The following is a 110,866-nucleotide window of genomic DNA, read 5'->3' on the forward strand; positions in this document are numbered from 1 at the left end:
CGGGTGTGCTGGCTCCCACCAGCGCCTAAAACGCCGATTCCGTGCTTAAGGTGTCACAGTGCGTCTCACGATCCTCGGCTGCTCAGGCAGCATCCCCGGGCCCGACGCCGCCGCGTCCGGCTATCTGCTCGAGGCGGACGGGTTCGTCCTGGGGCTCGAACTCGGCAACGGGACGCTCGCCAGGCTGCAGGCCCTGCGCGACCCGTTCGACCTGGACGCGCTGATCCTTTCGCATCTCCACCCCGATCATTGCGCCGACGTCAGCGCGCTCACCGTGCTGCGCCGCTACCACCCGGCGCTGCCGTATCCGGCGAGGCCGCGACGGCTCCCGGTGTACGGGCCCTCGGACGTGCACGAGCGGCTCGCCCACGCGTACGCAGCGAACGAGGACGAGCGGGCGACCACCGATCTTTCCGACGTCTTCGCCTTCGACGCGCTGCGGCCGGAGCCGATGGAGATCGGGCCGTTCACGGTCACCGCGGTCCCCGTCGACCACCCGACCCCGGCGTTCGGCCTGCGGTTCGCGTACGGCGGCAAGACCCTCGCGTACACCGGTGACACGGGTGTCTGCGACACCCTGACCGATCTCGCCTGCGGCGTCGACGTCCTGCTGTCCGAAGCGTCGTGGACCGACTCGCCCGACCGGCCCGCCGGCGTCCATCTGTCCGGCAAGGAGGCGGGCGAGCTGGGACGCAAGGCCGGGGTGGGGCGGTTGCTGCTCACCCACGTCGCGCCCTGGACCGACCGGGACGCCGTCCTCGCCGAGGCGGCCGTCGCGTTCCCCGCGGCCGAGCTGGTCGAGCAGGGCGCCGTCTACGACCTCTGACGCGGGGTTCTAGAGTGGCGGCCGTGGCGAGAAAAGACGGCAGGAACGACGACCAGCTTCGCGACATCAAGATCACCCGCGGCTTTCAGCGGTGGCCGGCGGGATCGGTGTTGATCGAATTCGGCGACACCCGGGTGCTGTGCGCGGCGAGCGTCACCGAAGGCGTCCCCCGCTGGCGGGCCGGTTCCGGCCTCGGCTGGGTCACCGCCGAGTACGCGATGCTGCCGTCGGCGACCAACACCCGCAGCGACCGCGAATCCATCAAGGGCCGCGTCGGCGGCCGCACGCACGAGATCTCCCGGCTGATCGGCCGGTCCCTGCGCGCCTGCATCGACCTGGCGGCGTTGGGGGAGAACACGATCGTCATCGACTGCGACGTCATCCAGGCCGACGGCGGTACCCGCACGGCCGCGGTGACCGGCGGCTACGTCGCGCTCGCCGACGCCGTCACCTGGCTCGGCGCGGCGGGCCGCCTCGCCGACCCGCAGCCGCTTTCGTCTTCGGTGGCCGCGGTGAGCGTGGGCGTCGTCGACGGCCGGGTGCGCCTCGACCTGCCCTACGAAGAGGACTCGCGCGCGGAGGTCGACATGAACGTCGTCGCCACCGACGCGGGCACCCTCATCGAGGTGCAGGGCACCGGCGAGGGCGCCACCTTCGCGCGGTCCACTTTGGACACCATGCTGGACGTGGCGCTGGCGGGCTGCGAGGAACTGACCCGTCTGCAGACCGAAGCGCTCGCGTTGCCGTACCCCGGCGAACTCCCCGAGCCGCGCCCCGACAAGAAGAAGGGCGCCAAGTGACCAAGCTGCTCCTCGCCACCCGCAACGCGAAGAAGCTCGGCGAGCTCCGGCGCATCCTGGTGGCGGAGGGGATCGAGGGCGTCGAGGTCATCGGCCTCGCCGACGTTCCCGAGTTCCCCGAAGCACCCGAAACCGCTCCGGACTTCGAAGGCAACGCGCTCGCGAAGGCCCAGGACGCGGCCGCCGCGACCGGTCTCCCGGCCATCGCCGACGATTCGGGTATCACCGTCGACGCGCTCAACGGTATGCCGGGCGTGCTCTCGGCGCGCTGGTCGGGCAAACACGGCGACGACGAGGCGAACCTGGACCTCGTGCTGGCACAGCTGTCCGACACTCCCGACGAGCGGATGGGCGCGGCTTTCGTCTGCGCGGCCGCGCTGGTCGTCCCCGGCGGCGACGAAACCGTGGTGCGCGGGGAATGGCGAGGCTCGCTGATCCGGGAACGCCGCGGTGCCAACGGATTCGGCTACGACCCGATCTTCGTGCCCGAAGGGGAGACGCGGACCTCGGCGGAGCTGGAACCGTCCGAAAAGGACGAAGCCTCGCACCGGGGGAAGGCGTTGCGGGCGTTGGTGGGAGAGCTGCGGAAGCTGGCCGGTTGAGTTGGTCGTGAGTGGCGTTTCGGGTCAGAACCCGAAACGCCGCTCACGACGCTCACGCGAGCGAGAGGTCCCGCAGCAGCTTCGCGACGTGCCCGGTCGCGCGCACGTTGTACTGCGCCACCGCGATCTTGCCCTCGGGGTCGACGACGAACGTCGAGCGGATGACGCCCTCGTAGACCCTGCCGTAGTTCTTCTTCTCGCCGAAGGCGCTGTACGCCTTCAGGACCGTCTTCTCCTCGTCGGACAGCAGTGGGAACGTCAGCCCTTCCGCCTCGACGAACTTCGCCAGCTTCGCGGGCTTGTCGGGCGAGATGCCGAGCACCTGGTAGCCGGCGTCGTTGAGCTGCGCGAGGCTGTCCCGGAAGTCGCAGGCCTGCTTCGTGCAGCCCGGCGTGCCGGCGTTCGGGTAGAAGTACACGACGACCGATTCGCCGCGGAAGTCGCTGAGCTTGACGTCGTTGCCCTCGCTGTCGGGGAGGGTGAAGTCGGGCGCTTTGTCGCCGGGGGAAAGTCGCTGCTCGGTCATGACGCACACGGTAGCGAAACCGGCGGCGTCAGACCTTTCCGCAGTACTTCGCGGCGACGGGCTCCGCCGGGCTCGGCCGCACCTGCAGGCGCAGCTTCACCGGCCTGTCCGGAACGGCGAACGCCAGGTTCAGGTGGACCGACCGGCCGGGCGCCACGTCCTTGCCGGCGTCCGCGACGCCGTTGTAGCCCTGCACCGGGTCGACGACCTGTTTGACCGTCGCGGTCTCCCCGTCGACCTCACCGGTCACGGACAGCCCGGAGAGCCGGTACGTGCCGTCGCCCGCGTTCGTCACCTCGATGCCGAAGGCCACCGCGCGCGGACTCTGCGGATACGCCGACGCGCTGGGGCGGAACGACTTCGGCGCGGAAACGGAGATCGTGACGCCGGTCGCGAACCGGTGCGGGGCGCCGAACGCCAGGTCGCCTTCCGCGTGCGTCGCGGCCAAACCCTGCGCGGGGGCGTCCGCGCCGAGCACGGCGGCACCTTTTTCCGGTGCCGGGACCCCGCACGCGGCCGCCAGCATCAGCGAGCAGGCGGCGATGAAGAGCTTCGGGGTGCGCGGGGGCGCCATGTGCGGTTACTCCAGTCGGAGGTGCGGGTGGGCCGTTCGAGGTAGGTATTAGTGCCGAAGAGTCCAGAGTGACGGTCTTCCGCAGCCGAGAGGAGCGGCACGGCCGGGTTGAGGCGCACCTGGTGTACAGCCGTGGCCGATCCGTGATCGGAAGGGTACGGCTAGTGACAGCCGTCACCTCGATGGCACATCCGCGACAGGTCAGACGGCGAAGGCGAAGAACAGGATGAAGATCGCCAGACCGGACACCCAGGCCACGATCAGCCAGCCGAAATCGCGCATCGGATCGACCGCCCGGCTCTCCTCGCCCGGGACGTAGACGCCGCGCTCTTCGAACCAGTCCGCCCACCGGGTCAGCCAGCGAAAGGGGCTTCGAGACGCCATGGTGGTCACAGTACGGGCATGGGTGAGCCGCGTCAGCCACGGAGGGGCCGCCCGAAAGGGCGAATCGGGCGAACCAGTTATCGCCCACTAGGCCCTTTTGTCCAACTGGTTCACCCGTCAGGCTGTAACGATGGCGCTGGGAATAGATATCTACAGTCGCTTTCAATCCGTTACCAATTGGCAGGCCGTCAAGGATCACGGCGTGACGTTCGTGTTCGTCAAGCTCAGTGACGGCGGAGGCCTCCCGAACGGCGGCCGCAACACCGGCGACGCGTTGGTGGCAGGGGCGAGATCCGTGGGAATCCCGGTGGGGGGATATCACTACGCCCAGGCGAGTCCTTCGCCGGAGGCGCAGGCGGACGTGCTGATCGGGGAGGTCCGGCGACTCGGGGCGACCGGATGTGTCCCGATGCTCGACCTCGAGGACAACCCGCCGGGTTCGGGGACGCCGAACATCCCCGACTCGCGCAAGCGGGACTTCTCGATCAGATTCTGCAATCGCGTGGCCGGACACGGCTTCCGGCCGGGCATCTACATGAACAACTCGCTCGCCAAGATGCTGCGTCCCGACCAGTTCGGCGTACGGGATCTCGTCATCTGGATCGCGCGCTACGGCGCGAAACCCGATCCGGCCGCGGGCCGGTACGACATCCACCAGTATTCGGACGCGGGCCAGATCTCGGGCATCCGCGCGAGCGGTGTCGATCTCAACGAGTCCTACACGAACGCCCACTTGACCGGCGGCGGCGCCGCCCCGAAACGGAAGGCGACGACAGAACTCATGGAACGCAGGACCATTCCGGCCAGTCCCTCGACCACCTCCGTGCGGCTGTTCCTCTCCGGCAGCGAGACGGCCGCGATCATCGTCCGCCCGCGTGTCGACGGGGACGGCGTCACCGACGCGCCCGTGTGGCAGGGCAACATCTACGCCTGGGGCAGCGACAAGGTCGGCGTCGGCGGCAATCCCTTGCAGACGCCCGGATTCAACCCGAAGACGGTTTCGCACCGGCGGTACCACCTGCCGGGCGCGGTGTGGGCCGACTTCGAATACAGCTCGAACATGGAGTTCGAGATCGACATCGTCGGCTGAGGCCGGAGTACGAGACTGTGCGCCCGATGTGGCATTGGGGACGTCGGGTGTCCCCAATGCCACATCGGGCGCGCGGTGTAGTGGTGATCCCTCACCGGGCCGCGTCCCGGACGGCGTCCACGATGAACTGATAGCCCGTGCACCGGCACAGATTCCCCGAGATCGCCTGCCGGATCTCGGCGTCCGTCGGGTCCGGGTTCTCCTTCAGCAACTCGGTCGCCGTCGCCAGCATCCCCGGCGTGCAGAAGCCGCACTGCAGCCCGTGGTGCTTCCGGAACGACTCCTGCAGCGGATGCAGTTCGCCGTCCGACGCCAGCCCCTCGACCGTGACGATCTCCGATCCGTCCACCTGCACCGCCAGCAGGCAGCACGCACGCGCGCTCGCTCCGTCGAGGGTGATCGTGCACGAACCGCAGACGCCGTGTTCGCAGCCGACGTGCACCCCGGTGAAACCCAGGTCGTGGCGCAGGAAATCGGCCAGCGTCCGCCGTGGTTCGCAGTCGGCGCGGTAGGTCCTGCCGTTCACCGTCAGGGTGACCGTGATCATGCGCCCTCCTTGGCTCGCCTGAGCGCCCGCCGGGTCAGCACCGCGGCCATCTCGCGCCGGTAATCGGCCGGTGCGTGGAGGTCGCCGGGCGGATCGGTCGCCGCGGCGGTGAGATCCGCGGCGAGGGCGATCGCGTCGTCGGTAACGGGCCCGCCGGTGAGCGACTCTTCGGCGGCGGTGGCCCGGATCGGTGCCGGACCCGCGCCCGCGACGGCGATCCGGGCGGATTCGCAGACCTCGCCCGCCATCGTCACGGTCGCGAAGACGGCGACCAGCGCGAGATCGCGACTCCGCCTGCTCAGTTCTTCGACGGCCCAGCCACCTCGATGCGACGGCACCGAAATCCGCGTCAGCAGCTCGCCCCGGCCCAACGCCGTCCGATGCGGGCCGAGGAAGAAATCCCGTGCCGCGACGGTCCGTTCGCCGGAAGCGCCGCGGACGGTGAAATCGGCGTCGAGCGCGACCATCACCGCGGGCAGTTCCGCGGCCGGATCGGCGTGCGCGAGACTGCCGCCGATCGTGCCCCGGTTCCGGATGGCCACGTGCCCCACGTGGCCGAGCGCGTCGGCGAGCAGGGGGACTTCGGACCGGACGACGGCCGACGTCTCGACCGAGCGGTGCCGGGTGAGCGCGCCGATCTCCAGCCGCCCGTTCTCCTTGCGCAGGAAGGAAAGTTCGTCGAGCCGGTTGATGTCGACCACCAGCGACGGGCGCGCTTGACGCAGGTTCAGCAACGGCACGAGGCTCTGCCCACCTGCCAGCACCCGCGCGTCCGGGGTGCCCAGCGCTTCGATGGCCTCGTCGAGCGACGAAGCCCGCAAGTACTCGAACGGCGCGGCCTTCACCGGGCCGCTCCCCGCTTCAGCGCGGCCAGCAGCCGCGGCGGCGTGATCGGAAGCGAGGTGATGTCCACGTCGTGTCCGCGCAGCGCGTCCTCGACGGCGTGCGCGATCGCCGCGCCGCCGCCGATCACCCCCGCTTCCCCCATTCCCTTGAACCCACCGGGAACGTGCTCGGCGGGAGTCGTCATATGCGACACGGAGAACGGCGGGATCTCGGTCGCGGTCGGCAGCAGGTACCCGGTGAACGAAGTGGTCTCCATCCGCCCGTCGGCGCCGTAGACCAGTTCCTCGTACAGCGCCCCGCCGATCGCCTGCGCCGCGCCGCCGTGCAGTTGCCCGTCCACGATCGTCGGGTTGATGACGGTGCCGCAGTCGTGCGCGATCAGGTAGTCCAGCAGCGTCACGACGCCGGTCTCCTTGTCGACTTCGGCGAGGACGGCGGTGCAGCCGAACGAGGTCGCGACGTTGACCGGGTCGTAGACCTCGCGTTCCTCCAGTGTCGGCGTCTCGTCCTCGGGCCAGACGCCGTTCAGCCGCCGGTACGCCGCGTCACCGATCGCGGCGAGGGTGACCTGCCTGCCGGGTACGCCGTTCACCGCGACGACACCGTCCTGAATGGACAGATCGTCGGGGGATGCCTCCAGGATGTGCCCGGCCACCCGCAGGATCTTCGCCCGCAGCCGGGTCGACGCGTTCAGCACGGCCGCGCCGCCGACGGCCGCCCCTCGGCTCGCCGCCGTGCCGTAGCCGGTGTACGGACAGCTTTGGGTGTCCCCGGAGAGCACGGTGACGTGGTCGAGCGGGACGCCGAGCGTGTGCGCGGCCACCTGCGCCAGCGTCGTGTGGATGCCCTGCCCGATCGCGGAGAGTCCGGTGTGGACGGTCACGTGGCCGGTCGAGTCGACCCGCACGACCTCCTCGTCGAATCCGGAATGCCCCAATCCGGCGAGGTTGATGATCCGGCTCGGCCCGAACCCGGTCAGTTCGTTGTGGAACGCGTACCCGATGCCGACGCCGTCTCCGCGACGTTCCGCCCACCCCGCTTCCTCGACGGCCTTCAGGCAGAGATCCAGACAGTCCTCGTAGCGGCCGCTGTCGTAGACGAACACCGGGCCTTGATACGGAAACGCCTCCGGTGGGATGAAGTTCTTGCGCCGCACCGCGTGCGCGTCCATGCCGAGCCGTTTCGCCAGCTGCTCCACCAGATGTTCGTGCACGAAGTTCGCCTTCGGCAGCCCGTAACCGCGGAACGAGCCGTACGGGGACCGGTTCGTCATCACGGCGACGAGGGTGAGTTCCGCGTTCGGGATGGCGTACGGCCCGGTCAGCAGGGCCGTCGTCGTCCAGCACGGGCTGGCGCCGACGGTCCCGAGCACGCCGCCGAGGACCCCGTACACGGTGGCGCGCAGGCCGGTGATCGTGCCGTCGTCCTTGGCCGCGAGTTCGACGTCGATCTTCTGCTCGCGCGAGTGCGCGTTCGCGACGAAGCTCTCCGCGCGGTCCTCGATGAGCTTGACCGGTTTCCCGGTGCGCCGCGAGAGGATCGCCGCGACGACTTCCTCGGCGTAGAAGTCGAACTTGTTCCCGAAGCCGCCGCCGACGTCGGGCGTGCGCACGCGGATCCGGTCCATCGAGAGCCCGAAGACCTCGCCGAACAGTTCACGCGCGAGGTTGGGTGCCTGCGTGGCGAGCCAGACGTCGAGCCGGTCGGTGAACGGGTCCCAGGTCGCCACCACGCCGCGCGTTTCGATCGGCGTGCCCATCTGGCGGGCGAAGCGGAACGACTCGGTGAGCACGACGTCCGCCTCGGCGAACGCGGTGGCCACGTCACCCATCGGGATGGTTCCGGTGCCGACGATGTTGTCGGGCCAGTCCTCGTAGAGCTTCGGCGCGTCGTCCGCCAACGCCTCTTCGAGCGTGCCGGCGGCCGGGAGTTCCTCGTACTCGACTTCGATCAGTTCCAGCGCGTCCTCGGCGGTCGCCCGGTCCTTCGCCGCGACGGCCGCGACGCCTTGGCCGTGGTAGCGCACCTTGCCGATGGCCAGGGCGTGGGTCTCCGGCGTCCGCATGTCCGGCAGATTCGACCAGATCACCGGTTGGGGTGTCTTCGTGATCGCCTGGACGTCCTCGCCGGTGATGACGGCGTACACGCCGGGATGGGCTTCCGCCGCCGCGGTGTCGATGCGCAGGATCCGCGCGTGCGGCAGGGGACTGCGGAGGACGGCGGCCTCCAGCATCCCCGGCAGCCGTACGTCGTCGATGTACCGCGCCCGCCCGGTCAGCAGGCGGACGTCCTCCTGCCGGGTCACGCTCGCGCCGATCAGCCCCATGGGCTCACTTTTCCGTACCGAGGGCCCCTCGCGCATCGTGCACACGGGTCATGGCCTCCCGATCGGACACCGGGAGCCACTGCCGCTCCGGATCGAAGGGCCGGTACGCCGAGCGGACGTGCTCGATCAGCAGCGGCAGCGTGGGGTGCCGGTTGTCATGCCGCCACAGCAGCGAGAACGGGTACACCGGCGTCGGGTCGACGAGCGGGATCTGGACGACGTCCGGATGCCAGGGCACATGCATCTTCGCGCCGACGAAACCCAGCCGGTCCTTCGACCCGCCGAGTACCTCGATGTGGTGTTCCAGTCCGTAGTTCGGGCCGTCGGTGTCGACCAGGATGCCGAACGCGGGGCACAGTTCCGCCCAGAACTCCGCCCACTCGCTGGCCCGTGCGTTGTAGGGCATCCAGGCGGTCAGACCTTCGAGCTCCGCCATCGCCACCTTTCGCCGGCGTGCGAGCGGATGCCGCCGCCCGACCAGCAGGTTCGCCGGTTCCAGATAGGCGGGCGTGCGGCCGATCCCCGGGGACGGTGCCGTGCTGACGCGGGCGAACGCGGCGTCGACGGACTCGGGCAGCATCGACCGGCGTACCGCGCCCAGCCCTGGCGTGACGAGTTCCAGTTCGTCGTCGTGGTCGGCATGGAAGGCGCGGATGACCTCCATGGTCGCCAGCCGTGTGCCGAGGACGTCGACGCGCAGGGGACGTCGCCTGCCCTGAAGGCGCTCGACGGCTTGGTCGGCGAGGCTGATCAGTGCCCGGGCGTGTTTGAGGAACTCCTCGCCGTCTTCGGTCGGCTCGGCGCCACCGCGCGTTCGCGACAGCAGCCGCACGCCGAGATCGGTCTCGAGCTTCGCGACGCGTTTGGAGACCGCCTGCTGGCTCATGTCCAGCCGGATCGCGGCCTCGCTGAAATACCGTTCCTCGGCCACCGCGACGAATGCGCGTACGGCGCCAAGATCCAGTTCCCGTCCCGGCATCACGCCGCGCTGCGTCGCTGCATCCTGAGCTGCCCGATCTCCGACACGTTCTTCATCAGTTCGGCGTTCACCCAGGCGACGGTGTGGGCGAAGGTCAGCCCGGCTTCCTCGCCGAACGGATAGGCGGAGGGCGCGTCGAGGTCCGCGTCGGTCAAGCGGTCCAGCCATTCCTCGCGAAGGCCGCGAAGCCAGGCGACGGCGGTTTCCGCGCCGGGCCAGACGATTTCCGTGCGCTCGCGCGGAGTCCGCCCGTTCGCGTGGTCCAGCGCCACGCTCCACCACCAGCCGATATGCCAGGTGAGCCAGGCGATCGTGGGGACCGGCACGGGATCGGGTTCGGTGTCCGCCCAGTCGGGGGTGCCGTCCGGCCGGATCGTCCAGCAGCGGGACGTGGGCTCCCAGAGGAAGTCGCCCGGCTCCAGGTCGGCGAGGTGGTACTCGAACAAGGACCAGGTCAGATCGAACTGCCAGCGGGACAGCTCCGAACGCGATGCGGGCACCCGCCGGATCCTCCCGTCGGGGCACGGCGGTCGCAACCGGTTTACGGTGCGGACATGAGTCCCTATGTCGCGCAGCGGAACGGCCGGACGGCGACCGCCGAAGACCTGGCGCCACTCGCCTTCGCCGGCTTCGCCCACTTCACGGCCATGCAGGTGCGTGACGGCCGGGTGCGCGGTCTCGACCTGCATCTGGATCGGCTCCGGAACGCTTCGCTGGAGCTGTTCGGCGACGCCCTGCCCGACGACCGGATCCGCTCGTACGTGCGCGAGGCGCTGAAGTCCGGACCCGCCGACGTCTCTCTCACCGTGACGATCCACCTGCCGGGTGATCTCGAAGTCCTGGTGCGCACCCGGCCTCCGGCTTCGGGTCCGGCCGGTCCGCTGGTGCTGACGGCCGTCGACCACGAGCGGGTCCTGCCCGCCCTCAAACACACCGGTGAGGTGGCGAAGACCTACTTCCGGCGGCGGGCCGTCGCCGAAGGATGCGACGACGCGGCGTTCGTCGACCGCCGGGGCAGGCTGAGCGAGGCGACGATCTGGAACCTCGCCTTCTTCGACGGCGATACGGTGGTGTGGCCCGACGCCGATCTGCTGGAGGGGACCACGATGGGCATCGTCCGGCGTCGGCTGGCGGCACTCGGTGTGCCGCAACGGGTCCAGGAGGTCACGCTCGCCGACCTGCCGGAGCTCGCGGGCGCGGTGGTCATGAACTCGTGGACGCCGGGGATCGCGGTGCACCGGATCGGCCCGGTGCCGCTGCCGGATGCGCCGTCGTTTGTGGAGACGCTGCACCAGGCCTACGAGACAGAACCTCTTGTGCGACCTTGAAAGGAAAGACGTCGATGAAGATCCTCGTGGTCGGTGCCACCGGGACGATCGGGGCCGCGGTCTCGTCGGCCCTCACCGCGCGCGGGCACACGGTGCTCGCCGCTTCCCGCTCGGGCGAAGTCAAAGTGGACGTCGAAGAGCCCGCCACTGTCGACGCCCTCTTCGCCGCCGAGCCGGGTATCGAGCACGTCGTGTGCTGTGCGGGAAGCGGCTCGCTTGTCCCGGTCGACGGCGGCGCTGACGAAGAGTTCACCCAAGGCCTGCAGGGGAAATTGCTCGGGCAGGTGTTCCTGCTCCGGCACGCGATCCCGCATCTGCCGGACGGCGGATCGGTCACGCTGACCGCGGGCCGGATCCCGGAAACGTTGCGCGGCAGCGCTTTCGGCGTCCTGACCAACGCCGGTCTCGAAGCCTTCGTCGCCGCGGCGGCCCGCGAACTGCCGCGCGGACTCCGCGTCAACGCCGTCAGCCCCGGCTGGGTGCGCGAAACGCTCGCGGCGCTCGGTGAACCGGAAGGCGGCACCCCGGCGGCCGACGTCGCGCGAAGTTACGTCGAGGCCGTGGAGAACGGTGACCTCACCGGGAGGACGTTGGTGCCGTAAGTCGGTTGACCGCGCTGCCACAGTGGTCAGTCGTGACCACTCATGACAAGGACAGACAGGAATTCCTCCGGCTGGCCGGGCTCGCGACGCCCATGGCGCTGCGCGTCGCCGTGACATTGGGACTGCCGGACCGGTTGTCCGGCGACGGCGCGACCGCCGTCGATCTGGCGGCGGAACTCGGCCAATCCCCGCTCGCGCTCGATCTGCTGCTGGGGCATCTGACGACGCTCGGCGTCCTCGAACGGACGTCGACCGGCTACCGCACCACCGAGTACGGGGCGAAACTCCGCGCCGACGCGGGCAATGGTCTCGCCGGACTGCTGGACATCAACGCCGCCGGCGGGCGGGGCGAACTGGCGTTCGTCGAACTCGCACACAGCATCGCCACCGGCGAGGCGGGCTATGTCCGCCGCTACGGCCAGGACTTCTGGACCGATCTCGCCGAGAATCCCCATCTTCGGGAGACGTTCGACCGGCAGATGACCCAGCGGTACCTGACGCAGGTGCCGCGGTTCGTCACCGGTTTCGACTGGTCGCGCTTCGGCACGCTCGTCGACGTCGGCGGGGGTCACGGCAGCCTGCTCGCCGCGATCCTGAAGGCCAACCCCTCGATGCGCGGCCACCTGGTCGACCTCGCGCCCACCGCGGCCGCCGCCGAAGCGGAACTACGCGAGCAAGGGCTCGGAGACCGGGTCGAGGTGAGCGCGGGCAGCTTCTTCGACCCGCTTCCGGCCGGGGCGGACGCGTATCTGTTGTCCGACATCCTCCACGACTGGGACGACGAGCACGCCCATCGCATCCTGGCCCGCTGTGCCGAGGCGGCCGGTGCCGGAAGCCGGGTCCTCGTCATCGAGGCGGTCGGCGGGCTCGGGGCCCAGACCGAGTGGGACCTGGTCATGCTCGTGCTCTACGGCGGCCGCGAACGACGTCTCGACGAGCTTCGCGAGCTCGCCGCCGCGCACGGCCTGGTCTTCGACTCCGTCACCACCCTGACCGAGCAGCGCAGCCTGCTGGAGTTCCACCGCAAAGAATATTCCTTGACAAGAATATTCTGCTGAGTGAATACTTCTCGGCATGGAGCAGATCGCAGCAGCACTGGGAGACGGAGCGAGGTGGCGCCTCGTCGAGCTTCTCGCCGAGCGGCCCCGGTCCGTCGGTGAGCTCGCCGAGCTGACCGGCCTGCGGCAACCGCAGACCACCAAGCACCTGCAGACCCTCGCCCGCGTCGGGCTCGTGACGGTGTTCCCGCTCGGGCAACGTCGCGTCTACGCGGTCGAAGCGGGCCCGCTGAAGGACCTCGAAGAGCGGCTGCGGACGCTGAGCACGACCATCGAGGCGAACGCGGGCGAGCGCGACGTCCTCACTCGCTATCAGGCCGCGATCGGCGCGGACACCGAGGCCGCGAAACAGGACCGGTGGGCGGACGGGCGGGCGTTCTCGTTCGACCGTCTGCTCGCCGCGTCGCGGAACGACGTCTGGCGGCATTGGACCGAGCCCGCGCTGCTCGCGTCCTGGTGGGCGCCGCCCTCGATGACCGTGACCGACTGCGTCATCGAGCCGTGGAGCGGTGGCCGGGCCGTGCTCGACTACCGCGACGCCGAAGGGTGCTACCGGTCCGCGGGGAAGGTCCGCGCCGCGACCGAGCCCGAACATCTCGAGTTCGACCTCTCGGTGCTGGACGCCAAGGGGGACACCTTCTTCACCGGTCACTACGACCTGCACTTCACCGAGGCGCCGGGCGGGACCCGGCTCCGGCTCGACCTGCGCATCACCGAAACCACCGTCGAGGCCGTCCCCTTCATCGCCGGTATCGAAACCGGCTGGGGCCAGGTGCTCGACAACCTCGCGACAACGCTGACCCAGGAAAAGGACTGAACGACATGACGAACCACACCGGCCGCCGCGTCACCGCCAACATCAGCCTCACCCTCGACGGCCACTACAGCGGCCCCGGCGGTCCCGGCGACATGGGCGCGATCGTCTCGTACGCCACCACCGACGTCGCCCGAGCCCACCTCGGCCGCATCCACGAGACGGCGACCACCGCGGTGCTCGGCAGGCTGAACGCCGAAGGCTTCCTGGGCTTCTGGCCGACCATCGCCGCCGACGAGAACGCCGACCCTCGCGACCGCGCCTACGCGAAATGGCTCACGGACGCCGAAAAGGTGGTCTTCTCGACCACGCTGACCGAAGCGCCTTGGGACCGCGCCCGCGTCGTGAACGCCCCCGTCGCCGAGGTCATCGCCGACCTGAAGGCGAACGGGGAAGGCGACATCCTGGTCAACAGCAGCGCCAGCGTCATCAAGGCCCTGCTCGCGGACGACCTGATCGACCGGCTGTACCTGATGATCTGCCCGGAGATCACCGGCGGCGGGCAGCGGCTGTTCGTCGACGGCCTGCCGGCTTCGAAGTGGGCGCTGGCTTATCAGGAGGTCGGGGAGCTGGGGGAGATGGCGCTGGTTTACGACCGGGTGCGCTGACTCGCGTCGAGTTCGAGGATCGTGCTCGCGACTTCCGACGGGAACAGTGTCGACCAGACGATCTCGCCGGGGGCCGGTTCCAACGCCGCCAGCTCGGACGGCTCGGGTTGCCAGTCGTCCTTTGTGACGCCCGGGACGCAATCGAGGAGCAGAGCGAAGACTTCCGGGTCCGGGATTCCTTCGGCGATGATCGCCAGGTAGGCCTCATGCGCGTCATCGACGCGGACGAGAGCCTTGATGCGATGGTTCTGGAACTCGGCGACCGCGAGCTTTCCGCTGGTGAGCGACATGGCGATGAGGCGGATCACCAGCCGCTTCATCTCACGTCGCCAGGCCACCGCTTGTTCCGCGCTGAGGCGCTTCCAGTCCCATTCGGCGGGGAGGAGATGAGCGGTTGAAACTGTCTTGCCGTTGGTACACTCGCGCCGGATCGCTTCATAGAAGTCGCGTTGGGGGCTGTCGGCCTGACGGTGTCCGGCCGCGCCGATCCACCAGGCTCCGACCTCGCTCGGGAGTTCGTCCGGCAAGTCGTCATCCCGCAACTGGGTTACGACCGCCCGGCGATCTCTGGTCTTGACCTTGAACCACACACGGTCGTTCAGGGACAAGATCCGCTGAGCGCCACCGGCGTTCCGAAGCGTTGGGATCGACTGAGCGGTGACGACGATCGAATCGTCCATCTCGTCGAGAGGGTGGCCGAGGTCCGGCAAGGAAAGGCTGAGATCGGCAAGGCATCTCTTGGTCGGGCGGACGCCGACTGTGACCTGGGTCATGATCAAATGCTAGTGAACGGCCTCGGGTTACTTTGGCATGCCGCCGAGAGCATCGAGTTCGTCACCGCTGAATCCGGTCATCAGCGAGACGGCGGCAGAGTCAGAGCCGTTGAGCTGCCCGAGGGCGGCTTTGATCGCGGCATTGATCTCTTCGCGGTGCGCGTCGATGTACTCCCGTACGGCGGCGTCGACGATGTCCTTCTTCGAACGCGACAGGAAGTGGGCCGCGTGGGACACCAGTTCATCGGTCGCGGCGTCGACTTTGATGGGCGCGGTCGCTGCGGCCATGACCGGCTCTCCTCCTGTGGTCTTCATCTGCTCTCGGGTACCAGAGTACCAGCTTCTACCTTGGCCGATCGTTCGTCGATCGCCGACCTCAATAAGGTAGACGTACTATAGTTGAGGTACCAGTACTATAGTTGAGGCTTTGGGAAGTGGAACGTGGACTTGAGCAGGCCGTTGATGACGGTCACCCCCACCGTCGACGGCGACGTGCTCGCCGTCCTCGCCGGCCATGACGGCATCTTCACGACCGGGCAGTTGCATCGCCTGCTGGCCCGGCATTCGGAGGAGGGCATCCGCAAAGTGCTGCGGCGCCTGACGAAGCAGGGTGTCGTCGAGTCCGATCGAGTCGGCAACGCCTTCGCGTACCGGCTCAACCGTGACCATCTCGCGGCGGAACACATCATCGGGCTTGCCAGGATTCAGAAGACGCTTCTGGAGCGCATCGAGGACCGGCTGGAGTCCTGGCAGGTCCCGCCGGTTTACGCCGCGGTCTTCGGCTCGGTGGCACGCGGCGAGATGACGGAGGACAGCGATCTCGACCTGCTGCTGATCCGGCCCGATGACGCGGATGACGACCGTTGGGAAGCGCAGGTCGATGAACTGGCGGTCGAGGTGACCCGCTGGACCGGCAACGACACCCGTCCGCTGGAGTTCACCGAAGCCGAACTCGTCGGCCGCGCGTACGACGAGGCTGTTCTGCACGATGTGGCACGAGACGGACTGACCGTGGCCGGGAGCCGGGCATGGCTGAGCGGTCATCTGCGAAAGAGAAAAGGCTGACGTGCGGATCAGAAGATGCGACGCGAGTGTTCAACGAGGTCGTATGCACAAGGCGACCCAGTTCAACGAGGCGGCGGACATGATCCGCGAACTCGCCGACGAGCATGAGGACATCGCCGACGCGTACGTCACCTTGTGCGTCCACGCCGGTATCGCGGCGTCCGACGTCATCTGCTGTGCCAGGTTGGGCGAACACGCACAGGGCGAGAACCACGACGAAGCGATCGGCTTGCTGGCTCAGGCCGACAAGGAAATCGCGAAGCACTTGAGAACCCTGCTCAAGCTGAAGACCAAGGCGGGTTACAGCCACACGCCGGCCACGGTGGATGAGTTCAAGCGTGCGGGCCGGGCGGCTCAGACGCTGGTCGAAGAAGCTCGTCGGGTGGCCACCGCACGCTGAGGCCACGCGTTCCGAGCAGGTTGGGTGGGCCCGGAGAGACTCGAACTCTCACTGGCACGGACCTAAACCGTGTGCCTCTGCCAATTGGGCTACGGGCCCCCAGTACTGCCCCGAAATCGTAGCGTGCGACACGATCCGCGTTTCTCGGCGTGGCCGGTGCCACGGTGAGGGGTGGCGTCCTCTAACGTGGGCTTCCAGCAAGTCCGTCGCGGCGAGGAGGACACGTGGCTCGCGATCCCGAGACCATCGAGCGTGAGATCGAGCAGGCCAGGAACGCACTGGTGGCCACGCTCGACCAGCTGGGCACGAAGGCGAACCCCGCGAAGCTCGTGGATTCCGCGAAGACCGGTCTGCGCGCGAAGCTGGACGAGCCCAAGGTGAAGTACCCGCTCATCGGCGGGGCGGTGCTGATCGGCGTCCTGCTGATCCGCAAACTCCTGAAGTAGGTCTCAGGAGGTCTGGGCCGCCTTGGCGGGTGTCTTGGCAGGCTCGGACTTCTCCTTGGACTTCGCCTCGTCGACGGCCTTCGGGAGTTCCTTGCCCTGGGGGACCGGAGGCTTGCCGCCGGTCTTCTCCTTGGCCTTGCCGTTCGACGGCGGGGGAACCTCGAGCGGTTCGATCTCCGGGAGCGTCAGCCTCGCCGTCATGTAGGCGGCGGTGAACTCGAGCGCACTGCCGTTCAGCAGGTGCACCACGGTCGAATGTTCCGGCGGGGACAGTTTCTCGACCAGCTGGTCGGCCCGGTCCCGTGCCGCGATGATGCCCGGCGCGCGACCGGTCAGTTCCTTACCGGAGCCGCTGACCGTGACCTTCCAGTCGTCGTCCTCTTGGACGTACGACGCGGTGATCGGTTCGGTCATCCGCCTCACCCCTCTCCTCGCGAGCATGCGTCACTCAATGGACTTCGTCACGCCGCCGTCATGACGCCACTTTCGGGTGGTGGCGCCCCCTCCTGACGGAGGCCGCGACTGTCCATCAGACTTTCTACAGTGTCATCGATACAGTAGGACAACTCTGTGTCACAAGACACTGGCGGCAATGTGCTCTGAGTGACGACCGAATGGCCTAATGCACGAGCATCTTCACAGTCGTTTCAGCGGGCCCTCGACGACAGGCCTGACCAGAGGATGTCCATCGCGTATCCGGTCGCCGTTTCGGGGCTGACGTCCTCGTGCCGTTCGCACCAGATCGCGAGCCGTTCGCACGCCCCGACGACGAACTCCGCGGACGCCTCGGCGCGCAGGTCGTCGGCCTGGTCGAGGTGGTCGCTCATCAGCGCGGCGATCAGGTCGGTCTGCTGGCGGCGGGTCTGCTCGATCTCGTCGGCGGCGCCGGTCCCGATCAGTGCCATCTCGTGGCGGAGCAGTGACCAGGCCTGCCGCCGTTCCCGGATGAAGACGAAGAACGCGAGCAGTCCACGCCGCAGTGCGTCCTCGGCCGACGTCGCGCCGACGGTCGCCCGTTCGGTGACCTCGCGCAGGGCCGCCCGCGACTGCTGGATGCAGGCGAGCAGGAGTCCCTCTTTCGAGTTGAAGTACTCGTAGAGCATCGGCTTGGACACCCCGACGCGTTCCGCGATGTCGTCCATCGACGCCGCGCTGTAGCCGCGATCGGCGAAGACTTCTTCAGCGATTTCGATCATTTGCCGCATCCGCTCTGCTCGTGGCATGCGTTTGCGCTTCGCCGTCGTCACCACAACACTCTACCGAAGGTAACCTACTTCGAGTAAGGTGAACTCCCGGTAACAGGTAATACGAACGAGAGGTCGGGGTCATGGGCAACCGCACCGAGACCGGTGTCGTCATCGTCGGAACCGGCTTCTCCGGCTTGGGCATGGCCATTCAGCTGCGGAAAGAGGGCCGCGAGGACTTCGTCATCCTGGAGAAGGCCGACGACGTGGGCGGCACCTGGCGCGACAACACGTACCCCGGCTGTGCCTGCGACATCCCTTCGCACATGTACTCGTTCTCGTTCGAGCAGAACCCCGGCTGGTCTCGCGCGTACTCGCCGCAGCCCGAGATCTGGCAGTACATGCGCGACGTCGCCGCGAAGTACGACCTGCACCGCTTCATCCGCTTCGGCCAGGAGATGACCGGCGCCCGCTGGGACGCCGACGAGAACCGCTGGCACGTCGCCTCGAAGTCGGGCGACGAGTTCGTCGCGTCCGCGCTGGTCGCCGGCGTCGGCGCGCTGCATCTGCCGCAGATCCCGAAACTGCCCGGCATCGAGCGCTTCAAGGGCCGTGCGTTCCACTCGGCGCAGTGGGAGCACGACTACGACCTCACCGGCAAGCGGGTCGCCGTGGTCGGCACCGGCGCGAGCGCGATCCAGTTCGTGCCTCGGATCGCGAAGGACGTCGCCGAGCTGACGCTCTTCCAGCGGACGCCGCCGTGGATCATGCCGAAGCCGGACCGCGAGATACCCGAAGCGCTCCGGAAGACGTTCAGCTCGGTGCCGCTGCTGCAGCGTGCCTTCCGCGACGTTCTCTACTGGGGCCTCGAAGCCCGCGCGATCGGCTTCAACGGGCAGCCGTGGGTGATGAAGATCGGCCAGCGCATCGCGAAGCGCAACATCTTCAAGAGCGTCAAGGATCCCGAGCTGCGCCGGAAGCTGACGCCGGACTACACCATGGGCTGCAAGCGGGTCCTGGTCTCCAACGACTACTACCCGGCGCTCGCCCGGGACAACGTCGACGTCGTCACCGACGGCGTGAAAGAGGTCCGCGAGCACAGCGTCGTCGACGGCGCCGGCGTCGAGCACGAGGTCGACGCGATCATCTACGGCACCGGATTCCACGTCACCGACGCCTTCGACGACCTGGAGATCATCGGCCGCGACGGGCGCAACCTCGGCAAGGAGTGGGCGACCGAGGGGATGCGGACGTACCAGGGCATCACCGTGTCCGGGTTCCCGAACCTGTTCTTCCTGCTCGGCCCGAACACCGGGCTGGGGCACAACTCCGTGGTGTTCATGATCGAAGCGCAGATCTCGTACGTCGCGCAGGCGCTGCGGCTCGCGCGCGGCAAGGCGCTCGACCCGCGGCCGGAGGCGCAGGAGCGCTTCAACGACGAAATCCAGCGCAAACTCGCCAAGGGCATCTGGACCCAGGGCGGCTGCAAGAGCTGGTATCTCGACGCGAAGGGCGTCAACCGCACGATCTGGCCGGGCTTCACCTGGCGGTACTGGCTCGACACCCGCAAGGTGCGCCGCGAGGACTACGAACTCCTCGGCTGAGGAAAGGGGGAGGGTCCGTGAAAGCCAAGATGGGGGGCATGGCCTTCACGGACCGGGGAACGCCGCGCTCATGAGGGGTTGAGCCGGCGAAGCCTTCCGATGAGATCGACGGTGGGGATGCCGCACAGCTCGGCCATCCGTTCCAGCGCCGCGAAATCGAGGTGGACCTCGGCCGAGCCGTTGTCACCCGATCTCTTGAGCCGGTCGTCGGCCCACCGTCGCAGCGGGAGCAGTTCCTGCTGATCGTCCTTGATCACCAGGCGCAGGTCGATCCGCACCCGGCCCGGTTCGTCCACGAACACGCGCCGATGCACCTTGGCCAGTAGATCCTGTGGCAGCTCGTCCATCGCGACGCACAGTTCGACCAGCCGCACCACGGAACAGTGCCGGGTGCCCAGCTCGTAGGTGGCCAGCGTCTGGAGCGAGATCTCGCTCTGCAGATGCTGGTTCAGTTCCTTGCGTGTCCAGCCACGTTTACGGCGGAGCTTGCGGAGCTCGTCTCCGAGTATCCGCTGATAGCTCTCAGCGTCGATCAGCACTCCCCATCCCCTGCCTTGCCAACCTTCTCCACCGCCCGTCCCGTGTGACAAAACCCGGGACGAGCGCGCTCACGTGTATGAAAGTCGGCAGGGCCGCCGCTCTTACGCGGTTTCGGGGGTGGTTTTCCCATCTATTTTGGCTTGTTGGGCCGAATGGGTGAACAAACCTGGCTCGAAGAGCGCGTCAGTTGACGCAGGGCACACCTTCGGCGGTGATCGGCTTCTCGTCGGACTGCTCGGGCGGCGGAGCCGCGGCCGACGAGCCGGCGGCGTTCTGCGAGGAACCGGAGCCTTCGGCACCGCTCGGCGCCTTGAAGTCCGAGCCGAGGAAGACCATCACGTGCCCGGCCTCGACGCTCTTGTCCTCTTGGACGGTCGGGTTGCCGCCGAGTGCGTCGGCGACCGCCTGGCCCGCCGCCTTCTCACCCTTGGCGACCCAGACCACCGTCTTCTTGCGCGCGCTCGCGGTGGCCGTGTCGCCCGCGGTGAAGCCCTTGTCGACGAGCTGCTTCAGGACCGACGAGGCCAGCCCGTCCCGGTTCGTGGAGTTGCGGACGTCGACCGTGGTCGCCTTGTTGGCCGACTCGGCGGGCGGCGCCTGCTGCTGTTCGCCGGGCTGCGGGCCCGCGAGCCCCTGGACGAAGCTCTTGACCTGTTTCGGGTCGACCTGGATGGCGACGCCGTCGTTCGGCGTCTTGTACTCGATGTTGACGATCGGGATCGTCCGGAACTCGAGCTGACCGCCGGTCAGGCTCTTCATCTGCTGCGCGAACCCGAAGACGTCCCAGTTCTGGTTGAGCACGACCGACTTCTTGATGGCCGTGATCAGGTCGTTGAGCTTGCCCGGGTTCGCGAGCGTGCCCGCCGAGAGCACCTTCCGCGCCATCCCGGCCATGAACACCTGCTGCCGGACGACCCGGTCGAGGTCGCCGCGTGGCAGGCCGTGCCGTTGCCGGACGAAGCCGAGCGCCTCGACGCCGGAGATGGTGTGCGGGCCCTTGGTGAACTTCGCGCCGGAGAACTGGTCGTTGACGTCGTCGTTGAGGCAGACGTCGACCCCGCCGATGGCCTGCGTGATCTCGCTGAAGCCCAGCAGGTTGATGGCGGCGTAGTTGTCGATGGTCGAGCCGGTCAGCTGCTCGACCGTCTTGATCAGTGTCTTCGCGCCTGCCTCGTTGGCCTTCTGGTCGAGTTCCTTCGGGTCGGAGACGCCGTCTTCCTGCAGCTTCTTGCGCTCGTCGAGCATCGCGCGGGCGTAGGCGGAGTTGATCTTGTGCTTGCCGAAGCCGCCGGGGATGTCGACGTAGGAGTCACGGGGGAGCGAGATCGCGACGGCCTTGGAGCCGTCGTTCGGGATGTGCACGAAGATCAGCGAGTCGGTGTTCAGCTCGCCGTCGGCCTGCCCGGCGCGCAGCTGGGCCAGCACTTCCTTCGACAGCGGGTTGCCCTGCGCGTCCGTGCGGCTGTCGAGGCCGACGAGCAGGATGTCGCGGGCGCCGTCCGCGGGTTTGTCGCCTTCGTCCGCGCCGATGCCGACGTTCGCGAACGTCAGACCGTCCATCGCGGCCCACGCGTACCCGGTCAGGCCCATCACCAGCAGCGACACGAGGCCGAGGGCGATCTTGGGGCCGCGGAGCGACTTGCGCCGCGGGGCCGGGCGCCGGGGCGGCTGGCCCGCGGACTGCCGGGCAGGCACCGGGCGGGCTCCACGGGGCGGGGCCGGGCGGGAAGGAACGCGTCCGGGCGCGTCCTGCCTAGGCCGGGCGGGACGTCGATCCCCATGCCCATTCCGAGGCGGGTACTCCACGCGGTCTGCTCCTTCTGGTCGTTACCGGTTCGACGGTCTCTTCAAGGGACGCATGGTGCCTGTTGCGGGTTGTCGCAGGATTACACATCCCCCCGAAGATGTGGCACGCACCACCGGTTTCCTCTCCAGGGTACGGAAATCCCCTGGTCAGCGCCGTGTGGTTCAGGGAAGGACACGCCGGGCCGCGCGGGCGGGGACCAGCGTGGCGGCCGCCGCGAGCATCGCGACGACGATCGTCGCGACCGGCAGCGCGACGGAGGCGGCGCTCACCCGCTCGCCTTCGAGGGCGGTCATCAGGGGCGGCGCGCACGCGACCGCGCAGACCAGCCAGGTCCCGGTCATCCGGCTCGTGCCGTTGCGCACGGTGTGCAGCAGGTACACCCCGAGCAGCAGGTTGACCAGACTCTGGACCGGTCCGAACCGGATCCCGAGGAGGTCGGCGTCGGCCGAGGCGCCGCCGAACCGGGTCAGCGCGAACCCGAACACGCCGAGCATCGAGTACGCCATCCCGACCGTCGCCGCCGCGCGGCAGAACACCATGGCCCGCAGGCCCGGCTCGTCGACCGCCCGCTGCTGGGGCCCCGAATGCCGTTCGAACCACCAGAAGACGAGCACGGCGGGCACGGCGAGCAGGGCCATCGCGAGCAGGACCTTCGGGCGGGCCAGCCAGCTGAGCCCGTCCACGAACGGCCCCGGCAGGTAGACGACCGCCACGAGCAGCAGCATCGCGGAGAGGAAGCCGAGGTACAGACTCATCGGGGCGCGCAGGACGAGACGCGCGGCCGCGGCGATCGCCGGACGTCCGCCGAGCCGGGCCAGCGGCCGGGCGAGCAGGCCGAGGAGCGCGAGCTGCACCAGGCCGAGCAGGAGCACCCCCCACGGCGGGCCCGACAGCGCGGCCGGGGCGCCGGGACCGCCGAGCAGCATCGGTCCTTCGCCGCGGACGGCGACCGTGAGGCCCAGCCCGGCGGCCCCGGTGAACGCCGTCGCCACGAGGACGCCGCGCGACGGGCGGGCACCGGCGGCGTGGGCGAACGCCAGTTGCTGGACGAACAGCGCGAGGAACAACGTCTCCGCGTAACGGGGGACGGCCGAGCCGGACCAGTGCGCGGCAGCTTCGCTCGCCAAGGTCAGCGCCAGCAGCCCGGCGACGGAGGCGGCCCGCGTCCGGTGATACAGCGCCAGCAGCGCCGGCGCGAGGACGACGGTGAGAAGGAAGACGCCGAGCAGCCAGAGCGGATGCAGCGCGATCCGCATGACCGTGGCGTTCGTGCCCGTCGGGATCCCCAGCACCTCCAGCGCGAGCGGGACGACCAGCGCGACCACGGCGAAGATCAGCGCCGGGCGCAGCAGCGGGCTCGCCCGGTCGGCGAGGTACTGCGGGTAGCGGCCGCCGCTCGCGCGGATCGACCGCCAGCCCGCCTCGTTGATCCGGCCGACCGCGAAGAAGATGAGCGGACAGAGCTGGGCCAACCAGGTGAACGGCCACAACGACCGCTCCGGCGCCCCCGCCCAGTGCGCGAGCGCGACGGCGGATTCGCCGAGCACCATGAGCGCGACCCCGGCGACGCCGAGCAACGCCCATCGGCCGACCGGGACGACCGGCCGCGGTTCGCGGGGGAGCGTGACGGCCGTCCGGCGGGTGCGGACCCAGCCGCGGAGGCGGAACACCAGCAGCGCGCCGATCACCAGCACGCCGACGATCATCGGGCCGAGCGGGTCGCCGACCGGCGGACCCCAGCGCTGATGCCAGGAGTTGAGCACCAGACCGGCGGTGTAGAGGGAGGCGACGACGTCGCACGTGCCGCGTGAGTCCATCGGGTTGAGGACGCAGGCGTTGTGCATGTCGGCGGAGAGCCGGTCGTCGAGTGCGGCCCGCGCCTCCTGGCCGAGTGGGTGCCCCTTGCGTTCGGCGTAGCGAAGGATGTCGTAGCCCAGGTCGTGGGCCTTGCAGGGGACCGCGTAGTCCCACTTGGTGTTGTCGTCGCCCCAGGGCGCCGAGCAACCGCCGTCGGTGTGGACGGCGCGCACGGTGCCGTCCCGCGCCGTCATCACCCCCGGGGTGATGCCGCTGACCGCGGTGAAATCGGCGGGGAGTTCGGCGATCACGTTCTCGACCGGGCCCGGCCGCACCAGCGCGTCGACCGCGTTCTGCGCGGCGAGGAGATCACCCGTCGGTGGCCCCTGGTCCGGCGGCGAAGCGGGTCGTGACGCGATCAGACCGAAACCGAACACCAGCACCGTGACCAGCAGTAACCAGCCCGACGTCGACCATGGCCGCCGGATCCGGGCAGGTCGAGCGGCGGCGTCGGCTGTCGCTGGCATGGGATCAAGGGTGCCATCCGCCGATCGGGGCCGACATCCGGATAACCCCCGGGTTCACCCACCGGGTGTCCCTGAGTCAGGTGGCGGGCCGGTCGACGTCCTGGGCGAAGCGCACCTGGTTCCGGCCGTTCTCCTTGGCCACGTAGACGGCGGCGTCGGAGGCGTGCAGGAGTTCTTCCAGGGATTCACCGTGACGAGGGAACAGTGCCGCCCCGATCGAGGTCGTGCGGCCCGAGATGGTCACCCGGCTGCCCCTTTTGTCGGTAGTCACTATATGCAGTTCGGCGATAGCGCTGCGCACTCGCTCGGCGGCGAGTTTGGCCGCCGTTTCGTCGATATCCGGCAGGAGTACGAGGAATTCCTCGCCACCGAACCGGCCGATGACGTCGGCGGGCCGGGTGACCTCGTCCAATTTCCGCGCCACATCGCGGAGGACGTCGTCGCCCGCCGGGTGTCCATATGTGTCGTTAATCCACTTGAAGTGGTCGAGATCAATCATCAGAAGTGCCAGGTTGTCGTCCGATCGGGCGGTCCTTCCGAGCGCCCGATCGGCCGACTCCGACCATCCGCGCATGTTGAGAACACCGGTTTTCGGGTCCGTCCGCGCGTCGTTTTGCAGTTGGTCGATCTCGGCGAGGCGATTGAACACCACCGTCACCACGGCCATCACGATCACCATCGGTGGCATGATCAACAGCAGTACCGCGGTGACCGCGCCGAGGCCGATCGTGATGGCCTCCAGCAGGTTGTCCGCCGCGTTGCCGAGCACGGTGGACAGTGACGGCCGCTTCGGCGAGCCGATCGCGAGGATGCCGCCGATGTAGGCGATCTGCACCGCTTCGAAGACCATCCCGGTGACGATCAGGACACCGAACTCGCCGAGGGTGTCCCAGCCGGAGATCCTTCCCCATTCATGCGGCCCGAACGCGGCGAAGGTGAGCGAGGCCAGTGTCACCGAAACGCCGTGCGTGACCGACGAGAACACGAAGTTGTGCGCGGGACGCCGGGCGATGAACCAATGCTGGATCCGGACGATCGCGATGATGGAAAGCGTCAGCGAAAGCGGCAGGATGACCGCGGCCGGAAATGTCCAAACCGCGGTGAGGTCGATGAGGACGGTACGACTTCGATCGCGTCGTCTTTCTTCTTGACGCTGAGTGAGCTGAATATGTGCCGTGGCGCCGACGGCGAGAATGGCGAAACGAACCCAGTCGATTCTTCCCGGATTCGTGGAATTCATCGTCGCGACGACCATGATCGCGATTCCGATGGCCTCCATCGCGAAAAGGAACGCGATGAACCGCTTCGGCCGCTGCCACAGCGCCCACGCCCTGGGATCGTAGGGATGGCGCTCCGGCGGTCCGGCCTGGTCACCTTCCGGGCTTGCCTGCCCGCGTTCGGTCACCGGTACACCGCTGTCCGCGGCGGCCGCGGCCGTTGCGCCGTCAAGGTCGCCGGTGCCGTCACCGTGCTGGCGACGGTCGCCGGTCTCGGCTGGCAATTGCTACCTCTTTTCCGCCCGGACGGCACGGCTGAGTAATCTCACCGGTACCGACTGATACACCGTTCGTATTCCACGGCCGGTATCATCCCATCGCAACAGTTGTCCGACACCGGCAAGGGTGCCCGCGAACACGGACCGGAGGTGGCAATCGTGTCCCGTGATTTCTGATCTTGGCAGCTGAATGTTTTTCGAGACGCGTCGCGGAAGGGGTGACGGATAGTGTCCAGTCGTGACTTCTGAGCCCGGACAAGGTATTAGTTCGCAGCAACGAGGAGGCCGGGAGGTGTCGGACAGTGTCGAGCCGTGACTTCTGATCGAGTGTCGTTTCTTTTCGCCCACGTGGTGAAGGGCCGAGCGTGGAAGCAGTGTCGAGTGTGGATTCCTCATGACAGCAACGGTTCCGGGCTGGATCCGTTGATGTGGCCCCAGCTGAGCGCGACCAGTACGGCCAGCAGCAGGCCGACCACGCCTGCCAGCGCGATGGCCGAGGTCGCGGCCCCGAGCCGATCGGCGGCGAGTCCGCCGAGTCCCGCCCCTATTCCTTGAGCCACCCGCAATCCCGTGCGGTACACCCCACCCGCACCGCCCCGGAGTTCGTTCGGGACCCACGTGATGAACGTGGCGCTCACCGTGATCAGGTACGCCCCCGCGGCACCCGCCGCCGCCAGCAGGAGCAACGCCGGAATAAGCCCCGGCTTGAGCGCGAAGGCGATCAGGGCGACCATCGGTAGTGCCGCCAGCACGCCGAGCAGCTTCCTTCGTTGTTCCGCCGAGACGAATCGGGACAGCAGGAACGCGCCGATCACGAATCCCAGCGGATCGGCGGCCAGCAGCCAGCCGACGGCTTGTTTCCCCACACCCATCTCCGCGGCGAGCGGCGCGGCCAGCCCTTCGGGGATGACGGCCAGGCCGACCAGCCACGAGAACCAGATCAGCACCCTCAGATGGCGGTTGCCGAAGACCTGCTTCACCGCGCCGAACCAGCTGCCGTTGCCATCGGACGCCGCCGCCCGCCGGGAAACCGAGAAGCGGACCACGGCCGCGCTCAGCAGGAACGTCGCGGCGTCCAGTGCCAGCGCCCAGCTCGCCCCGACGTGCGACACCAGCAGACCGCCGCCCGCCAGCCCGAGCAGCATCGCGGTGTTGGTCGAGATCCCCCGGATGTCCTGGCTCTTCAGATAGAGGTCGTCGTCGGTGAACACCTCGCGGGTCAGCGCGTTCTGCGCCGCGTTGCCGGGCGCGTTCGCGAGCCGGGCCAGCACCACCAGTCCGCACAACAGGGCGAGCGGGGTGCCGGGGATCGCCATGATCGCGATCAGCACGCCCTGGATCAGGGACGAGACGACGAGGACGGTGCGCCTCGGGTAGCGGTCGGCCAGCTGGGAGAGGCCGAGACCGCCGGCGAGCGCGGGCAGGAAGGTCAGGGAGTAGACCACCGCGGACAGCAACGCGGAGCCGGTCCGGTCGTAGACGAGGATCGCCAGCGCCACGATGGTGAGCTGGTCCCCGATGAGGGACTGCACCTCGGCGAGCCAGAGTGCGCGGAACTCGCGGTTCGCCAGGGCGGCGGTCATCCGCGGCGCCGCGTTCATCTTCACTGCGTGACCACCTCCCCCCGATCGGGTGAACTTGCTTTCCTCGCATTCTTGCCTGCCGTGTTACGTGGTCAGCGAGGGAGTCACAGTTGCCGTCCCGCCGGACAACGTTCAGTATGCCTCCGGCTACAGCGAGACGAACAGAAGACCGGCCGATCCTTCGCCTGTTGGGCCGATCGGGCTACGCCGTCTGACCGGTGGGTGATGTCGGCCTGACTCGTCCGCGGGTATCTCCGCGCCGATCGCCCCGCCCTCGCTCGGCGCAGCCGGGCCGCCGTTCGCCGCCGCCGGAGGTCCGGCTGGGCCGAATGGTCCAACACTGAGTAGAGACCGGTCTGGAGGTGGAGGCCGGCTGGGTCAAAGGGGTGAAGGCGATGAACGGTTTGCTCGACGACAAGGCCGTCGTCGTGACCGGGGCGGGTCGGGGCCTCGGCGAGGCGTTCGCGGTGCACGTGGCGAGGGCGGGCGGGGCCGTCGTGGTGAACGACATCGACGCCGAACTCGCCGAACGGACGACGGAGAACATCCGCCGGTTCGGGGGCAGGGCGGTCGCCAGCGGCCACAGCGTCGCCGATCCGAAGCAGGCGCAGGAGATCGTGGACCTCTGTCTCGCGGAGTTCGGCGCGATCGACGGGCTGGTCAACAACGCGGGCCTGAACTACGAGGCGCTGCCGTGGGAGGACGACGTCGAGCAGGCGCGCGAACTGGTCGAAGTGAACGTCCTCGGCGTCATGTACACCGGGCTCGCCGCGATCAAGGCGATGGTTTCGCGGGGCACGCCCGGCTCGATCGTCAACATCTCGTCCGGGGCGTCGCTCGGGCAGCGCAAGCTCGGCGTGTACGCCGCCAGCAAGGGCGCCGTCGCTTCGCTGACCTACTCCTGGGCGCTCGACCTGGAGGAGAGCGGGATCCGGGTGAACGCGGTCTGCCCGCTCGCGCACACCCGGATGGTGTGGAAGTCCGAACGGTCGCTGCGGGCCTGCCCGCCGGACCGGACGCCGTCACGGATCGCGCCGGTCGTGCTCTTCCTGCTCGGCTCCGGATCCGACGGGATCACCGGGCAGATGATCCGCTGCAACGGGCCGCAGCTGCACGTCATGGGCCAGCCGTATCTGAAGCAGCCCATCCTCGAGCGGCCGGTGTGGGACACCGAGACCGTGCAGCGCGCCTTCGACGAGGTCTTCAGCGCGCACCTGGAGAACTACGGCCTCGAAAAGCGGGTCCCGCCGCGGCTCCGCAAGTGGACGGAGTCGACCCGAACCGCCTGACACGCGTGATCAGACGGACGACACGCGTGATCAGACGGACGACACGCGTGATCAGGCGGCGAACTCACGTGATCGGAGACGGAACGCCTCCAATCACGCGAGTCACGCCTCCAGTCACGCGTGTCGTCCGTCCAGTCACGCGAGTTCGCCGTCCAGTCACGCGTGTCGTCCGGTTTAGCCGATGACGAAGGGCAGCTTCGCGGCCAAGTCGCCGAGGGCGGCCTTCTCGGCGTCGGTCGCTTCGCGGCGTCCGGTGCCGACCAGGAGCGCGTCGGTGTCGGAGAACGACTCGGGGAACTTCTCGCCGGTCCGCTCCTCCAGGATCCGCCGCGTCTCGGCGAGGCCGTCGGCGGCGGGGCCGTCGAGGTGCGGGAGATGTGCGACCAGGTCGAGGTGGTGCAGCGTCCACTCCAGGACGTACGCGGAAAGGAAGTCGCCCGCGGTCAGGACGATGTCGCGGGTGGCGACCCGGGCCGCCGGGTCGGCGAGAGTGGCGGCCCGGCCGGCGGCGGAACCGACGTCGTCGAGGTGGAACTTGAGCAGCCGCGGCTCCTGGTACGCGGCGGCGAGCCGGACGATCAGCGCGTCGAGGTCGTCCTCACCGGTGGGCGGTTCGTGGGAGACCTCCCAGTAGGTGACCGCGTCGCGCGTCGGTTCCGTGTCGGCGGGGGTGGCGAGGGTGATCAGCACGTCCTGGGCGTCGATCACGAGGTGACACGCCAGGTCCCGTACCAGCCAGCCGGCGCAACCGGACGGTTTGTCGAAGTCTTCGTCGGGGGTTTCGGCGACGGCGGCGAGCAGCGCCGCCCAAGATCGGGAAAAGAGATCCACGGCGGCAAGTTAGCAGCGGTCGCCGATCGGTCGCGACTCCTTTCGGCCCGGTGCGCGTGCAATGAACGGTCCTTTCCTTGCGAATTTCGCAAGGAAAGGACCGTTCCTGGCACGCGCGAGAGGTCAGGAGCCGGCGGCAGGGGCGGGTTCGGGGGTGGTGGCCGCGTACAGATCCGCGATGGTCGGCGCGTACCGGTCGTTGATGATCCGCCGCTTCAGCTTCAAAGTCGGCGTCACTTCGCCGGTTTCCGGCGTCCACGCCTTGGGGATCACGTGATACCGCTTGATCTGCTCGATCCTGGCCAGCCGCGCGTTCGCCGCCTCGACGGCCTTCTCGATCTCCGCGCGGACCTCGGCGTTGTCGGCGAGCGATTCGCCCTCGGCGAGCTGGATGCCGTTCGCGGTCGCCCAGCCCGGCGCGATCTCGTCGTCGACGACGATCAGCGCCGTGACGTACGGCCGTTTCTCGCCGATCGCGACGGCCTGCCCGATCAGCGGGTGTTCCTTGAGCAGCCCTTCGATCTTCGTCGGGGCGATGTTCTTGCCGCTCGAGGTGATGATCAGTTCCTTCTTGCGGTCGGTGATCGTGACGAAACCGCGTTCGTCGATCGTCCCGATGTCGCCGGTGGCGAGCCAGCCGTCGGCGTCGACGTCCGGTTTGATCGTGCCGTCCGCCTGCAGGTAGCCGAGGAACACGATCGGGCCGCGGACGAGGAGTTCGCCGTCTTCGGCGACCTTCACCTCGATACCTTCCAGCGGGCGGCCGACCGAACCGGCCTTGAACGCCGTCGGCGTGTTCGACGTGACCGCGCCGGTGGTCTCGGAAAGTCCCCAGACCTCCTGGATCTCGACGCCGAGCCCGGCGATGAAGTACAGGATCTCCACCGGCAGCGCGGCGGCGCCGCTGGAGGCGACCTCGATCTGGTCGAGGCCCAGCATCGCCCGCACCGGCGCGAGCGCGGCCGCGTCGGTCTGCGCGATCTTCTCCGCGAGTTCCGGTGGCACCTCTTTGCCGTCGCTGCGCAGTTTGTAGCCCTGCTGCAGCAGTTCGTTCGCGCCGATCAGGCCGTTCCGCTTCTCCTCCGGCAGCGAGCCGAGCAGGTTCTTCAGGCCCGCCACCATCTTTTCCCACACGCGCGGGACACCGAAGAAGCTCTTCGGGTGCACCTGGCCCAGCGCGCCGACGACGCCCGTCGGATCGCCGACGGTGTGCACGTGCCCGGCCCACACGATCGGCATGTAGATCGACAGTTCCCGTTCGGCGATATGCGCGAGCGGCAGATACGCGATGTTCGTGGCGTGCATCGGGGAGTCGTGCAGCTTCTGGACGGCGACGGCCTGGTAGATCGCGTTGCGGTGCGACAGCACGACACCCTTGGGGTCGCCGGTGGTACCCGAGGTGTAGATCATCGACAGCGGGTCGTCCGGCGTGATCGCGGACCACGCCGTCTCGAACGCCTCCGGGTCGGCCGCGTGCGCTTCGGCGCCCGCCGCGCGAAGGTCGGCGAAGGACAGGAAACGCTTGTCGTCCTGGGGAATCACGGACGCGTCGAGCAGCACGACGTGCCGAAGCGCGGGAAGGTCGTCGAGGACCTGGGACCAGCGGTCGAGTTCGTCGGCACCGGCGAGGACGACGACGCCGGCGGCGCTGTGCCGGGCGACGAACCCGATCTGCTCCGGGCTCAGCGTCGCGTACGCGGTGCAGGGGATCGCGCCGAGATGTGCGGCGGCGAGGTCGGCGATCAGGTGTTCCGGGCTGCTCGGCGCCATGATCAGCATCCGGTCGCGGACGCCGAGCCCGAGACCGGCGAGCCCGCGGGACACCTCCGCGATGGCGGTGCGGAATTCGGCCCAGGTGAGGGTCGGCTTGCCCTCGACGTCGAGTGACGTCACCGCCGGCAGGTCACCGAACTCCTGGGCGTTGCGGTGAAGCAGGGCGGGGATGGTCTGGCCTTCGATCTGCTCGGCGACGGTCGGCTGGGTGGTCAACGCTGGCCTCCTCGATGCTGCCTGATCAGGCACACTGTAAGGGCTGTCGGCAGTGCTGGATAGAGAATCGCGGCCACGGTTGCGCTACGCGAAATGTCCACCTTTTCCGTTTTCACCGCGTGAGCCCCGAACAAGGAGGAGCCTCGACGATGACCGGTTCGGCACGCGAGTTGATCGACGCGGTCCAGGCGGAACTCGCCCCCCGCGACGGCGAGAACAGGCTGGTCCCGGCGGTCGAAGCGGGCGAGGCGCCGCGGGCGGTCTTCGCCGCGATCGCCGAGGAGGAGTACCGGATCGTCCGCAGCGATTGGCGCAGTTTCCTGCACCTCGCCTCGCGTGCGGGGGAGCGGAACGCGAGGGAGTTCTTCGCGGCCTTGGCTTCGGGCGAGGGGCTGGCGCTCGGCAAGCTGGCGGCGCTCGCGGAGGAATCGCCCGATTTCGAGCCGCGCGCGGGCTGCCAGGCGTATCCGGCGTTCGTCGCCTGGCTGGCGCTCAACGGCGAACCGGCGGACGTCATCGTGGCGATCGTCGCGAACTTCGCCGCCTTCGGCCGGTACTGCGCCGCGATCGCCGCCGCGATGCGCGAGCGGTACGGCTTCGACGACGAGGCCTGCGCCTTCTTCGACTTCTTCGGCGCGCCGTCGCCCGAGCTCGAAGACCTGGCCGTCCGCGCCGTGCAGGTCGCGCTCGACGCCGGTGAACTGTCCGAAAAGGACGCTCGGACACACGCGCGGCTCTTCCAGTCGTACGAACTGGACTTCTGGAACACACTCGCCGACGATGGTGGCCGTGACTGACCTCGTAGCCGAGGCCGCGGCGCTGGACGCGGCCGATCCCTTGGCGCACAAGCGAAACGACTTCGACCTCGACGCGGACGTGGCCTATTTCGACGGCAACTCGCTGGGCGCCCCGCCGAAGCACGTGGCCGGTAGGCTCGCCGCGGTCGTCCGCGAGCAATGGGGCGGACGGCTCATCCGGTCCTGGTCGGAGGGCTGGTGGGAGGCTCCGGTACGGGTCGGCGGGCGGATCGCGCCGCTGGTGGGCGCTGCGCCGGGGCAGGTCGTCGTGGCGGACTCGACGAGTGTGAACCTGTTCAAGGCGCTGGTCGCCGCCACCCGGCTCCAGCCCGGCCGCGACGAGATCCTCGTCGACGCCGACACCTTCCCGACCGACGGCTACATCGCCGACGAGGCCGCCCGGCTGACCGGGCGCACGGTACGCCGGGTGGTCGCCGAGGACATGCCCGCCCAGGTGAGCGAGCGGACGGCCGTCGCGCTGATCAACCACGTCGACTACGTCACCGGGCGCGCGCACGACATGGCCGGGCTGACCGCGGCACTGCACCGTGCCGGGGCGCTGGCGCTCTGGGACCTCTGCCACAGCGTCGGCGCGCTGCCCGTCGAGCTGGACGCCACAGGGGTGGACCTCGCCGTCGGCTGCACCTACAAATTCCTGAACGGCGGCCCCGGCGCGCCCGCTTTCCTTTACGTGGCGACGAAATGGCTGGACCGCTTCGACCAGCCGCTGGCGGGCTGGGCCGGCGACCGGGACCCGTTCGCGATGCGGGGCGCGTACGAGGCGCACGCCGGCATCGAGCGCGGCCGCGCGGGCACGCCCGACATGCTTTCGCTGCTCGCGCTCGACGCCGCCCTCGACGTCTGGGACGGCGTGGACCGCGGCGTGCTGCGGGAGAAGGGCCTCGCGCTCGGTGACTTCTTCTTCCGGTGCGCGGACGAGCTCCTCGACGGCGCGAAGATCCCGACCCCGCGCGGCCGGGACCGCGGGCACCAGATCTCGGTGATCGACGACGACGCGGCCGAGACGATGGCGGCCTTGATCGACCGCGGGGTGATCGGGGACTTCCGCCCGCCGAACGTGCTGAGGTTCGGGCTCGCGCCGCTCTACACCACGTACGGCGAGGTGCTCCGCGCCGTCACGACGCTGCGGGAGCTCCGCGGCTGAGCGCGGAGTGATACCCGGTGTGGTGAAAATGGTGAACCGCATTCGGAAATGGGTGGCAAATAGGTGATCGCCTCGCCCCGGCGGGGGAGAACGGGCGATCTTTCGCGAATCCGCTGTTAATCTCGACATTCGCTCTCGCCGCGAGTGTGACGTAGATCCTTCCCCTGTGGCGTAAGGAAAACCCGCGCCGCCCGTCTCACCCGTGAGGCGCGGGCCACGGCGCCTGGAGAAGGAGGGGATCGTGTCGTTCACCTATGTCGTCGTCGCCGTGTTCGGTGTCGCCTCCGGTTTTCTGCTCAACGAATTCGGCTCCCGGTACCCGGTGGAGACGGTTCTCGTCGCCATCCTGATCTGCGGGGTGGCGACCCTGTGCTGGGCGGGCGTCCGGATGCTGCGGGAGGCGTCCGGACGGGTCGAGGCGCTCATCGACGACGAGCTCGGCCGCACCGAGGAAGATCATTTCGCTGAATCCCCGGTGATAAGCGTCGGCAATTCTGGATTCCGTGGCGCGAAGGGTGTTACGACGGCGTTCCTCCGTGGTGATGTCGTTCGCAAACCGAACGGTATGTGGAGCCCTCGTCCGAAAGCGTGAGCGACGTCACGGCGAGTAGTTTTCGTCGACTTTTTCGCCGGGACGCGGACGCCGTGAGGTGTGACTTGATCGTGTCCGAAGAGTGCCGATCAAGCCGCTGCCTGCGCTAAACCGCCAGGTGATCTACTGGTGGGTCACTTAGCCGGGCGTCCCGTCCCACGTGGTGGACTTTCCTGGTCCGTCCGCCTCTTGTCAGCAGGTCACGGCCATACGCGACTACCCTTCGCGTCCGGACTTGACTCACCCGTTTGGGTCTCCTAGCGTCTTCGCGGGCGGAGCGGACCACGCTGTGTTGATCCGGCTATCGGATCCCGCGGGTATGAGATCCCCGGCGACCCGACACCAATAACTGCCGGAAGGAAAACGGACCACGGTGAAGCAGATTTCCCTTGGACGAGGCCGCGGCTCTTCGATTCGTTCGCGCGTTCTGACGATCGCGCTCATTCCGAGCATCGCGCTGATGCTGGTCGGTCTGGCGATCGGTGGGTACCTGATCTTCGACGCGGTCAATGGCCGTGACTACGCGCAGCGGATCCGTGACTCGGAAGCCCCTTCTCTCCCCTTCTTCGTCCAAGTACAGGAAGAGCGGCGCCTGGCGCTGCGCGAGCTCGCCGGCGACCGGTCGCAGCACGCCACGCTCACCGAGCAGCGCGCCAAGACCGACGCCGCCGCCCAGGGTGTCGCCGCGCATCTGCAGAAGTTCATCGGGGACTCGCCCGACAGCGTGCAGCGCAACATCGCCACGCTGAACGGGCTCCTCCAGAAGATGCCGCAGATCCGGCAGTCGGCCGACTCCGGCCAGCTTCCGCTGCTGGACGCCTTCACCTTCTACAACCAGATCCTCGACCAGTTCGTCGACGGTCTGACCGGGCTGGCCCAGGACGCGCCGAACGCCGAGAACGCGTATCAGCGGATCACGGCGGTCCCGCTGTTCACCGCGATCGACCAGATGCAGCGCGCGAACGCCCTCGCCGCCGCGGCCGTCGCGGGCGGCGGCTTCACCGACGAGACCTACCGCGCGTACGTCACGGAGGTCGGTTCCTACCGCTCGCAGCTGGAGTCGTCGGTCTCGCGGATGCTCCCGGACGTCAAGGCGAAGTTCGACCAGCTCGTCGCGAGTGATCCGTGGAAGGCCGTCAACACGGTCGAGAACACCTTCCTGCAGAACAGCAAGGCCACGCTCCCCATCCCCGAGCAGACGTGGCTGCAGGCCGCGCGCGGCGTCAGCGACGCGATGATGCGCGGCTTCGTCGAGCAGAGTGGTACGGCCACGACGCAGGCGGTCGACGACGCCGACCGGACGCTGATCACGTCGGCCATCGCCGCGGCCATCGCGCTGCTGGTGGCGATCGGCGTGTTCGTCATCGCCCTGCGGCTGTCGAACCGGCTCATCGGACGGCTGGCCCGGCTGCGCGAGGACACCCTCGACGTCGCCGAGATCCGGCTGCCGGAACTGGTGGACCGGGTGCGCGCGGGTGAACCCGTCGACCTCGACGACAAGGGTCACTTCCTCGACCACGGCGACGACGAGATCGGCCAGGTCGCCGAGGCCTTCAACAAGGCGCAGCAGACCGCCATCGCGGCCGCCGTCGAAGAGGCGAGGACCCGTGAGGGCACCAAGACGGTGTTCCTCAACATCGCGCACCGCAGCCAGGTCATCGTGCACCGCCAGCTCAAGGTGCTCGACCAGGCCGAGCGCAAGCAGGAGGACCCGGAGCAGCTGGACACGCTATTCCAGCTGGACCACCTCTCCACCCGCGCCCGCCGCAACGCCGAGAACCTGATCATCCTCGGTGGCGGCCAGCCCGGCCGTCAGTGGCGCAAGCCGGTGACGCTCGCCGAGCTGACCCGCGGCGCCTCGGCCGAGACCGAGGACTTCGCCAGGGTGAAGACGGCGAAGATGCCCGCGATGGCGGTGCAGGGCCCGGTCGTCGGCGACCTCGTGCACCTGCTCGCCGAGCTGATCGACAACGCGACCTCGTTCTCGCCGCCGCAGTCGCGTGTCGAGCTGCGGGGCAACGTGGTCGGCAAGGGTGTCGTGATCGAGGTCGAGGACCAGGGCCTCGGTATCGAGCCCGAGCAGGCCGCCGAGCTGAACGCGATGTTGGCCGATCCGCCGGACTTCGGCATCATGGCGTTGTCAGCCGAGCCACGGCTGGGCCTGTTCGTGGTCGCGCGCCTCGCCGCACGGCACGGGATCTCCGTGCACCTGCGCGAATCCGCGTACGGCGGCACCAGGGCCATCGTGCTCGTCCGCACCGACCTGCTCGCGCCGGTCCCGTCTGATGAGCCGGAGGACGAGGTGGACCCCGAGAGCACCGAGGTGCCGGAGGCCGCGCCGCTGCTTCCGGGCCGTCGTGCCCGCCACCGCACCGAGTTCCCCGCGGAGCGGCCCGAGCTGCCCGTGCCGATGCCGGTCGCACCGCAGCCCCAGCCCCAGGCTCAGCAGGGGCCGGAGCAGTCCGGAGGCGTTTTGCCGCCGCTGCCCCCGCGCCCGCCGCGCGTGCCCCGGCCGGAGACGCCGCGGCCCGAGCCGATCCGCCCGGAACCCGCGCGTGCCGAGGCCCGTCCGCAGCCGGTGCAGCCGCCGGCGTGGCCACCCGCCGACACCCGGCCCCAGGACGGCCGTCCGCCGCAGACCCGGCGGCCCGGCCCCGAGGCGCCCGGCAGGCCACCGCTGCCGCAGCGCCGTCGTCAGGCGAACCTGGTCCCCCAGCTGATGGAGGACCGGCCAGCCGCCCAGCGCGAGGACGTCCGCGAGGACACCCCCGAGCTGGCCAGGAACCGGCTCGCCGCGTTCCAGCAGGGCACGCGCCGCGCCCGGGACACCGAACCCACCGACGACTACACCGACCTCGACATGTACGGAGATCGTGACTAGATGGCCAACGCGGGAGTCAGTGAACTCGACTGGTTGCTGGATGACCTGGTCAAGCGCGTCAGCGGAGCCGACAGGGCGGTAGTCCTGTCCTCCGACGGCCTGCTCATCGGACGGTCCGGGAACCTGTCGGAGCAGGACGGCGAGCACCTGTCCGCGGTCGCGTCGGCGTTCCAGAGCCTCGCTCGGGGCACGGGACGGCACTTCGGCGGCGGCAACGTCCGTCAGACCATGGTCGAGATGGACCACGCCTTCCTGTTCGTCACCGCGGCAGGCCGCGGCGCGTGCCTCGCGCTGCTGGCCAAGGAGGACGCGGACATGGGCCTCGTGGCCTACGAGATGAACCTGATGGTCAAGCGGGTCGGCGCGGTGCTCACCTCGGCGCCCCGCGCCGCGACTCCCACTTCGCCATGAGCGGACGGCACGAGTCGTGGTTCGAGGAGGAGGCCGGGCCGCTGGTCCGGTCGTACGCCGTCACGGGCGGGCGCACCCGCTCGGACACGCTCGGCCTCGACCTGATCACCCTGGTGGTCGCCATGCGCTCCTCGCACGAGGTCGCGGGCTTCGAGCCGGAGTACGGGCGGATCCTCAACCTGTGCCAGAGACCGACGTCCGTCGCGGAGGTCGCCGCGCGTATCGATCTGCCGTTGCCGGTGGTGAAGGTGCTGCTGAGCGACCTCATCGAACAGAACCTCGTGCTGTTCCGCACCGCGACCCCGGTCACCGACACCCCCAACAAACACGTACTCCAGGCGGTTCTTGATGGCATCCGGAAACTCTGAGCCCCGGCGATCCTTGACCGCGAACGCGGTCAAGGTCCTCATCGCCGGCGGGTTCGGGGTCGGTAAGACCACGATGGTCGGTTCGGTCAGCGAGGTTCCCCCGCTGCGCACCGAGGAGGTCATCACCGCGGCGTCCGAGGGCGTCGACGACCTCACCGGTGTCGAGAAGAAGACGACCACCACGGTGGCGCTGGACTTCGGCCGCATCACCATCAACCCCGAGCTGATCCTGTACCTGTTCGGCACGCCCGGGCAGGACCGGTTCTGGTTCATGTGGGACGAGCTGGCCGAAGGCGCGCTCGGCGCCGTCGTGCTGGCCGACACCCGGCGGCTCGACAGCTGCTTCGCGGCCGTCGACTTCTTCGAGCGCCGCGGGCTGCCGTTCGTCGTCGCCGTCAACTGCTTCGACAACGCGTACCGCTACGGCACCGAGGAGGTCCGGCAGGCGCTCGACGTCGGCATGGACGTCCCGCTGCTGCTGTGCGACGCGCGGGAACGCGAATCGACGAAGCAGGTGCTGACCGTGCTGATGGAGCACGTGCTGGCGCTTTCGGATCTGGCCGCCGGGTTGCCGCAGGGCCGCTGACGCCCCTCTGGAGTGCTAGGAACGGTCCTTTCCTTGCAAATTTCGCAAGGAAAGGACCGTTCCTGGCGTCGGCGGGTCTTCAGGACTTGCGGCGGCGGCGCCACGTGTCGAGCGCGTAGGTGCCCGGCCCCACCACCGCGAACAGCAGGAAGATCCAGGAGTACAGCGCGGCCGTTTCGCCCTTGTTCTGCAACGGAAGCAGCGCGTCGGGCTGGTGGACGACGAAGTACGCGTACGCCATCGTGCCCGAGAGCAGGATCGCGACCGGGCGGGTGAACAGACCCGCCAGGACGAGCAGCGAACCCACCGTTTCGATCACCCCGGCGTACCAGCCCGGCCAGGTGCCGACCGGTACGGCGGCCTTGTCGAACAGGCCCATCTTCTGCAGACCGTGGCAGAGGAAGAGGAACGAGACCACAACGCGGACCACGGAGAGGGCCAGTCCCTGCCACTTCGGAGCGGTCGGGCCGACCTCGGTGGTCGTGGCGGCGGCTGTCTGGGTCATGACGCATCCTTCCGGCTCAAGGTGGTCTAAACCATTGATGCGATTGAGGATGCCGGATACCCCCGTCGGTAGGGAACTTTCTTTCGGGGGGTAATTCCATGTTATGCCCTCATTTATTGACAGCGAATCGACAGGTACGCGATAAAAAGGCCCCTTTCCTGGAATCAATCCAGGAAAGGGGCCTCGCGATTCCCGTTCAGCGGCGGCGGCGCAGGGTGTCGAGGGCGTAGGTGCCCGGGCCGATCGCGGCGATCAGCAGGAAGATCCAGCAGTAGAGGGTCGACAGCTCGCCCATGTTCTGCAGCGGCAGCAGCCCTTCCGGCGCGTGCACGGTGAAGTAGGCGTAGGCCATGACGCCGGAGAGGAGCACCGCGACCGGCCGGGTGAACAGGCCCACCAGCACCAGGGCGGCGCCGACGACCTCGATCACGCTGCCGTACCAGCCGGGCCAGGAACCGAGCTCGACCGAGCCGCCCACGCCGTCGACGCCACCGAAGAAGCCGAATCCCTGCAAACCGTGGCAGAGGAAGAGGAACGAGACGACGATCCGGACGGCGGACTGGATCGCGCCCTGGGCCTTGGCGGCACGCGAGGTGGTGGCGGTGGTGGTCTTGGCGGGGGTGATGGTCTGCGTCATGGTTCCGGTCCTTCCGGGAGTGTCTGTCGGGCGGCTTCTGACAACGCGTCGGACGGGATCGACGCGAATCGACATCCACGACGAAACTTTTTTCGCGGGCCGGTCACATCACCCGGTCGGAGCAAGGCCAGACTGGACGGCATGGCGGGTAAGACGAGTGCCGGGATCCTGCTCTTCCGCAGGTCGGGCGAGGTGACCGAGGTACTTCTCGGGCATATGGGCGGGCCGTTCTGGGCGAAGAAGGACGCGGGCGGCTGGTCGGTGCCCAAGGGCGAGTACGAACCGGACGAGACGCCGGAGGCCGCCGCGCGGCGCGAGTTCCAGGAGGAGCTGGGGCTGCCGGCGCCGGAGGGGGAGTACCTCCCGCTCGGGGAGGTGAAGCAGTCCGGCGGCAAGGTCGTGACGGTCTGGGCGGTGGAGGGCGACCTCGACCCGGCTCAGGTCGTGCCGGGTGTCTTCGAGATGGAGTGGCCGCCGCGGTCGGGCCGGACGCAGGAGTTCCCGGAGGTCGACAGAGTCGCCTGGTTCGGGCTGGCCGACGCCGAGGAGAAGCTGCTCAAGGGGCAGCGCCCGTTCCTCGTCCGGCTGAGTGAACTGCTCAACGGCTGAGCAGCTCGCCGAGCGGTTTGTCGGCCAGCGAACCCAGCACGAGGTCGGCGTGGTCGAAGTTCAGCACCGCGGTGATCGCGTTCGGCACGGCGACGCATTCGAGCCCGGCGGCCTTCGCCGCGGTGACGCCGTGCGGTGAATCCTCGAACGCGATCGCCTCGGACGCGGGCAGGTCCAGTGCGGCGAGGGCGGCCAGATAGAGGTCCGGGCTCGGCTTCGCCTGGTGGAGGTCGCCGGTGAGCACGGCCTCGAACGCGTCCGCGAGGCCGAGCCGGTTCAGGTGGGTGGTGACCCAGTCGCCGGTCGAACTGGACGCGATGGCCAGCCGCAGGCCCTGCTCCTTCGCGTCCGCGAGGTACTCCTCGACGCCGGGACGCGGCCCCACGGTTTCCAGCAGTTCGGTGACCCTGGCGCGGACGCCGGTGCGGACCGCGACCCGGTCGAGGTTCTCGTCGTTCTTCTCCAGCAGTTCGAACATCGCGACGGCGGTGTTCTGCGTGCCGATCACGGTGTGCCAGACGTCGAGGGGGAGTTCGTCGCCGCGGGCGCGGAAGGTCTCCTGCCAGGCCACGAGGACGGCCGCCTCGGTGTCGACCAGCGTCCCGTCGAAGTCGAAGATCAATGCGCCGGTCATGGGACGAGTCTACGTCTTGACTCACTGAGTGGTACGGATTACCGTACGCATTCGTTAGGAAACTTACCAAACGAACAAGTGTACTCGAAGTGAACGCCGCGCACCCGTCCCTCTCAACCCGCCGCCAAGGATTCCCGGGGAGATCGATGTGAAGGCCCGAACCCGACTACTGCCACTAGGTGCGGCCGCCATCCTGTTGCCGACGCTGCTCAGCGGCAACGCGCAAGCCGCTGATGTCCTTTTGTCCCAAGGAAAACCTGTCCTCGTCTCCTCGGTGGAGTCGTCGTCCTACGGCGGCCCGCTCGCGGTCGACGGCAAGACGAGCACCCGCTGGGCGAGCGCCGAAGGCGTGGACCCGCAGTTCATCCGCATCGACCTCGGCGGCCCCTCGGCCATCAACCGGGTCAAGCTGAACTGGGAGGCCGCGTACGCCAGCGCGTATCGCTTGGAAGTCTCCAACGACGGCTCGGCGTGGACCACGATCAAGTCCGTCACCGGCGGCAACGGCGGGACCGACGATCTCACCGGGCTGTCCGGCCGCGGCCGGTATCTGCGCCTCGTCGGCACCAAACGCGCCACCAGTTACGGCTACTCCCTTTGGGAGATGCAGGTTTACGGAACGTCGGACTCGTCCGGCGACACGCAGGCGCCCACCGCGCCGACGAACCTCAAGGCCGGTTCGATCACCGCGTCCACTGTGGACTTGACGTGGACCGGTTCGACGGACAACGTCGGCGTCAGCGGCTACGAGGTGCTGCGGAACGGTCAGGTCGTCGGCACCAGTGAAAGCGCTTCCTACACCGACAGCGGGCTGAGCGCGTCGACGGCGTACACCTACACGGTCCGTGCGAAGGACGCCGCCGGCAACACCTCGGCGGCCAGCAACCAGGTGCAGGCGACCACACAGGCGGGCGGCTCGTCGTTCGTGCTCGCCGCTTCCGGCGACATCGCCGAACAGTGCACCGCGTCCTCGTCCTCGTGCATCCACCCGAAGACCGCCGCGCTGGTCGGCCAGATGAACCCGGCCGCGGTGATCACCATGGGCGACAACCAGTACGACGACGCCCACATCGAGGATTTCACGAGCTACTTCGACAAGACCTGGGGCAAGTACAAGAGCATCATGCACCCGGTCCCCGGCAACCACGAGACCTACGACCACACCCCGCTGGGCGCCTACAAGCAGTACTTCGGCAAGATCGCGACGCCGAACGGCAAGACCTACTACAGCTGGGAAATGGGCAACTGGCACTTCGTCGCCATCGACAGCACGGAGTTCTCGCCCGGCCTGGCCGCGAACGCGATCAGCGACGAGCAGCTGAACTGGATCAAGCAGGACCTGAAGAGCAACACCAAGCCCTGCGTCGCCGCGTACTACCACCACCCGCGCTACACCTCGGGTGACCACGGCGACAACGACAAGATGGCGACGCTCTGGGAGACCATGGTCCAGAACAAGGTCGACCTGGTCCTCAACGGGCACGACCACCACTACGAGCGCTTCTACCCGCAGAACGCCGACGGCGACAAGGACGCGGCCGGTCCGGTGCAGATCATCGGCGGTGGCGGCGGGGCGACCCTCTACCCGGTCAAGACCGAACACCCGGCCACCGCGAAGGCGATCTCGACCTACGGCGTGCTCAAGCTGAACATGTCGGACAACGCCTTCTCGACCCAGCTGATCGGTCTCGACGGCAAGACGATCGACTCCTCTCCCACCTACACCTGCCACTGATCCCCGTGAGGAGGTGCCGCGCCGCGTCGCGGCACCTCCTTCCGGCGCTGGAGGTCTCCCATGTACATCGCCACCAGTAGGGGATCGGACGCCGCGGCGGATGTCCCGAAGAGCGGCGTCAAACGGGCCGTCACCGGGAACGTCGTCGCGCTCGGCCTGGTCAGCCTCGTCACCGACATCTCGTCGGAGATGGTGACCGCGGTACTCCCGCTCTACCTCGTCCTCGGTCTCGGCTTGAGCCCGCTGCAGTTCGGTGTGCTCGACGGCCTCTATTCCGGTGTCACCGCCGTCGTCCGGCTCGTCGGCGGCCATCTCGCGGACCGCTGGCAGAAGCTCAAGGCGGTCGCCTGCTTCGGTTACGGGCTCTCGGCGCTGGGCAAGATCGGCCTGATGCTGGCGGGTTCGTCCACCGTCGCGATCGGCGCCGTGCTCGCGGCCGACCGCACCGGCAAAGGTGTCCGGACCGCCCCGCGCGACGCGCTGATCACCTTGAGCAGCGATCCCGAACACCTCGGCCGCGCGTTCGGCGTGCACCGCGCGATGGACACCTTCGGCGCGTTCCTCGGCCCGCTGGTCGCGATGGCCGTGCTCTGGCTCAGCCTGGGCAGCTACGACTCGGTGTTCTTCACGAGCTTCTGCATCGCCGCGATCGGCGTGATCATCCTGGTGGTGCTGGTCAAGGATCACCAGCCGAAGCCGCGAGCCGAGCGGACCAAGGTCTCCTTGCGGGAGACGGCGGGCCTGATCCGGCAGGCGTCGTTCCGGCGGATCTGCGTCTGGGCGGCGCTGCTGGGCCTGGTCACCCTCAGCGACTCGTTCCTCTACCTCGTGCTGCAGCGCCGCTGGGAACTCGGCGCGGTCTTCTTTCCCTTGCTGCCGCTGGGAACCGCGGGGGTGTACCTGTTGCTCGCCGTTCCGTTCGGCAGGCTTTCGGACCGGATCGGCCGCTGGAAGGTGTTCCTCGGCGGGCACGTCGCGCTGGTCGTCGCGCTGCTGGCGCTGCTCGGCCCGGTGGACGGCGGCATCCTCGCGGTGCTGGCACTCGTGCTGCACGGTGTCTTCTACGCGGCCACCGACGGTGTCCTGATGGCCGCGGCCGGGCCGCTGCTGCCCGAACACCAGCGGGCGAGCGGGCTGGCGCTGGTGCAGACCGGGCAGGCGACGACGCGGATGCTCGCGTCCGTCCTTTTCGGGCTCGCCTGGACCACCTGGGATCTGCACGCCGCGGTCCTGGTCGCCGCGGGCGCGCTGGCCGTGGTGGTCGTGGCGGCCGCCGTCCTCCGTCCGTTGCGGACCTACGCATGAGGGCGCGGATCCTGGGAGTGGCGGCGGCGGTCGTCGTCCTGATCGCGGCGGCCGTCGGCTACGGCGTCCTCTCCCGGGACCGCGGGCCGGCCGTCAACTCGGTCGCCGTCGTGACCGGGCAACCGGTTTCGGTGCAGGCCAAGGGACAGCTGCTGTTCCGCAACACCGCCGAAGGCCCCGACTTCGGCCATCTCGCCACCGTCCCGGCCGACCGTCCCGGCGAACCCCGGAAGGTGTCCGGCCTCAGCTGCGACCGTTTCGCCGCTTCGGCGGGGACGGCGCTGTGCCTGGCCGCGCAGCCGGGTGTGCTGCCGCCGATGACCGACGTCATCGTGCTGGACAAGGACCTCAAGGAGATCCGCCGGATCGAACTGCCCGGCACCCCCAGCCGCGGCCGGGTTTCGCCGGACGGGAAGCTCGCCTGCTGGACGCTGTTCGTCAACGGGGATTCCTATGCGGAGACCGGGTTTTCGACCAGGGCGGGGATCTTCAACCTGACCACCGGGAAGCTGACGAAGAGCATCGAGGAGATGGGGCTCCTGCTCGACGGCAAGCCGTACTACTCGTCCGACGTGAACTACTGGGGGATCACCTTCGCGCCCGACGGCAAGAAGTTCTACGCGACCGTGGGGACGAAGGGGAAGACGTACCTGGTCGAGGCGGATTACGAGAAACTCGTCGCGAGGATGATCCGGGAGAACGTCGAATGCCCGTCGCTCTCGCCGGACGCGAAGCGGATCGCGTTCAAGAAGAAGGTCTCCGCCGATCTCGCGGCGCCTTGGCGGCTGGCCGTCCTCGATCTGGCCTCCGGCAAGGAGACCATGCTGGCCGAGACGCGGAGCGTGGACGACCAGGCGGCCTGGCTGGACGACCGGACCGTGGCGTACGGCGTGGACTCGGCGGTCTGGTCGGTGCCCGCGGACGGGAGCGGGGCGCCGCGGGAGTTGGTCGCGCAGGCCGCTTCACCTGCCGGTGTGTAGTGGGTCGTGAGTTGCACCGCACTCACGTGATTGAGGGCGGAACTCGCGTGATCAGAGGCGGAACACCCGAGTGCGGCCTCCAGTCACGCGAGTTACGCCCCTGATCACGCGAGTCACGCCGTTGCTCACGCTGCGCCCTGCGCTTCGGATCGGTAGATACTGGGTCGGGCACCTGAAGTACTTGAAGGCCCCCATCCCTCGGCTGAGCCGAGGGATGGGGGCCTTCACGCGCCGCCGTGGTGGTCGTTGTGGTTGCTGGTGCAGGTGAGCTGCAGGTGGCGATCTCTGCAGGTAGTGAAGGCCTCCTTCACTACCTTCAGGGTAGGCAAGGAGGCCTTCACGGACTTCGGGCCAGCAGGGACGTAAGGTCTTAGCCCGAATCGCCGCTCACGAGGCCCATCGCGTCCGCCTGCTCCCGGAAAACGTCGTAGGCGGCCGTCCCGAAGAGCACGAACCGCACCAGTTCCACCGAACAAGACCCGGCCGCGAGCGTGTTCGTCACGGTCTCGAGGGCGATTTCCGCCGCGGACTCGACGGGCCACCGGTAGATCCCGGTCGAGATCGCGGGGAACGCCACGGTGTGCGCGCCGAGGTCGGCGGCGACGTGCAGCGAGTTGCGGTGGCACGCCGCCAGCAGCGCCGAACGGTCTTCGGCATCGGACCACACCGGCCCGACGGTGTGCACCACCCAGCGCGCCGGGAGGCGGCCCGCCGTGGTGGCGACCGCCTCTCCGGTCTTCAGTCCCTTGCCGTAGTGGCCCGCGCGCAGGGCCCGGCATTCGGTGAGGATCCCCGGCCCGCCGCGGCGGTGGATCGCGCCGTCCACCCCGCCGCCGCCGAGCAGGGACGAGTTCGCGGCGTTGACCACGACGTCGACCTGTTGTTCGGTGATGTCGCCTTCGACCAGTTCGATCATCGTGATCGCTCCGTCAGTCGGTGAAGTACTCGATCAGGATTGGGGCAACGGCCTTCGGCTTGAGCATATGCGTCTGGCCCTCGATCGTGCGGTGCTCGGCGCCGGGGACCGCCTTCGCGAGCGCGGCGACACCGTTGCGGACCCAGGCGGGGCTCTTGCCGCCGTCCATGACCAGCGTCGGCACGGAAACGCCCGCCCAGCGGCCTTCGGGCAGCGGGGTGCCGTCGTGCAGGCCGTCGAACAACGCGGCGTCGTAGCGCAGGGTCGGCGCGACCTTCTTCAGCTTCGGCCACGCGGGCATGAACTGCATCATGAAGACGACCGGCGCCGGGACGCGGACACCTTCGCGCATGAAGGTCTTGATCGCCGTGCCAGGCTTTCCGGCGGCGATGGCCTTTTCCAGCCGCTCGTCGTAGTCGGCCGGGACCGGCGGGCGCGTGTCGTCGACGACCAGCGGGAATTCGTAGACCGCCAGTTTCGTGATCGGCAGCCCGGCCTTCGCCGCTTCGAGGGCGAGCGCGGCGCCGGACGAGATCCCGTAGACGTGGGCCGTCCCGCCCGCTTCCTTGATCAGTGCCGCGATGTCCTCGACTTCGCGGGCGACGGAGAACGGCGCGGTGTCGCCGCTCTCGCCGCGGCCGCGGCGGTCGTAGGTGTAGACGGTGAAGTGCGCGGCGAGTTCGGCGGCCAGCGGCTTGGCGGGGCCGAACTCGCGATGGCACATCGCGCCGTCGACCAGGATGACGGCGGGGCCGGAGCCGGTGCGGGTGTAGGCGATGGTGGTGCCGTCTTGCGAGGTCACGGTGCTCATGGCGGGAATTCTCCTGTAGTCGTTCAGCGGGTGGTGCGGAGGATGACGGCGGTGACCCAGCCCCAGGCCAGCATCACGGCGGCCCAGAAGGCGAGCATCACGACGGCGTTCGCGTTGCCGGAGCTCATCGTGGCGAAGGCGGCGAAGAACGCGATGCCGGTGGCGCGGGAGTAGACGGCCCAGCCGCGGTGGCCCTCACGGGAGAAGCGGCTCGCGAACACGAAGGTCGCGACGATCAGCGAGAGGAAGCCGACCGAGCCGGCGGCCATGTGCAGGATGCCCGCGGTGCTGATGGTGGCGGGACCGGAACCGGCCGGGAAGCCGTTGCCCGGGTCGGCCTTGAAGACCGCGGCGAAGAGCAGGCTCACGCCGAAGACGCCCAGCAGCCGTGGCCCCCACGTGCTGCCTCTGCCCGATTCGAGCGTCCGGCTCAGGCCGACCGCTCCCGCGATCATCAGAACCCCGGTGACCAGGAAGTTCGTCACCTGGATCCAGCCGGCGTCGCCGTTGCTCAGCATGCTCGCCGGGTGCTTCGTCAGGTCGAAGCCGTCGCGCACGGCGGCCTGGGTGAGCGAGGTCAGAAAGTACAGCGGACCCGAGACGGCGCCGCAGGCGAGCAGGGCGCGGGCGGGAAGCGCGACGTGGGTCCGGGTGGCGGTGATGGTCATCGGGTTCTGCCTTTCGGGGCGGGTTGCGTTGGCACAACTCTCGCTCCGAAAGTCTTGGTTGTCAAGACAAAAAAATTTGTCGGTGGCGCCGATGGGACACCGAGAGGTGTCGCAACTGGGTGGCTACTTGCCGTTTCGCAAGGTCAGGAGGGTGATCTCGCTCGGCGCGAAGACGCGCAGAGGCGGTCCCCAGAAGCCGGTACCGCGGCTCGTGTAGAGCTGCGTGCGCTCGCCGTGGCGCGAAAGACCGGCCAGCACGGGCTGGTCGAGCCGGACCAGAAGGTGGAACGGCCAGATCTGGCCGCCGTGGGTGTGCCCGGAGATCTGGAGGTCGATACCGGCCTCGGCGGCCTGCTTGACCTGCTTCGGCTGGTGGGCGAGCAGGACGACCGGCGTGCTCGCGGCGACGCCGTCGAGCGCGGCGGGGAGGTCGGGGCCGTGGCCGGGCAGGCCGGAGGCGGCGCCGGTCGGGTCGTCGATCCCGGCGAAGACCAGCGTGTCGCCCCCCTGGTGGACGGGCAGATGCCGGTTGTGCAGCGGCTCCCAGCCGAGGTCGCGCATATGGTCGAGCCAGGCCTGCGCCTCGCCGAAGTACTCGTGGTTGCCGGTGATGTAGAACTTGCCGAGTTTCGCCCGCACCTTCCCGAGTGGTGCGACCTGCTCCCGCCGCTGGGCGACGGAACCGTCCGCGAGGTCACCCGCGTGGGCGACGACGTCGGCGTCGAGTTCGTTCACCGCTTCGACGACCTTCTCCGACCACTTCGTCCGGTTCAGCGGGCCGAAATGCGTGTCGGTGATGATCGCGAAGCGGAGGCCGTCGAGCCCCGCGCCGAGGCGGGGGAGCACGACGTCGAGTTCCTTGAGCCTCGGCACGCGCCGGGCCTCGACCATCCCGTACGCCGCCAGCGCCGCGAAGACCACCAGCACGACGCCGGACACGATGCCCGCCGCACTGTCCACTCCGGACACGGCGAGGATCAGTCGCAGCACGTTCCCGAGTACCGACAACGAGAACAGCAGCCAGATCAGCCCGAGAGAGAGGTCGCCGATCTTCGCGGCGAGGTCGCGCTGCCACGGGCCGTGGCCGAGGACCATGCACGCGGGCACGGCGACGGCCGCGACGGCGAACACGATCGTTCCGAGGACTTCGAGCGCGGCCGGGAGTTCGGGGGAGCCGATGATCGTCCACCACGGCACACCGAACAGGAGGGCGAGGACGGCGATCAACGCGGCGACGCGGACAAGGATGCGGGGCATGATGACGGCCAGACTAACAGCCCATTGGTCTCTACCGCCGTTTTCGCTGAGGGGCGTCTCAGGTACGTAGACGGACGTACGCGCGGTGTCGCTTCACGGACGACGCTTTCCGCGTCGCCGCGGAAGACACTCGACGGCATGATGCGGACGATCGAACGTGTCGCCTACACGACCGGGGCGCTCCTGTTCCTCAGCGGTCTCGTGCACGCGGTCGTGCTGATCGCGTCCGGCGGTTCGTGGACCGGGCCGCTGTCGATGCGGAAGGCGGTCACGTTCGGCCTGTCGTTCGGGCTGACGTTGGTCACCGTCGCCTGGGCGACGTCGTACGTCGCGGTGCGGCCACGCGTGCGGAACACGCTGCTCGGCGTGTTCACGGGGGCGAGTGTCGTGGAGACGGTGCTTGTGAGCATGCAGGCCTGGCGCGGGGTGCCGTCGCACTTCAACTTCGAGACCGGCTTCGACAACGCCGTGTCGACGACACTCGCGGCGGGCGGCGGCGTCATCATCCTGACGGCGGTGACCTTCACGGCCGCGGCGATGCGCGGAGAGGGCGAGACGACGGCGAGCATGCGGCTCGCGGTGCGGTTCGGGCTCGTCGCGCTGCTGGTGGCGCTCGGCGCGGGCGCGGCGATGATCGCGAGCGGCGTCGTCGAGGCGCGGGGCGGGAATCCGCAGGTCGCGTACACCACCGCCGGCGCGCTGAAGCCGCTGCACGCGGTGGCGATGCACGCGATCCTCATCGTGCCGGGGCTCGCCTGGCTGCTGCGGTTCGCGGACTGGACGGAACGGCGGCGCGTGCGGCTGGTGTGGGCGGCGATCGGTGCCTACTCGGTGCTGACCGCGGTGGTGGGGCTGGAGTCGGTGACCGGGGTTTCGCCGCTGGCGGCCTCGCCGGTGGAGATGGTGACTTCGGGGCTGGCTTTGGTGGTGCTGGGGCTTATCGGTGCGGTGGCCGGTCGTGAAGCGGTTCGGCGTCGGTCCCGGATGTCATGAAAGGGTCGTTCAGGACATCTTTTGTCCTGAACGACCCTTTCATGACACTCGCGGGTGGAGGGAAGCGCTAGCGGCCCACGTAGGTGCGAAGGTGCCGCGCCGTGAGCGTGTCACCCGAAGCGACCAGATCGGCCGGAGTCCCCGTGAACACCACCTGACCCCCGTCCGAACCCGCGCCCGGCCCGAGGTCGACGATCCAGTCCGCGTGCGCCATCACGGCCTGGTGGTGCTCGATGACCACCACCGTGTTCCCGTCGTCGACGAGCCGGTCGAGCAGCCCCAGCAACTGGTCGACGTCGGCGAGGTGCAGGCCGGTGGTCGGCTCGTCGAGGACGTAGGTCGCCGACTTCTCCGCCATCCGGATGGCGAGTTTGATCCGCTGCCGCTCCCCGCCGGACAGCGTCGTGAGCGGCTGCCCGAGCCCGAGGTAGCCGAGGCCGACGTCGGAAAGCCGGTCCAGGATCGTCCGCGCCTGCCCCGACGGGAAGAACTCGCGCGCCTCGGCGACGGGCATGGCGAGCACCTCGCTGATGTCCTTGCCCCGCAGTTTGTAGGTCAGGACTTCGGCGGTGAACCGCTTGCCCTCGCATTCCTCGCAGACCGTCGCCACCCCGGCCATCATCGCCAGGTCGGTGTAGATCAGCCCGATGCCCTTGCATTTCGGGCACGCGCCTTCGGAGTTCGCGCTGAACAGGGCCGCCTTGACGCCGTTGGCCTTGGCGAACGCGGTGCGGATCGGGTCGAGCAGGCCGGTGTAGGTCGCCGGGTTGCTGCGCCGCGAGCCGCGGATGGCCGACTGGTCGAGCACCACCACGTCGTCCCTTGTGGACAGTGAACCGTGGATGAGTGAGCTCTTGCCCGAACCGGCGACCCCGGTGACCACGGTCAGCACGCCCAGCGGGATGTCGACGTCGACACCGCGCAGGTTGTGCCGGGTGGCGTTGCGGATCTCGATCTGCCCGCGTGCCGCGCGGACTTCCGTGCGCAGCCGGGCACGGTGGTCGAGGTGCCGTCCGGTGAGCGTGCCGGACGCCCGCAGGCCGGCGACGTCGCCGGTGTAGCAGATTTGCCCGCCGTTCGGGCCCGCGCCGGGGCCGAGGTCGACGACGTGGTCGGCGATCTCGATGGTCTCCGGTTTGTGCTCGACGACGAGCACCGTGTTCCCCTTGTCCTTCAACAGGAGCAGGAGACCGTTCATCCGCTGGATGTCGTGCGGGTGCAGCCCGACGGTCGGCTCGTCGAACACGTAGGTGACGTCGGTGAGGCTGGAACCCAGGTGCCGCACCATCTTCACGCGCTGCGCCTCACCGCCCGAAAGCGTCCCGGATTCGCGATCGAGGCTCAGGTAGCCGAGGCCGATCTCGACGAGCGAGTCGAGGGTGCCGCGCAGGGTCTGCATCAGCGGGCCCACCGACGGATCGTCGATCTTGCGGAGGAAATCGGCGAGATCGTTGATCTGCATCGACGAGCAGTCCGCGATGTTCAGTCCTTCGATCTTCGAGGACAGCGCCGCTTGGTTGAGCCGCGCGCCGTCGCACGCCGGGCATCGCCGGAACGTGATCGCCCGGTCCACGAAGGCCCGGATGTGCGGCTGCGTCGCTTCCTTGTCCTTCGACAGGAACAGCCGCTGCACCTTCACCAGCAGGCCTTCGTAGTTGGTGTTCAGCCCGCCGAGCTTCATCTTGGTGGCGGGCTTGTACATGAAGTCTTCCCACTGCTGAGGGGTGTAGTCCTTCAGCTTGACCGCGGGATCGACGAAACCGGACTCCGCGAGTCCCTTCCAGTACCAGCCGCCCGGCGCGAAGTTCGGGACGGTGATCGCTCCTTCGTTGAGCGAAAGCTCCTTGTCGACGAGCTGGTCGATGTCGATGCTGGAGACCTTCCCCAGCCCCTCGCAGTCGGGGCACATCCCCTCGGGAAGGTTGAAGCTGAACGCTCCCGACGTCCCGATATGCGGCTGTCCCAGCCTGCTGAAGACGATCCGCAGCATGGTGTGCGCGTCGGTCGCGGTGCCGACCGTGGAGCGGGAGTTGGCCCCCATCCGCTCCTGGTCGACGACGATCGCGGCGCTCAGGTTCCGCAGCGCGTCCACGTCCGGCCGTCCGACCGGGGCCATGAAGGACTGGATGAACGCGGTGTAGGTCTCGTTGATCAGCCGCTGCGATTCGGCGGCGATGGTGCCGAACACCAAGGACGACTTCCCCGACCCCGAGACACCGGTGAAGACGGTGAGGCGGCGTTTGGGGATGTCGACCGAGACGTCGGCGAGGTTGTTCTCTCTGGCTCCGCGCACCTGGATCATGTCGTGGCTGTCGGCGGCCGAAGGCATGGCTCTCCCCTGATTGGAACTCTTTAGCCTGTAAAGTGAGGGTAGCAGAGGTTAGTTTATGCTGTAAGGAGTTGGCAAGTGGTCGTCTACGCGGCGCAGGGGGACCCCCGGCGGTCGATGGCACTGCTGTGGCGGACCGAGCCGCCGGACGCCGAGCGGCCCGGGCCCAAACCTGGGCTTTCGGTGGAGCTGATCGTCGACACCGCCATCACCATCGCGGACGCGGAAGGCATGGCGGGTCTCTCGATGCGCGCGGTCGGGGACAGGCTCGGCCGGACGGCCATGGCGCTCTACACCTATGTCCCGAGCAAGAGCGAACTGGTCGATCTCATGTACGACAAGGCGCTCGCCGAGGTCTCGGTCGCCTACGAGGGAGACAGCTGGCGCGCGGACGCCGCGCGCTGGGCCGAGGGGCTCTGGGACTTCTATCTGCGGCACCCCTGGGTCCTGCAGGTCTCGCAGGCGCGGCCGGTGCTCGGGCCGAACGAGTACGTCGTGTTGGAGGCGCTGGTGAAGATCCTCCGCCGGACCGGGTTGCGCCCGGCGGCGCTGCGACGGCTGGTCAGCGCGCTGTACTCGTGCGTGCGCGAGCCCGCCAGGACGGCTTCGGAGGCCAGGCTCGCCGAAAAGGTGACAGGGCAGTCCGACGACGATTGGTGGCATGCGAGGTCCGCGCATCTGAAGGAGGTCTCGCCGGACTTCGCCGAGCGATTCCCGACGCTGACCTGGATGGAGGCCGAGCAGGCGTTCCGCATGGAGGACGAAACCGTGTCCTATCTGGAGGAGGAGGCGAGGGAGGCATTCGAGTTCTCGCTGTCCGTCTTGCTGGACGGAATCGAAGTCGCGACCAAAGCGGAGTAGTCTTCTCCGCATGCCCTCCGATTTCGCCTTGAAGACCATGAACGCCGTCCACCGCGTCATCCAGAAGGTCAGCGGCGGCCGCGCCGGCTGGCAGGTCGCCGGGATGACCGTGCTGGAACTGACCACCATCGGCCGCAAATCCGGCCAGCCGCGCACGGTCTTGCTGACCTCGCCGCTGCGCGAGGGCGACGCGTACGTCATCGTCGCCTCCCGCGGTGGCGACGACCAGCACCCGGCGTGGTTCCTCAACCTCCGCGACAACCCCGACGTCCAGGTCACGCTGAAGGGGGAGGCCCCGAAGCCGATGGTCGCGAGCGTCGCCGACGCCGATCTGCGCGCCCGCCTGTGGCCGAAGATCACCGCGGACTTCAAGAACTACGCGCAGTACCAGACCAAGACCGACCGGGAGATCCCCGTCGTCCTGCTCTCGCCCAAGGCGTAGCCCGGCATCCCCCGCACGGGCCGGGTCCATCGGCCCTACCGGCGAGTCGGTAAGCCGGGGACCGTGGACCTCGACGCAGAGGAACTACGAGAACGCGGGGATGCCGATGTCCGACTCCTTGGGTCTCGAAACGCTCGATCGCGAGCAGTGCCTGGCGCTGCTCGCGCGGGCCGGGCTCGGCCGGGTGGTGTTCACCTCCCGGGCCATGCCCGCCATCCAGCCGGCGCGGTTCGCGTTGCACCACGGCGCGATCGTGGTGCGGACGCCGTCACAGAGCGCGCTGTTCGCCGGGATACTCGACAGTGTGGTGGCGTTCGCCGTCGACGAGTTCGCCAAGGACCTCGGGACGGGCTGGTTCGTCACCGTCGTCGGCCGCGCCTCCGAGGTGCGCGATCCCCTGGTGATCGCCGAACTCGAGACCTTGCCGCTGGGCTGCTGGACCGGCCGGACGGACTCCCGGTATCTCCGGATCCCCATCGAGTCGGTAACCGGTCGAAGGATCCTCGGCGCTTGCAGTAACGAAGCACTGTCCGTGATCGACGCACCAGATGAGCGATCCGGGCGCGTTTGTCATTCCTGACCCCACTGCCCGGGGAGTTACTCCGGGACGGTGACGGCGGTGCGGCGGGTGAGTGCGGCGAGTGACGCCAAGGCGCCGAGGATTCTGGACGCGGTGGCGGGGATCGCCCACGATCTCAGCCTGTCCGACGTCCTGCGGCGGATGGTCGAATCCGCCTGCGAGCTGACGGGGGCGCCGTTCGGCGCGCTCAGCGTGCTCGATTCGGACGAGTTCATCCGCTTCGGCGAAGCCTGGGAGCGGCCGCCGTCCGACGACGACGCCCGCGTGGTGCCGATCCGGATGCGCGGCCGCATCTTCGGGATGCTGTACCTGGCCCGCAAACCGGACGGTGAGGAGTTCACCGAATCCGAGGACGACCTGCTCGTCGCGCTCACCGCGGCGGCCGGTGTGGTGATCGAGAACGCCGCACTGTTCGACCAGGTGCAGCGGCGCGAGCGCTGGCTCGAAGCCTCGTACCACGTCACCGGCGCGCTTCTGACCGACCAGGATCTGACCGCGACCCTCCGCCTGATCGCCGAACGCGCCCGCGTCGTCGCCGGCGGGACCGCGGGCGCGGTGGCCCGGCCACGCGGCGACGGGCAGCTGGTCTTCGAGATCGTCGAGCCGCCCGGCCCGGACTCGGACAAGCTCGCCGGTATCGCCGTGCCGACCGAGGGCACCGCGACCGGGATGGCGTTCACCACCGGAAAACCCGTCGTGGTCCGGGATTACGGCGAGAAGGTGGTCGAGTACCAGGGCGATCGCGGCGCCGTGATGCCCGCGGCGATCAAGGATCTCGACTCCACGGTCGCCGTCCCGCTGATCGTCGGCGAGGAGAAGCTCGGTGTCCTGCTGGTCGCGAAGTTCCGCGACCGGACCCCGTTCTCCGCCTACGACGTCCAGCTGGCCGAGACCTTCGCCGCGCACGCCGCGCTCGCGGTCGAATTCGCCCGCGCGCAACAGGACAGGCAGCGGCTCGCCGTCTTCGAAGACCGCGACCGGATCGCCCGCGACCTGCACGACCTGGTGATCCAGCGGCTGTTCGCGATCGGGCTCGGGCTGGAGGGGCTCAGCAGGCTCGCGAGCGAACCCGCCGTCGCCGACCGGGTGACCGGCTTCGCGCACGAGATCGACCGCACCATCCGCGAGATCCGCAACAGCATCTTCTCCCTGCAGGAACCGGCGGAGGCACAAGGCAGCCTCCGGTCGGAGCTGCTGCGGGTTGCGCTGGACGCGGGCTGCGCGTCGGAGCCCCGGGTCGGGTTCGATGGGCCGCTCGATTCCACCGTGCCGGACACGGTCCGCTCGGACCTCATCGCGACGCTGCGCGAAGCACTGTCCAATGTGGTCAGACATGCCGCGGCGACGACGGTCTCGGTCGACGTCGCGGTCGATCGCGACGGGCGGTGGCTCAAACTCTCGGTGGTGGACGACGGCGTCGGCATGCCCGCCGAGCCCGGCCATCGCAGCGGGGTGGTGAACCTCGCCGAACGCGCCGCCCGGTGGAACGGGACATTCCGCGTCGAGGCGCGGCCCGAAGGCGGTACGAGGCTCGACTGGTCGGTGGAACTGCCGGCCCGACAGGGGAGTGTGGGATGACGATTTCGGTGTTCCTCCTGGACGATCACGAACTCGTGCGCACCGGGCTCAAAACCGTTTTCGAGGCCGAGGACGATTTCACCGTGGTCGGCGAAGCGTCCACGGCCGCCGAGGCGTACGTGCGGATCCCCGCGGTCAAACCGCAGGTCGCGGTGCTCGACGTCCGGCTGCCGGACGGTGAGGGAGTGAGTGTCTGCCGGGAGATCCGGGCGTCCATCGACCCGCCGCCCGCCTGCCTGATGCTGACGTCCTATTCGGACGACGACGCGTTGTTCGGCGCGATCATGGCGGGCGCGGCGGGTTACATGCTCAAACAGGTCTCCGGGGGCGCGCTGGTCAAGGCCGTCCGCACGGTCGCCGCGGGCGGATCGCTCCTGGACAGCACGCTGACGGCGTCGGTGATGAACCGGCTGCGCGGCGAGACCGACGCCCCGGACCCGCGGTACGAACAGCTGAGCCCGCAGGAGCGGCGGGTGCTCGACCACATCGCCGACGGGCTGACCAACCGCCAGATCGCGGAAAAGCTGTACCTGGCGGAGAAGACGGTCAAGAACTACGTGTCGTCCCTGCTGCACAAGCTCGGCTTCGAACGTCGCACCGCCGCAGCCGTCTACGCCACCCAGCGCCGTAAGTCCTCTTCCTAGAAGAAGGTGAACCCACCGGCGAAATCGGGATCCTCGCGCAGCACGCGGCGCAGTTCGTTGAGGGCCCGGTGCTGGGTGACGCGGACCGCGCCCGCGCTCGCCATGCCCAGCGCGCCCGCGGTCTCTTCGGCGCTGCACCCGTGGATCACGCGCAGCACCAGCACATCGCGCTGCTTCGCCGAAAGAACCTCGAACAGCCGGGACAGCCGGCGGCCGCGATCCGCCCTCTCGACCTCTTCGAACGTCGGGTTCCACGGTCCGTCCTGTTCGGGCTCCGGATCGGGCACCGGCGCGGACGGGTCGCGCGCGAGGTTGCGGCGGACGTCGGCGACCTTGTGCGAAGCGATCCCGAAGACGTACGGCAGGAAGCTGTTGTCCTGGTAGCTGTAGCGCGGCAACGCGACGAGGACGGCCATCAGGACCTCCTGCGCGCAGTCCTCGGCGCCGGCGACGCCGCGTGTCGTCGCGCCCAGCCTCCCCGCGCAGTACCGGAACACGATCGGCCGCAGCAGGGCCAGCAGGCTCTCGACGGCCCGCCGGTCACCGCCGATCGCCGCGCGGATCAGCTCGCCGTCCGGTTCCCCCGGCCGGGGTACGTAGGTGGGGCGCACGGCATCCGACACGGTCATCACGCCGGATCGCCCGTTCTCGGCACGCTCCTGTGCGTTCCCAACATCCCCACCTCCCGAAAGCCCCCAGCCCTCTTGGCCCTTCCGACGTTACGGAGCGCGCCCGCGCGTCACACCGGTACAGCAGCCCGGAGTAGTCGGGTCTTTGGACCCTGGTGGGCGCGGGGTATGGACTTTCGCCAGATTGGTCTAGACAATTAGCCCAGCGCGGCGGCAGGCCGCCCTTTCACGGAGGAATCGCGATGAGGCGTTCCAGATCCATGGCATTTCTGGCCGTTTTGGTGCTCACCTTCACCGGCCTGATCACCGGCGGTGGCACCGCGAACGCGGCCAACCTGCTCCTCAATCCCGGTTTCGAGGCGGGTTCGACCTCCGGCTGGTCCTGCGCGGCGGGCGCGGCCGTGAGCACACCGGTCCGTTCGGGCGGTTACGCCGTTTCGGTCACGCCCGGCTCGACGATCGGGAAATGCGCACAGACGGTATCCGTCCGGCCGAACACGACCTACGCGGTTTCGGCCTGGGTGAACGGGAACCCGGTGTACCTCGGCGTCACGGGCGGGCCCTCGACCTGGACCGCGGCGACCTCGTACACACAGCTCTCGCTCTCGTTCACCACGTCGGCCACGCAGACGACGGCCGAGGTGTACGTCCACGGCTGGTACGGATCGGGCACCTTCTACGCGGACGACATCAGCCTCGACGGACCCGGCGGAGGCACCCCCGGCGCGCCGCCGACCCCGGGAAACCCGGCCGTCGGCACGGTGACGAACTCGTCGATCGCGCTCTCGTGGGGCGCCTCGGCGGGGACGGTGACCGGCTATCGCGTGTACGAGGGCGGGACCGTGGTCGCGACGGTGACCGGGACTTCGGCGACGATTTCGGGGTTGACGGCCTGTTCGTCGCACAACTACTCGGTGGCCGCGTACAACAGCGCGGGTGAATCGCCGAAGACCACCGAAGCGGGCGCCACGACCTCCGGGTGCGTGGACACCGGCCTGCCGAAACACGCGCTGATCGGCTACCTGCACGCGAGTTTCGCCAACGGGTCCGGCTACACGCGGATGGCCGACGTCCCGGCGGCGTGGGACATCATCAACCTGGCCTTCGGTGAGCCGACTTCGGTGACCTCCGGCGACATCCGCTTCACGCGGTGCCCGGTCGCGGAATGCCCGACCGTGGAAAGCGACGCGGATTTCATCGCCGCGATCCGCGCGAAGCAGGCGCAGGGCAAGAAGGTACTGATCTCCATCGGCGGCCAGAACGGCCAGGTCCAGCTGACCACGACCGCGGCGCGCGACGCGTTCGTCAGCTCGGTGTCCGCGATCATCGACCGGTACGGGCTGAACGGGCTCGACATCGACTTCGAGGGCCACTCGCTGTACCTCAACTCCGGGGACAACGATTTCCGCAATCCGACCACGCCGGTGATTGTCAATCTCATTTCGGCGTTGAAGACGCTGAAAGCCCGCTACGGTGCGGGATTCGTGCTGACGATGGCGCCGGAGACGTTCTTCGTGCAGACCGGATACCAGTACTACGGCGGCCTCGGCGGCGCCGACAACCGGACGGGTTCGTACCTGCCGGTGATCCACGCGATGCGGGACGCGCTGACCGTGCTGCACGTCCAGGACTACAACTCCGGACCGGTGATGGGCCTGGACAACCAGTACCACTTCATGGGCGGCGCGGATTTCCACATCGCGATGACCGACATGATCAAGGCGGGTTTCACGGTGTCGTCGACCGGATTCCGGTTCCCGGGGCTGCGTGAGGACCAGATCGCGTTCGGCCTGCCCGCCGCGGTGAGCGCGGGCAACGGGCACACCGCGCCGGCGGCGGTGCATTCGGCGCTGAACTGCCTGGTGAAGAACTCCGGATGCGGGTCGTATTCCTTGCGTGGCGGTGCTTCGCCCGCGCTGCGGGGGCTGATGACGTGGTCGATCAACTGGGACCGGTACTACGGATGGGAGTTCCAGAACGCCCATGAGCCGTTCCTGAACGCCTTGCCCTGATCCGCATTCAGAGGACTAAACGCGTCGCTTGTGGTCCCGCTAGTACGTGAAGGACCCCTTCACTGCGCTAGACGCAGTGAAGGGGTCCTTCACGTACTCAGGGCTTGCAGGCGTTGGTCACAGGGCCGGGAGGCATTGCGAAAGCCACTTTCGCAACGCTGAAGGTTGCGAAAGTGGCTTTCGCAGCACGCTCGCGAGGCATTGGGGCCGGCTTGACCCGTGCGCCCCAGCAACCGTGTCGCGAAAGCCACTTTCGGGACATCAGACGTCGCGAAAGTGGCTTTCGCGACACGCCTCGACCAAGCGCCGCACCCGGAGCCCAGCGAAGACCTCACGCATTTCGTCCTCTGGATGCGATCCTTGCGCGTGCAACGATCGCATTCAGAGGACGAAATGCGGGCAGAAAGGGAGCGGGCCCGCACCGTGCAGCATCGGTGCGGGCCCGCAGTTCGGGGCGCAAAGGGACGTCAGAAGCCCGCGGTGATCCGCGTGAAGTCCCAGTCGTTCTGTGCGATACCACTGCAGTTCTCGGCCACCCCGCCGTTCGGGCAGCCCCGGTCACGGTTGGTCGACCAGAACGCCAGCCTGGCGATCTTGTTGGTCTTCGACCAGTTCGTGATCCGGGTCCAGGTGTCGAGACTCGTGAGTTCCCGCTGGTCCGAAAGACCGTTCATCCCGCTGATGCCCAGGTGGCCGTACGCCGTGGCGTCGTTCCACCCGAAGGTCGACTTCAGCTTGTCCCGCAGACCGTTCGCGGCGTTGATCGTGTTGCCGTACATGTCCGCGCCGCCACCGAAGTCGAACGGCATGATCGTGTAGACGTCGATCCCGGCGTTCAGCGCCTTCGACTGGTCGATGAGCCGCTGGCCCCAGGAGTTCGGGCCGGTGGTCGTCGTGCCGAAGGTGAGAATGGTCTGGATACCGGGGTTGTTCGCCTTCACGATCTTCAGCGCGTTCAGCACGCGGTCCTGCACGGCCGCGTTCTCGAATTCGTCGGTGTTCTCGATGTCGATGTCGATCGCCTTGAGACCGTAGGCGTCGATCACCTTTTGGTAAGCGCCGGCGAGCGCTTCCGGCGTCGAGCAGTTCGGGCCGAGCTTGTTGCCGCTCCACCCGCCGAAGGACGGCACGATCTGCCCGCCCGCGGCCTTGATCTGCGCGATCGCGTTCGCGTCGACACCGCCCTGCAGCGGACGGCTGCCGTCCCAAGCCGGGTTGCAGCCACCGGACGACAGGATGAACGCCATCGTGAACCATTTGATCCCGGTCGCGTTCATCACCGTCTGCGGGTTCGGCGGGCTTCCCCAGCCCATGTACAGATACGGCGCGCCACGGCCGCCGGGCAGCGGCGGGTTGCTCGTGGTGGTCGTCGGGGAGGTCGACGTCGATGTCGTGGTCGTGCTGGTGGGCGTGGTCTGCGTCGTGGTCGGGCCGCCACCGCCCGGATCGCACGAGCCACCGTTGATCTTGCAGTTCGCCGGGGCGACGTAACCGCCGGAGTACTTGACGTTGAACCCGAAACTGGTGCTGCCACCGTTGGAAAGGTTGCCGTTCCAGGTGTTCTTCACCGTCACGTGCTGTCCGGAGACCGAGTAGCTGCCGTCCCACAGCGAAGCGATCGAGTGCCCGGCCGGGAGGTCGAATTCGACCGTCCAGGCGGGAAGGCTCGATCCCGAGTTGTTGCTGATCGTGTACTTGCCCTCCCAGCCGGAGCCCCAATCGGAGCCCTTGCTGAAGGCGGCACCGACGCCGCCGGCCGCGGAGGCCGGCGCGATCACGAGGACCGCGCCGGCCGTTGCGGCAGCGGCGGACAGGCCGATGGCCTGGATCCAAGTCCGCTTAGCCACAGTCAACCTCTCAGTTCAGGCCATTGCGCATGGCCGTGACCAGTTCACCGTTCGAGGTGTCGCCACTGAGCTCCCAGAAGAACGCGCCGCCGAGACCCTGGTTCTTGGTCCAGCCCATCTTTCCGTTGATGGTGGCGGGAGTGTCGTAGCTCCACCAGTTGTTGCCGCACTTCGCGTACGCGGTACCCGCGATCGTGCCGGTCGACGGGCAGCTGTTCTTGAGGATCTTGTAGTCCTCGATGCCCGCCTCGTACGTCCCCGGTGCCGCACCGGTCGCGGTGCCGCCCGGGGCGTCCTGGGTGACGCCGGTCCAGCCTCGGCCGTAGAAACCGATACCCAGCAACAGTTTGCTCGCCGGGACACCCTTGGCCTTGAGCTTCTGGATGGCGTCGTCGGAGTTGAAGCCCTGCTGCGGGATGCCGGGGTAGGACGTCAGCGGCGAGTGCGGGGCCGTCGGGCCCTGCGCCGCCCAAGCGCCGAAGAAGTCGTACGTCATGACGTTGTACCAGTCGAAGTACGCCGACGCGGGGCCGTAGTCGGCGGCGTCGATCTTGCCGCCGCTGCTGGCGTCCGCGGTGATCGCGGCGGTGACCAGGAACGAGGAGCCGAACTTGGTGCGCAGCGCCTGTGCCACGTTCTTGATCGCGGCGGGACCGCTGGTGTCACAGGTGAGACCGCAGGCGTTCGGGTACTCCCAGTCGATGTCGATGCCGTCGAAGACGTCGGCCCAGCGCGGGTCCTTGATCAGCTTGTAGCAGGATTCCGCGAAGGCGGTCGGGTTCTTCGACGCCTGGCCGAAGCCGCCGGACCAGGTCCAGCCACCGAACGACCACAGCACCTTCAGGCCCGGGTACATCTTCTTCAGCTTGCGCAGCTGGTTGAAGTTACCGCGCAGCGCGCCCGCGTCCCACGTGTCCGCGACACCGTCCACACTGGACCCGGCGTCGTAGAACTTGTCGTAGTCGGCGTAGGTGTCGTCGTTCGCCGTGCAGGAACCGTTGGTGACGTTGCCGAACGCGTAGTTGATATGCGTCAGCTTGGCCGCGGAACCGGAGGTGTGAATGTTCTTCACGTGGTAGTTACGGCCGTAGACGCCCCACTGCACGAAGTAGCCGAGGTTCTTCTTCGCGCCCGGGTTCGGGTTCGAAGTCGTGGTAGTGGTCGGCGGGTTGCTCGTGCTGGTCGACGTCGGGGGATTGGACGTCGTGGTGGTCGGTGTGGTCGGCGTCGTGGTCGGGTTGCCGCCACCCGGGTCGCAGGAGCCGCCGTTGATCTTGCAGTTGGCGGGCGCGGTGTAGGTGCCGGAGTACTTGACGTTGAAGCCGAAGCTGGTCGAGCCACCGTTGGAAAGGTTGCCGTTCCAGGTGTTCTTGACGGTCACGTGCTGGCCGGAGACGGTGTAGCTGCCGTCCCACAGCGAAGCGATCGAGTGTCCCGCCGCGAGGTCGAACTCGAGGGTCCAGGAACTCAGGCTGGATCCCGAGTTGTTGGTGATCGTGTACTTGCCTTCCCAGCCGGACCCCCAGTCCGAGCCCTTGGTCAGGGTGGCTCCGACCCCGCCCGCCGCGTTCGCCGGGACGGTCACCAGACCGACCGCGAGCGCCGCGACGGCCGTGAACAGGCCGACCAGATGCCATTTTTTTCTCGACATTTCACTCCTTACAACCCGGTGCCGGGAAATGATCTTGGAGATGATTTCGTCAAAGGGAAATCGGCGACATCGCGTTGCTTCGGCCGAAACCGGGCAGGCGGGGATGAGTCTTCATCGACCACCTCCATGCGGAACGCTTTGTTGCGGGAGACGGTACGTGGTCTGGACCAATATGGGAAGCATCACTACGTAGAGTGGTGATTTTCCTGCTAACGGCCTAATACGTTCGACAGCGTTAATCGTTCACTGGTCCACTGCCGGTCAGTGGCGGAATTCGTCCATTTCGCCGAGCCGGGCGATATTCGCGGATTCGTCGGGGTCGGGCAGGACGCCGGAAAGGAACACGTCGGTGATTTCGACGGCCACGTCGGGTGCGAGCCGCTTGAGGCTCAGTGCCAGCACGTTCGCGTCGTTCCACTTGCGCGCGCCCGCGGCGATCCAGGTGTCCCAGGCCAGCGCCGCGCGGACCCCGGGCACCTTGTTGGCCGCGATCGCCGTACCCGTCCCGGTCCAGCACATCACCACGCCGAAATCGGCCTCACCGTCCGCGACCGCCCGGCCCACCGCCGCACCGAGTTCCGGCCAGACGTCCGACGCCGCCGGGCGCAGCACCTCGTGGCCCGCCTCGGCGAGATACGCCTGGACGGCGTCCGTGGTGGCGTTCCGGTCGTCGGCGGCGAAGGCGATCCTCATGTCCGGATCGTAACGCCGCGTCGACAGGTGACGAACCCGAAGTCATGGGAGGATCTCGGCGTGGACTCGTCTGCGGAGGAGCACCAGGTCCAGCGTGACCAGGAGATCGCACGGACACGGATTCTCGAAACCGCCGCCCGCCTGATCGGCGAGGCAGGTTTCGCCCGGCTCAAGATCGGCATGATCTGCGCCAGGACCGGCTATCCCAGCGGCGTCGTCTACCAGCTGTTCGGCTCGAAGGAGACGCTGGTGCAGCGGCTCGTCGAGTTCGCGGCGGAGAAGTTCGCCGACGCCTTCAGCGCCGCCGTCGCCACGCGGACCGGCGGCCTGACGCCCAGCCCGATGGACATGCTGCGCGCCCTGCTGGACATCTTCTTCGAGCTGCTCACCGACATGCCGCCGCTGAACCGCGCGTTCGTGGTGCTCTGGACGGACGCGACCGTCGGCGATCCGGCGGTGCGGTCGGCGATGACCGAGGCCGATCGGCGCTACCGGTTCGCCATCGCGCAGACGGTCGCCGCCGGACTCGCGGACGGTTCGATCACCGGCGTCCGCGACCCGGACGCGTACGCGGCGGCGCTGGTGGGGCAGCTGCGGGGGATCGCCGTGGCCTCGATCATCGACCCCGGCGGAATCGATCTGCGCGCCGTCCGTGCGGAGATGGAGTACGCCGTGGACCGGCTCTCCTAAACCTTCGCCAGCTCCGCCGCGCCGAAGGACACGTTGAACCGATCGCACCAGATCGTCACGCTCGAATAGCGCGCCAGATCGGTCCCCGCCGGCAGCGTGTAGTTCTGGCTGCCCTTGTTGCCCTTGAGTTTCCCGGCGCTCACGTACGCGCCGTCGTCGAACACGGACCAGCCGTCCTTGCCGGGGAGCACCGGCGCGTCGGTGAGCCAGACCCGCAGATCCGGGCCGTTGCTCGTGTCGAGGTTTTCGAAGCGCAGCACCAGCGTTCCGTCGGCCGCGCGCAGGATCCGGACGTCACCGGTGGTCGCGTGCTCGTGGCTGATCAGCGCGCCGGTCGCCACGACCGTGGGCTCTTTCGGGGCGGGTGTGGCACTTCCGGTGGCTTGAGTGGTGGGCTGGGCCGTGGTTTCGGCCACGGGCAGTGCCTCCTGGACCGTCTCGTTCACCCAGAGCTTCCACGGCTGGAACCAGTAGAGGCCCGCGGCCACCGCCACCACCAGTCCGGCCGCCACGACGGCGAGCACCCGCTTGCGTTTCATGCGTTCATTCAACCCCGCGCGGGGCGAGGAGTGCGGTTACCGAACTCTTACGGGTCACGTCCGGGTTTCGGTGGCTTGACCGGGTTCTCGTCGCTTGACACGATTGCCGCTCTGAAAAGGGCATATCGGACGGAGGCCCCTCGATGGGTTCGGCGATGTTTTCGATCCTCCTGCCGGTAGCGCTGGCGCTCGTCATGTTCGGGCTGGGGCTGACCCTGACCGTCGGCGACTTCACGCGGGTGCTGAAGTACCCGAAGGCCGCCGTCATCGCCCTGGTGTGCCAGATGATCGTGCTGCCCGTGATCTGCGTCGGCCTCATCGTGCTGTTCGGGCTGGAAGGCGTGCTCGCGGTCGGCATGATGCTGCTCGTCGCCTCGCCCGGTGGCACGTCGGCGAATCTGTTCAGCCACCTGGCCGGCGGCGACGTCGCCCTCAACGTCACGCTCACGGCGATCAACTCGGTGCTGGCCGTGTTCACCCTGCCGCTGGTGGTCGGCCTGTCGATGGCCGAATTCCTCGACGGCGGCGCCTCGGTCGGGCTCCAGCCCGCGAAGTTCGTGCAGGTCTTCGCGATCGTGCTGATCCCGGTCGTGCTCGGGATGGCGGTGCGGCACCGGTTCACCGCCTGGGCCGAGCGGATGCGCAAACCGGTCAAGATCGGCTCCGCCGTGGTGCTCGTGCTGGTGATCGCGGCCGCGATCGCGCAGGAGTTCCGGACGCTGGTGGACAACATCGGCACGCTCGGGCCGGTGGCGCTGGCGCTTTCCGTGCTCAGCCTCGCGATCGGGTACTACGTGCCGCGGCTGTTCCGGGTGGACCGCGGGCAGGCGATCGCGTCCGCCATGGAGATCGGCGTGCACAACGCCACCCTCGCGATCGCCGTGGCGTTCTCCGTGCTCGGTGACAAGGCGATGGCCGTGCCCGCCGGGGTCTACGGCGTGCTCATGTTCCTGCCCGCCGGGATCGCGGCCTTCCTGTTGTCCCGCAGCCGGGAGAGCGCGCCGGTCTGAGCTAGTTTGGGGCCGTGGCTCGTTCCCCCATCGGTGACATCCTCGACGTGAACGGCGTCGCCGTCCATGTGCGCCAGGACGGCGCCGGGCCGCCGGTGGTGTTGCTGCACGGGTATTGCGGGTCGGTGCACTGGTTCGACCGGCTCACCCTCGGCCTGTCCGCGGCGCGGCACGTGATCCGGGTGGATCTGCTGGGACACGGATGCACCGGTGGTTCGTCCGGGCTCGACGCGGTGTCGCAGGCGCGCATGGTCGCCGGTGTCCTCGATGCGCTGGGCGTCGAGGACGTTCTGGTCGCCGGTCACTCCTTCGGTGCGGATGTCGCCTTGGCGCTGGCCGAAATCTCGCCGCGGGTGGGTTCCGTGGTGCTGATCGGGCAGGCGCCGGATTACAGCTACGCGTCGTTTCCGCCGGGGAGTTCGGTTCTGCTGCCGATGGTCAGCGCGCTCGTACGGCTCGTGGCTCACCGTCCGTGGGTGCGGTTCGCTTCGCGGTTCCGCCGAGCGGGCTGGTTCGACGATCCTTTGCAGGACTTGGCCGATCACGCGGTCACCGCGCCCGCGATGGCCCGGGTGGTACTCGGGGAACGCGCGCGACTGCTCGCATTTCGTCCTCTGGATGCGCAAGTGGCCGCCTTGGGGTTGCCGTGCCTGGTGATTCTCGGGCGCAGGGACCGCTTTTACGACTGTGATAAGACTTTCGCGCGCTACTCGGCGGTCGGGGCGCGGGTGGAGGTCGTCGAAGGCGCCGGGCATTCGCCGTTCTTGGAGCGGCCTGGCGAGGTCGCCCGGTTGCTTCGGGAGTTCAGCGGGTCGTGAGCGAAGGCGTGACTCGCGTGATCAGAGACGTAACTCGCGTGATTGGAGGACGCACTCGAGTGTTTCGCCTCTGATCACGCGAGTTCCGGCTTCAATCACGTGAGTTGCGGGGCCACGGTCTCACGACCAGCGCGCGCCGGCGTCGCCGATCGCCTGATCCAACACCGCCAGCCCCTCCGCCAGCTCGTCTTCGGTGGCCGTCAGCGGCGGAGCGATCCGGAAGACCCCGCCCATCCCCGGCAACTGCACGATGTTCATGTGCAGCCCCAATTCGAGGCAGCGCCGCGTGACCAGCGCGCCCAGTTCGTCGGAGCTCCGTTTCGTGGCGCGGTCCACGACGAGTTCCACGCCGACCAGCAGGCCCCGCCCCCGGATGTCGCCGACGACGGGATGACGGGCGGCGAGGTCGTCGAGGCCGCGGCGGAGGAAGGCGCCCAGTTCGGTGGCGCGTTCGTCGAGGCGGTCGCGGGTGAGGACGTCGAGCACGGTGTTCCCGACGGCCGCCACCAGCGGGTCCGCGACATGCGTCGTGAAGAACAGATAGCCGCGGTCGTGCGCCTCCTGCTCGATTTCCGCGCTCGTGATCACCGCCGCCAGTGGGAGTCCGGCGCCCAGCGTCTTGGACAGGGTGAGGATGTCGGGGACGACGCCGTCGCGTTCGAAGGCGTACCAGTTTCCCGTGCGGCACAAGCCGGTCTGCGCCTCGTCGAGGATCAGCAGCATCCCGCGCTCCCGGCATTTCTCTTGCAGGGCGGCGAAATAGCCCGCCGGCGGCTCGATGATCCCGCCGGAGCTCAGGATCGGTTCGACGATGCACGCCGCCAGACTGCCGACGGACTGGGCGTCGATCATCTCGAACGCGAAGTCCAGCTGGCGTTTCCAGTCCAGTTCCCCGTCCGGGCCGACGAAATCGGGCCGGTACGGGTTCGGCGCGGGAATGGCGAAGTTGCCGGGCGTGGTCGGGCCGTAGCCCTTGCGGCCCGCGCTGTAGGTCGCGTTCGCCGCCGCTTGCGTCATCCCGTGCCACGACCGGGCGAACGACACGATCTCGTGTTTCCCGGTCACCAGTTTCGCCATCCGGATCGCGGCCTCGTTCGACTCCGCGCCGGTGGTCAGCAGGAGCGCCTTTTCCAGCGGCGACGGCAAGGTTTCGGCCAGCCGTCGCGCGAGGTCGACGACGGGGCGGCTCAGCATCCCGCTGAACAGGTGGTCCAGCGAGCCGATCTGCCGCCGCACGGTCTCGACGATCTCCGGATGCGAATGCCCGAGGATCGCGCTCATCTGCCCGGACGTGAAGTCGAGGATCCGCCGCCCGGATTCGGTGAACAGGTAGCTCCCGGCGGCGTGATCGATGATTTCGCGGGTGAAGTCGCCGGCCCCGGCGTAGCGCACGAGATGCCGGTCGGCGTCGGCCCAGAAACGGTCGGTGGTGGACAGGTCGGTGAGGGGAGCAGCCATGTTCCGACGGTAAGTCGGAGCCGAGCGACACGTCCAGCTCACGATTCCGGCTGTGCTGTTCGGCTGATCCGTACAACAATGGGTGCCATGCTCAATCCTTGGAGGCTCAGCCTGTTGAGCAGGCTGGACACGCTGGGCACCGTCCGCGCGGTCGCGAAGGCGGCCAACCTGAGCGCGTCGAGCGTGTCCCAGCAACTGGCGGTCCTCGAGGCCGAGACCCGCACGCGGCTGCTGGAACGCACCGGCCGCCGCGTCCGGCTGACCCCGGCCGGACGCATGCTGGCGCGCCGCGCGCGAGCGATCCTCGACCACATGGACACCGTCGAGGCCGAGTTGCGCGGCCTCGGCGAGGGGCCCGCGGGGCACGTCCGCCTCGGCGCCTTCCAGAGCGCGATCCACACCATCGCCGTCCCCGCGGTGAACCGGCTGGCCCGTTCGCATCCGAGCCTCCAGATCGAACTGCTCGAACTCGAACCGCACGTCAGCATGCCGGCGCTCCGGGTCGGCGACGCCGACGTCATCGTCACGACAACGGATTTCGTCGAGCAGCCGCTGGGGCCCGACATCGACCTGGTGCCGCTCGCGACCGACCCGATCGTGCTCGTCATCCCGCCCGGCCATCCGGCCGCGGGCCGGGGTCCCGCCGACCTCGCCGCCTACGCGAGCGAGCCGTGGGCGTTCGACATCCCCCAGTCCTACATGGCGAACCTCGCGACCCGGCTCTGCCGCGAAGCCGGTTTCGAGCCGCGCGTGATCGCCCGGTTCAGCAACTACATGATGACCTTGCAGCACGTCGAGGCCGGGCTTTCGATCGCGCTCCTGCCCGGCCTCGCCGTCGACAAGCGGTACCGCGTCGCCACTCGCGAGCTCGCGACACCGGTCGACCGCTCCATCACCGCGGCGATCAGGCGCGGGTCCGCGCCTCGCGCCGCGGTCGACCTGGTTCTCGAGGCGATCCGGAGTCATCCGGAACTGCCGCTGTGAACCCGTGCCGTCGCGCCACCAGCACCACGGCCAGCGTCGGCACGAGCAGCACCAGGACACTCCACGGGAACGACCCGGCGCCGAAACCGTCGAGGAGGACGCCGCCGGCGATCCCGCCGCCCGCCATCGCCGCGTTCCACAGGGTGACCAGCATGGCCTGCGCGATGTCCGCCGCGCCGCCCTTGTCACCCGCCCTCGCGGCTGCGGTCTGCAGTAGCGTCGGCACGCCACCCCAGCCGAGTCCCCACAGTGTCGCCGCGACGTAGACCAAGACCGGATTCCCGCCCAGCAGAGCCAAAAGCGTCGCACCGAGCGCCACGAGCACGGTGCCCGCGACGGTCAGCGCCCGCAGCCGCCGGTCGATGTGGACGCCGACGAGCCAGATGCTGACCATCGAAGCCAGCCCGAACACCAGCAGGATCCGGTCGACCGCGCCGCCCATCGACACGTGTTCGAGGAAGGTGGCGATGTAGGTGTAGAGGATGTTGTGCGCCAGCACGAACGTCAGCGTCACGAACAGCACCGCGGCGACGCCGGGCACGGCGAGGGTCTTGCGCACCGGGAGCCTGCCGCTCTTGTCCTGTCCGGGGAAGTCGGGGACGCCCACCGCGATCCAGCCCAGCAGGCCGAGCGCGAGCACCGACATCAGCGAGAACGTCACCTGCCAGCCGAAGACGCCGCCCAGGAACGTACCGGCGGGGATGCCGAGCGAAAGCGCGAGCGGGATACCGGTCATCACGATGGCGATCGCCTTGCCCTGCATCGCTTCCGGCGCCAGCCGCCGGGCGTAACCGGCCAGCAGCGCCCAGACCACGCCCGCCGCGATCCCGGCGACGAACCGCGCGCCGAGGGTCAGGGGATAGTTCGTGGACAGCGCCGTGACCGTGTTGGCGACGGCGAACCCGGCCACTCCGGCCAGGAGCAAACGTTTGCGGCGCCAGCCCGCGGTCGCGGCGGACAGGGGGATCGCGGTCAGTGCGGTGCCGATCGCGTACACCGTCACCAGTTGCCCGGTCGCCGCTTCGCCGACGCCGAGCCCGGCGCTCATCGCGGGCAGCACGCCGGCGGGCAGTGCCTCGGTCAGGACGGTGACGAAGGCCGCCGTGGTCAGCGCGAGCAGCGCGCCGAGCGGGAGTTTCGAAGTCATGCTCCGTATGCTCGAACCATCACATAGATGTGAAGGTCAAGTCGGCCGGAGTGAGGTGGCGCACATGCGGATCGGGGAGCTGGCGGAGCGGACGGGGACGTCGCGCCGTCTGCTGCGGTACTACGAGGAGCAGGGTCTCATCATCTCGGAACGGCTGGCGAACGGCTACCGCGACTACGCCGAGCCGTCGGTCGACCGGGTCATCCAGGTGCGCGGCCTGCTCGACGCCGGGCTGCCCACCAGGATCATCAAGCAGATCCTGCCGTGCCTGGACAAACCCCGGCAGATCTACTTCCCGGACGCGACCGCGGAGATGCTCCAGACCCTGGAGGCCGAACGCGACCGGATGACCCGGCGGGCCGAATGCCTGCTCCGCAACCGGGACGCCATCACCGAGTACCTCGACGCCGTCCGCGCCTACGATCCCGCTTCCTGAGCCGGAGGGACTTTCCTCGCATCGGTCTTGACAGGGTGAGAAAGCGCTTTCAGGATGTGGTCAGGAAAGCGCTTTCAAAAGGAGAACGGATGACCACGCGGAAACTCGGCGTCGTGATGAACGGCGTCACCGGGCGGATGGGCTATCGGCAGCACCTGGTGCGCTCGGTCCTGGCGATCAGGGAGGCCGGCGGGGTCGAGCTGGCCGACGGTTCGCGGGTGCAGCTGGAGCCGGTCCTGGTGGGGCGCAACGCGGACAAGCTCGAAGAGATCGCCACCCGGCACGGGCTGACCCGCTGGACCACCGACCTCGACGCCGCGCTCGGCGACGACGACCTCCCGCTCTACTTCGACGCGCAGCTGACCGCGGTCCGCGAGAAGTCGATCGTCCGCGCCATCGACGCGGGCAAGCACATCTACACCGAGAAGCCGGTGGCCGAATCGGTCGAAGGCGCCCTCGCGCTGGCGCGGCACGCCGAGGCGGCCGGGGTCAAGAACGGTGTCGTCCACGACAAGCTGTACCTGCCCGGCCTGCTCAAGCTGAAGCGCCTGATCGACAGCGGCTTCTTCGGCCAGATCCTCTCCGTGCGCGGCGAGTTCGGCTACTGGGTCTTCGAGGGCGACTGGCAGGCCGCGCAGCGCCCCAGCTGGAACTACCGCGCCGAAGACGGCGGCGGCATCGTCGTCGACATGTTCTGCCACTGGAACTACGTGCTGGAGAACCTCTTCGGCGCCGTCAACGCCGTGACCGCGAAGGCCGTCACCCACATCCCGGAGCGTGTCGACGAGAAGGGCGACCGGTACGCGGCCACGGCCGACGACTCCGCGTACGCGATCTTCGAGCTCGAAGGCGGGGTCATCGCCCAGCTCAACTCGTCCTGGTGCGTGCGGGTCCACCGTGACGAACTGGTGGAGTTCCAGGTCGACGGCACCAAGGGCAGCGCGGTCGCCGGTCTGCACAAATGCGTCATCCAGCCGAGGGAGGCCACGCCGAAGCCGGTGTGGAACCCGGACCTGGCGGAAACACAGTCCTATCGGTCGCAGTGGCAGGAAGTGCCGGACAACGAGGACTTCGGCAACGGTTTCCGCGCGCAGTGGGAGCAGTTCGTCCGCCACGTCGTGGACGACGCCCCGCACCCCTACGACTTCATGGCGGGGGTGCGCGGCATCAGGCTCGCGGAAGCCGGCCTCGAGTCCTCACGCGAGGGCCGCCGGATCTCGCTGGGCTAACGCCCGAAGACCGCGCTCGGATCCTCGGCGATCAGCACCGAGATCTCCCGGATCTTGCGGTTCGTGTGCTGCGACGCCTCGGTGAGCCAGCGAAAGGCCTCATCGGCGTTCAGCTCCAGACGTGCCATCACGATCCCCTTCGCGGTGGCGATGGCGTCCCTGGTCTCCAACGCGGCGACCAGGGTCTCCGCCTGTCGTTCGGCGGCGGCCCAGCGGGACGCGGTCAGGATGATCGCCGAGATCGCCGAGGTGAACATCGCGACCAGGGCCGCCTCCACCGGATCGAAGGCGTTCTCCTGGAAGCTCCAGACGTTGAGCGCGCCGGCCAGCGGCTCGGACGCCCGCCGCCTGAAGTGGGACTCGTCCGGGACGAACAACGGACAGGCCAGCGCGGTCCGCACGCCGAGCAGTTCGGCGGTGGCGGCGAAATCCGGCCAGCGTTCGGCCGCGTCGGCGTCCAGCAGGGTCCGCACGATCGTGCCGCTCTCGGCGGCCTTCAGGCACGGACCTTCGTCCGCGCTGTACTGCGCCTTGTCCAGGGGGAGCAGGGACTCGTCGGTGGCGGCGACGGTGCTCGGCTCGCCGTCGGAGTACAGCGTCACCGTGGCCGCGTCCGCTCCGGGCAGCAGGCCGACCACCTTCGCCGCCACCCGTTCCAGCAACTCGTCACGGGGCTCGTCGAGCCGCATCGACTCCGTGAGCTCCCGCAACGCCGAAGCGGTGTCGCGAAACTGATCCATCGTGGCCCTTTCCCTCGGACGGCGGCTTTCGCCGTCCACCAAGAACGTACTCGTTCCGGCTAGCCGGGCATTGGCCGATTCGGGCTAACCCGGGGCCGGTGGCCCGCCGGTTCGGTGGCCATCAGGCCCTCACCGTGCGTGAGGCCGGGCAGCTGCTGCTCGAACCGGGCGACCTCGCCCAGCGGCAGCACGCCCGTCAGCTCGGCACGGTCACCGCGCACCACCGAACCGGTGACGAGCCCGCCGCATTCGACCAGCCTGGAGAGCGTCGCGGTCACCGAGTCCGCGGGTAGTTCCACCTCGAAGCGGCTGACCGGTTCGAGCACCTCGGTCCTCGCGTCCCGCAGCGCTTCTTCCAGCACGAACGGGGTGACCTTGCGGAAGTCGCCCGCCGCGCTGACCGGGCTGAAGTACCCGGTGTGGGTGACGGTCACCACGCAGTCGATCACCTCCCGGCCGGACGGGCCCCGCCGCAGTGTCGCGTCGACGGTCTCCTCGATGGCCTTGTGGAACGCGAGCGGGAGCGAGCCGAGTTCGACGTCGAGGCCGAAGGTCAGGCCGGATCCGGGGGTGCCCGGGCCGACCCGTAGCCCGACCGTCGCGAAAAAGGGATTCCGCTTCTCCGTGATGAGCCACACCGCGTGCCCGGTGCCGATCGGCCGTTCGACGCACACCGGCCGGGTGAGGCTGAAGCCGACATCGAGGCCGTGCTGTGTGGCGAGTGTCTCCGCGATGATCTCCTTCTGCACTTCGCCGTAGAGCCGCACCGAGATCTTGCGGGTCTCGTCGTCCTGCCGGACGGTGATCAGCGGATCCTGTTCCGCCAGCTCCTGCAACGCGGTGAACACCGACGCCGTCTCGGCGGGGTCGGCCGGGACGACCTCGGTTTCCAAGGCGGGCGGCGGAAACTGTGGCGACACATCGTCGTCTTCCGGGACGCCGAGGAGGTCGCCGATCCGGATCTCCTTGAGCCCGGTGATCTTGGCGATCTGCCCGGCCCGCGCGCGGGCCTCGACGGTCTCGTCGCCGAGTTCGAAGACGCGCACCGCGCTCACCTTCGCCTCCGCCGTGACCGCCCCGCCAGGGCGATGGAACCGGACGTGGTCCCGGGCGCCGATCTCGCCGGAGAACACGCGGACATAGGCGATCTTCTCGTGCGCGCGGCCGCGTTCGATCTTGAACACGGCGGCGCGCAATCGGTCGTCCGGCGCGGATTTTCCAGCCCCGCCAAGGAATTCACGGATACCCGAAGTCAGCTCGGCGATCCCTTCGCCGCTGCGTGCGGAGCCGAAGTAAACCGGGGAGACCGCGCCGAGCCGGGTCTGGCGGACGACCTCGGCCCGGTAATCGTCGGCCGTCACGGCGTCTTCGAGATACGCGGCGAGGAAGGCGTCGCTGTGCTCGGCGAGCTGCTCGGCCTGCTCCGCCGACGGCGAGAGCGGCCGGACCTTCGCGCTCGCCGTGCCGAGGCCGTCGACCTCCGACATCGGCACGCAGGCGACGTCGAGGCGTTCGGCGAGGTCGGCCAGGAGGCCGTCGTCGCGGGCGCCCGCCCGGTCGATCTTGTTGACGAAGATCAGCACGGGGATCCGCAGCCGCTTGAGGGCGCGCATGAGCACCCGGGTCTGCGCCTGCACGCCCTCGACGGCGGACACGACGAGGACGACGCCGTCGAGCACGCGCAGCGCGCGTTCGACCTCGGCGATGAAGTCCGGGTGGCCCGGGGTGTCGATCAGGTTGACGCGCAGGTCGCCGACGCGGAAGGACACGACGGCCGAGCGGACGGTGATGCCGCGACGGCGTTCCAGCTCCATCGTGTCGGTGCGGGTGTCCCCGGCGTCGACACGGCCGAGGGTGCCGATGGCGCCGGTGTGATGGAGCAGGCGCTCCGTCAGGCTCGTCTTACCGGCGTCGACATGGGCGAGGATTCCGAGGTTCAGGTACTCCATGGATGAACGGCTCCAGGGCTGTCGAAAGGTCCATACGGCTCGGGGACTCGACAGCTCGGCGCACGCCGTTCTCCTTCTTTCCGGGAAAGCACCTGGTCGGGCCGGACGTTAGCAGCGTGTTTCCGGCCGGTCACGCGATTTAGCCCCCGCCGTTGACTTGCGGCGCCCCATGGGCTGTAATTCTTGGACATTTCAGCGCAAGAACATGACAAGAGTCAGGAAGATTCCGCTCAGTCCCCTCCCGGAACAGAGGAATGTCATGAGAACGAGGCGCCTTCTGACGTACGCAGCCCTGTCCCTTCTTCTGGCCCCACCCGCCGTCGCCGCGAGTGAAGCCCCGGCGGCCGCCGCGACTCCTGCCGCCGTCGAAGCGGCCGACGCGACGTACACCGCCAGCAGCCAGCTGCCCGGGTATGTCGTCTCGAACGTCGGCGACGGGAACCAGGCCACCTACTGGGAAAGCACGAACAACCAGTTCCCGCAATGGATCCAGGCCGATCTCGGCGCGGCCACGAACATCGCCCGGCTCGTGCTCAAACTGCCCTCCGGCTGGGAAGCCCGCACCCAGACGTTCTCGGTGCAGGGCAGCGGGAACGGCGCGAGCTTCAGCGATCTCGTCCCGTCGGCGGGTCACCGGTTCGACCCGGCGACGGGCAACACCGTCACCCTCGACGTCACCGGGAACACCCGCTTCGTGCGGCTGAACATCACCGCCAACACCGGCTGGCCGGCGGCCCAGCTCTCGGAGTTCGAAGTGCACGGCCCGGCGGGCGGGGACACGCAGCCGCCGTCCGCGCCAGGGAATTTCGCCTACACCGAGCCGTCGAGCGGCAAGATCCGGCTCACGTGGTCGGCCTCGACCGACAACACGGGCGTCGCGGGCTACGACGTGTACGCCAACGGGCAGCTGCGAGGCAGTGTCGGCGGTGACGTCCTGACCTACACCGACGACCAGCCGGAAAGCGCGACCGTCGCGTATTCCGTGCGGGCCCGCGACGCGGCGGGCAACCAGTCGCCGAGCAGCGGCACGGTGACCAGGACGGGTACGCGCGCAGGCACGAATCTCGCGCTGGGCAAGCCGATCACGGCGTCTTCGGTGCAGCATTCCTACGTCGCGGCCAACGCCAACGACGACTCCGTGACCACCTATTGGGAGGGTGCGGCGTATCCGAACCTGCTGACCGTGGCGCTCGGGGCCGACGCCGACCTCGACCGCGTCGTGGTCAAGCTCAACCCGGATCCGGCGTGGGCCCAGCGCACACAGACGATCGCGGTCGAAGGGCGTGATCAAGGCACGGCCGCGTTCACCACGCTGGTGCCCGCGCAGACGTACACGTTCACCCCGTCGAGCGGCAACACCGTGACGATCCCGATGAGTGGCCGCGCCGCCGACGTCCGGCTGCGGATCACCGCCAACTCCGGTGCGCCCGGCGGTCAGGCCGCAGAATTCCAGGTTTTCGGTGTCCCAGCCCCGAATCCCGACCTCACGGTGTCGGGTGTCTCGTGGTCGCCGGCGAATCCGGTGGAGACCGACGCGATCACCGTGTCGGCGACCGTCCGCAACGCCGGGACCGCGGCGTCGGGCGCGACGAACGTGAACCTCTACCTGGGCACGGCGAAGGTCGGCACGGCCGCGGTCGGCGCGCTCGCCGCGGGAGCGTCGGCGACGGTCTCGGCGGACATCGGCGCCCGGGAAGCGGGCAGTCACCAGGTCACCGCGAAGGTCGACGAGACCAACGCCGTCGTCGAGCAGGACGAGGCCAACAACGCCTACACGGGCACAACGGCGCTCGTCGTCAGCCCGGTCCAGAGCTCCGACCTGGTCGCGGCCACCGCCTGGTCGCCGAACAACCCCACGGCGGGCGGCACCGTGACCTTCTCCACGGCGGTGCGCAACCAGGGCACGGCCGCTTCGGCGGGTGGCGCCCACGGCGTCACGGTGACGATCACCGATCAGAGCGGCGCCGTCGTCAAGACGCTCAGCGGCTCGTACTCCGGCGCGATCGCCGCCGGGGCCACCGCGCCGCGGGTGAACGTCGGCACCTGGACCGCCGGGAACGGGCGGTACACGGTCAAGACCGTCGTCGCGAACGACGCCAACGAGGTGCCCGCCAAGCAGGGCAACAACACGAGTACGCAGGCGTTGTTCGTCGGCCGCGGCGCGAACATGCCCTACGACATGTACGAGGCCGAAGACGGCGTGGTCGCGGGCGGCGCGTCCGTGATCGGTCCGAACCGGAAGATCGGCGATCTCGCGGGGGAGGCGTCGGGCCGCAAGGCGGTGACGCTGAACTCGACCGGGGCCTCGGTCGAATTCACCACCCGCGCGGCCACGAACACCCTGGTGACCCGGTTCTCGATGCCGGACGCCGCGGGTGGCGGCGGGCAGAACTCGACGCTGAACGTCTACGTCGACGGCACGTTCCTGAAAGCCATCGACCTGACTTCGCGCCATGCGTGGCTTTACGGCCCTGAGGCTTCTCCGCAGAACTCGCCGGGAGCCGGTCCCGCTCGGCACATCTACGACGAGGCCAGCCTGCTGCTCGGCACGACCGTTCCCGCCGGGCACAAGATCAAGCTGCAGAAGGACGCCGGCAACGGCTTGAACTACGCGATCGACTTCGTGAACTTCGAGCTGGCCACGGCGGCCGCGAACCCCGACCCGGCGCGCTACGCCGTCCCGGCCGGATTCACCCAGCAGGATGTGCAGGCCGCGCTGGACAAGGTGCGCCAGGATCCGAACCTCACCGGCGTCTTCCTGCCGCCGGGGCAATATCCGGTGACGAACAAGCTCACCGTGTACGGCAAGCCGGTCACGGTGCTCGGCGCCGGGCCGTGGTTCACGAAGTTCACCGCGCCCGCCGGGCAGGAGAACACCGATATCGGGTTCGACGCGCAGGCGAGCGCGAGCGGTTCGACGTTCCGCGGATTCGCCGTGTTCGGGAACTACACGTCCCGGATCGACGGGCCAGGCAAGGTCTTCAACTTCACGAACGTCACGAACATGACCATCGACGACATCTGGGTGGAGCACCAGATGTGCCTGCTGTGGGCGACCAATGTGGACAACACGACGGTGACGAACTCGCGGATCCGCGACATGTTCGCCGACGGCGTCAACTTCACCAACGGCAGCACGGGAAACCGGGTGACCGACAACGAAGCCCGCTCCACCGGTGACGACAGTTTCGCGCTGTTCGCCGCCACGGATCTCAACGCGGGCAACCAGTACGACAACGTGTTCGAGAATCTGACCGTGCTGCTTCCGTGGCGCGCGGCCGGGCTGGCGGTGTACGGCGGGTACGGCAACACTTTCCGGAACCTCTACATCGCGGACACGTTGACGTACTCGGGGATCACGATCAGCTCGCTCGACTTCGGCTATCCGTTCCTCGGCTTCGGCCCGCAGCCGACGACCGTCCAGAACGTCTCACTGGTCCGCACCGGTGGTCATTTCTGGGGGCCGCAGACGTTCCCCGCGATCTGGATGTTCTCCGCCTCCAAGGAGTTCCGGGGTATCCGGGTGTCCGATGTGGACATCCAAAGTCCGACGTACAGCGGCATCATGTTCCAGACCAAGTACACCGGAAACCGTCCGGAGAACCCGGTCGAGGACACGGTGCTGGCGAACGTGTCGATCACCGGAGCGCACCGCAGCGGTGACGAGTTCGACGCGAAGTCGGGGATCGGGATCTGGGCCAACGAGCTGCCGGAACCGGGTCAGGGCCCGGCCGTCGGTTCGGCGACGTTCTCCGGGCTCACCCTGAGCGACAACGCCGAAGACATCCGGAACACGACGAGCACGTTCACCATCAACCGGAATTGAGCGCCCCAGCGCGTGAAGGCCTCCTTCCCTCGACTCAGCCGAGGGAAGGAGGCCTTCACGCGCCACCGGCGGAATCGCCCGTTGCTGAAGTGCGGAATCCGTGCTTCACTCCTTCCCATGCCGTACCGACGGACTCCGAAGACGCAGGCCAGACTGGACTCGCAGCGAGGCGAGATCCTGGCCGCGGCCATCGCGCTGCTGGCCGAGACCGGCTACGCGGGCTGTTCCATGGCCGCGGTCGCCACGCGGGCGGGTGTGGGCACCGGCAGCGTGTACCGGCAGTTCCCGTCCAAGGCCGACCTCGTCGTCGAGGTCTTCCGCGAGGTCGTCTCGCGGGAGGTCGACGCCGTCGAAGCCGCCGCTTCCCAAGGCGACGTCCGCGAGCGCGTGGTCGCCGTGATCGAGACCTTCGCCGGTCGGGCGTTGAAGGCGCCGAGGCTGGCGTACGCGTTGCTCGCCGAGCCGGTCGACGCCGTGGTGGAGGCCGAGCGCCTGGTCTTCCGCCGCGCGTTCCGCGAGGTCATCGCCAGGAACATCGCTGACGGCGTGAAGCGGGGCCTGCTGCCGGCGCAGGACGCGGAAGCGACCGCCGCGGCACTGGTCGGCGCGGGCGCGGAGATGCTGGTCGGCCCGCTGGCGGGGGAGAGCGGCCCGGACACCATCCCGCACCTGGTCACCTTCACCTTGCGCGCGCTGGGAGGCTCCGATGGCGTTTGAGACGCTCACGTATCGCGTCCAAGACCGGAAGGCCTACCTGACCCTGAACCGCCCCGAGCGGCTCAACGCGATCAACGACGTCATGCCCGGCGAGATCCGGCAGGCCGTGGAGCTGGCGAACGAGGACGACGCCGTCCGGGTGATCGTGGTGCGCGGCGAAGGCCGGTCGTTCTGTGCCGGTTACGACCTCAAACAGTTCGCCGAGGGCGACGCCGAAGGCCGCTGGAACCAGGGCCCGGTCTGGGATCCGATCAAGGACTACCGGGTGATGAAGCGCAACACCGACGACTTCTTCAGCCTGTGGCGGTCGCTGAAACCCACCATCTGCCAGGTGCAAGGGCACGCGATCGCCGGCGGCAGCGACATCGCGCTCTCGTGCGACGTCCTGATCATGGCGACCGACGCGCGCCTCGGCTATCCGCCCGCGCGGGTCTGGGGCTGCCCGACGACCGCGATGTGGGTCTACCGCGCCGGGGCCCAGCGCGCGAAGCGGATGCTGCTCACCGGCGACACCATCGACGGTGCCACCGCGGCGGAATGGGGACTCGCGCTCGAGGCGGTGGAACCCGAAAGGCTCGAAACCGCCGTCGAGGAACTGGCCGACCGGATGGCCGGGGTGCCGACGAACCAGCTGGTGATGCAGAAGCTGATGATCAACCAGGCCTACGACAACATGGGCCTTTCCGGTACCCAGACACTCGCGACGCTGTTCGACGGCATCACCCGGCACAGCCCGGAAGGCCGCTGGTTCCGCGAGTTCGCCGAACGCGATGGTTTCCACGAGGCGGTGGCCTACCGGGATTCCGGACAGGTCATCCCGGACGGCGGCGGACCGCTGCCGGAGCACACGGATCCAAGGAGGTCGTCATGACCGCGAACACCGAAAGCGAACGGGTCGCCGAGCGTCTGCAGCGCTCCTCCGCGCGGCACTCCTACGACCCGGACGTCGACGTCGACTGGCAGGCACCGTTGGTCGACGGCGCGTACGGCAAGACGCCGGAACGCTGTTCCTTGTACGGCACCGCGTTGTGGGACCGGCTCGACGACGGGCAGCGCGCCGAACTGAGCCGTCAGGAGGCCGCGGCCGCCGCCGCGTCGGGCATCTGGTTCGAGCTGATCCTCATGCAGGGCCTCGTCCGGCACGTCTACAACAGCGACCCGACGACCCACAACGCGCAGTACGCGCTCACCGAGATCGCCGACGAATGCCGTCACAGCACCATGTTCGCCCGCTCGATCGAGAAGAGCGGCGGTGTCGTCCGGCGTCCGAGCCGCACGGCGCACCGCGCGGGCAAGGTGTTCGGCGCGATCTGCGGTCCGGCGTTGCTGTTCGCCGGCGCCATCTACGTCGAAGAACTCGCCGACGGCATGCAACGCGAGATGATGCGTGACGACAGCCTGCAGCCGATGATCCGGATGATCTCCCGCATCCACGTCATCGAAGAGGCACGCCACATCAGCTTCGCCAAGGACGAACTGGGCCGGGCCTGGGCCCGTCACGGTCGCGTCGGCCGCGAACTGATCCGCTGGGCGATCGCCGGGATGGCCTACGTCGCGACGTCGGAGCTGTTGCACCCCAAGGCATACACCTCCGTCGGCCTCGACCCGCGCGAAGCCCGCCAGGTCGCCACCGCGAACCCGCACTGGCGCCGGACCAAGGCGGCGTGGGCGGCCAAGGCCGTCGACTACTTCACCGAGATCGGCCTCATCGGCGGCCCGAGCCGACGGCTCTGGCGTCGCGCCGGCGTCCTCGACTGAACGAACAGGAAGGCAACTCCATGTCCGCACGCACCGGCAAGCTCCTCGGCCTCGGCATCGCCGCGACCGGGCTCGCCCACTTCGCCGCTCCGGCCGCTTTCGAACCCGTGACGAAGATGGCGTTCGCCGACGACGTCCGCAACTGGACCTACCGCAACGGCGCCACCGAACTCGCCATCGGCCTGGCGATCGCGGCCCGCCCCACGCGGAAGGCCGGTGTCGCCGGGCTGGCCGTCTACGCCGGATGGCTGGGCAAGCGGGTCCTCACCCGGCGCTGACGCAGAACCGGCACGCCTCGCGGACCGAGGCGTGCCGGTGCCCGGTGATCAGGAGCCGGTCTGCTGCCTGATCCAGCTCAGGTGCTGGGCGATGCCGGTGTAGAGGGTGCTGGTGGCGCATTCGCCGCCGTTGTCGCCGGGGCCGTGGGTCTCGCCGACCAGCGTCCAGCGCCCGGTGGTGCCGACGACCGCCGGTCCGCCGGAATCACCGTGGCAGGCGGAATGCCCGCGGTCACCGGAGATGCAGACATCACCCGAGCCGCCACCGCCGGCGTAGCAGGAGCTGCTGGGAAGCACCCGGAGGTCGATCTGGCGCAGCGTGGTCGGAGTGCTGCAGCTCGGCCAGCTGGTGCATCCCCAGCCGAGGAGCCGCGCGGTGGTGTTCGGCGCCGGGTTGCTCGTGGCCATCGCGACCGGGGTGGCGCGAACGGCCGTGGACAGGTGCATGAGGGTGAGGTCGGTGCCCGGCTTGTTGACCCGGCGGTCGATCCTGCCGACTTCACCGCCGGAATACTTGTTCGTCGAGCCGATCCGGCCCTGCGACGCGCCGCCGCAGTGGGTGGCCGTCACGATCCATTGGGGCGCGACGAGGCTGCCGCCGCAACCGTTGTTGAGCGACACCATGAAACTGTAGGTCTCCGTGGCGGTGCCCCCGCCGATGATCGAGGGCTGGACGCCCGAATCCGTTTGGGCCTGTGCGATCCCGGGCGTGGACACCGCGAGTGCCGCCGCCAGGAACCCGAGAGCGATTGAAGCGATTTTCCGCATGGTTGCTCACCTTCGGGCGGCCGAGCCGCCTGGTGGTCGTGGGAGGAACGAGGGCGATGCCGGCCGCCCAAATGTTTCTCGCGACGGGAGAGCCGGAATACCTTCCTAGGTAGTAAGACGAAAGTCGCGGATCGTTCCGGCTGCAACCATGTGCGCGGAACCCCGTTCTGCCTCCGCGTTTCCGTCACTGGCGGGCCTTCGCGATGGAAAGCCCGGAATGTTCACGGTACGGACAGGGATCCGTCGAATAATGCTTTGGAATGGTTTCTCCGAATTGTCCGAAAGATCAGGGACATTCTCGAAAGGTGCGCACTCGAAGATTATGTGCGAAGTGCTTTATCGAGGTCGTCCGGCTCGACGCCGAGTTCGGCGCTGGCGATGTCCGGGTCGAGGACCATGGCGGTGGCGTGCAGTTCACTCCATTGCGCCGGGTCGAAACCGAGCGTGAATCCTTGGCGGCGTTGGCGGATCCCTGCCCAGCGGAGCAGCAGTTCGACGGCGCGGGGATGCAGTTTCCAGATGCGTTTCGGAGGGCGGCCGTTCGCGGTCGCGAGCCGCGTGAAGAGATCTGCCCACGGGAGATTCGCCGTGACGAGCGGGTAGTTCCCGTTCGCGCGACGTTCCAAAGCGGCGACTGCCGCTCGCGCGGTCTGGGTGACGGTGACGACCGCGGTGGTGCCGGGGTAGGCGAGGATGTCCGCGTTGCCGACGGTCATGCTGCGCAGCATGGGTTCGAGAGGTGATTGCCTGCCAGGAGTCGTGCCCGCCACGTACGGAAGTTCGAGAATCGCCACCGAGGTTTCCGCGGTGACGGCAGCGCGGGCGCGCTCGGCTTGGTCGATTCTGCTGGAGATGTACGGACTGCGTTCGGCCAACCGGAGTTTCGGCTGTTCGCGCTGGAGGGTGGCGTAGAAGCTGCCGAGGATGACGGCGCGGTCGGTCTGCGCCCGGCTGCCGGCGGCGAGCAACCTGGCGACCGGTGCGACATTGGCATCGTGGAAGAACGCGGCGATGTCGGTGCCGTGCGGTGCGGCGACGGCGGCGGCCGATGCGACGACGATGCCCTGATGACCGGCGACGATCGCATCGAGTCGTTCCTCGGACAGGTCGGTGAGGTCCCCAAGTCGAACTGTCACCGCGTCGGGAAGGTACGTGGATGCTGTGCGGACCAGCACCGTGACGTCGTGCCCGCGTGCCAGCAGTTCGCGCACGACGTGTTGTCCGATGAAGCCGTTTCCGCCTGCTACCAGGACCTTCATATGCCTTCCTTTCATCAGGTGAACCCGAGAACGACCTGGGCCAGCAAAGCCGACGTGAAGAAGGAACCGGCGAAAACGAGAAGCGTCACGACGACCGCGCGCCAACTCAGGGTCCGCAGGATCCTTAGCTGCCGGACGGTCACGCACAGGCCGACGCAGCTGAGCACGGCTGTCGCCAGCGTCAGCAGGTCGACGGCGGACAGGACGCGCACCATGGTCGCCGACCACGGCAGTCCCGGAACGGTCAGCACGGCACCGACGAGCGCCGCCCACAGCACGGTCGGCACGAACCGGCCGGTCCGGTCGCCGAGCATCCGCACCCCGAAGGCGAGGGCCAACAGCAAGAGCATTCCCGGCACCGCATGCCATCCCGCGGTGACGAGCAGCAGCACGGTCACGGCCAAGCCGGTCACCAGCCGAGAGGGCACGACCGTCGCCGCCGGCTCGGCGGTGTCCCCGGAGACCAGCCGATTCCGTACGGCGGTGGGGGAACGGTACAGCCGTTCCAGCACCGGAAGGACGATGAAAGCACCCAGCAGCACGGTGGTGATGTAGGTCAGCACGTCACTGGCCGTCGCCAGCGCGACGATGTCGTCCTGGGGGAGGTCGCGGGAGCCGTGCGCGAGCGAACCCGCGCAAGAGATCGTCATCCCCCCGCTGCCGACCCCGCAGGCCATCGCCAGCGCCGTGGAACTGAACAGCGGAATCGCCGAGCCGATGCCCGCGAGTGCCGAGAAGAACAGGGACCCGAAGAGCGTGCCGCTGATGTAAGTGGCGAGAACGCCGGAACCCTCCGGGCCGGAGATGCCGTATCGCTCGGTCACCAGGGCGATGCTGGGTTCGCGGCCGATGGAGAACGTGGCGCCGATACTCGCGCGGCCGAAGCCGAGCAGTAAGGCCGCAGGGAAGGCCAGCAGCGCCGTTCCCGCCTTTCCGAGGCTCTGCACGAGGATCGCCGGTCCGGCCTCGACGATCGTGGGGAGCGCCGTACCCAGGACCACTCCGGCTCGCACCACGAAGACCACCGTCAGCAGTTGCAGGAGTTGCCCGGCGCACGACCAGATCGGTGCGGCCGCCTCCGGACGCCGCCAGGACAGCGACAGGTTGAGGGCGACCGTGATCACGAAGGCGAAGAAAAGCGGAAGCAGGACGAGTGCGAACGAGCCGATCCGTAGTTCCAGCGCGCCCGCGTACTCGGTTCCCACAGTGACCAGCGCGCACAACGCGGTCACCCCGACGGCGACCGCCGTCCCGGCGTTCGATGATCTGGACATGGCCGTCGTCCCCCTCCCGGAACCACCATGTCCGATGATCATGGCCTCTCGGTGGCTCCTTGGCCAGGACGGCCTGTCCCGTCTGCGGTTTTCCGCCCTGGCGCAAAAGTCTCGACCGGCCGGCGAGGCGGGCGGCAAGCTGTTCCCATGCCCGTGAAGGGCCAAGGGGAGGGGAACGATGATCCGGAAAATGATGCTCGTCGGCGGCGCGATGATCTCGGCGCTGGTTCTGGGGACCTCGACCGCGGAGGCGGCGACCGGCAACACCATCTGGCAGGAAAAGGACTACGCGCAGTACGACACCGTCCGCGACGCCGCCGCGGTGTGCGACGAAGAGCAGGACGGCAACGGCGTCTACGCCGAGTACAACCAGAAGAACGGGACGAAGCTGACCATCGGCGACAGCAATGGTTCGAAGGTCGGCTGCGGCAACGCCACGATCCCGGACGTGACGTCCTTCCGGATCTGCGAGGACGACGCGGGGGACGACAGTTGCTCGCTGTGGCGGATCGTGCGCTGAGGGCTCAGCCCAGCAGCGCGGCACCCATCGGCGTGAGGTTGTGCAGCACCACGGCGCCGTGGCGCCGGCTGGCGATGAGCCCGGCGTCGCGGAGCACCGTGGTGTGCCGCGAAACCGCGGCCGCCGAAATGCCGAGCCGGTCGGCGAGTTCGCCGCTGGTGGGGCAGCCCGCGACCGCGTACAGGACGGCGGCGCGGGTCCGGCCGAGCAGGGTGGCCAGGTGTTTCGGCAGGGGAGCGGGTTCGTGCTCGTGGGACACCGGGAAGACGAGGACCGGTGGAAGGTCGTCGTCGGCGAGCGCGACGGGGGTGTCCCAGCAGAAGTAGGACGGGACGAGCCGGATACCGCGACCTGCGAGATGGAGGTCGCGGTCGACGGGGTAGCGCACGGTCAGGACCGGTGCCTCCCAACGGAAAGCGGGCCGGAGCGACTCGAGAAGACCGAGGGTTCCGCTTTCTCCGGCGAGACGTGACCGCAAGGCGCGGTCGGTGTCGACCTGGGTTCGCACGTTCGTCCAATGTGGAGCGACCAGGGTGTCGTGGGCGATCCGGAGCGCCCCGGCGACCTGATCGAGCGCCGCGCTCGCACCGGCCGCCAGCCCCTGTGTCCAACCGGGCAGACGGTGATGTTTCGCCATCAGCGCGACTTCGCGCCCGAGCCGATCCGCCGGCGTCCCACGGAGCGCGGACAGCCCCGCCTTCAGCCCGCACGCGGACTCGGCGGGGGTGAGGAAGTCCGGGAAGTACCGGGCAGGCGGCGCGATCGTCTGCAGGAACCGCACCGCGGCCCTGGTATCACGCTCCCGCAGGCCTTCCCGCACCCGGCGGCGCCAGCGCGCGAAGGCGGGAATGCCGTCGAGCGTGAGCTTCTGCATGGCCAGAACCGTTTCCCACAGCGGGTCCGGTGCGGCCGCGACGCGGACACGGGCCAGGTCACGGTCGGTGAAGTGAATACGAAGCATGACGCCTCCCCCATGGAGTCGTCATTCATTTATCACACTGGAGGGGAACATGAAGGGGATTCTGAGCAGGAACCTGCGGCGGGCGGCCACGGCGATCGCCGTGGCGTCGGCGGCGACACTGGCGTTCACAGGCACCGCCTCGGCCGCGACCGGCGCGGCCACCGCGTCCGGGAGCGAGGTGTACGGCTCGGCCAACTGGACCTGGACGTTCAGCGGCATGACGGGCATCAACATGGCCGTGCGGGACACGAAATGCGACGGCAACCCGGTCTACGTGTTCTTCGAGGCCGACCTCGGCATGGGGACCATCGACCCGACGCCGTACCGCTGGAACGAGAGCGGATGCGGCACCACGAGCTACTGGAGCAACCTGAAGTACAACTCGGGCACCAAGCTGAGCAGGGTCCGCGTCGTGACCTGCGTGGACGACGCGGGCTGGGACACCTGCTACCGGAGCGGATGGCAGTACAACCGCTGAGGAAGACCGAACCGGTGATGCCGACGGTGGCTCCTTCTCATTGAGTCGCAGAAGGAGCCACCGTCGCTCACCGGTCGTTCACTTGATCAGCTCAAGCTCTTGCGCCTGCTTCACGAGATCGACCAACTCCGTTACGAAGTCGTAGGTTTCGTCGTCGCCCGGGTACCATTCGGCGACCGCGGGTAAGAGCGATTCTCGGACTACAGCCATGATCTCTTCGGCTTGCCCACTTGTGTACCTACTAAGGGAAAAGTAGCTGTAGCCACCTTCGGTGAACTGGTGCAGCTCTTCGGAGAGTTCATCGTCCGCGACTTCGCCGGCGATGAATTCGACTACTCGGAGCAGCAGACCCCGTGAGGGCATCCACGACAACATCTGCGGTGGCTGAACGCGCCCCGGCGGGGCGACGATGAAATCTCCGGACAAGTCATTTCCCCTCAGGAGTCCGCCTCGACGCGGCCACGTGATCGCCGCGTGACGAGCTTAAGCGGACCTGTCGAACCTTCGTCCGATCGCGCCACCACTCGTCAGATCCGCGCTGTCCAGGTCTGCGAAGGCGGGCATGGCTGCCGAGCGGCTCGACCTCGAGTTCCTCGCGCCCGGTTCGTCCCACAAGAGTCCGAGTTGGGTATCGCATGTGTTCAGTCGGTTGGTCACCAAGTCCGGGCGGCCGCCGGTACGGGTCCACGACCTCCGGCATGGCGCCGCGACGCTGTCGCTGGCCGGTGAAACGTCAGCGGCAGAGGCTGGTGCCTCGTTGACATGCCCCATGGCTGCCCCGTCCCGGGCTCGCACAGCAACAAAGCCCACCAACGGCACCCGGAAAACCGGGAAAAACCGTTGGTGGGCTTCGTTTGGAACTGTGCGCCATCAGGGACTCGAACCCCGAACCCGCTGGTTAAGAGTCGGCACCTGGGCGTGTCGGATGGTGTCGAGTGATGTCGAACAAGACCTTTTCGTCTGGTCGTGGCGCATCGGCAGTGTCGGAGTATGTCGCCTGGTGTCGGACTGTTTCGGACCTCTCGGGCTCGTCTCGGGCTCGCGGATGCCGGATCCTGCCGACTGGTCCAGCCGTCTTGAAGGGCTGCGTTGTCGGGTGGTGTGGACGATGACGGTGGGGGATCGGCGCGATCCGGTTGTGTCGGCTGTGAGCACGATGGTGGGGATCGTGGTCGGGCTGACGTTCCTGTTCGGGTTCGGCAATGTGTTCGCGCTCGCTCTCCGGCTTGGTGTTCCGGTGTGGGTCGCGCCCTTGGTCGCGCCCGCGGTGGATCTGACGGTCGTGGCGTTGCTCGTGGCGATCCGCCACCTCTCGGCGCATGGAGCAGCGCCTGAGGTTCAGCGCTCGGCGCGGCGGCTCCTCGTTCTTGCGAGCGCGGTGACGCTGGCGTTGAACGTGGCAGAGCCCCTGATCGCCGGAGAGATCGGCAAGGCGCTGTTCGACGCGGTAGGGCCGTTGTTGCTGATCGGCTGGTCCGAGGTCGGGCCGGGCTTGCTGCAAGCGCTCGCCGATCTTCGCCAGGGTGTGGAACGTCGTGCCGATTCGGCGACGTTGACTGCGATGGTGGAACGTGGGGCGGAGGTGTCGAACGTGGTCGGATCGGGGTTGGACGGCGAGTTGGTGGAGCGGGCGAGACGGATGGACGCTCAGCATCGAGAAATACACCAGCGGCCGATCTCGGCCGAAGCACTTCGCAAAGCCTTGGGGGTTGGGGCGGAGCGCTCCCGTAGCTTGGCGCGTGTGGTCCGCTCGGAGTGGTGCATGCGCGAGCGCTAGCTGAAAAGGGTGTTTCCTAAAATCCGACGGGCCCAGGTACCGGTGCAGGTCATGAAAGGAGCGCTCACGGCTGGTCCTCTCGCCGAGCCGGTTGGTCAGTGTGAAACGACGGCACCTAACCTTTGGAAGATAGCGGCTGGGACGAGGTGATCAAGAATGCCAGAGCAAGCGAGACGGCACCACGTCGTGTCGAAGTTCTATCTGCGCTACTTCGCGAACGACAATGAGCGGGTCACGACTGTCATGCTGCCCGGCGATCGCACGTTTCCGCAGAGCATTGGTGACGCGTCCGTCCAGATCGACTACTACACCGTGATCGACCAAGCAGGACAGCAGAGCGATGCAGCGGAGCAGGCCCTCTCGCTCGTGGAGGCAGCCGCGGCCGCGGCATGGCGAGAAGTAGCGGCAGGGGCATGGCCGCTCAGCGATCAGCACCGGCAGAGCGTGGCGGCGTGGGTCGCACTCCAACTCCTGCGCGGGAGCAGCGTACGTAACAGGATGAGTGAGATGGCATCCCATGCTCTCCTGTTGGAAGTGATCCTTGGAGGGCGGGCAAGGCTACGAGAGGCACTCAGCGCGGCGGGAGAACCCGTTGACGACGACACGGTGAACCGCGAGTGGATTGGGCACTTCAAGAACCCAGTTCGCGCAGAGGCTAGGGCGAACCATCACATGCAGCATCTCGCCAATATGCTGCCTCGGGTCACGCAATCTCTTCTCGACCGTTTGTGGATTCTGACGGTGTTCGAACGTAAGGCGCTCGCGACCTCTGACCACCCGGTCCACCTCGTTCCATATGAGGAGATGATGCGGATGGGGAGGGGGACGGGGATCGAGAATGCGATGGTCATCCATGTGCCGCTGACCCGCCGCCACTCGCTGGCCATGTATCAGCCGGCCGCTGTGCCACCACAACTCGCCGCCTTGGGGTGCGACATTCGGCAGCCGGGTGTCGCCGCCACTGCGCTTTACAGCAACTCCTGCACTTTGAACAGCGCCCGCCGGTTCCTGTTCCATCACCCCGATGATGCACCGCTCGCCGGCTTCGATCTGTCGGAGCCGCGTGAGCGCGAGGTTGTGGTCCACGCCCAGCTGTGGGGCTGGATTGCCGAGGACGACCGCCAGGTGCTTCTGGACGCCGGGTTCGGTCCAGACGACCTAGCCGCTCTCCTTGAGCAGTAGCGGCAGAACATACAAATGCCACGCCGGGATCACGAGGCCGTGCGACGCGATCGCCGGACGAGGTGCGTGCACGTCGACATCCCGAAAGTATTGCGAGACGCGATCTGAATCATTGGGCCAGGTTGTAGTCGCCTGCTCGGGCGTGAGAGGGTATTTTTCTTACGGGTCTAAGCTCGTTCTCCAAACAATTCGTCAAATTCGGAGATGGCACGTTGTGAATGTTCGACCAGGGTGTCCATGAATGGACGCAGTGCAGTGGCATCTAAGACATCATCGGGTAAGTTTTCGTTATAATCGATCTCGGAAGAAGTTTGGGAATTTGCCCGCAGTGGAAGGCTGGGCCAGGGTGATTGGTCTGGTCGTAACCGCTCGCCTCGTAACAGCTCGCCAAATTCAGGGCGTAGGGTTAGATTCAAGACTGCGAGTGGCCAGTGACGTCTGCGGAGTATTACGAACTGTTCTTGCAATTCTATCGATAGAGTGTTTGCCTTGCGAAAGATTCGTGAATTTACCAGTTCTGTGTACTCGTGAAGCGCGTCGGTGCACTCTGCCAAGGTTGGCGACATATGCGTCTTGAACCAACGGATGGCGAACATTGACTGGAATTCATTCCAGTCTAGAAGTCGCACGTTGGAATAATCTGCCGCCCGAATAGCGCCCTCCTGGAATCCGGCAGACGACACAAGCAGCCCTGTGTTGGCGCCACTGTCGCCGACTACCGTCCGAAATGCGTGCACCACGCTCTTCGTTGCTGGTCTCGCCCAGTGTTTGCACTCGACGGCGATGATGTTCTGCGGACTGCTGTGATCATCTGCCCAGACGTCGATACACGCATCGCCTCGTGCGAGACTGACGTTCCTCTGAACCTGTACCTCGTATCCGCACTCCATCAGAATCTGTGCGACACGGTTCTCCAGGTCCTGCCAATTGTCAGGTAAATGCGCTTCGATCATGGTCATAAATTCAGCTCTATCGATGTATTGAGTGACATACCATGCATGCCAACGCCTGCGTTGAAGGACTGAGATGTCAGCCTCTTAGTCTCTCTCGGTTTGCCTTCCGGGCTCTTCAGTTCCAATTATGGCTGGAAGCAAGCTCTCGGCAACGAGGCTGTCATTCTCTGGTATAATAAGGTGTACTGTATCGCTGCGAGATTCAGGAAACTGCGACCAGAACGATTCTGCGGTTCCGCTGAGTTGCACGTTGGAAACAAAGATGACGGCATCAAAGTGTTCGCGTGCTTGTCTTGCCATATGGGCAAATCGCTCGACATCGAGGACGCTGAGTTCTGTGTCGACCTGCTTTGCAACGACCTCGATTGCGATCTTCTTATTTCCGTGGAGGACGATGTCGAAGCGATTGCCGCCTCCGCCTGAAACCTCGCGCTGTACGTTTATCCCTCGATCCCAGGCGTATCCGCTGACGGCAGCATTAACTAGATTCTCATAGTTTATGCCCATCATTCGCCGAGTAGCCGCGCGATGTACCGCTCGCTGGTGATCGTTTGCCTCATGCGGCGAAGTTGACTTGTTCACGACGCTCGATACAAGATCGGCAACTTCTTCAGATGGTGCGTCCGCTACCCGCTTCGCGGCCGCTTTGTAGACCTGGGCCTCTGCTCGTGCCTTTAGTGCCTGGGCCATCTTCATCTCATTATCGCCAATTTTGATACTGCTGGGCAGGCGTCCACCTAATGCGATAATGCCAAAGAAGGCGCCTCCAGCAAAGAGTACCGCGGTGCCGACTTGGTTCTCGGTTAAGAAGACACCTGCTCCCCCTGCGAGGATGCCAGCGACGGCGAGCACCCAAGCTGCGCCCTGAGCTTTCCTGGATAGTTCGACAGCTGCCTGAAGCTGCTCAGCCTCTTCCGTGGGCGAATCCTCCTGCGGTGCCTCACTGGCCTCATCCTTGCTTTCCGTCACGTGCCCCCCTCAAAGTTTGAGCGAATCCTACAGCGATGTGTGATCCTGGGCGAGGCCGCTGCCGGCTGTGGGCGCTCGCGATTCTTACCCGAGCCGGAACTCATGCACTGCCCGTTCCTGCCCGTGTTAGTGCATGGGAATCGGACGAACCTGTCTCCTAGCGCGCACTACGACTTCGTGACACGGCGAGCGAATCGGCAGGTCGACAGGTGCACCCCGATGCACTGCTAGGACCGGGGTCTGCCTCGTCGGCCTGATTCCTCGCGGTGGGGGAACAAGCCATAGCGCCCGCGGTCTGCGTTCTTGGTGAAGGGGGTGTCCTGCGTTGCAGTGTCGAGGGGGTTCGGGGGATTCTGGTTCTCCAGAACGATGATCTGACCGGAGAAATTGGTTTGTATGTCGGCATAGAAGCGACCGGCGAGGCTGGCTGTGTCGAGGATATTGCCGCTGTCGTCGGGTTCGTTCGGGTCAGGCGGCCGGTACACCACTAGGGGGGAATCGAGAACGACGAAGCCCGGGTGGGGAAGGTCGTTGTCGAAGCAATACTGAGCGAGTGAGATGGTGAAAGCGGCGTGCAGGATGGCGCGGACGCCTTTGCCGTGAGCGGAGCGTAGCTGGTTGCCGGAAACGAGGTCTTGGTCATCGAAGCTGTAGCTGGTGTGATCGGCTTCGTCGAAACCCCAAGCCCGCAGCCGGTCCGCAATCATGCCGGAAAGCTCGGCGATCGCGGTGCGACGCAGACCAGCCGTGGGTGCCATGGCGTCCAGTTTCGGCGCAGCTCCGATACTGGTTCGGAGAGCTTCGAGCTGCTGAATACGGCGGAGGGTCTCGACGTCGCGTTGCAGTCGGGAAGACAAGGTGAGCAGCTCACGCAGCTCGGTTTCCTGGGGGCCCAGTATGTCGTCCAGCCGTGCAATCTCACGTCGCGCCTGTGCTGCCTGGTCGTTAAAGGACCGGAGTCGCTGACTCTTTTCTTCGTGTTCGTCGCGTAGACCGGCCATGGCCTCACGAAGGTCTTCGCGTAGCGCGGTCGTCTTCCGCTGTTCTTCGCGCACGGACTCGGCGAAGGCGGTCGTGTCGTCGGCGCAGTCGGCGTTGAAGTGCTGGTGCTCGGGATCGGCGCCGCAGAACACGCAGCGCCCGGGCGTGAAGTACCCCAGTAAGGTCCCGGCCTCGGCGACGGCGTCCAGGCGGTCCAGATCCGATGTGTACTGCTCGTGCAGCAGCGTGAAGCGCGCCTCGAGGGTGTCCAGCTCGGCCAGGCTGCGCCGCGCGGCGGTGGCAAGCCGCTCGTTGTTCGACAGAGTCTGACCCCACTGCTGCCTCGCCGCGGCGGCCTGCTCGACGCTCTCTGCTGACCTGCTGATCGTCCGTTGCGCGCGCATGAGACGTTCGTTGACCTGCTGGAGGTCCTCATCAGGGTTGAGCTGTTCGCGCCAGTCGTCCAGCAGGGCGTCGATAACTTCGTTCTTGGCCGCCCTGGACTTACGCCGCTCGGTTTCCGAGGTATTCGCCTCGATCGCGGAGTCGTCCTCGCCCTGGAGAAGCAGACGAAAGGTGGAGATGTCCCTAGTCTGGTGGATGTGTTGCCCGGTCAGGATCGGCGGGGTCTCCGCTTGGATCTTGGTCTCACCAACCAGGAACAACGGCACGAGCAAGCGCAGACTCAACGCGACTGTCTGCCCGGACCCGTTCTTGCGGACGACTTTCCCGCCAAGGCCGATCTTGTCCAGGAGGTAGTTCGAGAGGTTCGAGGTGTTCTCGGCGTTGTGCTTCAGCGAGAGCGGGGTGCGTTTGACCGGAAGCGGTTCTTGTCCGCGGTGGTCACCGGTGAAGAGGCGGAAGCCGCCGCCTTGCGGGCTTCGGACCAGAGTTACGGCTTCCCCGTTCGGCAGGCGGACGCCGAGCAGTATCTGATCGTAGCCGTCCAGTTGCGGGATCTCATCCAGCTTCTTACCACCCAGCATGAAATCGAGGGTGTCGGCGATGAAGGACTTCCCCGTGTCCGACGGTCCGCGGACCAGGGTGAGCTTAGGCCCGAATTCCACGGTGGCGGGGCTGATCGACGGGCCGATGAAGGTCAGGTGCAGCAGCCTCAGCCGTTCCACGTGCCGGCCTCCCTCGCTCGGCCGGTGGTGCCGCCGTCAGCGGGGCGGCTGCCGAAGATCGCCGTTGTCTGCTGCCTGATCTGCTCTTCGGACAGCGTCCCGAACTGCTCGACCACCCACCGGGTGCGGTTACGCAGCTCGGCGATGTAGCTCGACGCGAGTCCGCTGACGAAGCTGTACGCCTCGTCCCCGGCCTGGTAGCGGATGCCGTCGCTCGGAGCCCGCATGTCGACGAGCCCCGCCCGCAGCATGACCTGTAGTCCTTCTTCGACGTTGGCCCGGCGCACGCCGAGCTCGCCGGCGTGCAAAGGGTGATCGGGGTGGATGCTGGGCGGTCCTCCGAGATCAGCTGTGTGCAGAACGCTGTGATCGAGCAAGACCAGGTGGTTGATGTCCAGCTGCTCAGGGTAGGCCTCCGTCAGCATCACCAGCACCCGGACCCCGTATTCCAGCGGACCGTTCAGAGGGCTTCTCATGACTCTTCCACCCAGGTCAGGCGGTCGTCGTTGGCCAGCTGATGGCAGACGCCCTTTCGGTCGTCGATGTCGGTCACGTTGATGAGCTTGTGCCGGTTGAGGTCGAGACTGCCCACGTGCGTCATCACCTGGTTCAACTTCGTGTATCCGTCCGGATGGTCGGCATCGGCGATATCGACCACTCCGGCGTGGATGTCATCCTGGAGCCGCTCGAAGGTGCCTGGAGGCACCGCGTCGGCGGAATAGGCCTTCAGCGACTCCGCTTTGAAGAACCTCACCCGTTGTCGCTGCAAGTGCCTGCTCAGCCTCGGGACATCGGCCACGGAGTGCAGGGTCGTGATGTTCCCCGGGTGGTACTCGGCGTACACCGCCAGAAGTTGCTGGAGGTAGCGCGTCTCGTCCGGCAAGTACTCCTCCGGCGGGGCATCGCTGTCACCGCGCGCGGGAAGCGACGTCCCGAACCGAGCGGCATGCCACCTGGTTTTGGCGTGGGTGGCCAGGGCGTCGAGGACCTCCACTGACTTGAACATGGCGAAGTCGGTGTTTGTCGCCAGCCTTCGCACCGCCTCGATGATGGCTTTGCCCAGCCCCTTAACGAGCGGGCCGCCTTTGGCGAGCTCCGCCAAAAACCTGTCTTGTAGATCGGTTGGCTTGCTGACCAGCACGTTGAAGGGAGTTGACAAGCCCCTGGGAGCAAGGAACTGGTAGCTCTCGGGCAGCGTGTACGCGCCTTCGATGACGGACGTGAAGACTTTCAAGATCTCGGGCGCGGCGACGGAGAAGCCGAGCGGCTCCTTGTAGTGCTTGGCCTGGAAACAGTCCCATGGCCCCTCGAACTGCCGGTCGGTCTTGAACGCGGCGACGTCCGCGCCCCTGTCGCCCGCGCCACCGAGCCGCTTGATCTGGACGTAGGTCTCCTCCACGGCAGTGACCCATTCGCGGATGAACTCTTCCCAGTCATCTGGTGAGTACAAGCGGATCCGCCCGACCGGTGAGACGGGTGGCCCGTCCAAGGTCACGGACGGATTCGAGTCGGCAGGTGAAGGCACGGGGCTAACAGCCACGCGCCTGTCGACCTCGTTCTTGCCCGTTGTCACGCTGTACTTGCCCTCCGCCCAGTTGACTGCTGATCTTAATGTCGCTCCGATGGGCGCGCATGTAACAGAGAGTTCGCAGGCGACGAAAGCGGAAGTCGTAGTCGTGGTGCCCGCCCCGGTCGACCTTGCCCAGGACACCGGTCGTTACGACGCCGCGCTCACGAAGGCCACCGGCGGATAGACGCCCCTGCAGACCTGCGGTACTCCGGGCTTCGCATAACGCCGAACCCGGCCAGGACGCCACGCTGGTGTGGGCCGAGGTGCTGATCGACCGGCATCGCGCTGCCCTTCCGGACGAGTGGGACGGCTGCGACGATCTCGCCAGCCGACAGGTGACCGTCATCCTGACGTTCGCGATCAACCGCCTCGCCCGGAAAGACGACATCCGTCCGGAGCACCCGCGTGACCTGGCACCCGTGTCGCTGCCGAAGCTCCACCTTGGCCGACGTCCGGGAAACGGCCGACGAAGAGCACGGTGATCGGGGCTTCGGCGGCCTGCTGGGCGTGGACCGCGCGCCGCAGGTCATCGGTGCAGGACTGGCAACCACGCTGGATCGCCGAAGAGATGAAGAGGTTCGTCAGCTACTACAGATGAGGCACTCACCACGGGCTCCTGTCTGAAAGATCCCGCAAACCGACGGTTTGCGGGATCTTTCACGTCGAGACGCCGTGCCACCGGCGTGTGGGTAAAACCGGACCTCGTCGGCGAGGTCGTTTATCGCCAGTTCACCCCTCGCGAAAACCGGCTCCGCCATGCCGCCTGGCGCGGATGGCGTCCCGACAAGCAGCCAGCCGACGTCCGAGTCCCCGAGTAGAGCAGAGGCGCACCAGCGGCAGGGCGCTGCATCCAAGAGGGGCGAAAGCGATCACCCTTGGGGGGACGTCATGATTTGCTTATTCGATTTTTCGGTATTGAAGATACTTCACGGCGGCGTGTGCGGCCGTGCCAGCGGCTGCGATTCCCATCCCGACGGGTGTCGTGGCGCTGGCTAGTTTCGCTGCGATGAATGCCATAACCGGGATGGCCAGGACTGAAATTAGTGTAGGTATTGTAAACGTTGCCCAACGCCACGCCCACGTTTTCAGAGGCTGCTGGGCCGCTGAACAAGACGTAGGAGAGCCGCGCAGCGTCGCTTCGAGCTCGGCGCATGGATCTGCTTCGACGACCACGCGAGAAATGACAGATAGAAGCTCCCGGAGGTCATCCCGCGCCACGCTCTTCGACAGATCTGGCGCTGCGGCCAGCGACAGTAGCAAGCGCGTCTTCAGCTTGTCGCGAAGGACTGTGTCCCCCTGCAGATGGCCGCGGCCGCTGATACTCATGAACTGGTCGGGAATCGTGGCAGCGGCATGGCGAAGGTATCCTCGAAGCTTCCTTATGTGAATTTGCTGTATCCTGGCAGGATTTCCTCGCCGTACACGGAATTGCTGCTCTGATTCGATTCCATCGACCTCCTTCAGTGACTCCAGTATGTGTGCAATCTGAAGCCGAATTCGGTCATGAGCGAACCGTGGCGCCCATGCCCGCATAGCTAAGATCAACAACGGCAGCCCCACAAAGAGGAGAACCGCGGCAGGAATCAGGTCACGTGGCATTTTCTCAAGAACGCCACGAAGGGATCCAGCGGTCAGGACGGTGATGCCGATGATATAGGATGCCCCCCACTCTGCCCGGTGGACGCTCCACCTGGCCCGACGTGCTTCTGCAGGGGTGTTCAAACCTCGCTCAACGAACTCGGCAAAGATGCCCAGGCGGAACTCGCTCACGGTCGCGCGTGCTTCACGGTGCAGCCACCCGCCGATGCGGCGCAGGATCGACCGACGGCGGCGACCCGGGACGTTATGGGGATCCGCAACGGCAGGGTCAATTCCTATCGGGCGGGAAGCAAGATCGTTACTCGTGGCAGTCATCGTCCTCATCCGCTATGCAACATTACGGGCGTGCTGACTAGAGAATTGTGAATGATAACGGTTTTGCGTCGGTGGCCCCTGGTGACGATTTCCGCCAATGAGACTAGCGGAGGCGTGTGAAAGCCGAAGGTCAGGCATTCAATATTGCGCGAGGTCTCCTTGGTGTGCAGTGGTCTCGTGCGGTCGCGCCAACGCGACGACGCCGGAAGGCTGCTATCGAGCTCGCCAGAACTGCCACCACTTCCGCGGCCGGCTTCTCAACGTCAAGGTCGTCACGCGAGCGGCTTGATGTGGCTGACGTTGAACGTGAGGCGGGAGAGGTGCAGGTTGCGGAATCGCGATCGGCACCGTGGGCGGTTCGGTGGGCAGCGTGGGAGGCCTCGTCAGCGGCGGTTCGGCTGATTTCGCGGCCATGACGTCGTCGAGGCGTGCCTGTGCTGCCACTTTAAGTGCCTGTTGCTCGGCTCGGAAAGTACGGTAGCGGTCGACGTCGGTGTCCAGGGCCCACAGTCCTGACGGGTGTCCCAGTGCGTGCGGTGGGTACCAACGGCGCCGACCGGAGAGGACTTCACGCAGGAAGGCGTAGCCGTCCATCGTTCCGGTGCGGAACCAGGCGGATCGCGGGTTGGCCGAGTTCATGGCCGATGGTGGATGCGCGACAGTGGCGAAGACCTGCAAGTGGGCCCGGGAAGCGAGGTCCTGGTCCTCGGGGTCTGTCCATGGGTTTAGCGTCCGTATCCGGGGATTGGTCTTGTCGATGACCCTGAATCGCACGGCTGGCAGGGTGAACAAGGCCTTGGTCAATGCCTTGGAGTCCACGCCGTCGACGATCCACCAGCAGGCGGTCCCGCCTTTCGTCTCCCGGGCTTGGGTGCGTTTTTGGAACTGGGTGGAGCGCAGCTGGACCTCGAGGCAGTATCCCGGTTCGTGAACGAAGACGTCGGCGCGCGTAGACGGGTGTTCCGGCGTGGCTGTGTAGCCGAGCCGGCGGGCGATCGTGGTCAGCCGGTGCTTGACCCACTCGTGCTGCGCCGTCTCCGGGCCATCGCCGTGATCATGGTCGGCCCAGTGATCGCAGGAGCGGTCGACCGACTTGAACCTGAAGAATCGGGGATTCTGCTTGAAGCTGCGGTTCTCGCACGAGATCAACTCGACGTCGCAGCCAGGCTCTGGACATACCAGGGGAGGGCGGGGCGTCTGTCGAACGACCGCCCAGTCTTCGGGATCGCCGACCCACAACGGCGCCGACCGTGGCTGATGCCGGAGTTGAGCATGTCGCTTGCGCTGCGTATGTCGACATGGATCCATGTACCCGTTATCCCACGACCCACCGACAGAAACGCGGCGGTCACGATCGTCGTCGTCGTCAGCGGCGGTGGCGCCGTGCTGAGCGCTGAGCTCGGAGTCCGCGTCGTAACTTCGGGCTCAGCATCGGCAGGTCCGGCAGTGCTCCGCAAGGCCATCGACCAACAAGGCAAATGCGCGCTCCAGAAACTGTCGTACCCCAGTCTTACCATCCGCGCATGAGCAATCTCGTAGCGTCATGGGCACATGGGCCCATGATCGCGTTCGACCTGGAGACCACTGATGTCGATCCGCACCGCGATCGGATCGTCACCGCTGCCGTCATTGCCATCGTGCCCACCGGGCCAGGTCAGAAACCCCAGGTCGACCTGAGGACCTGGCTCGCCGATCCTCAGGTCGAGATCCCCGCTGCCGCCACGGCCAAGCACGGGATCACGACCGAGCATGCGCGCGCTCATGGTCGTCAGCCCGCCGAGGTGATCGCGGAGATCGGCGCCCATCTGGCCAGGATCTGGACCGCCACCGTTCCGCTCGTGGCGTTCAACGCCCCGTTCGACCTGACCATGCTCGATGCGGAGCTACGTCGCCACCACAGTCGGGGGCTGGACCTGTCCGGCCCGGTCATCGACCCGATCTGCATCGACCGCCACTTGCATCCTGCGCAGCGTGAAGAGAAGCGCTCTCTGACCAACCTCTGCAAGGTCTACGGTGTCCGGCTCGACCAGGCGCATAACAGCACTGACGACGCACTCGCTGCCGCCCGGCTCGCGTGGCAGCTCGCTAAGGACCAGCCCGAACGGATCGGTCAGCTCGCTCCGCACGTGCTCCACAGCCGGCAAGCGCAGTGGTTTCGCGAGCAGCAGGACGCGCGCGTCGAGATGCTTGAGCGCAAGCTGTGGGGAGTCCCCCGCGGTGACACCGCTCGTATTGAGCGGCTCCAGCGACAGATCTCCGATACCCGGGCCTCCGGCAAATCTTGGCCACTGCTGCCAGAGACCGTTGCAGCAGCCCGGCGGGTTCTGCCGCCCAGGCCAGGCGGGCCCGCGCGGTCTCACGCGTCGTGGACACCTGATCTTGAAGCCGCGCTGCGCGAGCAGTGGCTCGCTGCCGACCCCGCAGCGGCGCCGACCGTGCTGCACGACCAGCTCGCCGAGCAGTACGGCCGGACGGCAGGGGCGATCCGGTCCCGCTTGATCAAGCTTCACTGCGATATCGACGTGCCCGGCCAAGCCTGCACCGCTGAACGCGCCGCCGAACTCAAAGCCCGGCTCGACGCCGAATACACAGCCGCCCGCAGCTAGGAGGCGGGCGGGCTTCAATGCGCGGTGAAGGTGGGACCCGGAAGCCGGATGCTGCGTCCGGCGTTCGGTGGCGACGAGCAGGATCAAGTCGTAGCGGTGCTTTGGACTGTGGAAGGTGGCTGGTCCACCCGCCATCAACGACGGTCTCGGGTCCGGGGCTGCCGCCCGGTTACGCGACTGGCGTTGGGCGCGGCGTTGGTTCAGGATTGACGGTGTGCCGACATCGATTCCAGCCCTCGTTGAGCCCGCGGTCCTGCGGTGGGCTCGGACCACAATCGGGCTGACCGAGGTGGCCGCGGCGCGCAAGATCGGCGTGCCGGACGACCGGGTCGCTCAGTGGGAGTCGGGTGAGGCCCAACCTACGATCGTGCAGCTCAAGAAGGCCGCGACGGCTTATAACCGGGCTTTGGGAGTGTTCTTTCTGGCCGATCCCCCGGCTGCGTTCGACACGTTGCGCGACTTCCGCCGGTTGCCCGAAGCCAGCGTGGGGGAATGGTCGCCAGACCTGCATGCGGAGTACCGGCGGGCGCACCAGCAACGGGACAACCTGCTTGAGCTGTACGAGCTTGATGACGAAGATCCACCGGCTGACTGGCGCCTGAGCGCTGCAGGGCCCGACGAGCGCCTGGCTGAGCGTGCCCGCGAGACGCTCTTGGGCCTATCGCCGATCGTCCTGACCACCCGGTCTACCGTGTACGACCACCTCAATGCCTGGGGCGCCGGACTCGAACGGGCCGGGGTGCTGGTGCTTGCGACGTCACGTGGCCGCGTTCCGACGACCGAAATGCGCGCCTTCTCGTTGTACTTCGACAAGCTGCCGGTGATCATGGTCAACGGTGCGGACAGTCCTCGCGGTCGCCTGTTCTCCCTCCTGCATGAGTTCGCTCACCTGGCCCTGCATACACAAGGCCTGTGTGATGTGACCGCCGATCTGCGCGCGACGACGCCGGAGCGGCAGCTGGAGGCGCGTTGCAACGCCCTCGCCGCGGCGATGCTCATGCCGGCCGCCGCGGTGCTGCGACGGCCAGAGGTTCAGGCCCGCGCCGAACAGCAGGACACCTGGACCTACGTGGCGCTGCGCGATGCCGCCGCTCCCTTCGGAGTGAGCGCCGAGGCGTTCCTGCGTCGGCTGCTCACCCTTGGACGTGTCACCCAGGCCTTCTACGAAGCACGCCGCGCGGAGTTCGTGAAGGCATATGAGGCGGATTCAATCGCCCGTACGGCGGGCGGCGGGGACTGGTACCGCAACACCGTCCGTGACCTGGGGAAAGGCTACGTCCGGCAGGTGGCCGACGCGCATCGTCGCCGCATGATCGACACCTATACCGCCACGACGTATCTCAACGCCAAGGCCGGTCAGATCGACAAGCTCGCCGACGCCGCGGCTGTCCGGGAGGCGAACTAGCAGGTGCCCTTGTACTCCTTCGACACCAGCGCGATCCTCAACGGGCGCCGTGATCAACTGCCGCCGTCGGTCTTCAGTACCCTGTGGCAACGAATTGAGATGCTGATCGCCGAAGGAACCATCCGCGCGGTAGAAGTGGTTCGCGACGAGCTCGGAAAGCGTGACGACGAGGCCAACACCTGGGCGCGTTCGCAGGGAGATCTCTTCCTACCTCTCGACCAGGACATCCAAGTCTCAACCAGGAAGATTCTCCAAGCGCATCCGAAGATGATGGGAACGGGCGGCGGTCGCAACGGCGCCGACCCGTTCGTGATCGGTCTCGCGCTCGCACGCACCGGTGTCGTCGTCACCGATGAAACCTTCAGTGGCAACCTGAACAAGCCGCGTATTCCCGACGTGTGTAAAGCGGTCAGTGTCCCGTGCACGAACCTCGTCGGGTTCGTGCAGGCCCAGGGATGGAAGTTCTAGTCGGACTGAGCGCCAACGTTGTCAAGCGGCGCATGGAACAGGCCGCGTCCGCATCCGGCGGCGAAATCGAGTTCACCTGCATGGCCGTGATCCGCGCCAGAGCTCACGCTGTGCGTCGAGCTCGACTCGACAGCCGCCCGCGAGATGTAGCAGTCTTCCGCTTGGTCAAACGAGGCCGCACCGGGCTACGCCTCGACGTCTCAGCCCAGCCGCGTACGGCGACTTCGAAGACGGAACCTCGTCAACGCGGGTAACTGTGGGCGGCCTTGGACACCTACTCATGTTGAGCGATGAGCAACGGGCTCGCACGGAAGGACGCGCAGTGGGCCAGCCGAAAGTCGTCTGCTACTATGGGAACCGGAGCAGGAAGTTCTCGGTGCAAGTCCGAGCACGACGAAGTCGGTGTAGCTTAACGAGCAAAGCCCCTTTTTTTCCTGCTAAGAGGCCAGGCCCGGGTAGGGCCTGGCCTCTTGCTATGCCATAGCAATCCCGCACGCTGCGAACGCTGTCTTCAGGTCTGCCTCTGTCACTGCGACCGCCCGGTAGTGATGGCGGACGAACCCGAGGATCACCTTGCGGCGTTTGGTGGGGTTGAGCCGTCCCGGCGTGTGCTGCAGGTGATCCTCGACGATCACCTTTGCCCACGTCGCGGGTGGGACGGCGGGGATCAGCATCCAATTGGCCTCGCGGGCGAGTGCCTTCGTGGTGGCGAGGGCTTCCACAAGCTCACCAAGCATGAACGTGACGCGGTCACCGAGTTGGAGTCCGCGCGGCGACCGACCGGTGTGTTTACACCATGCGACTTCTCCCGCAGGGGTCAGTTCTCCGATCTTGTCCACGAGGGGCTGACTAACGATGCCGCTGCGGTGAATGATCGCGTTGCGCATCTCCCGGAGCACGTGGAACCGGGTCATCCGGTCAACGTCAAACGAGCTGCCTGCCCGCGTTGCGAGCTTGTCGTGCATCTGCCAGGCCTTGGCTGATCTCGCACCGATCAGTTCGAGGCAGTCCAGAATGAAGCCTTCGTGGATGGCTAGGGCTTGGGGTACTGCCATCGCTCCCAGGTGCTCTTCGGCTCCACGCAGGATGGCCTGGGCGGCGTCAGGACGCAGGTCGAACCGCTCAACGTGCGGGATCGTCGGGAAGATCTCCGACAACTGTCTGGATGAGTCGCGGGTGAGCTCGAGGAAATTCGCCGACACCTGCGCCCCCACCAGAAGCGCCATCATGGCGTTGTTGGCGCTCTCCCTGGAAGCTTCGTGGTGCCGAAAAGCGGGGAACTGGACCAGGGCGTCGCGTGGCATCGACAGAGCGTAGCCTCCGTGCTCCGCACTGCTGGGGACGAAGTCGTGTTCGCACGGGGTTACTGGTTCGGAACTTCGGTCCAGGTCGGCATATCGCGAAGGGTGGACGCTGCGACGAGAGCTGGACGGGGAACGCCGTCGAAGGGTTGGAAGTAGGTGGTGTCGTCGGGCAGGACGTACCAGCGGCCGCCGCCGAGGGAGGGCTTCTCGGCGGCTTCGTACACGGTCGCGCCGGTCAGGTCGGGTTCGTCCACCGTGCCTCCCAGGTCACTCTTACGGCCTAGCCTGTTATCAAGTCGAGTCAACCATGCCAGTCGCCGCGGATGGTTCACTGACCGGGGTGGTGTCGGGTTCACTACCTGGTGTTATGTCGGCCACTACCGGTGAAGTGCGCGTATTCGAGAGTGCAATATTCCTGGATCCTAATAAGTCGCTCGACCGTATGATCGACGAGTTTCTTGGAGCGTCGTCGAGGTTTGCAGCGATGTGGACCACTGCGGCCGTGATCGTCGTGCTGACCTCGGCGGCGGTGGTGAGGTTGTGGTGGGCCACCGCCGGACTCACTGGCCCTGACCTCGTTGAAGCGCGCTTCGACGCGCTCAAGATCGGGCTCAGTATCGGCGTCGGCGTCGGCAGCGGCGGCGTGGTCGCCCTCTACCTCGCCTTGCGGCGCCGGCACTCCACCGAAGCCACCCTTACCCAGCAGGAACGCGCCGCCGACGACAGCCGCGGACGCGACCGCGCGTGTCAGGCGTGCCGGAACTCGGGCGGCCGTTTCTCGGTGAACGCCGTCATGCCCTCCTTCTGGTCGCTCGTGGCGAAGGTCGAGTGGAACAATCGCCGCTCGAACAGCAGGCCCTCGGCCAGCCCGCCCTCGAACGCTCGGTTGACCGCCTCCTTGGCCAGCATGGCGGCGGGTTTGGACATGTTCGCGATCTTCAGAGCCACGGACAGGGACTCGTCGGGGAGGGTGTCCGCCCGGACGATCCGGGACACCAGGCCTGTGTTCTCGGCCTCGGATGCGTCGATCATGCGTCCGGTGAGGATGAGGTCCATGGCTTTGGCCTTGCCGATGGCGCGGGTCAGTCGCTGGGAGCCGCCCATGCCGGGGATGACGCCGAGGGTGATCTCCGGCTGACCGAACTTCGCCGTGTCGGCGGCGAGAAGGACGTCGCACATCATCGCGAGTTCGCAGCCGCCGCCGAGCGCGTAGCCTGCCACTGCCGCGATCAGCGGGGTCCGGACTCGGGTGAGCGCGTCCCAGCCGGCGAACCAGTCGGCGGCGAAGACGTCGCTGAAGTTTTGCGGCGCCATTTCCTTGATGTCCGCGCCGGCGGCGAACGCTTTCGCCGAGCCGGTGATGATGATCGCGCCGATGTCCGGGTCGCGGTCGAGTTCGGCGGCGGTCGTGGTGATCTCGTGCATGGCTTGGAGGTTGAGCGCGTTGAGTGCTTGGGGCCGGTTGAGGGTGATCCGGGCGACCCGTTCGGCGGGGCGGTCGACGAGGATGGTTTCGGTCATGCTGGGCCGTCCTTGGTGAGGCTGGTGATGATGGCGGAGAAGTCGCGGCCGGGGCCGTCTTGGTCGACGAACGCGGTGTACAGCTGTTCGGCGTGCTTCCCGAGTGCGGTCGGGATGCCTTCGGCGTGGGCGGCGGCTTGGGCGAGGCGCAGGTCTTTGAGCATCAGGCCGCTGGCGAATCCGCCGGCGTAGTCGCGGTTGGCCGGGCTGGCCGGGACCGGTCCGGGCACCGGGCAGTTCGTGGTGAGGGCCCAGCATTGTCCGGATGCCGTCGATGCGACATCGAACAGCGCCTGGTCGGTCAGGCCGAGACCGCGGCCGAGGGCGAAGGCTTCGCTGACCGCGATCATCGAGACGCCGAGGATCATGTTGTTGCAGATCTTCGCCGCTTGCCCGGCGCCGGATTCGCCGCAGTGGACGATCTTCTTGCCCATGTGCTTCAGGTACGGCTCGGCGGCGATATAGGCCTCGGACGGGCCGCCGACCATGAACGTCAGGGTGGCCGCGGCGGCACCGACGACCCCGCCCGAGACCGGCGCGTCGAGGGCGGAGTGCCCGCCGGTGGTGGCGAGATCGGCGGCGGCCCGGGCGTCGGTGACCTCGATGGTGGAGCAGTCGAGGAACAGTGTTCCCGGCGCGGCGGCGGGGATGATCTCGCGGTAGCAGTCCAGTACGTGCGCTCCGCTGGGCAGCATGGTGATCACGATGCGGGCGCTGGCGACCGCGGCAACGGCGGAGTCCACAAGGGACACACCGGCGCCCGCTGCCGTGTCGCGAGCGTGAGGATCCGGGTCGTAGCCGGTCACCTTTTCACCGTTCTGGACCAGGTTGGCGGCCATCGGGCCGCCCATGTTCCCGAGTCCCAGGAAGGCGATGCTCATGCGGTCACTCCCGTCCATTCGTCGGTGCCCAGCCCGGCGAAGTAGCCGTCGACAAGGTCGTCCCCGACCTCGGCGAGGGTCGGTGGAGACCAGCGGGGTGAGCGGTCTTTGTCGATGACCTGCGCGCGGATGCCTTCGACGAACTCCGCCGACGCGAAGGCACGATGCGAGATCCGGTATTCCTGGGCCAGCACGGTTTCCAGATCCGGCAGGGTGGCCGCGGTCCGCAGGGCACGCAGGGTGACCTTGAGCGCGGTCGGGGACTTGCCTTCGATCTCCTTGGCCGCCGCGATCGCCCGTTCTCCTCCGTCGCGTAGCCGGTCGAGGATCTCCTCGACAGTGTCGGCGGCGTAGCAGTCGTCGATCCAGCCGCGATCGGCGGCGAGTGTGCTGGGCGGTGGGGGATCCGCGATGAGATCGATCGCCGCGCCGGGTGTGTGGGAGGCGAGCGTGTCGAACAGGTCGGGTAGCCGGTCGGCCGGGACGTAGTGGTCGGCCAGTCCACAGTCGATGGCGTCGGCGCCGGACAGCTGGGCGGTGGTGAGCGCGGCGTGGGTGCCGAGTTCGCCGGGGGCGCGGGAGAGCAGGTAGGTGCCACCGACGTCGGGGACGAACCCGATGCCGACCTCGGGCATGGCGATCCGGGACCGGTCGGTGACGATCCGGTGGCTGCCGTGCGCGGAGACGCCGACGCCGCCGCCCATCACGAGGCCGTCCATGATCGCGACGTAGGGCTTGGGGTAGCGGGCGATGGTGGCGTTCAGCCGGTACTCGTCGGCCCAGAACTCCAGCGACGCGGTGCCGCCCGCGCGGGCGTCGTCGTAGATGGAGCGGATGTCGCCGCCGGCGCACAGGCCGCGGTCACCGGCGCCGTCGACGACGACCGCGCGCACGCCCGGGTCGTCGCGCCAGCGGTCGAGGTGCTTCGCGATCGCACGGACCATGTCCTGGGTCAGGGCGTTGAGCGCGCGGGGGCGGTTGAGCGTGATCCGGCCGATCCCGCTGTGGACGAGGAATTCGACGTCGCTCACGAGGCCTCCTTCAGCATCCGGCGGGAGATGATGACCCGCATGATTTCGTTGGTTCCTTCGAGGATTTGGTGTACCCGCAGGTCGCGGACGATCTTTTCGAGGCCGTACTCGGCGAGGTAGCCGTAGCCGCCGTGCAGTTGCAGGGCCTGGTTGGCGATGTCGAATCCGGCGTCGGTGCAGAAGCGTTTGGCCATCGCCGAGAGCTGGGTGGCGTTGGGCTCGTGCTGATCGAGGGCGTCGGCGGCTCGCCACAGCAGGGTGCGGGCCGCTTCGAGGTCGGTGCGCATGTCCGCCAGCCGGAACCGCAGGGCTTGGGATTCCGACAGCTTCGCGCCGAAGGCGGTCCGTTGGGTCAGGTACAGGACAGCCTTACCCAACGCGGCTTCGGCACCGCCGAGCGAGCAGGCGGCGATGTTCAGCCGTCCACCGTCCAAAGCGGACATGGCCACCTTGAATCCGGCGCCTTCGGCGCCGAGAAGGGCGCTGGCCGGGACGCGGGCGCCGTCGAAGAGCACCTGCCTCGTGGGCTGGGCGTTCCAGCCCATCTTGATTTCGTTCGGGCCGAACGACACGCCGGGGGTTTCCCGTTCGACGATGAACGCGGAGATCCCGCCAGGGCCCGGCCCGCCGGTGCGGGCGAGCACGACGTACACGTCGGAGGTGCCGGCACCGGAGATGAACTGCTTGACGCCGTCGAGGACGTAGTGGTCGCCGTCCCGCCGGGCGCGGGTCGACAACGCGGCCGCGTCGGAGCCGGCTTCGGGTTCGGTGAGGCAGTAGCTTCCGAATGAGTCCATAGTGGACAAGCGGGGCAGGTACGTGTGTCGCTGGGCATCATCGCCGAAGCGGTCGATCATCGTCGCGACCATGTTGTGGATGGAAACGTAGGCCGCGATCGACGGGCATCCCGTGGCCAGGGCTTCGAAGACCAGCACCCCGTCCAGCCGGCCGAGCGCCGAGCCGCCGACGTCCTCGGGCAGGTAGATCCCGCCGAGGCCGAGCTGGGCGGCTTTGCGCAGCACGTCGACCGGGAAATGCTTGGCCTGGTCCCATTCGACCGCGTGCGGGGCGAGATGTTCGGCGGCGAAGTCCGCGGCCGTCTCGCGCAGAGCGCGTTGTTCCTCTGTCAGTCTCATCGCGGCCTCAGTCCATCGTGGGAATGACGAAGGAGGCGTCTTCCTTGATGCCGGACGGCCAGCGCGAGGTGACGGTCTTGGTCTTGGTGTAGAAGCGGATCGAGTCGGGACCGTGCTGGTTGAGATCACCGAATCCGGAGCGCTTCCAGCCACCGAAGGTGTGGTAGGCGATCGGGACCGGGATGGGCACGTTGACCCCGACCATGCCGGTGTTCACCCGCGAGGTGAAGTCGCGCGCGGTGTCACCGTCGCGGGTGAAGATCGCGACGCCGTTGCCGTATTCGTGCTCGCTGGGCAGCCGCAGCGCCTCTTCGTAGTCGGCGGCCCGGACGATGGACAGCACGGGGCCGAAGATCTCCTCACGGTAGATGCGCATCTTCGCGGTGACGTGGTCGAACAGGCAGGCGCCGAGAAAGAAGCCATTCTCGTGACCGGGCACGGTGAGGTCACGGCCGTCGACGACGAGTTCGGCGCCCTCGGCCAGCCCGACGTCGATGTAGTCGCGAACCCGCTGGACCGCCTCGGCGGTGACCAACGGGCCGAAATCGGCCGCATCGTCCAGCGACGCGCCGACCTTGAGCGTCTTGACCCGCTCGGTCAGCTTCTCGACCAGGGCGTTCGCGGTCGCCTCCCCGACGGGAACGGCGACGGAGATGGCCATGCACCGCTCGCCTGCCGAGCCGTACCCGGCACCGACGAGTGCGTCAGCGACCTGGTCGAGATCGGCGTCCGGCATCACGATCATGTGGTTCTTCGCGCCGCCGAAGCACTGCGCGCGTTTCCCGTGCGCCGCCGCGGTGGTGTAGATGTACTCGGCGATCGACGACGACCCGACGAACCCGATCGCCTCGACGCGCGGGTCGGTCAGCAGCGCGTCGACGGCTTCCTTATCGCCGTTGACGACCTGGAACACGCCCGGCGGCAAGCCCGCTTCGAGGATGAGTTCGGCCAGCCGCAGTGGCACCGAGGGGTCGCGTTCGGACGGCTTGAGGATGAACGCGTTGCCGCAGGCGATGGCGGGCGCGGCCTTCCACAGCGGGATCATCGCGGGGAAGTTGAACGGGGTGATCCCGGCGACGACCCCGAGGGGCTGGCGCATCGAGTAGACGTCGATGCCGGTGCCCGCCGAGTCGGAGAACTCGCCCTTGAGCAGGTGGGGGATACCGATCGCGAACTCCACGACCTCGAGCCCGCGTTGGATGTCGCCGCGCGCGTCGGCGACGGTCTTGCCGTGTTCGGAGGCCAGCAGCCGAGCGAGACCGTCCTCTTCGGACCGGACGAGGTCGACGAACTTCATCAGCACACGGGCCCTGCGCTGCGGATTCCACCGTGCCCATCCCCGCTGGGCGTCGGCAGCCTGGCCGATCGCCGCGGTGACTTCGGCGGTCGACGCGAGCGGCACACGTGCTTGGACGGATCCGGCGCTGGGATCGAACACGTCGGCGAAGCGTCCGGACGTGCCTGAAACGCTTGTGCCACCGAGGAAATGGTGGAGTTCAGTGGTCATGAGGTCGCCTTTCGCGAGAGCGCAGGACGGACTGCCCGGGCGCACGGGTCGTGGCCGGGTTCTCAGGCAGGCTGAACTACCGCCGGGTGGACGGTGGGTCGGCGTCTTTCGCGCAGGCAGGAAGAATCCGCATGCGTTCAGCTCCATCCTCGTGGACGAACACGAACATCCGCGGCCGGTATCCTGGCTCCCGGATCCACGGCGCCCCGGCCTTCCCGGCTTTTCGCCAGTGGCCATCTCACGTGAGGCGCCGCTCCCCGGTCACAGTGGCGGGACCGCGCCGGAATCGCACCGGCTTCCCTGCACCGCAGACCTGAGGACACCATAAAGTAGGAAGTCCTACTATGTCGACTGTGTCCGGGACCTCACCCGAGTGGAGGCAAGGGTGTCGGCGTTCAGGCCTGAGGAGGGTAGGGGAGCAGGCTGCTGGCGTGCTCGTCCACGCGCAACGCCTTGCCGATGGCCGGAAACGCGCGTTGCGGGCACGCTGGTCGTTCGCAGACCTTGCAGCCCATCCCGATCGGGGTGACCGCGGCGTCGGCCCCGAGGGCGATGCCGTCGGAGTAGACGAGCCGTGTGGCGTGGCGGAGTTCGCAGCCGAGCCCGATCGCGAAGGTCTTGCCGGGGTCGCCGTGTCCGCCGACGGTGCGGTTCACTGTGCGGGCGAGCCAGAAGTACTTTTTGCCGTCCGGGAGTTCGGCGACCTGGGTGACGATCCTGCCCGGTGAGCTGAACGCCTCATAGACGATCCACAGTGGACACGAGCCGCCGACGCGGGAGAAGTGGAATCCGGTGGCGGACTGGCGTTTCGAGATGTTGCCCGCGCGGTCGACCCGGACGAACGAGAACGGCACGCCGCGTGTTCCCCGCCGCTGCAATGTCGAGAGCCGGTGGCAGATCGTCTCGAAGCCGACGCCGAAGTGGTCGGACAGCCGGGTGATGTCGTAGCGATACCGTTCCGCGGCACCGAGGAACACCCGGTAGGGCAGGACGAGTGCGCCCGCGTAGTAGTTGGCCAGTCCGATCCGCGCGAGCCGGCGCGCGGTGTCGCCGCTGAAGTTCCCGTCGTCGACCAGGCGGTCGATCACCTCTCCGGCCTCCAGTAGCGCCAGCTCCGAAGCCAGCCGGAACGCGGCTTGACCAGGGCGCAGTGCGGGTGACAGGTGGAGAACCTTGTCGGCGGGATCGAATCGATGCTGGTCGGCGCCCAACGGTGCCGCGGTCACCTGCACGCCGTGGCGTTCCCGCAACCCGGCCGCGAGTCCGGCGCGGACCTCGCCGGGCACCAGTCGCAGCTGGGCGGCCAGCAGTTCCGCGGGTTCGTCGAGTTCGGCGACGTGGTTGCGGCGCCGGTAGAACCAGTCGCGGATCTCCTCGTGGGGCTGTTGCGCGGCGGTGCGGTCAAGGCCCTGTTCGGACACCAGGGTCGCGATGTTCTCCATGGCTTCCCGGTAACTCCGGTGCAGCGACACCAGGGTTCGGGCGACCTCGGGGAGCTGGGTGGTCAGTTCGTCGACCTGTCCGGGGGAGATCTTGCCGTCGACGGTCTGGTCGGCGAAGACCTCCCGAACGCCGGCCACGAGCCGGGCGGTGTCCTGGGGGGCGAAGAACTCCGCGTCGACGCCGAAGTGCTCGGTGAGCCGGAGCAGCACCGGCAGGGTGAGCGGCCGCCCGTTGTGTTCGAGCTGGTTGACATAACTCGGCGAGATGTCCAGCAGTCGCGCCAGATCGGACTGGGTCATCGACCGGTCCTCGCGAAGGTGCTTCAGTCGTGCTCCCGCGTACAACTTCTCCACGACACCGACTGTAACAACTTTTACAGATTCGGCTCAAACGTTCACAACATTTGACAGCCCCGCGCTATCGACGCGGTCGCGATTCCGGTGCCACGCTTGATCGCAGGCACTACAAGGTTCACAGGAGGCTCCATGAGCACCGACATCGCCAGGGTCGCCGTCGTCGGCGCCGGGCAGATGGGCGCCGGGATCGCCGAGGTCTGCGCCCGTGCCGGGCTGGACGTCGTGGTCTGCGAGCAGGACGCCCCGTCGGCCGACGCCGGTCGTGCGCGGATCCTCGCGTCCCTCGACCGCGCGGTGAAGGCGGGCAAGCTGGACCGCCCCGCCGCCGAGCGAGCCGCCTGGCGGCTGCGGTTCACCACCGACCTGGGCGATCTGGCCGACCGGCAGCTGGTGATCGAGGCCGTCGCCGAGGACGAGCAGGTCAAGACCGAGCTGTTCGCGACGCTGGACAAGGTCGTCGCGGCGCCCGACGCGATCCTCGCCTCCAACACCTCGTCCATCCCGATCATGCGGCTGGGCATGGCGACCGGCCGGGCCGCGCAGGTCGTCGGCCTGCACTTCTTCAACCCGGTCCCGGTGCTGCCGCTGGTCGAGGTCGTCGGCTCGCTGCTGACCAGCGCTGCCACCACCGACCGGGCCGAGCGGTTCGCCCAGGAGGTGCTGGGCAAGAAGACCGTGCGGGCCCGGGACCGGGCCGGATTCGTGGTCAACGCGCTGCTCGTGCCGTATCTGCTTTCGGCGATCCGGATGGTGGAATCGGGCTTCGCCTCGGCGTCTGATGTGGACCGGGGGATGGAGCTGGGCACGGCGCATCCGATGGGCCCGTTGCGATTGACCGATCTGATCGGGCTCGACACGGTCGCGGCGATCGCCGATTCGCTCTACGCCGAGTTCAAGGAGGCGCTCTACGCGCCGCCTCCGTTGTTGCTGCGCATGGTCGACGCCGGGTTGCTCGGCAAGAAGGCCGGCCGCGGTTTCTACGTCTACGAAGGAAAGTGATGATCGACCACACCGTCCGCACGTATCCCTCCGCCGAAGCCCTGCCGCGTGAGGAGCAGCTGGCGTGGAAGCTCGCCGCCGTCGCCACCGACGACGTCGAGGTCACCCCGGAGGTCGCCGACATGGTGATCAACCGGGTGATCGACAACGCCGCCGTCGCCGCGGCCTCGCTGACCCGGCGTCCGGTCAGCTCCGCCCGTGACCAGGCTCTCTCGCACCCCGGCACACCCGGCGCGACGGTGTTCGGTGTCGAGGGCCGGTACTCCCCCGAGTGGGCCGCGTGGGCCAACGGCGTCGCCGTGCGCGAGCTGGACTATCACGACACCTTCCTCGCCGCGGACTATTCGCACCCCGGGGACAACATCCCGCCGATCCTCGCCGTCGCCCAGCACACCGGCCGCACCGGCGCGGACCTGCTCCGCGGCATCGCGGCGGGCTACGAGCTTCAGGTGAACCTGGTGCGCGGGATCTGTCTGCACGAGCACAAGATCGACCACATCGCCCACCTCGGCCCGTCCGCCGCGGGCGGCATCGGGGCGCT

Annotated in this window: 112 protein-coding genes, 1 tRNA gene and 1 riboswitch (2 of these 114 cut by a window edge); of the genes, 56 read left to right on the forward strand and 57 right to left on the reverse strand. The window is 67.7% G+C overall.

Translation table 11 applies throughout. The annotated features are described in order from the left end of the window. The 4 genes in view from murI to rdgB are tightly spaced (at most 29 nt apart) and all read left to right on the forward strand, a layout consistent with a single transcriptional unit that may run on beyond the window. On the forward strand, positions 1–29 hold the final stretch of the coding sequence (gene murI / locus DMC64_RS18150) for a glutamate racemase (protein ID WP_007028257.1). The gene continues 778 nt to the left of window position 1, outside the view; 29 of the gene's 807 nt are visible here — the last part of the coding sequence; its start codon lies beyond the left edge, outside the window; it ends in the stop codon at positions 27–29. Between the two features lie 29 nt (positions 30–58). Further along, a complete protein-coding gene (locus tag DMC64_RS18155) occupies positions 59–826 on the forward strand; it encodes an MBL fold metallo-hydrolase (protein ID WP_125734466.1) in 768 nt (255 codons plus the stop codon). A gap of 23 nt (positions 827–849) precedes the next feature. Then, positions 850–1,626, forward strand: a complete 777-nt coding sequence (gene rph, locus DMC64_RS18160; RefSeq protein WP_037342521.1) for a ribonuclease PH — start codon at positions 850–852, stop codon at positions 1,624–1,626. Then, positions 1,623–2,228: an RdgB/HAM1 family non-canonical purine NTP pyrophosphatase gene (gene rdgB / locus DMC64_RS18165; protein WP_125734467.1), complete on the forward strand. Its 606-nt coding sequence runs from the start codon at positions 1,623–1,625 to the stop codon at positions 2,226–2,228. The genes rph and rdgB overlap by 4 nt, the downstream gene beginning before the upstream one ends. Positions 2,229–2,280: 52 nt before the next feature. On the opposite strand, the gene bcp is transcribed toward rdgB, so the two are convergent. The 3 genes from bcp to DMC64_RS18180 form a co-directional block, all read right to left on the reverse strand. Next, entirely contained in the window at positions 2,281–2,754 is a 474-nt protein-coding gene (bcp, locus tag DMC64_RS18170) for a thioredoxin-dependent thiol peroxidase (RefSeq protein ID WP_037341533.1), read from the reverse strand. Between the two features lie 28 nt (positions 2,755–2,782). Then, positions 2,783–3,328, reverse strand: coding sequence for a hypothetical protein (locus DMC64_RS18175; protein WP_037341534.1), 546 nt, complete (start codon positions 3,326–3,328; stop codon positions 2,783–2,785). Between the two features lie 201 nt (positions 3,329–3,529). Next, on the reverse strand, positions 3,530–3,712 hold the full coding sequence (locus DMC64_RS18180) for a hypothetical protein (protein ID WP_007028251.1): 183 nt from the start codon (positions 3,710–3,712) through the stop codon (positions 3,530–3,532). A gap of 130 nt (positions 3,713–3,842) precedes the next feature. On the opposite strand from DMC64_RS18180, the gene DMC64_RS18185 reads away from it, so the two are divergent. Beyond that, the gene (locus DMC64_RS18185; protein ID WP_255432639.1) at positions 3,843–4,802 is read left to right on the forward strand and encodes a glycoside hydrolase family 25 protein; all 960 of its coding nucleotides are present in this window, start codon (positions 3,843–3,845) and stop codon (positions 4,800–4,802) included. A gap of 91 nt (positions 4,803–4,893) precedes the next feature. On the opposite strand, the gene DMC64_RS18190 is transcribed toward DMC64_RS18185, so the two are convergent. From DMC64_RS18190 to DMC64_RS18210, 5 genes are read right to left on the reverse strand one after another with little or no spacing between them, the layout of a single operon-like run. Further along, the gene (locus DMC64_RS18190) at positions 4,894–5,349 is read right to left on the reverse strand and encodes a (2Fe-2S)-binding protein (RefSeq protein WP_038509022.1); all 456 of its coding nucleotides are present in this window, start codon (positions 5,347–5,349) and stop codon (positions 4,894–4,896) included. Continuing rightward, positions 5,346–6,194: a xanthine dehydrogenase family protein subunit M gene (locus DMC64_RS18195; protein ID WP_125734468.1), complete on the reverse strand. Its 849-nt coding sequence runs from the start codon at positions 6,192–6,194 to the stop codon at positions 5,346–5,348. Before DMC64_RS18195 ends, DMC64_RS18190 begins: the two co-directional genes overlap by 4 nt. Then, on the reverse strand, positions 6,191–8,521 hold the full coding sequence (locus DMC64_RS18200; protein WP_125734469.1) for a xanthine dehydrogenase family protein molybdopterin-binding subunit: 2,331 nt from the start codon (positions 8,519–8,521) through the stop codon (positions 6,191–6,193). Before DMC64_RS18200 ends, DMC64_RS18195 begins: the two co-directional genes overlap by 4 nt. A 4-nt stretch (positions 8,522–8,525) precedes the next feature. Continuing rightward, positions 8,526–9,500, reverse strand: a complete 975-nt coding sequence (locus DMC64_RS18205; protein ID WP_125734470.1) for a LysR family transcriptional regulator — start codon at positions 9,498–9,500, stop codon at positions 8,526–8,528. After that, on the reverse strand, positions 9,500–10,000 hold the full coding sequence (locus DMC64_RS18210) for a DinB family protein (RefSeq protein WP_125734471.1): 501 nt from the start codon (positions 9,998–10,000) through the stop codon (positions 9,500–9,502). Before DMC64_RS18210 ends, DMC64_RS18205 begins: the two co-directional genes overlap by 1 nt. Positions 10,001–10,054: 54 nt before the next feature. On the opposite strand from DMC64_RS18210, the gene DMC64_RS18215 reads away from it, so the two are divergent. Genes DMC64_RS18215 through DMC64_RS18235 form a run of 5 tightly spaced genes read left to right on the forward strand, consistent with a single transcriptional unit; the run spans position 10,055 to position 13,910 of the window. Then, positions 10,055–10,828, forward strand: coding sequence for an aminotransferase class IV family protein (locus DMC64_RS18215; RefSeq protein WP_125734472.1), 774 nt, complete (start codon positions 10,055–10,057; stop codon positions 10,826–10,828). Between the two features lie 14 nt (positions 10,829–10,842). Continuing rightward, entirely contained in the window at positions 10,843–11,430 is a 588-nt protein-coding gene (locus DMC64_RS18220; protein ID WP_125734473.1) for a short chain dehydrogenase, read from the forward strand. Between the two features lie 32 nt (positions 11,431–11,462). After that, positions 11,463–12,488 carry a methyltransferase gene (locus DMC64_RS18225; RefSeq protein WP_125734474.1) on the forward strand — a complete coding sequence of 342 codons (1,026 nt, stop codon included), beginning with the start codon at positions 11,463–11,465 and terminating at the stop codon, positions 12,486–12,488. A 16-nt stretch (positions 12,489–12,504) separates the two neighbouring features. Beyond that, the gene (locus DMC64_RS18230; RefSeq protein WP_125734475.1) at positions 12,505–13,305 is read left to right on the forward strand and encodes a metalloregulator ArsR/SmtB family transcription factor; all 801 of its coding nucleotides are present in this window, start codon (positions 12,505–12,507) and stop codon (positions 13,303–13,305) included. A gap of 5 nt (positions 13,306–13,310) precedes the next feature. Further along, positions 13,311–13,910: a dihydrofolate reductase family protein gene (locus tag DMC64_RS18235; RefSeq protein WP_037341555.1), complete on the forward strand. Its 600-nt coding sequence runs from the start codon at positions 13,311–13,313 to the stop codon at positions 13,908–13,910. On the opposite strand, the gene DMC64_RS18240 is transcribed toward DMC64_RS18235, so the two are convergent. Then, entirely contained in the window at positions 13,892–14,620 is a 729-nt protein-coding gene (locus DMC64_RS18240) for a hypothetical protein (RefSeq protein ID WP_199755010.1), read from the reverse strand. The two genes, DMC64_RS18235 and DMC64_RS18240, sit on opposite strands and share 19 nt — an antisense overlap. Before the next feature lie 90 nt (positions 14,621–14,710). Beyond that, complete coding sequence (locus tag DMC64_RS18245; protein WP_125734477.1) at positions 14,711–14,971, reverse strand: hypothetical protein; 261 nt, start codon at positions 14,969–14,971, stop codon at positions 14,711–14,713. A gap of 174 nt (positions 14,972–15,145) precedes the next feature. Between DMC64_RS18245 and DMC64_RS18250 the strand changes: the two genes are divergently transcribed. After that, the gene (locus tag DMC64_RS18250) at positions 15,146–15,748 is read left to right on the forward strand and encodes a nucleotidyltransferase domain-containing protein (RefSeq protein ID WP_125734478.1); all 603 of its coding nucleotides are present in this window, start codon (positions 15,146–15,148) and stop codon (positions 15,746–15,748) included. A gap of 43 nt (positions 15,749–15,791) precedes the next feature. Further along, positions 15,792–16,148, forward strand: coding sequence for a hypothetical protein (locus DMC64_RS18255; RefSeq protein ID WP_125734479.1), 357 nt, complete (start codon positions 15,792–15,794; stop codon positions 16,146–16,148). A 25-nt stretch (positions 16,149–16,173) separates the two neighbouring features. Here the strand turns inward: DMC64_RS18255 and DMC64_RS18260 are convergent. Beyond that, positions 16,174–16,247: transfer RNA gene (locus DMC64_RS18260), tRNA-Leu, on the reverse strand. 125 nt (positions 16,248–16,372) lie between these two features. On the opposite strand from DMC64_RS18260, the gene DMC64_RS18265 reads away from it, so the two are divergent. Beyond that, positions 16,373–16,594, forward strand: coding sequence for a DUF3618 domain-containing protein (locus DMC64_RS18265; protein ID WP_005165704.1), 222 nt, complete (start codon positions 16,373–16,375; stop codon positions 16,592–16,594). Positions 16,595–16,597: 3 nt separating this feature from the next. Here the strand turns inward: DMC64_RS18265 and DMC64_RS18270 are convergent, their stop codons facing one another. Together DMC64_RS18270 and DMC64_RS18275 are read right to left on the reverse strand one after the other, a co-directional pair. Then, entirely contained in the window at positions 16,598–17,008 is a 411-nt protein-coding gene (locus DMC64_RS18270; RefSeq protein WP_199749982.1) for a hypothetical protein, read from the reverse strand. A gap of 233 nt (positions 17,009–17,241) precedes the next feature. Continuing rightward, the gene (locus tag DMC64_RS18275) at positions 17,242–17,799 is read right to left on the reverse strand and encodes a TetR/AcrR family transcriptional regulator (RefSeq protein WP_199755033.1); all 558 of its coding nucleotides are present in this window, start codon (positions 17,797–17,799) and stop codon (positions 17,242–17,244) included. Positions 17,800–17,921: 122 nt separating this feature from the next. Here DMC64_RS18275 and DMC64_RS18280 point away from each other — a divergent pair, with 122 nt between their 5' ends. Then, complete coding sequence (locus DMC64_RS18280; RefSeq protein WP_125734481.1) at positions 17,922–19,382, forward strand: NAD(P)/FAD-dependent oxidoreductase; 1,461 nt, start codon at positions 17,922–17,924, stop codon at positions 19,380–19,382. Positions 19,383–19,450: 68 nt separating this feature from the next. Here DMC64_RS18280 and DMC64_RS18285 read toward each other — a convergent pair whose 3' ends face one another. The 5 genes from DMC64_RS18285 to DMC64_RS18310 form a co-directional block, all read right to left on the reverse strand. Continuing rightward, a complete protein-coding gene (locus DMC64_RS18285) occupies positions 19,451–19,921 on the reverse strand; it encodes a helix-turn-helix domain-containing protein (protein ID WP_125734482.1) in 471 nt (156 codons plus the stop codon). A gap of 184 nt (positions 19,922–20,105) precedes the next feature. After that, the gene (locus DMC64_RS18290; RefSeq protein WP_051972773.1) at positions 20,106–21,512 is read right to left on the reverse strand and encodes an LCP family protein; all 1,407 of its coding nucleotides are present in this window, start codon (positions 21,510–21,512) and stop codon (positions 20,106–20,108) included. A gap of 378 nt (positions 21,513–21,890) precedes the next feature. Further along, entirely contained in the window at positions 21,891–24,053 is a 2,163-nt protein-coding gene (locus DMC64_RS18295; protein WP_125734484.1) for a phospholipase A2, read from the reverse strand. Between the two features lie 76 nt (positions 24,054–24,129). Then, a complete protein-coding gene (locus tag DMC64_RS18300; protein WP_037341564.1) occupies positions 24,130–25,554 on the reverse strand; it encodes a GGDEF domain-containing protein in 1,425 nt (474 codons plus the stop codon). Between the two features lie 386 nt (positions 25,555–25,940). Next, positions 25,941–27,155, reverse strand: a complete 1,215-nt coding sequence (locus tag DMC64_RS18310; protein ID WP_125734486.1) for an MFS transporter — start codon at positions 27,153–27,155, stop codon at positions 25,941–25,943. Between the two features lie 371 nt (positions 27,156–27,526). On the opposite strand from DMC64_RS18310, the gene DMC64_RS18315 reads away from it, so the two are divergent. Beyond that, positions 27,527–28,420, forward strand: coding sequence for an SDR family NAD(P)-dependent oxidoreductase (locus tag DMC64_RS18315; protein WP_037342529.1), 894 nt, complete (start codon positions 27,527–27,529; stop codon positions 28,418–28,420). A gap of 174 nt (positions 28,421–28,594) precedes the next feature. Here DMC64_RS18315 and DMC64_RS18320 read toward each other — a convergent pair whose 3' ends face one another. After that, entirely contained in the window at positions 28,595–29,251 is a 657-nt protein-coding gene (locus DMC64_RS18320; protein WP_125734487.1) for a maleylpyruvate isomerase N-terminal domain-containing protein, read from the reverse strand. A 123-nt stretch (positions 29,252–29,374) separates the two neighbouring features. Continuing rightward, on the reverse strand, positions 29,375–31,240 hold the full coding sequence (locus tag DMC64_RS18325) for a long-chain fatty acid--CoA ligase (protein ID WP_125734488.1): 1,866 nt from the start codon (positions 31,238–31,240) through the stop codon (positions 29,375–29,377). A gap of 149 nt (positions 31,241–31,389) precedes the next feature. Here DMC64_RS18325 and DMC64_RS18330 point away from each other — a divergent pair, with 149 nt between their 5' ends. From DMC64_RS18330 to DMC64_RS18360, 7 genes are all read left to right on the forward strand, one after another. Next, positions 31,390–32,037 carry a transcriptional regulator gene (locus DMC64_RS18330; protein ID WP_125734489.1) on the forward strand — a complete coding sequence of 216 codons (648 nt, stop codon included), beginning with the start codon at positions 31,390–31,392 and terminating at the stop codon, positions 32,035–32,037. Further along, positions 32,021–33,202 carry a kynureninase gene (locus DMC64_RS18335; RefSeq protein ID WP_125734490.1) on the forward strand — a complete coding sequence of 394 codons (1,182 nt, stop codon included), beginning with the start codon at positions 32,021–32,023 and terminating at the stop codon, positions 33,200–33,202. The genes DMC64_RS18330 and DMC64_RS18335 overlap by 17 nt, the downstream gene beginning before the upstream one ends. Positions 33,203–33,443: 241 nt before the next feature. After that, complete coding sequence (locus tag DMC64_RS18340; RefSeq protein ID WP_125734491.1) at positions 33,444–33,794, forward strand: hypothetical protein; 351 nt, start codon at positions 33,444–33,446, stop codon at positions 33,792–33,794. A 373-nt stretch (positions 33,795–34,167) separates the two neighbouring features. Further along, positions 34,168–36,675 (forward strand): nitrate- and nitrite sensing domain-containing protein, encoded by a 2,508-nt coding sequence (locus tag DMC64_RS18345; protein ID WP_125734492.1) that lies wholly within the window; start codon positions 34,168–34,170, stop codon positions 36,673–36,675. Continuing rightward, positions 36,676–37,086: a roadblock/LC7 domain-containing protein gene (locus tag DMC64_RS18350; RefSeq protein WP_037341577.1), complete on the forward strand. Its 411-nt coding sequence runs from the start codon at positions 36,676–36,678 to the stop codon at positions 37,084–37,086. Further along, on the forward strand, positions 37,083–37,454 hold the full coding sequence (locus tag DMC64_RS18355) for a DUF742 domain-containing protein (protein WP_016336739.1): 372 nt from the start codon (positions 37,083–37,085) through the stop codon (positions 37,452–37,454). Before DMC64_RS18350 ends, DMC64_RS18355 begins: the two co-directional genes overlap by 4 nt. Continuing rightward, positions 37,435–38,040, forward strand: coding sequence for an ATP/GTP-binding protein (locus tag DMC64_RS18360; protein WP_026466899.1), 606 nt, complete (start codon positions 37,435–37,437; stop codon positions 38,038–38,040). The genes DMC64_RS18355 and DMC64_RS18360 overlap by 20 nt, the downstream gene beginning before the upstream one ends. Before the next feature lie 79 nt (positions 38,041–38,119). Here DMC64_RS18360 and DMC64_RS18365 read toward each other — a convergent pair whose 3' ends face one another. Then, a complete protein-coding gene (locus tag DMC64_RS18365) occupies positions 38,120–38,545 on the reverse strand; it encodes a DoxX family protein (RefSeq protein WP_125734493.1) in 426 nt (141 codons plus the stop codon). Between the two features lie 196 nt (positions 38,546–38,741). Further along, positions 38,742–39,182, reverse strand: coding sequence for a DoxX family protein (locus tag DMC64_RS18370; RefSeq protein ID WP_125734494.1), 441 nt, complete (start codon positions 39,180–39,182; stop codon positions 38,742–38,744). 141 nt (positions 39,183–39,323) lie between these two features. Here DMC64_RS18370 and DMC64_RS18375 point away from each other — a divergent pair, with 141 nt between their 5' ends. After that, positions 39,324–39,791 (forward strand): NUDIX domain-containing protein, encoded by a 468-nt coding sequence (locus DMC64_RS18375; protein WP_125734495.1) that lies wholly within the window; start codon positions 39,324–39,326, stop codon positions 39,789–39,791. On the opposite strand, the gene DMC64_RS18380 is transcribed toward DMC64_RS18375, so the two are convergent. Then, complete coding sequence (locus tag DMC64_RS18380; protein WP_125734496.1) at positions 39,781–40,425, reverse strand: HAD-IA family hydrolase; 645 nt, start codon at positions 40,423–40,425, stop codon at positions 39,781–39,783. The genes DMC64_RS18375 and DMC64_RS18380 overlap by 11 nt on opposite strands. Before the next feature lie 148 nt (positions 40,426–40,573). Here DMC64_RS18380 and DMC64_RS18385 point away from each other — a divergent pair, with 148 nt between their 5' ends. Genes DMC64_RS18385 through DMC64_RS18395 form a run of 3 tightly spaced genes read left to right on the forward strand, consistent with a single transcriptional unit; the run spans position 40,574 to position 44,445 of the window. Beyond that, positions 40,574–42,160, forward strand: coding sequence for a discoidin domain-containing protein (locus tag DMC64_RS18385; protein ID WP_233629694.1), 1,587 nt, complete (start codon positions 40,574–40,576; stop codon positions 42,158–42,160). Positions 42,161–42,220: 60 nt separating this feature from the next. Beyond that, the gene (locus DMC64_RS18390; protein WP_037341585.1) at positions 42,221–43,465 is read left to right on the forward strand and encodes an MFS transporter; all 1,245 of its coding nucleotides are present in this window, start codon (positions 42,221–42,223) and stop codon (positions 43,463–43,465) included. Continuing rightward, positions 43,462–44,445 (forward strand): hypothetical protein, encoded by a 984-nt coding sequence (locus tag DMC64_RS18395; RefSeq protein WP_125734497.1) that lies wholly within the window; start codon positions 43,462–43,464, stop codon positions 44,443–44,445. The genes DMC64_RS18390 and DMC64_RS18395 overlap by 4 nt, the downstream gene beginning before the upstream one ends. A 370-nt stretch (positions 44,446–44,815) precedes the next feature. Here the strand turns inward: DMC64_RS18395 and DMC64_RS18400 are convergent, their stop codons facing one another. From DMC64_RS18400 to DMC64_RS18415, 4 genes are all read right to left on the reverse strand, one after another. Then, positions 44,816–45,361, reverse strand: coding sequence for an O-acetyl-ADP-ribose deacetylase (locus DMC64_RS18400; protein WP_199755011.1), 546 nt, complete (start codon positions 45,359–45,361; stop codon positions 44,816–44,818). Between the two features lie 13 nt (positions 45,362–45,374). Continuing rightward, on the reverse strand, positions 45,375–46,172 hold the full coding sequence (locus DMC64_RS18405) for an alpha/beta fold hydrolase (protein ID WP_125734499.1): 798 nt from the start codon (positions 46,170–46,172) through the stop codon (positions 45,375–45,377). A 23-nt stretch (positions 46,173–46,195) separates the two neighbouring features. Further along, positions 46,196–46,840: a DUF998 domain-containing protein gene (locus DMC64_RS18410; RefSeq protein WP_125734500.1), complete on the reverse strand. Its 645-nt coding sequence runs from the start codon at positions 46,838–46,840 to the stop codon at positions 46,196–46,198. A 123-nt stretch (positions 46,841–46,963) separates the two neighbouring features. After that, positions 46,964–48,097 carry a metallophosphoesterase gene (locus DMC64_RS18415; RefSeq protein ID WP_125734501.1) on the reverse strand — a complete coding sequence of 378 codons (1,134 nt, stop codon included), beginning with the start codon at positions 48,095–48,097 and terminating at the stop codon, positions 46,964–46,966. A gap of 138 nt (positions 48,098–48,235) precedes the next feature. On the opposite strand from DMC64_RS18415, the gene DMC64_RS18420 reads away from it, so the two are divergent. Beyond that, complete coding sequence (locus DMC64_RS18420; RefSeq protein WP_125734502.1) at positions 48,236–49,090, forward strand: hypothetical protein; 855 nt, start codon at positions 48,236–48,238, stop codon at positions 49,088–49,090. 67 nt (positions 49,091–49,157) lie between these two features. On the opposite strand, the gene DMC64_RS18425 is transcribed toward DMC64_RS18420, so the two are convergent. Then, entirely contained in the window at positions 49,158–51,419 is a 2,262-nt protein-coding gene (locus tag DMC64_RS18425; protein WP_125734503.1) for an excinuclease ABC subunit UvrA, read from the reverse strand. Between the two features lie 78 nt (positions 51,420–51,497). Between DMC64_RS18425 and DMC64_RS18430 the strand changes: the two genes are divergently transcribed. From DMC64_RS18430 to DMC64_RS18450, 5 genes are all read left to right on the forward strand, one after another. Then, positions 51,498–52,280 (forward strand): TetR/AcrR family transcriptional regulator, encoded by a 783-nt coding sequence (locus tag DMC64_RS18430; RefSeq protein ID WP_125734504.1) that lies wholly within the window; start codon positions 51,498–51,500, stop codon positions 52,278–52,280. Between the two features lie 10 nt (positions 52,281–52,290). After that, positions 52,291–52,722 (forward strand): nitroreductase family deazaflavin-dependent oxidoreductase, encoded by a 432-nt coding sequence (locus DMC64_RS18435; RefSeq protein ID WP_037341601.1) that lies wholly within the window; start codon positions 52,291–52,293, stop codon positions 52,720–52,722. 100 nt (positions 52,723–52,822) lie between these two features. Then, positions 52,823–53,302 carry a pyridoxamine 5'-phosphate oxidase family protein gene (locus DMC64_RS18440; RefSeq protein ID WP_037341604.1) on the forward strand — a complete coding sequence of 160 codons (480 nt, stop codon included), beginning with the start codon at positions 52,823–52,825 and terminating at the stop codon, positions 53,300–53,302. Between the two features lie 30 nt (positions 53,303–53,332). Continuing rightward, positions 53,333–54,880 (forward strand): GAF domain-containing protein, encoded by a 1,548-nt coding sequence (locus DMC64_RS18445; protein ID WP_125734505.1) that lies wholly within the window; start codon positions 53,333–53,335, stop codon positions 54,878–54,880. Continuing rightward, positions 54,877–55,524 (forward strand): response regulator transcription factor, encoded by a 648-nt coding sequence (locus DMC64_RS18450; RefSeq protein WP_073848207.1) that lies wholly within the window; start codon positions 54,877–54,879, stop codon positions 55,522–55,524. The genes DMC64_RS18445 and DMC64_RS18450 overlap by 4 nt, the downstream gene beginning before the upstream one ends. On the opposite strand, the gene DMC64_RS18455 is transcribed toward DMC64_RS18450, so the two are convergent. Beyond that, positions 55,521–56,153, reverse strand: a complete 633-nt coding sequence (locus tag DMC64_RS18455) for a sigma-70 family RNA polymerase sigma factor (protein ID WP_125734506.1) — start codon at positions 56,151–56,153, stop codon at positions 55,521–55,523. The two genes, DMC64_RS18450 and DMC64_RS18455, sit on opposite strands and share 4 nt — an antisense overlap. A 242-nt stretch (positions 56,154–56,395) precedes the next feature. Here DMC64_RS18455 and DMC64_RS18460 point away from each other — a divergent pair, with 242 nt between their 5' ends. After that, complete coding sequence (locus DMC64_RS18460; protein WP_125734507.1) at positions 56,396–58,165, forward strand: chitinase; 1,770 nt, start codon at positions 56,396–56,398, stop codon at positions 58,163–58,165. A gap of 467 nt (positions 58,166–58,632) precedes the next feature. Here DMC64_RS18460 and DMC64_RS18465 read toward each other — a convergent pair whose 3' ends face one another. The 3 genes from DMC64_RS18465 to DMC64_RS18475 all read right to left on the reverse strand — a co-directional run bounded on the left by DMC64_RS18465 (position 58,633) and on the right by DMC64_RS18475 (position 62,356). Beyond that, positions 58,633–59,985: a cellulose binding domain-containing protein gene (locus DMC64_RS18465; protein ID WP_370324387.1), complete on the reverse strand. Its 1,353-nt coding sequence runs from the start codon at positions 59,983–59,985 to the stop codon at positions 58,633–58,635. 37 nt (positions 59,986–60,022) lie between these two features. Next, entirely contained in the window at positions 60,023–61,663 is a 1,641-nt protein-coding gene (locus tag DMC64_RS18470) for a glycosyl hydrolase family 18 protein (protein ID WP_125734508.1), read from the reverse strand. 261 nt (positions 61,664–61,924) lie between these two features. Further along, entirely contained in the window at positions 61,925–62,356 is a 432-nt protein-coding gene (locus DMC64_RS18475; protein WP_125734509.1) for an RpiB/LacA/LacB family sugar-phosphate isomerase, read from the reverse strand. 60 nt (positions 62,357–62,416) lie between these two features. On the opposite strand from DMC64_RS18475, the gene DMC64_RS18480 reads away from it, so the two are divergent. Beyond that, on the forward strand, positions 62,417–63,046 hold the full coding sequence (locus tag DMC64_RS18480; RefSeq protein WP_125734510.1) for a TetR/AcrR family transcriptional regulator: 630 nt from the start codon (positions 62,417–62,419) through the stop codon (positions 63,044–63,046). Here DMC64_RS18480 and DMC64_RS18485 read toward each other — a convergent pair. Beyond that, positions 63,043–63,585, reverse strand: coding sequence for a DM13 domain-containing protein (locus tag DMC64_RS18485; RefSeq protein ID WP_125734511.1), 543 nt, complete (start codon positions 63,583–63,585; stop codon positions 63,043–63,045). The genes DMC64_RS18480 and DMC64_RS18485 overlap by 4 nt on opposite strands. 143 nt (positions 63,586–63,728) lie before the next feature. On the opposite strand from DMC64_RS18485, the gene DMC64_RS18490 reads away from it, so the two are divergent. Together DMC64_RS18490 and DMC64_RS18495 are read left to right on the forward strand one after the other, a co-directional pair. Next, complete coding sequence (locus DMC64_RS18490) at positions 63,729–64,595, forward strand: bile acid:sodium symporter family protein (RefSeq protein ID WP_125734512.1); 867 nt, start codon at positions 63,729–63,731, stop codon at positions 64,593–64,595. A gap of 14 nt (positions 64,596–64,609) precedes the next feature. After that, entirely contained in the window at positions 64,610–65,413 is an 804-nt protein-coding gene (locus DMC64_RS18495; protein WP_125734513.1) for an alpha/beta fold hydrolase, read from the forward strand. 120 nt (positions 65,414–65,533) lie between these two features. On the opposite strand, the gene DMC64_RS18500 is transcribed toward DMC64_RS18495, so the two are convergent. Then, positions 65,534–66,871 (reverse strand): aspartate aminotransferase family protein, encoded by a 1,338-nt coding sequence (locus DMC64_RS18500; protein WP_125734514.1) that lies wholly within the window; start codon positions 66,869–66,871, stop codon positions 65,534–65,536. Positions 66,872–66,958: 87 nt separating this feature from the next. On the opposite strand from DMC64_RS18500, the gene DMC64_RS18505 reads away from it, so the two are divergent. After that, positions 66,959–67,855, forward strand: coding sequence for a LysR family transcriptional regulator (locus DMC64_RS18505; protein WP_125734515.1), 897 nt, complete (start codon positions 66,959–66,961; stop codon positions 67,853–67,855). Here DMC64_RS18505 and DMC64_RS18510 read toward each other — a convergent pair. Continuing rightward, entirely contained in the window at positions 67,776–69,002 is a 1,227-nt protein-coding gene (locus tag DMC64_RS18510; RefSeq protein WP_125734516.1) for an MFS transporter, read from the reverse strand. The genes DMC64_RS18505 and DMC64_RS18510 overlap by 80 nt on opposite strands. 64 nt (positions 69,003–69,066) lie before the next feature. Between DMC64_RS18510 and DMC64_RS18515 the strand changes: the two genes are divergently transcribed. Next, on the forward strand, positions 69,067–69,438 hold the full coding sequence (locus DMC64_RS18515; protein ID WP_037342533.1) for a MerR family transcriptional regulator: 372 nt from the start codon (positions 69,067–69,069) through the stop codon (positions 69,436–69,438). 89 nt (positions 69,439–69,527) lie between these two features. Beyond that, the gene (locus DMC64_RS18520) at positions 69,528–70,667 is read left to right on the forward strand and encodes a Gfo/Idh/MocA family protein (RefSeq protein WP_038509067.1); all 1,140 of its coding nucleotides are present in this window, start codon (positions 69,528–69,530) and stop codon (positions 70,665–70,667) included. On the opposite strand, the gene DMC64_RS18525 is transcribed toward DMC64_RS18520, so the two are convergent. After that, positions 70,664–71,407: a GAF and ANTAR domain-containing protein gene (locus DMC64_RS18525; protein WP_125734517.1), complete on the reverse strand. Its 744-nt coding sequence runs from the start codon at positions 71,405–71,407 to the stop codon at positions 70,664–70,666. The genes DMC64_RS18520 and DMC64_RS18525 overlap by 4 nt on opposite strands. A 59-nt stretch (positions 71,408–71,466) precedes the next feature. Continuing rightward, the gene (locus tag DMC64_RS18530) at positions 71,467–73,356 is read right to left on the reverse strand and encodes a translation factor GTPase family protein (protein WP_125734518.1); all 1,890 of its coding nucleotides are present in this window, start codon (positions 73,354–73,356) and stop codon (positions 71,467–71,469) included. Between the two features lie 259 nt (positions 73,357–73,615). Here DMC64_RS18530 and DMC64_RS18535 point away from each other — a divergent pair, with 259 nt between their 5' ends. The 5 genes from DMC64_RS18535 (at position 73,616) to DMC64_RS18555 (ending at position 79,935) form a co-directional block, all read left to right on the forward strand. Beyond that, positions 73,616–77,182 carry a discoidin domain-containing protein gene (locus DMC64_RS18535; protein ID WP_125734519.1) on the forward strand — a complete coding sequence of 1,189 codons (3,567 nt, stop codon included), beginning with the start codon at positions 73,616–73,618 and terminating at the stop codon, positions 77,180–77,182. A gap of 117 nt (positions 77,183–77,299) precedes the next feature. Continuing rightward, the gene (locus DMC64_RS18540) at positions 77,300–77,899 is read left to right on the forward strand and encodes a TetR/AcrR family transcriptional regulator (protein ID WP_037341663.1); all 600 of its coding nucleotides are present in this window, start codon (positions 77,300–77,302) and stop codon (positions 77,897–77,899) included. Next, positions 77,889–78,770 carry a crotonase/enoyl-CoA hydratase family protein gene (locus tag DMC64_RS18545; RefSeq protein WP_125734520.1) on the forward strand — a complete coding sequence of 294 codons (882 nt, stop codon included), beginning with the start codon at positions 77,889–77,891 and terminating at the stop codon, positions 78,768–78,770. Before DMC64_RS18540 ends, DMC64_RS18545 begins: the two co-directional genes overlap by 11 nt. Then, positions 78,767–79,657: a diiron oxygenase gene (locus DMC64_RS18550; protein WP_125734521.1), complete on the forward strand. Its 891-nt coding sequence runs from the start codon at positions 78,767–78,769 to the stop codon at positions 79,655–79,657. The genes DMC64_RS18545 and DMC64_RS18550 overlap by 4 nt, the downstream gene beginning before the upstream one ends. Before the next feature lie 20 nt (positions 79,658–79,677). Continuing rightward, the gene (locus DMC64_RS18555; RefSeq protein ID WP_037341666.1) at positions 79,678–79,935 is read left to right on the forward strand and encodes a hypothetical protein; all 258 of its coding nucleotides are present in this window, start codon (positions 79,678–79,680) and stop codon (positions 79,933–79,935) included. Positions 79,936–79,983: 48 nt separating this feature from the next. On the opposite strand, the gene DMC64_RS18560 is transcribed toward DMC64_RS18555, so the two are convergent. The 3 genes from DMC64_RS18560 to DMC64_RS18570 all read right to left on the reverse strand — a co-directional run bounded on the left by DMC64_RS18560 (position 79,984) and on the right by DMC64_RS18570 (position 83,236). Beyond that, complete coding sequence (locus DMC64_RS18560) at positions 79,984–80,703, reverse strand: trypsin-like serine protease (protein ID WP_073848191.1); 720 nt, start codon at positions 80,701–80,703, stop codon at positions 79,984–79,986. 320 nt (positions 80,704–81,023) lie between these two features. Then, positions 81,024–81,962: an NAD-dependent epimerase/dehydratase family protein gene (locus DMC64_RS18565; RefSeq protein WP_158634221.1), complete on the reverse strand. Its 939-nt coding sequence runs from the start codon at positions 81,960–81,962 to the stop codon at positions 81,024–81,026. A gap of 14 nt (positions 81,963–81,976) precedes the next feature. Further along, positions 81,977–83,236, reverse strand: coding sequence for a DUF3100 domain-containing protein (locus DMC64_RS18570; protein WP_125734523.1), 1,260 nt, complete (start codon positions 83,234–83,236; stop codon positions 81,977–81,979). Positions 83,237–83,414: 178 nt separating this feature from the next. On the opposite strand from DMC64_RS18570, the gene DMC64_RS18575 reads away from it, so the two are divergent. Then, complete coding sequence (locus tag DMC64_RS18575; RefSeq protein WP_125734524.1) at positions 83,415–83,756, forward strand: hypothetical protein; 342 nt, start codon at positions 83,415–83,417, stop codon at positions 83,754–83,756. A 4-nt stretch (positions 83,757–83,760) separates the two neighbouring features. Here DMC64_RS18575 and DMC64_RS18580 read toward each other — a convergent pair whose 3' ends face one another. Next, positions 83,761–84,717, reverse strand: coding sequence for a helix-turn-helix transcriptional regulator (locus tag DMC64_RS18580; RefSeq protein WP_125734525.1), 957 nt, complete (start codon positions 84,715–84,717; stop codon positions 83,761–83,763). Between the two features lie 49 nt (positions 84,718–84,766). Here DMC64_RS18580 and DMC64_RS18585 point away from each other — a divergent pair, with 49 nt between their 5' ends. Continuing rightward, on the forward strand, positions 84,767–85,195 hold the full coding sequence (locus DMC64_RS18585; protein ID WP_037341677.1) for a hypothetical protein: 429 nt from the start codon (positions 84,767–84,769) through the stop codon (positions 85,193–85,195). 78 nt (positions 85,196–85,273) lie between these two features. On the opposite strand, the gene DMC64_RS18590 is transcribed toward DMC64_RS18585, so the two are convergent. Then, entirely contained in the window at positions 85,274–85,621 is a 348-nt protein-coding gene (locus DMC64_RS18590) for a hypothetical protein (RefSeq protein WP_125734526.1), read from the reverse strand. Between the two features lie 682 nt (positions 85,622–86,303). Between DMC64_RS18590 and DMC64_RS18595 the strand changes: the two genes are divergently transcribed. Both DMC64_RS18595 and DMC64_RS18600 read left to right on the forward strand, forming a co-directional pair. Further along, positions 86,304–86,972, forward strand: a complete 669-nt coding sequence (locus tag DMC64_RS18595) for a hypothetical protein (RefSeq protein ID WP_125734527.1) — start codon at positions 86,304–86,306, stop codon at positions 86,970–86,972. Between the two features lie 156 nt (positions 86,973–87,128). Then, on the forward strand, positions 87,129–88,154 hold the full coding sequence (locus DMC64_RS18600; protein ID WP_125734528.1) for a DUF4238 domain-containing protein: 1,026 nt from the start codon (positions 87,129–87,131) through the stop codon (positions 88,152–88,154). 167 nt (positions 88,155–88,321) lie between these two features. On the opposite strand, the gene DMC64_RS18605 is transcribed toward DMC64_RS18600, so the two are convergent. The 5 genes from DMC64_RS18605 to DMC64_RS18630 all read right to left on the reverse strand — a co-directional run bounded on the left by DMC64_RS18605 (position 88,322) and on the right by DMC64_RS18630 (position 93,583). Next, positions 88,322–89,113 (reverse strand): restriction endonuclease, encoded by a 792-nt coding sequence (locus tag DMC64_RS18605; RefSeq protein WP_125734529.1) that lies wholly within the window; start codon positions 89,111–89,113, stop codon positions 88,322–88,324. Between the two features lie 78 nt (positions 89,114–89,191). Beyond that, complete coding sequence (locus DMC64_RS18610; RefSeq protein ID WP_125734530.1) at positions 89,192–90,076, reverse strand: hypothetical protein; 885 nt, start codon at positions 90,074–90,076, stop codon at positions 89,192–89,194. A 227-nt stretch (positions 90,077–90,303) separates the two neighbouring features. After that, positions 90,304–92,184 carry an ATP-binding protein gene (locus tag DMC64_RS18615; RefSeq protein ID WP_125734531.1) on the reverse strand — a complete coding sequence of 627 codons (1,881 nt, stop codon included), beginning with the start codon at positions 92,182–92,184 and terminating at the stop codon, positions 90,304–90,306. After that, on the reverse strand, positions 92,172–92,660 hold the full coding sequence (locus DMC64_RS42690; RefSeq protein WP_158634222.1) for an ABC-three component system middle component 2: 489 nt from the start codon (positions 92,658–92,660) through the stop codon (positions 92,172–92,174). The genes DMC64_RS18615 and DMC64_RS42690 overlap by 13 nt, the downstream gene beginning before the upstream one ends. Further along, entirely contained in the window at positions 92,657–93,583 is a 927-nt protein-coding gene (locus DMC64_RS18630; protein ID WP_125734534.1) for an ABC-three component system protein, read from the reverse strand. Before DMC64_RS18630 ends, DMC64_RS42690 begins: the two co-directional genes overlap by 4 nt. A 19-nt stretch (positions 93,584–93,602) precedes the next feature. On the opposite strand from DMC64_RS18630, the gene DMC64_RS18635 reads away from it, so the two are divergent. From DMC64_RS18635 to DMC64_RS18645, 3 genes are all read left to right on the forward strand, one after another. Next, positions 93,603–93,938 (forward strand): hypothetical protein, encoded by a 336-nt coding sequence (locus DMC64_RS18635; protein ID WP_125734535.1) that lies wholly within the window; start codon positions 93,603–93,605, stop codon positions 93,936–93,938. A 67-nt stretch (positions 93,939–94,005) separates the two neighbouring features. Further along, complete coding sequence (locus tag DMC64_RS18640; RefSeq protein ID WP_148106985.1) at positions 94,006–94,236, forward strand: hypothetical protein; 231 nt, start codon at positions 94,006–94,008, stop codon at positions 94,234–94,236. A gap of 138 nt (positions 94,237–94,374) precedes the next feature. Continuing rightward, positions 94,375–94,572 (forward strand): hypothetical protein, encoded by a 198-nt coding sequence (locus DMC64_RS18645; RefSeq protein WP_125734827.1) that lies wholly within the window; start codon positions 94,375–94,377, stop codon positions 94,570–94,572. Between the two features lie 79 nt (positions 94,573–94,651). Here the strand turns inward: DMC64_RS18645 and DMC64_RS18650 are convergent, their stop codons facing one another. Together DMC64_RS18650 and DMC64_RS18655 are read right to left on the reverse strand one after the other, a co-directional pair. Next, positions 94,652–95,524, reverse strand: coding sequence for a hypothetical protein (locus tag DMC64_RS18650; protein ID WP_125734537.1), 873 nt, complete (start codon positions 95,522–95,524; stop codon positions 94,652–94,654). Between the two features lie 357 nt (positions 95,525–95,881). Then, positions 95,882–96,907 (reverse strand): hypothetical protein, encoded by a 1,026-nt coding sequence (locus DMC64_RS18655; protein ID WP_125734538.1) that lies wholly within the window; start codon positions 96,905–96,907, stop codon positions 95,882–95,884. Between the two features lie 284 nt (positions 96,908–97,191). Here DMC64_RS18655 and DMC64_RS18660 point away from each other — a divergent pair, with 284 nt between their 5' ends. From DMC64_RS18660 to DMC64_RS18670, 3 genes are all read left to right on the forward strand, one after another. Next, on the forward strand, positions 97,192–98,274 hold the full coding sequence (locus tag DMC64_RS18660) for an exonuclease domain-containing protein (RefSeq protein WP_125734539.1): 1,083 nt from the start codon (positions 97,192–97,194) through the stop codon (positions 98,272–98,274). Between the two features lie 214 nt (positions 98,275–98,488). Then, complete coding sequence (locus tag DMC64_RS18665) at positions 98,489–99,679, forward strand: XRE family transcriptional regulator (protein WP_125734540.1); 1,191 nt, start codon at positions 98,489–98,491, stop codon at positions 99,677–99,679. A gap of 9 nt (positions 99,680–99,688) precedes the next feature. After that, positions 99,689–100,147 carry a DUF4411 family protein gene (locus DMC64_RS18670; RefSeq protein ID WP_125734541.1) on the forward strand — a complete coding sequence of 153 codons (459 nt, stop codon included), beginning with the start codon at positions 99,689–99,691 and terminating at the stop codon, positions 100,145–100,147. A 473-nt stretch (positions 100,148–100,620) separates the two neighbouring features. Here the strand turns inward: DMC64_RS18670 and DMC64_RS18675 are convergent, their stop codons facing one another. The 8 genes from DMC64_RS18675 to DMC64_RS18710 form a co-directional block, all read right to left on the reverse strand. Next, positions 100,621–101,451: a hypothetical protein gene (locus DMC64_RS18675; RefSeq protein WP_125734542.1), complete on the reverse strand. Its 831-nt coding sequence runs from the start codon at positions 101,449–101,451 to the stop codon at positions 100,621–100,623. Between the two features lie 59 nt (positions 101,452–101,510). After that, positions 101,511–101,705: a hypothetical protein gene (locus DMC64_RS18680; protein WP_125734543.1), complete on the reverse strand. Its 195-nt coding sequence runs from the start codon at positions 101,703–101,705 to the stop codon at positions 101,511–101,513. A 493-nt stretch (positions 101,706–102,198) separates the two neighbouring features. Next, complete coding sequence (locus DMC64_RS18685) at positions 102,199–102,972, reverse strand: enoyl-CoA hydratase (RefSeq protein ID WP_125734544.1); 774 nt, start codon at positions 102,970–102,972, stop codon at positions 102,199–102,201. Beyond that, positions 102,969–103,853 carry a 3-hydroxyisobutyrate dehydrogenase gene (mmsB, locus tag DMC64_RS18690; protein WP_125734545.1) on the reverse strand — a complete coding sequence of 295 codons (885 nt, stop codon included), beginning with the start codon at positions 103,851–103,853 and terminating at the stop codon, positions 102,969–102,971. Before mmsB ends, DMC64_RS18685 begins: the two co-directional genes overlap by 4 nt. Further along, positions 103,850–104,884, reverse strand: a complete 1,035-nt coding sequence (locus DMC64_RS18695; RefSeq protein ID WP_125734546.1) for an enoyl-CoA hydratase/isomerase family protein — start codon at positions 104,882–104,884, stop codon at positions 103,850–103,852. The genes mmsB and DMC64_RS18695 overlap by 4 nt, the downstream gene beginning before the upstream one ends. Beyond that, positions 104,881–106,020 carry an acyl-CoA dehydrogenase family protein gene (locus DMC64_RS18700; protein ID WP_125734547.1) on the reverse strand — a complete coding sequence of 380 codons (1,140 nt, stop codon included), beginning with the start codon at positions 106,018–106,020 and terminating at the stop codon, positions 104,881–104,883. The genes DMC64_RS18695 and DMC64_RS18700 overlap by 4 nt, the downstream gene beginning before the upstream one ends. A gap of 7 nt (positions 106,021–106,027) precedes the next feature. Next, positions 106,028–107,527: a CoA-acylating methylmalonate-semialdehyde dehydrogenase gene (locus DMC64_RS18705; protein ID WP_125734548.1), complete on the reverse strand. Its 1,500-nt coding sequence runs from the start codon at positions 107,525–107,527 to the stop codon at positions 106,028–106,030. A gap of 155 nt (positions 107,528–107,682) precedes the next feature. Beyond that, positions 107,683–107,869, reverse strand: a riboswitch (cobalamin riboswitch). Positions 107,870–107,922: 53 nt separating this feature from the next. Then, positions 107,923–109,323 carry a short-chain fatty acyl-CoA regulator family protein gene (locus DMC64_RS18710; RefSeq protein ID WP_125734549.1) on the reverse strand — a complete coding sequence of 467 codons (1,401 nt, stop codon included), beginning with the start codon at positions 109,321–109,323 and terminating at the stop codon, positions 107,923–107,925. Between the two features lie 132 nt (positions 109,324–109,455). Here DMC64_RS18710 and DMC64_RS18715 point away from each other — a divergent pair, with 132 nt between their 5' ends. Beyond that, positions 109,456–110,325 carry a 3-hydroxybutyryl-CoA dehydrogenase gene (locus tag DMC64_RS18715; RefSeq protein WP_125734550.1) on the forward strand — a complete coding sequence of 290 codons (870 nt, stop codon included), beginning with the start codon at positions 109,456–109,458 and terminating at the stop codon, positions 110,323–110,325. After that, positions 110,325–110,866: the 5' end (the start) of an MmgE/PrpD family protein gene (locus tag DMC64_RS18720; RefSeq protein ID WP_125734551.1), read on the forward strand. It continues 940 nt past the right edge of the window; 542 of the gene's 1,482 nt are visible here — the first part of the coding sequence; it begins with the start codon at positions 110,325–110,327; its stop codon lies off the right edge, out of view. Before DMC64_RS18715 ends, DMC64_RS18720 begins: the two co-directional genes overlap by 1 nt.

Origin of the sequence: Amycolatopsis sp. WAC 04197, from assembly GCF_003947475.1 — a bacterium.
Classification (GTDB): Bacteria; Actinomycetota; Actinomycetes; order Mycobacteriales; family Pseudonocardiaceae; genus Amycolatopsis; species Amycolatopsis japonica.

What these genes read in the sequence shown, in the direction of transcription:
- bcp (WP_037341533.1), bottom strand. Translation starts at nt 2,754, where the DNA reads ATGACCGAGCAGCGACTTTCCCCCGGCGACAAAGCGCCCGACTTCACC.
- DMC64_RS18175 (WP_037341534.1), bottom strand. Translation starts at nt 3,328, where the DNA reads ATGGCGCCCCCGCGCACCCCGAAGCTCTTCATCGCCGCCTGCTCGCTG.
- DMC64_RS18180 (WP_007028251.1), bottom strand. Translation starts at nt 3,712, where the DNA reads ATGGCGTCTCGAAGCCCCTTTCGCTGGCTGACCCGGTGGGCGGACTGG.
- DMC64_RS18185 (WP_255432639.1), top strand. Translation starts at nt 3,843, where the DNA reads ATGGCGCTGGGAATAGATATCTACAGTCGCTTTCAATCCGTTACCAAT.
- DMC64_RS18190 (WP_038509022.1), bottom strand. Translation starts at nt 5,349, where the DNA reads ATGATCACGGTCACCCTGACGGTGAACGGCAGGACCTACCGCGCCGAC.
- DMC64_RS18200 (WP_125734469.1), bottom strand. Translation starts at nt 8,521, where the DNA reads ATGGGGCTGATCGGCGCGAGCGTGACCCGGCAGGAGGACGTCCGCCTG.
- DMC64_RS18205 (WP_125734470.1), bottom strand. Translation starts at nt 9,500, where the DNA reads ATGCCGGGACGGGAACTGGATCTTGGCGCCGTACGCGCATTCGTCGCG.
- DMC64_RS18215 (WP_125734472.1), top strand. Translation starts at nt 10,055, where the DNA reads ATGAGTCCCTATGTCGCGCAGCGGAACGGCCGGACGGCGACCGCCGAA.
- DMC64_RS18220 (WP_125734473.1), top strand. Translation starts at nt 10,843, where the DNA reads ATGAAGATCCTCGTGGTCGGTGCCACCGGGACGATCGGGGCCGCGGTC.
- DMC64_RS18230 (WP_125734475.1), top strand. Translation starts at nt 12,505, where the DNA reads ATGGAGCAGATCGCAGCAGCACTGGGAGACGGAGCGAGGTGGCGCCTC.
- DMC64_RS18235 (WP_037341555.1), top strand. Translation starts at nt 13,311, where the DNA reads ATGACGAACCACACCGGCCGCCGCGTCACCGCCAACATCAGCCTCACC.
- DMC64_RS18245 (WP_125734477.1), bottom strand. Translation starts at nt 14,971, where the DNA reads ATGGCCGCAGCGACCGCGCCCATCAAAGTCGACGCCGCGACCGATGAA.
- DMC64_RS18250 (WP_125734478.1), top strand. Translation starts at nt 15,146, where the DNA reads ATGACGGTCACCCCCACCGTCGACGGCGACGTGCTCGCCGTCCTCGCC.
- DMC64_RS18255 (WP_125734479.1), top strand. Translation starts at nt 15,792, where the DNA reads ATGCACAAGGCGACCCAGTTCAACGAGGCGGCGGACATGATCCGCGAA.
- DMC64_RS18270 (WP_199749982.1), bottom strand. Translation starts at nt 17,008, where the DNA reads ATGACCGAACCGATCACCGCGTCGTACGTCCAAGAGGACGACGACTGG.
- DMC64_RS18275 (WP_199755033.1), bottom strand. Translation starts at nt 17,799, where the DNA reads ATGCGGCAAATGATCGAAATCGCTGAAGAAGTCTTCGCCGATCGCGGC.
- DMC64_RS18280 (WP_125734481.1), top strand. Translation starts at nt 17,922, where the DNA reads ATGGGCAACCGCACCGAGACCGGTGTCGTCATCGTCGGAACCGGCTTC.
- DMC64_RS18290 (WP_051972773.1), bottom strand. Translation starts at nt 21,512, where the DNA reads ATGGGCCTGACCGGGTACGCGTGGGCCGCGATGGACGGTCTGACGTTC.
- DMC64_RS18295 (WP_125734484.1), bottom strand. Translation starts at nt 24,053, where the DNA reads ATGCCAGCGACAGCCGACGCCGCCGCTCGACCTGCCCGGATCCGGCGG.
- DMC64_RS18315 (WP_037342529.1), top strand. Translation starts at nt 27,527, where the DNA reads ATGAACGGTTTGCTCGACGACAAGGCCGTCGTCGTGACCGGGGCGGGT.
- DMC64_RS18330 (WP_125734489.1), top strand. Translation starts at nt 31,390, where the DNA reads ATGACCGGTTCGGCACGCGAGTTGATCGACGCGGTCCAGGCGGAACTC.
- DMC64_RS18335 (WP_125734490.1), top strand. Translation starts at nt 32,021, where the DNA reads ATGGTGGCCGTGACTGACCTCGTAGCCGAGGCCGCGGCGCTGGACGCG.
- DMC64_RS18350 (WP_037341577.1), top strand. Translation starts at nt 36,676, where the DNA reads ATGGCCAACGCGGGAGTCAGTGAACTCGACTGGTTGCTGGATGACCTG.
- DMC64_RS18355 (WP_016336739.1), top strand. Translation starts at nt 37,083, where the DNA reads ATGAGCGGACGGCACGAGTCGTGGTTCGAGGAGGAGGCCGGGCCGCTG.
- DMC64_RS18360 (WP_026466899.1), top strand. Translation starts at nt 37,435, where the DNA reads ATGGCATCCGGAAACTCTGAGCCCCGGCGATCCTTGACCGCGAACGCG.
- DMC64_RS18365 (WP_125734493.1), bottom strand. Translation starts at nt 38,545, where the DNA reads ATGACCCAGACAGCCGCCGCCACGACCACCGAGGTCGGCCCGACCGCT.
- DMC64_RS18370 (WP_125734494.1), bottom strand. Translation starts at nt 39,182, where the DNA reads ATGACGCAGACCATCACCCCCGCCAAGACCACCACCGCCACCACCTCG.
- DMC64_RS18375 (WP_125734495.1), top strand. Translation starts at nt 39,324, where the DNA reads ATGGCGGGTAAGACGAGTGCCGGGATCCTGCTCTTCCGCAGGTCGGGC.
- DMC64_RS18380 (WP_125734496.1), bottom strand. Translation starts at nt 40,425, where the DNA reads ATGACCGGCGCATTGATCTTCGACTTCGACGGGACGCTGGTCGACACC.
- DMC64_RS18390 (WP_037341585.1), top strand. Translation starts at nt 42,221, where the DNA reads ATGTACATCGCCACCAGTAGGGGATCGGACGCCGCGGCGGATGTCCCG.
- DMC64_RS18395 (WP_125734497.1), top strand. Translation starts at nt 43,462, where the DNA reads ATGAGGGCGCGGATCCTGGGAGTGGCGGCGGCGGTCGTCGTCCTGATC.
- DMC64_RS18400 (WP_199755011.1), bottom strand. Translation starts at nt 45,361, where the DNA reads ATGATCGAACTGGTCGAAGGCGACATCACCGAACAACAGGTCGACGTC.
- DMC64_RS18405 (WP_125734499.1), bottom strand. Translation starts at nt 46,172, where the DNA reads ATGAGCACCGTGACCTCGCAAGACGGCACCACCATCGCCTACACCCGC.
- DMC64_RS18410 (WP_125734500.1), bottom strand. Translation starts at nt 46,840, where the DNA reads ATGACCATCACCGCCACCCGGACCCACGTCGCGCTTCCCGCCCGCGCC.
- DMC64_RS18415 (WP_125734501.1), bottom strand. Translation starts at nt 48,097, where the DNA reads ATGCCCCGCATCCTTGTCCGCGTCGCCGCGTTGATCGCCGTCCTCGCC.
- DMC64_RS18420 (WP_125734502.1), top strand. Translation starts at nt 48,236, where the DNA reads ATGATGCGGACGATCGAACGTGTCGCCTACACGACCGGGGCGCTCCTG.
- DMC64_RS18425 (WP_125734503.1), bottom strand. Translation starts at nt 51,419, where the DNA reads ATGCCTTCGGCCGCCGACAGCCACGACATGATCCAGGTGCGCGGAGCC.
- DMC64_RS18435 (WP_037341601.1), top strand. Translation starts at nt 52,291, where the DNA reads ATGCCCTCCGATTTCGCCTTGAAGACCATGAACGCCGTCCACCGCGTC.
- DMC64_RS18440 (WP_037341604.1), top strand. Translation starts at nt 52,823, where the DNA reads ATGCCGATGTCCGACTCCTTGGGTCTCGAAACGCTCGATCGCGAGCAG.
- DMC64_RS18450 (WP_073848207.1), top strand. Translation starts at nt 54,877, where the DNA reads ATGACGATTTCGGTGTTCCTCCTGGACGATCACGAACTCGTGCGCACC.
- DMC64_RS18455 (WP_125734506.1), bottom strand. Translation starts at nt 56,153, where the DNA reads ATGACCGTGTCGGATGCCGTGCGCCCCACCTACGTACCCCGGCCGGGG.
- DMC64_RS18460 (WP_125734507.1), top strand. Translation starts at nt 56,396, where the DNA reads ATGAGGCGTTCCAGATCCATGGCATTTCTGGCCGTTTTGGTGCTCACC.
- DMC64_RS18470 (WP_125734508.1), bottom strand. Translation starts at nt 61,663, where the DNA reads ATGTCGAGAAAAAAATGGCATCTGGTCGGCCTGTTCACGGCCGTCGCG.
- DMC64_RS18475 (WP_125734509.1), bottom strand. Translation starts at nt 62,356, where the DNA reads ATGAGGATCGCCTTCGCCGCCGACGACCGGAACGCCACCACGGACGCC.
- DMC64_RS18485 (WP_125734511.1), bottom strand. Translation starts at nt 63,585, where the DNA reads ATGAAACGCAAGCGGGTGCTCGCCGTCGTGGCGGCCGGACTGGTGGTG.
- DMC64_RS18490 (WP_125734512.1), top strand. Translation starts at nt 63,729, where the DNA reads ATGGGTTCGGCGATGTTTTCGATCCTCCTGCCGGTAGCGCTGGCGCTC.
- DMC64_RS18500 (WP_125734514.1), bottom strand. Translation starts at nt 66,871, where the DNA reads ATGGCTGCTCCCCTCACCGACCTGTCCACCACCGACCGTTTCTGGGCC.
- DMC64_RS18505 (WP_125734515.1), top strand. Translation starts at nt 66,959, where the DNA reads ATGCTCAATCCTTGGAGGCTCAGCCTGTTGAGCAGGCTGGACACGCTG.
- DMC64_RS18510 (WP_125734516.1), bottom strand. Translation starts at nt 69,002, where the DNA reads ATGACTTCGAAACTCCCGCTCGGCGCGCTGCTCGCGCTGACCACGGCG.
- DMC64_RS18515 (WP_037342533.1), top strand. Translation starts at nt 69,067, where the DNA reads ATGCGGATCGGGGAGCTGGCGGAGCGGACGGGGACGTCGCGCCGTCTG.
- DMC64_RS18520 (WP_038509067.1), top strand. Translation starts at nt 69,528, where the DNA reads ATGACCACGCGGAAACTCGGCGTCGTGATGAACGGCGTCACCGGGCGG.
- DMC64_RS18525 (WP_125734517.1), bottom strand. Translation starts at nt 71,407, where the DNA reads ATGGATCAGTTTCGCGACACCGCTTCGGCGTTGCGGGAGCTCACGGAG.
- DMC64_RS18530 (WP_125734518.1), bottom strand. Translation starts at nt 73,356, where the DNA reads ATGGAGTACCTGAACCTCGGAATCCTCGCCCATGTCGACGCCGGTAAG.
- DMC64_RS18535 (WP_125734519.1), top strand. Translation starts at nt 73,616, where the DNA reads ATGAGAACGAGGCGCCTTCTGACGTACGCAGCCCTGTCCCTTCTTCTG.
- DMC64_RS18540 (WP_037341663.1), top strand. Translation starts at nt 77,300, where the DNA reads ATGCCGTACCGACGGACTCCGAAGACGCAGGCCAGACTGGACTCGCAG.
- DMC64_RS18545 (WP_125734520.1), top strand. Translation starts at nt 77,889, where the DNA reads ATGGCGTTTGAGACGCTCACGTATCGCGTCCAAGACCGGAAGGCCTAC.
- DMC64_RS18550 (WP_125734521.1), top strand. Translation starts at nt 78,767, where the DNA reads ATGACCGCGAACACCGAAAGCGAACGGGTCGCCGAGCGTCTGCAGCGC.
- DMC64_RS18555 (WP_037341666.1), top strand. Translation starts at nt 79,678, where the DNA reads ATGTCCGCACGCACCGGCAAGCTCCTCGGCCTCGGCATCGCCGCGACC.
- DMC64_RS18560 (WP_073848191.1), bottom strand. Translation starts at nt 80,703, where the DNA reads ATGCGGAAAATCGCTTCAATCGCTCTCGGGTTCCTGGCGGCGGCACTC.
- DMC64_RS18565 (WP_158634221.1), bottom strand. Translation starts at nt 81,962, where the DNA reads ATGAAGGTCCTGGTAGCAGGCGGAAACGGCTTCATCGGACAACACGTC.
- DMC64_RS18570 (WP_125734523.1), bottom strand. Translation starts at nt 83,236, where the DNA reads ATGTCCAGATCATCGAACGCCGGGACGGCGGTCGCCGTCGGGGTGACC.
- DMC64_RS18575 (WP_125734524.1), top strand. Translation starts at nt 83,415, where the DNA reads ATGATCCGGAAAATGATGCTCGTCGGCGGCGCGATGATCTCGGCGCTG.
- DMC64_RS18580 (WP_125734525.1), bottom strand. Translation starts at nt 84,717, where the DNA reads ATGCTTCGTATTCACTTCACCGACCGTGACCTGGCCCGTGTCCGCGTC.
- DMC64_RS18585 (WP_037341677.1), top strand. Translation starts at nt 84,767, where the DNA reads ATGAAGGGGATTCTGAGCAGGAACCTGCGGCGGGCGGCCACGGCGATC.
- DMC64_RS18595 (WP_125734527.1), top strand. Translation starts at nt 86,304, where the DNA reads ATGACGGTGGGGGATCGGCGCGATCCGGTTGTGTCGGCTGTGAGCACG.
- DMC64_RS18600 (WP_125734528.1), top strand. Translation starts at nt 87,129, where the DNA reads ATGCCAGAGCAAGCGAGACGGCACCACGTCGTGTCGAAGTTCTATCTG.
- DMC64_RS18605 (WP_125734529.1), bottom strand. Translation starts at nt 89,113, where the DNA reads ATGACCATGATCGAAGCGCATTTACCTGACAATTGGCAGGACCTGGAG.
- DMC64_RS42690 (WP_158634222.1), bottom strand. Translation starts at nt 92,660, where the DNA reads ATGAGAAGCCCTCTGAACGGTCCGCTGGAATACGGGGTCCGGGTGCTG.
- DMC64_RS18635 (WP_125734535.1), top strand. Translation starts at nt 93,603, where the DNA reads ATGAACTCTTCCCAGTCATCTGGTGAGTACAAGCGGATCCGCCCGACC.
- DMC64_RS18660 (WP_125734539.1), top strand. Translation starts at nt 97,192, where the DNA reads ATGAGCAATCTCGTAGCGTCATGGGCACATGGGCCCATGATCGCGTTC.
- DMC64_RS18675 (WP_125734542.1), bottom strand. Translation starts at nt 101,451, where the DNA reads ATGCCACGCGACGCCCTGGTCCAGTTCCCCGCTTTTCGGCACCACGAA.
- DMC64_RS18685 (WP_125734544.1), bottom strand. Translation starts at nt 102,972, where the DNA reads ATGACCGAAACCATCCTCGTCGACCGCCCCGCCGAACGGGTCGCCCGG.
- mmsB (WP_125734545.1), bottom strand. Translation starts at nt 103,853, where the DNA reads ATGAGCATCGCCTTCCTGGGACTCGGGAACATGGGCGGCCCGATGGCC.
- DMC64_RS18700 (WP_125734547.1), bottom strand. Translation starts at nt 106,020, where the DNA reads ATGAGACTGACAGAGGAACAACGCGCTCTGCGCGAGACGGCCGCGGAC.
- DMC64_RS18705 (WP_125734548.1), bottom strand. Translation starts at nt 107,527, where the DNA reads ATGACCACTGAACTCCACCATTTCCTCGGTGGCACAAGCGTTTCAGGC.
- DMC64_RS18715 (WP_125734550.1), top strand. Translation starts at nt 109,456, where the DNA reads ATGAGCACCGACATCGCCAGGGTCGCCGTCGTCGGCGCCGGGCAGATG.